This window comes from Schaalia turicensis ACS-279-V-Col4 (genome assembly GCF_000296505.1).
Taxonomy (GTDB): domain Bacteria; phylum Actinomycetota; class Actinomycetes; order Actinomycetales; family Actinomycetaceae; genus Pauljensenia; species Pauljensenia turicensis_A.
In genome coordinates this window covers 615,902-731,244 of sequence record NZ_JH815208.1, presented here as the reverse complement: position 1 = coordinate 731,244, position 115,343 = coordinate 615,902, and the positions used below count along the sequence as shown (strand labels likewise).

98 protein-coding genes and 3 tRNA genes (2 of these 101 running past the window's edge) are annotated in these 115,343 nt (G+C 59.0%); 27 read left to right on the top strand and 74 right to left on the bottom strand.

All coding sequences use genetic code 11. From position 1 onward, the window contains the following. Positions 1-275, top strand: partial view of a PspA/IM30 family protein gene (locus HMPREF9241_RS03200; protein ID WP_006680841.1) — the 3' end only. The gene continues 442 nt to the left of window position 1, outside the view; only the last 275 of its 717 coding nucleotides appear in the window; its start codon lies beyond the left edge, outside the window; it ends in the stop codon at positions 273-275. 171 nt (positions 276-446) lie between these two features. On the opposite strand, the gene HMPREF9241_RS03195 is transcribed toward HMPREF9241_RS03200, so the two are convergent. The 3 genes from HMPREF9241_RS03195 to HMPREF9241_RS03185 form a co-directional block, all read right to left on the bottom strand. Beyond that, positions 447-1,025, bottom strand: coding sequence for an NYN domain-containing protein (locus HMPREF9241_RS03195; RefSeq protein WP_006680840.1), 579 nt, complete (start codon positions 1,023-1,025; stop codon positions 447-449). 107 nt (positions 1,026-1,132) lie between these two features. Next, a complete protein-coding gene (gene glpK / locus HMPREF9241_RS03190; RefSeq protein ID WP_006680839.1) occupies positions 1,133-2,659 on the bottom strand; it encodes a glycerol kinase GlpK in 1,527 nt (508 codons plus the stop codon). A 107-nt stretch (positions 2,660-2,766) separates the two neighbouring features. After that, a complete protein-coding gene (locus HMPREF9241_RS03185; protein WP_006680838.1) occupies positions 2,767-3,549 on the bottom strand; it encodes an MIP/aquaporin family protein in 783 nt (260 codons plus the stop codon). Between the two features lie 433 nt (positions 3,550-3,982). On the opposite strand from HMPREF9241_RS03185, the gene HMPREF9241_RS03180 reads away from it, so the two are divergent. After that, positions 3,983-4,933, top strand: a complete 951-nt coding sequence (locus HMPREF9241_RS03180) for a sugar-binding transcriptional regulator (protein ID WP_040318513.1) — start codon at positions 3,983-3,985, stop codon at positions 4,931-4,933. A gap of 171 nt (positions 4,934-5,104) precedes the next feature. Here HMPREF9241_RS03180 and HMPREF9241_RS03175 read toward each other — a convergent pair whose 3' ends face one another. From HMPREF9241_RS03175 to HMPREF9241_RS03150, 6 genes are all read right to left on the bottom strand, one after another. Then, a complete protein-coding gene (locus HMPREF9241_RS03175; protein ID WP_040318366.1) occupies positions 5,105-6,697 on the bottom strand; it encodes a lysine--tRNA ligase in 1,593 nt (530 codons plus the stop codon). Between the two features lie 190 nt (positions 6,698-6,887). Continuing rightward, complete coding sequence (gene panD, locus HMPREF9241_RS03170) at positions 6,888-7,310, bottom strand: aspartate 1-decarboxylase (protein ID WP_006680835.1); 423 nt, start codon at positions 7,308-7,310, stop codon at positions 6,888-6,890. A 4-nt stretch (positions 7,311-7,314) separates the two neighbouring features. Then, the gene (panC, locus tag HMPREF9241_RS03165) at positions 7,315-8,247 is read right to left on the bottom strand and encodes a pantoate--beta-alanine ligase (protein ID WP_040318365.1); all 933 of its coding nucleotides are present in this window, start codon (positions 8,245-8,247) and stop codon (positions 7,315-7,317) included. A gap of 114 nt (positions 8,248-8,361) precedes the next feature. Then, complete coding sequence (locus HMPREF9241_RS03160; RefSeq protein ID WP_006680833.1) at positions 8,362-9,273, bottom strand: Rossmann-like and DUF2520 domain-containing protein; 912 nt, start codon at positions 9,271-9,273, stop codon at positions 8,362-8,364. A 145-nt stretch (positions 9,274-9,418) separates the two neighbouring features. Continuing rightward, the gene (locus HMPREF9241_RS03155) at positions 9,419-11,092 is read right to left on the bottom strand and encodes a PH domain-containing protein (protein WP_006680832.1); all 1,674 of its coding nucleotides are present in this window, start codon (positions 11,090-11,092) and stop codon (positions 9,419-9,421) included. Beyond that, positions 11,089-11,559, bottom strand: coding sequence for a PH domain-containing protein (locus tag HMPREF9241_RS03150; RefSeq protein ID WP_219810945.1), 471 nt, complete (start codon positions 11,557-11,559; stop codon positions 11,089-11,091). Before HMPREF9241_RS03150 ends, HMPREF9241_RS03155 begins: the two co-directional genes overlap by 4 nt. Positions 11,560-11,748: 189 nt before the next feature. Here HMPREF9241_RS03150 and HMPREF9241_RS03145 point away from each other — a divergent pair, with 189 nt between their 5' ends. The 4 genes from HMPREF9241_RS03145 to HMPREF9241_RS03130 all read left to right on the top strand — a co-directional run bounded on the left by HMPREF9241_RS03145 (position 11,749) and on the right by HMPREF9241_RS03130 (position 15,558). Continuing rightward, entirely contained in the window at positions 11,749-12,459 is a 711-nt protein-coding gene (locus HMPREF9241_RS03145; protein WP_040318511.1) for a response regulator transcription factor, read from the top strand. A gap of 7 nt (positions 12,460-12,466) precedes the next feature. Continuing rightward, positions 12,467-13,999 (top strand): sensor histidine kinase, encoded by a 1,533-nt coding sequence (locus tag HMPREF9241_RS03140; protein ID WP_006680829.1) that lies wholly within the window; start codon positions 12,467-12,469, stop codon positions 13,997-13,999. A 167-nt stretch (positions 14,000-14,166) separates the two neighbouring features. After that, positions 14,167-15,123 carry an HD domain-containing protein gene (locus tag HMPREF9241_RS03135; RefSeq protein WP_006680828.1) on the top strand — a complete coding sequence of 319 codons (957 nt, stop codon included), beginning with the start codon at positions 14,167-14,169 and terminating at the stop codon, positions 15,121-15,123. 141 nt (positions 15,124-15,264) lie between these two features. Then, positions 15,265-15,558 carry a WXG100 family type VII secretion target gene (locus HMPREF9241_RS03130; RefSeq protein WP_006680827.1) on the top strand — a complete coding sequence of 98 codons (294 nt, stop codon included), beginning with the start codon at positions 15,265-15,267 and terminating at the stop codon, positions 15,556-15,558. Between the two features lie 217 nt (positions 15,559-15,775). On the opposite strand, the gene groL is transcribed toward HMPREF9241_RS03130, so the two are convergent. After that, positions 15,776-17,401: a chaperonin GroEL gene (groL, locus tag HMPREF9241_RS03125; RefSeq protein ID WP_040318364.1), complete on the bottom strand. Its 1,626-nt coding sequence runs from the start codon at positions 17,399-17,401 to the stop codon at positions 15,776-15,778. 278 nt (positions 17,402-17,679) lie between these two features. After that, positions 17,680-18,282: a LytR C-terminal domain-containing protein gene (locus HMPREF9241_RS03120; RefSeq protein WP_006680825.1), complete on the bottom strand. Its 603-nt coding sequence runs from the start codon at positions 18,280-18,282 to the stop codon at positions 17,680-17,682. A gap of 117 nt (positions 18,283-18,399) precedes the next feature. Between HMPREF9241_RS03120 and HMPREF9241_RS03115 the strand changes: the two genes are divergently transcribed. The 8 genes from HMPREF9241_RS03115 to HMPREF9241_RS03080 all read left to right on the top strand — a co-directional run bounded on the left by HMPREF9241_RS03115 (position 18,400) and on the right by HMPREF9241_RS03080 (position 25,493). Beyond that, a complete protein-coding gene (locus HMPREF9241_RS03115) occupies positions 18,400-19,101 on the top strand; it encodes a uracil-DNA glycosylase (RefSeq protein WP_006680824.1) in 702 nt (233 codons plus the stop codon). A 115-nt stretch (positions 19,102-19,216) separates the two neighbouring features. After that, positions 19,217-20,023, top strand: coding sequence for a phosphate ABC transporter substrate-binding protein (locus HMPREF9241_RS03110; RefSeq protein WP_006680823.1), 807 nt, complete (start codon positions 19,217-19,219; stop codon positions 20,021-20,023). Then, on the top strand, positions 20,020-20,886 hold the full coding sequence (gene pstC / locus HMPREF9241_RS03105) for a phosphate ABC transporter permease subunit PstC (RefSeq protein WP_006680822.1): 867 nt from the start codon (positions 20,020-20,022) through the stop codon (positions 20,884-20,886). Before HMPREF9241_RS03110 ends, pstC begins: the two co-directional genes overlap by 4 nt. 4 nt (positions 20,887-20,890) lie before the next feature. Then, the gene (gene pstA / locus HMPREF9241_RS09490) at positions 20,891-21,748 is read left to right on the top strand and encodes a phosphate ABC transporter permease PstA (protein ID WP_006680821.1); all 858 of its coding nucleotides are present in this window, start codon (positions 20,891-20,893) and stop codon (positions 21,746-21,748) included. Continuing rightward, entirely contained in the window at positions 21,745-22,500 is a 756-nt protein-coding gene (pstB, locus tag HMPREF9241_RS09485) for a phosphate ABC transporter ATP-binding protein PstB (RefSeq protein ID WP_006680820.1), read from the top strand. The genes pstA and pstB overlap by 4 nt, the downstream gene beginning before the upstream one ends. A 9-nt stretch (positions 22,501-22,509) precedes the next feature. Further along, positions 22,510-23,157: a phosphate signaling complex protein PhoU gene (phoU, locus tag HMPREF9241_RS03090; protein ID WP_006680819.1), complete on the top strand. Its 648-nt coding sequence runs from the start codon at positions 22,510-22,512 to the stop codon at positions 23,155-23,157. Further along, positions 23,158-23,832 carry a response regulator transcription factor gene (locus HMPREF9241_RS03085; RefSeq protein ID WP_006680818.1) on the top strand — a complete coding sequence of 225 codons (675 nt, stop codon included), beginning with the start codon at positions 23,158-23,160 and terminating at the stop codon, positions 23,830-23,832. Beyond that, entirely contained in the window at positions 23,814-25,493 is a 1,680-nt protein-coding gene (locus HMPREF9241_RS03080) for a sensor histidine kinase (protein WP_006680817.1), read from the top strand. Before HMPREF9241_RS03085 ends, HMPREF9241_RS03080 begins: the two co-directional genes overlap by 19 nt. A 112-nt stretch (positions 25,494-25,605) precedes the next feature. On the opposite strand, the gene rpmG is transcribed toward HMPREF9241_RS03080, so the two are convergent. The 4 genes from rpmG to HMPREF9241_RS03060 form a co-directional block, all read right to left on the bottom strand. Continuing rightward, positions 25,606-25,776 carry a 50S ribosomal protein L33 gene (gene rpmG / locus HMPREF9241_RS03075; protein ID WP_006680816.1) on the bottom strand — a complete coding sequence of 57 codons (171 nt, stop codon included), beginning with the start codon at positions 25,774-25,776 and terminating at the stop codon, positions 25,606-25,608. Positions 25,777-25,825: 49 nt separating this feature from the next. Beyond that, a tRNA-Met gene (locus tag HMPREF9241_RS03070) sits at positions 25,826-25,902 on the bottom strand. Positions 25,903-25,930: 28 nt separating this feature from the next. Continuing rightward, positions 25,931-26,003: transfer RNA gene (locus tag HMPREF9241_RS03065), tRNA-Thr, on the bottom strand. Between the two features lie 91 nt (positions 26,004-26,094). Next, positions 26,095-26,178: transfer RNA gene (locus tag HMPREF9241_RS03060), tRNA-Tyr, on the bottom strand. A gap of 122 nt (positions 26,179-26,300) precedes the next feature. Between HMPREF9241_RS03060 and HMPREF9241_RS03055 the strand changes: the two genes are divergently transcribed. Beyond that, positions 26,301-26,804: a YajQ family cyclic di-GMP-binding protein gene (locus HMPREF9241_RS03055; protein ID WP_006680815.1), complete on the top strand. Its 504-nt coding sequence runs from the start codon at positions 26,301-26,303 to the stop codon at positions 26,802-26,804. 151 nt (positions 26,805-26,955) lie between these two features. Here HMPREF9241_RS03055 and htpX read toward each other — a convergent pair whose 3' ends face one another. The 19 genes from htpX to HMPREF9241_RS02960 all read right to left on the bottom strand — a co-directional run bounded on the left by htpX (position 26,956) and on the right by HMPREF9241_RS02960 (position 49,054). Next, the gene (gene htpX, locus HMPREF9241_RS03050; protein WP_006680814.1) at positions 26,956-27,831 is read right to left on the bottom strand and encodes a zinc metalloprotease HtpX; all 876 of its coding nucleotides are present in this window, start codon (positions 27,829-27,831) and stop codon (positions 26,956-26,958) included. Positions 27,832-27,998: 167 nt separating this feature from the next. Beyond that, positions 27,999-29,498, bottom strand: coding sequence for an FAD-dependent oxidoreductase (locus tag HMPREF9241_RS03045; protein ID WP_006680813.1), 1,500 nt, complete (start codon positions 29,496-29,498; stop codon positions 27,999-28,001). A 352-nt stretch (positions 29,499-29,850) separates the two neighbouring features. Continuing rightward, positions 29,851-30,858, bottom strand: coding sequence for a polyprenyl synthetase family protein (locus HMPREF9241_RS03040; RefSeq protein ID WP_006680812.1), 1,008 nt, complete (start codon positions 30,856-30,858; stop codon positions 29,851-29,853). Beyond that, on the bottom strand, positions 30,855-32,423 hold the full coding sequence (gene nuoN / locus HMPREF9241_RS03035) for an NADH-quinone oxidoreductase subunit NuoN (protein WP_006680811.1): 1,569 nt from the start codon (positions 32,421-32,423) through the stop codon (positions 30,855-30,857). The genes HMPREF9241_RS03040 and nuoN overlap by 4 nt, the downstream gene beginning before the upstream one ends. Continuing rightward, positions 32,420-33,964, bottom strand: coding sequence for a complex I subunit 4 family protein (locus HMPREF9241_RS03030; RefSeq protein WP_040318507.1), 1,545 nt, complete (start codon positions 33,962-33,964; stop codon positions 32,420-32,422). The genes nuoN and HMPREF9241_RS03030 overlap by 4 nt, the downstream gene beginning before the upstream one ends. Positions 33,965-33,988: 24 nt before the next feature. Then, positions 33,989-35,974, bottom strand: a complete 1,986-nt coding sequence (nuoL, locus tag HMPREF9241_RS03025; RefSeq protein WP_006680809.1) for an NADH-quinone oxidoreductase subunit L — start codon at positions 35,972-35,974, stop codon at positions 33,989-33,991. Positions 35,975-35,988: 14 nt separating this feature from the next. Continuing rightward, entirely contained in the window at positions 35,989-36,288 is a 300-nt protein-coding gene (gene nuoK, locus HMPREF9241_RS03020) for an NADH-quinone oxidoreductase subunit NuoK (RefSeq protein WP_006680808.1), read from the bottom strand. Beyond that, complete coding sequence (locus tag HMPREF9241_RS03015) at positions 36,285-37,262, bottom strand: NADH-quinone oxidoreductase subunit J (protein ID WP_006680807.1); 978 nt, start codon at positions 37,260-37,262, stop codon at positions 36,285-36,287. The genes nuoK and HMPREF9241_RS03015 overlap by 4 nt, the downstream gene beginning before the upstream one ends. Continuing rightward, entirely contained in the window at positions 37,259-37,921 is a 663-nt protein-coding gene (nuoI, locus tag HMPREF9241_RS03010) for an NADH-quinone oxidoreductase subunit NuoI (RefSeq protein WP_006680806.1), read from the bottom strand. Before nuoI ends, HMPREF9241_RS03015 begins: the two co-directional genes overlap by 4 nt. Further along, entirely contained in the window at positions 37,914-39,224 is a 1,311-nt protein-coding gene (nuoH, locus tag HMPREF9241_RS03005; protein ID WP_006680805.1) for an NADH-quinone oxidoreductase subunit NuoH, read from the bottom strand. Before nuoH ends, nuoI begins: the two co-directional genes overlap by 8 nt. Further along, the gene (locus HMPREF9241_RS03000) at positions 39,221-41,785 is read right to left on the bottom strand and encodes an NADH-quinone oxidoreductase subunit G (RefSeq protein ID WP_006680804.1); all 2,565 of its coding nucleotides are present in this window, start codon (positions 41,783-41,785) and stop codon (positions 39,221-39,223) included. The genes nuoH and HMPREF9241_RS03000 overlap by 4 nt, the downstream gene beginning before the upstream one ends. Next, positions 41,782-43,083 (bottom strand): NADH-quinone oxidoreductase subunit NuoF, encoded by a 1,302-nt coding sequence (gene nuoF / locus HMPREF9241_RS02995; protein ID WP_006680803.1) that lies wholly within the window; start codon positions 43,081-43,083, stop codon positions 41,782-41,784. The genes HMPREF9241_RS03000 and nuoF overlap by 4 nt, the downstream gene beginning before the upstream one ends. Then, positions 43,080-43,781, bottom strand: coding sequence for an NADH-quinone oxidoreductase subunit NuoE (gene nuoE, locus HMPREF9241_RS02990; RefSeq protein ID WP_006680802.1), 702 nt, complete (start codon positions 43,779-43,781; stop codon positions 43,080-43,082). Before nuoE ends, nuoF begins: the two co-directional genes overlap by 4 nt. Further along, complete coding sequence (locus HMPREF9241_RS02985) at positions 43,778-45,127, bottom strand: NADH-quinone oxidoreductase subunit D (protein ID WP_006680801.1); 1,350 nt, start codon at positions 45,125-45,127, stop codon at positions 43,778-43,780. Before HMPREF9241_RS02985 ends, nuoE begins: the two co-directional genes overlap by 4 nt. Next, positions 45,127-45,843 carry an NADH-quinone oxidoreductase subunit C gene (locus HMPREF9241_RS02980; protein WP_006680800.1) on the bottom strand — a complete coding sequence of 239 codons (717 nt, stop codon included), beginning with the start codon at positions 45,841-45,843 and terminating at the stop codon, positions 45,127-45,129. Before HMPREF9241_RS02980 ends, HMPREF9241_RS02985 begins: the two co-directional genes overlap by 1 nt. Next, a complete protein-coding gene (locus HMPREF9241_RS02975; protein WP_006680799.1) occupies positions 45,840-46,394 on the bottom strand; it encodes an NADH-quinone oxidoreductase subunit B in 555 nt (184 codons plus the stop codon). The genes HMPREF9241_RS02980 and HMPREF9241_RS02975 overlap by 4 nt, the downstream gene beginning before the upstream one ends. 17 nt (positions 46,395-46,411) lie before the next feature. Continuing rightward, positions 46,412-46,771 carry an NADH-quinone oxidoreductase subunit A gene (gene ndhC, locus HMPREF9241_RS02970; RefSeq protein WP_006680798.1) on the bottom strand — a complete coding sequence of 120 codons (360 nt, stop codon included), beginning with the start codon at positions 46,769-46,771 and terminating at the stop codon, positions 46,412-46,414. Between the two features lie 34 nt (positions 46,772-46,805). After that, positions 46,806-48,086, bottom strand: a complete 1,281-nt coding sequence (locus tag HMPREF9241_RS02965; RefSeq protein WP_006680797.1) for a geranylgeranyl reductase family protein — start codon at positions 48,084-48,086, stop codon at positions 46,806-46,808. Between the two features lie 248 nt (positions 48,087-48,334). Next, complete coding sequence (locus tag HMPREF9241_RS02960) at positions 48,335-49,054, bottom strand: class I SAM-dependent methyltransferase (protein WP_006680796.1); 720 nt, start codon at positions 49,052-49,054, stop codon at positions 48,335-48,337. 229 nt (positions 49,055-49,283) lie between these two features. On the opposite strand from HMPREF9241_RS02960, the gene HMPREF9241_RS02955 reads away from it, so the two are divergent. Beyond that, the gene (locus HMPREF9241_RS02955; RefSeq protein WP_006680795.1) at positions 49,284-50,537 is read left to right on the top strand and encodes an isochorismate synthase; all 1,254 of its coding nucleotides are present in this window, start codon (positions 49,284-49,286) and stop codon (positions 50,535-50,537) included. A gap of 470 nt (positions 50,538-51,007) precedes the next feature. Here the strand turns inward: HMPREF9241_RS02955 and HMPREF9241_RS02950 are convergent, their stop codons facing one another. The 4 genes from HMPREF9241_RS02950 to HMPREF9241_RS02935 form a co-directional block, all read right to left on the bottom strand. Further along, entirely contained in the window at positions 51,008-55,303 is a 4,296-nt protein-coding gene (locus HMPREF9241_RS02950; RefSeq protein ID WP_165544425.1) for an InlB B-repeat-containing protein, read from the bottom strand. Positions 55,304-55,922: 619 nt separating this feature from the next. Then, positions 55,923-57,719: a S1C family serine protease gene (locus HMPREF9241_RS09245; protein WP_006680793.1), complete on the bottom strand. Its 1,797-nt coding sequence runs from the start codon at positions 57,717-57,719 to the stop codon at positions 55,923-55,925. A 118-nt stretch (positions 57,720-57,837) separates the two neighbouring features. Then, a complete protein-coding gene (menD, locus tag HMPREF9241_RS02940) occupies positions 57,838-59,607 on the bottom strand; it encodes a 2-succinyl-5-enolpyruvyl-6-hydroxy-3-cyclohexene-1-carboxylic-acid synthase (RefSeq protein WP_131367609.1) in 1,770 nt (589 codons plus the stop codon). Then, positions 59,507-60,583: an o-succinylbenzoate synthase gene (locus tag HMPREF9241_RS02935; protein ID WP_006680791.1), complete on the bottom strand. Its 1,077-nt coding sequence runs from the start codon at positions 60,581-60,583 to the stop codon at positions 59,507-59,509. The genes menD and HMPREF9241_RS02935 overlap by 101 nt, the downstream gene beginning before the upstream one ends. Before the next feature lie 154 nt (positions 60,584-60,737). On the opposite strand from HMPREF9241_RS02935, the gene HMPREF9241_RS02930 reads away from it, so the two are divergent. After that, positions 60,738-61,718: a 1,4-dihydroxy-2-naphthoyl-CoA synthase gene (locus HMPREF9241_RS02930; RefSeq protein ID WP_006680790.1), complete on the top strand. Its 981-nt coding sequence runs from the start codon at positions 60,738-60,740 to the stop codon at positions 61,716-61,718. Here the strand turns inward: HMPREF9241_RS02930 and HMPREF9241_RS02925 are convergent. Beyond that, positions 61,671-61,916: a hypothetical protein gene (locus tag HMPREF9241_RS02925; protein ID WP_131367608.1), complete on the bottom strand. Its 246-nt coding sequence runs from the start codon at positions 61,914-61,916 to the stop codon at positions 61,671-61,673. The two genes, HMPREF9241_RS02930 and HMPREF9241_RS02925, sit on opposite strands and share 48 nt — an antisense overlap. A gap of 97 nt (positions 61,917-62,013) precedes the next feature. On the opposite strand from HMPREF9241_RS02925, the gene HMPREF9241_RS02920 reads away from it, so the two are divergent. The 3 genes from HMPREF9241_RS02920 (at position 62,014) to HMPREF9241_RS02910 (ending at position 64,998) form a co-directional block, all read left to right on the top strand. Further along, entirely contained in the window at positions 62,014-63,330 is a 1,317-nt protein-coding gene (locus HMPREF9241_RS02920; protein ID WP_006680788.1) for an AMP-binding protein, read from the top strand. Between the two features lie 148 nt (positions 63,331-63,478). Beyond that, positions 63,479-64,372, top strand: coding sequence for a 1,4-dihydroxy-2-naphthoate polyprenyltransferase (locus tag HMPREF9241_RS02915; protein WP_006680787.1), 894 nt, complete (start codon positions 63,479-63,481; stop codon positions 64,370-64,372). A gap of 155 nt (positions 64,373-64,527) precedes the next feature. Next, entirely contained in the window at positions 64,528-64,998 is a 471-nt protein-coding gene (locus tag HMPREF9241_RS02910; protein WP_006680786.1) for a hypothetical protein, read from the top strand. Between the two features lie 21 nt (positions 64,999-65,019). Here the strand turns inward: HMPREF9241_RS02910 and HMPREF9241_RS02905 are convergent, their stop codons facing one another. The 3 genes from HMPREF9241_RS02905 to HMPREF9241_RS02900 form a co-directional block, all read right to left on the bottom strand. Beyond that, a complete protein-coding gene (locus tag HMPREF9241_RS02905; protein ID WP_006680785.1) occupies positions 65,020-65,688 on the bottom strand; it encodes a histidine phosphatase family protein in 669 nt (222 codons plus the stop codon). 109 nt (positions 65,689-65,797) lie between these two features. Beyond that, positions 65,798-65,896 (bottom strand): 30S ribosomal protein bS22, encoded by a 99-nt coding sequence (locus HMPREF9241_RS09010; RefSeq protein WP_003792170.1) that lies wholly within the window; start codon positions 65,894-65,896, stop codon positions 65,798-65,800. A gap of 89 nt (positions 65,897-65,985) precedes the next feature. Further along, positions 65,986-66,213, bottom strand: a complete 228-nt coding sequence (locus tag HMPREF9241_RS02900; RefSeq protein WP_006680784.1) for a helix-turn-helix domain-containing protein — start codon at positions 66,211-66,213, stop codon at positions 65,986-65,988. 388 nt (positions 66,214-66,601) lie between these two features. On the opposite strand from HMPREF9241_RS02900, the gene HMPREF9241_RS02895 reads away from it, so the two are divergent. The 4 genes from HMPREF9241_RS02895 (at position 66,602) to disA (ending at position 71,339) form a co-directional block, all read left to right on the top strand. After that, entirely contained in the window at positions 66,602-67,954 is a 1,353-nt protein-coding gene (locus HMPREF9241_RS02895; RefSeq protein ID WP_131367607.1) for a TrkH family potassium uptake protein, read from the top strand. Positions 67,955-68,104: 150 nt separating this feature from the next. Then, complete coding sequence (locus HMPREF9241_RS02890) at positions 68,105-68,779, top strand: potassium channel family protein (protein ID WP_040318363.1); 675 nt, start codon at positions 68,105-68,107, stop codon at positions 68,777-68,779. Positions 68,780-68,860: 81 nt separating this feature from the next. Further along, complete coding sequence (gene radA / locus HMPREF9241_RS02885) at positions 68,861-70,231, top strand: DNA repair protein RadA (RefSeq protein WP_006680781.1); 1,371 nt, start codon at positions 68,861-68,863, stop codon at positions 70,229-70,231. A gap of 37 nt (positions 70,232-70,268) precedes the next feature. Next, a complete protein-coding gene (disA, locus tag HMPREF9241_RS02880) occupies positions 70,269-71,339 on the top strand; it encodes a DNA integrity scanning diadenylate cyclase DisA (RefSeq protein WP_006680780.1) in 1,071 nt (356 codons plus the stop codon). A 125-nt stretch (positions 71,340-71,464) separates the two neighbouring features. Here the strand turns inward: disA and HMPREF9241_RS02875 are convergent, their stop codons facing one another. The 10 genes from HMPREF9241_RS02875 to HMPREF9241_RS02830 form a co-directional block, all read right to left on the bottom strand. After that, positions 71,465-72,199 carry a hypothetical protein gene (locus HMPREF9241_RS02875; RefSeq protein WP_006680779.1) on the bottom strand — a complete coding sequence of 245 codons (735 nt, stop codon included), beginning with the start codon at positions 72,197-72,199 and terminating at the stop codon, positions 71,465-71,467. Positions 72,200-72,253: 54 nt separating this feature from the next. Beyond that, the gene (locus HMPREF9241_RS02870; protein WP_006680778.1) at positions 72,254-72,730 is read right to left on the bottom strand and encodes a DUF3180 domain-containing protein; all 477 of its coding nucleotides are present in this window, start codon (positions 72,728-72,730) and stop codon (positions 72,254-72,256) included. Then, the gene (folK, locus tag HMPREF9241_RS08765) at positions 72,731-74,953 is read right to left on the bottom strand and encodes a 2-amino-4-hydroxy-6-hydroxymethyldihydropteridine diphosphokinase (RefSeq protein WP_006680777.1); all 2,223 of its coding nucleotides are present in this window, start codon (positions 74,951-74,953) and stop codon (positions 72,731-72,733) included. It lies immediately after the preceding gene. Next, entirely contained in the window at positions 74,950-75,777 is an 828-nt protein-coding gene (gene folP / locus HMPREF9241_RS02860) for a dihydropteroate synthase (RefSeq protein ID WP_006680776.1), read from the bottom strand. Before folP ends, folK begins: the two co-directional genes overlap by 4 nt. Continuing rightward, the gene (gene folE, locus HMPREF9241_RS02855; RefSeq protein ID WP_006680775.1) at positions 75,774-76,346 is read right to left on the bottom strand and encodes a GTP cyclohydrolase I FolE; all 573 of its coding nucleotides are present in this window, start codon (positions 76,344-76,346) and stop codon (positions 75,774-75,776) included. The genes folP and folE overlap by 4 nt, the downstream gene beginning before the upstream one ends. Next, positions 76,346-78,325, bottom strand: coding sequence for an ATP-dependent zinc metalloprotease FtsH (gene ftsH, locus HMPREF9241_RS02850; RefSeq protein ID WP_103632698.1), 1,980 nt, complete (start codon positions 78,323-78,325; stop codon positions 76,346-76,348). Before ftsH ends, folE begins: the two co-directional genes overlap by 1 nt. Positions 78,326-78,409: 84 nt before the next feature. Further along, positions 78,410-78,964, bottom strand: coding sequence for a hypoxanthine phosphoribosyltransferase (gene hpt, locus HMPREF9241_RS02845; protein ID WP_040318362.1), 555 nt, complete (start codon positions 78,962-78,964; stop codon positions 78,410-78,412). Between the two features lie 132 nt (positions 78,965-79,096). After that, the gene (gene tilS, locus HMPREF9241_RS02840; RefSeq protein WP_006680772.1) at positions 79,097-80,227 is read right to left on the bottom strand and encodes a tRNA lysidine(34) synthetase TilS; all 1,131 of its coding nucleotides are present in this window, start codon (positions 80,225-80,227) and stop codon (positions 79,097-79,099) included. After that, positions 80,220-81,056, bottom strand: coding sequence for a hypothetical protein (locus HMPREF9241_RS09385; protein ID WP_165544424.1), 837 nt, complete (start codon positions 81,054-81,056; stop codon positions 80,220-80,222). Before HMPREF9241_RS09385 ends, tilS begins: the two co-directional genes overlap by 8 nt. A gap of 145 nt (positions 81,057-81,201) precedes the next feature. Continuing rightward, the gene (locus HMPREF9241_RS02830; RefSeq protein ID WP_006680770.1) at positions 81,202-82,578 is read right to left on the bottom strand and encodes a D-alanyl-D-alanine carboxypeptidase/D-alanyl-D-alanine-endopeptidase; all 1,377 of its coding nucleotides are present in this window, start codon (positions 82,576-82,578) and stop codon (positions 81,202-81,204) included. Between the two features lie 107 nt (positions 82,579-82,685). Between HMPREF9241_RS02830 and HMPREF9241_RS02825 the strand changes: the two genes are divergently transcribed. Continuing rightward, positions 82,686-83,177, top strand: coding sequence for an inorganic diphosphatase (locus HMPREF9241_RS02825; protein WP_040318497.1), 492 nt, complete (start codon positions 82,686-82,688; stop codon positions 83,175-83,177). A gap of 107 nt (positions 83,178-83,284) precedes the next feature. Here HMPREF9241_RS02825 and HMPREF9241_RS02820 read toward each other — a convergent pair whose 3' ends face one another. After that, positions 83,285-84,574 carry a C40 family peptidase gene (locus tag HMPREF9241_RS02820; RefSeq protein WP_006680768.1) on the bottom strand — a complete coding sequence of 430 codons (1,290 nt, stop codon included), beginning with the start codon at positions 84,572-84,574 and terminating at the stop codon, positions 83,285-83,287. Between the two features lie 506 nt (positions 84,575-85,080). Between HMPREF9241_RS02820 and HMPREF9241_RS02815 the strand changes: the two genes are divergently transcribed. Continuing rightward, positions 85,081-86,268, top strand: coding sequence for an alpha/beta fold hydrolase (locus HMPREF9241_RS02815; protein WP_006680766.1), 1,188 nt, complete (start codon positions 85,081-85,083; stop codon positions 86,266-86,268). 38 nt (positions 86,269-86,306) lie between these two features. Here HMPREF9241_RS02815 and HMPREF9241_RS02810 read toward each other — a convergent pair whose 3' ends face one another. After that, positions 86,307-87,557 carry a hypothetical protein gene (locus HMPREF9241_RS02810; RefSeq protein ID WP_006680765.1) on the bottom strand — a complete coding sequence of 417 codons (1,251 nt, stop codon included), beginning with the start codon at positions 87,555-87,557 and terminating at the stop codon, positions 86,307-86,309. A 258-nt stretch (positions 87,558-87,815) separates the two neighbouring features. Here HMPREF9241_RS02810 and HMPREF9241_RS02805 point away from each other — a divergent pair, with 258 nt between their 5' ends. Further along, positions 87,816-91,007 (top strand): FAD-binding and (Fe-S)-binding domain-containing protein, encoded by a 3,192-nt coding sequence (locus HMPREF9241_RS02805; protein ID WP_083856925.1) that lies wholly within the window; start codon positions 87,816-87,818, stop codon positions 91,005-91,007. Between the two features lie 185 nt (positions 91,008-91,192). Here HMPREF9241_RS02805 and HMPREF9241_RS02800 read toward each other — a convergent pair whose 3' ends face one another. The 20 genes from HMPREF9241_RS02800 to HMPREF9241_RS02705 all read right to left on the bottom strand — a co-directional run. After that, positions 91,193-92,281 carry an FAD:protein FMN transferase gene (locus tag HMPREF9241_RS02800; protein ID WP_006680762.1) on the bottom strand — a complete coding sequence of 363 codons (1,089 nt, stop codon included), beginning with the start codon at positions 92,279-92,281 and terminating at the stop codon, positions 91,193-91,195. 2 nt (positions 92,282-92,283) lie between these two features. Continuing rightward, complete coding sequence (locus HMPREF9241_RS02795; protein ID WP_006680761.1) at positions 92,284-92,835, bottom strand: FMN-binding protein; 552 nt, start codon at positions 92,833-92,835, stop codon at positions 92,284-92,286. Next, complete coding sequence (locus HMPREF9241_RS02790; protein WP_006680760.1) at positions 92,832-93,572, bottom strand: ABC transporter ATP-binding protein; 741 nt, start codon at positions 93,570-93,572, stop codon at positions 92,832-92,834. The genes HMPREF9241_RS02795 and HMPREF9241_RS02790 overlap by 4 nt, the downstream gene beginning before the upstream one ends. 10 nt (positions 93,573-93,582) lie before the next feature. Then, positions 93,583-94,746, bottom strand: a complete 1,164-nt coding sequence (locus HMPREF9241_RS02785; protein WP_006680759.1) for an ABC transporter permease — start codon at positions 94,744-94,746, stop codon at positions 93,583-93,585. A gap of 5 nt (positions 94,747-94,751) precedes the next feature. Continuing rightward, a complete protein-coding gene (locus HMPREF9241_RS02780; protein ID WP_207326468.1) occupies positions 94,752-96,023 on the bottom strand; it encodes an ABC transporter permease in 1,272 nt (423 codons plus the stop codon). 46 nt (positions 96,024-96,069) lie between these two features. Next, complete coding sequence (locus tag HMPREF9241_RS02775; protein WP_006680757.1) at positions 96,070-97,332, bottom strand: DUF2318 domain-containing protein; 1,263 nt, start codon at positions 97,330-97,332, stop codon at positions 96,070-96,072. A 102-nt stretch (positions 97,333-97,434) separates the two neighbouring features. After that, positions 97,435-98,067: an iron transporter gene (locus tag HMPREF9241_RS02770; protein ID WP_006680756.1), complete on the bottom strand. Its 633-nt coding sequence runs from the start codon at positions 98,065-98,067 to the stop codon at positions 97,435-97,437. 41 nt (positions 98,068-98,108) lie between these two features. Continuing rightward, on the bottom strand, positions 98,109-100,385 hold the full coding sequence (locus HMPREF9241_RS09775; RefSeq protein WP_006680755.1) for an FTR1 family iron permease: 2,277 nt from the start codon (positions 100,383-100,385) through the stop codon (positions 98,109-98,111). Between the two features lie 126 nt (positions 100,386-100,511). Continuing rightward, on the bottom strand, positions 100,512-101,231 hold the full coding sequence (locus HMPREF9241_RS02760; protein ID WP_006680754.1) for an ABC transporter ATP-binding protein: 720 nt from the start codon (positions 101,229-101,231) through the stop codon (positions 100,512-100,514). Position 101,232: 1 nt separating this feature from the next. Beyond that, positions 101,233-102,441 (bottom strand): ABC transporter permease, encoded by a 1,209-nt coding sequence (locus HMPREF9241_RS02755; protein ID WP_006680753.1) that lies wholly within the window; start codon positions 102,439-102,441, stop codon positions 101,233-101,235. Between the two features lie 15 nt (positions 102,442-102,456). Beyond that, a complete protein-coding gene (locus HMPREF9241_RS02750) occupies positions 102,457-103,581 on the bottom strand; it encodes an FtsX-like permease family protein (RefSeq protein WP_243440758.1) in 1,125 nt (374 codons plus the stop codon). 68 nt (positions 103,582-103,649) lie between these two features. Next, entirely contained in the window at positions 103,650-104,537 is an 888-nt protein-coding gene (locus tag HMPREF9241_RS02745) for a DUF6273 domain-containing protein (RefSeq protein WP_006680751.1), read from the bottom strand. A gap of 1 nt (position 104,538) precedes the next feature. Then, positions 104,539-104,955 (bottom strand): DUF4418 family protein, encoded by a 417-nt coding sequence (locus HMPREF9241_RS02740; RefSeq protein ID WP_006680750.1) that lies wholly within the window; start codon positions 104,953-104,955, stop codon positions 104,539-104,541. Positions 104,956-105,332: 377 nt separating this feature from the next. Continuing rightward, on the bottom strand, positions 105,333-108,041 hold the full coding sequence (ppdK, locus tag HMPREF9241_RS02735) for a pyruvate, phosphate dikinase (protein WP_006680749.1): 2,709 nt from the start codon (positions 108,039-108,041) through the stop codon (positions 105,333-105,335). A 483-nt stretch (positions 108,042-108,524) separates the two neighbouring features. After that, the gene (locus HMPREF9241_RS02730) at positions 108,525-110,993 is read right to left on the bottom strand and encodes an ATP-dependent Clp protease ATP-binding subunit (RefSeq protein WP_006680748.1); all 2,469 of its coding nucleotides are present in this window, start codon (positions 110,991-110,993) and stop codon (positions 108,525-108,527) included. Positions 110,994-111,145: 152 nt separating this feature from the next. After that, entirely contained in the window at positions 111,146-111,577 is a 432-nt protein-coding gene (dtd, locus tag HMPREF9241_RS02725) for a D-aminoacyl-tRNA deacylase (RefSeq protein ID WP_006680747.1), read from the bottom strand. Beyond that, positions 111,577-112,866 (bottom strand): CAF17-like 4Fe-4S cluster assembly/insertion protein YgfZ, encoded by a 1,290-nt coding sequence (ygfZ, locus tag HMPREF9241_RS02720; protein ID WP_006680746.1) that lies wholly within the window; start codon positions 112,864-112,866, stop codon positions 111,577-111,579. Before ygfZ ends, dtd begins: the two co-directional genes overlap by 1 nt. Next, positions 112,850-113,494: a heme-binding beta-barrel domain-containing protein gene (locus HMPREF9241_RS02715; RefSeq protein ID WP_006680745.1), complete on the bottom strand. Its 645-nt coding sequence runs from the start codon at positions 113,492-113,494 to the stop codon at positions 112,850-112,852. The genes ygfZ and HMPREF9241_RS02715 overlap by 17 nt, the downstream gene beginning before the upstream one ends. A gap of 97 nt (positions 113,495-113,591) precedes the next feature. After that, positions 113,592-114,566: a hypothetical protein gene (locus tag HMPREF9241_RS09615; RefSeq protein ID WP_006680744.1), complete on the bottom strand. Its 975-nt coding sequence runs from the start codon at positions 114,564-114,566 to the stop codon at positions 113,592-113,594. 489 nt (positions 114,567-115,055) lie between these two features. After that, positions 115,056-115,343, bottom strand: the end of a protein-coding gene (locus HMPREF9241_RS02705; protein ID WP_006680743.1) for an adenylosuccinate synthase. 993 nt of this gene lie beyond the right edge of the window; only the last 288 of its 1,281 coding nucleotides appear in the window; its start codon lies beyond the right edge, outside the window; it ends in the stop codon at positions 115,056-115,058.

Here is a 115,343-nt window from a genome sequence, read left to right as displayed (position 1 = left end):
AAGAACTCAAGTCCAAGCGCGATCAGCTGGTGGCACGGCAGAAGACCGCAGAGGCACAGACCAAGGTCAATGACGCTGTCGCATCTATCAACGTGCTCGATCCGACGTCAGAGCTCGCACGCTACGAAGAGCGTGTCCGTCGCGCCGAAGCACTGGCACAGGGTCAGGCAGAGGTCGCGGCCTCGTCCCTCGACGCACAGTTTAAAGAACTCGAAACCGACGCCTCCGAGATTGAAATCGAAGCGCGCCTGGCAGAGCTCAAGAACAAGGACTGATCGCTCAGCTCGAACGTCATTGCGACCAGCGAGTAGCTGAATCAAACAGAAGTGGTGTGGGGCAGTGCCCCGCACCACTTCTGTTTGAGGTTTGACGAACTATCCGGCACCTGATCGCCTCAGGCACAGGCATACTGACGCACAGGCCCCAAACAGCCCGGCTGGCGGTTTTTACAGGTAGTCGAACGGGTTGAAGTCGTCGACGTCGATGATGCTCAGTCGCGGTAGAGTTACCTGGAATGCGTGCAGATCGTATTCGAGGTCAAGGATCTCCAAGCCCTTGGCTTCCAGCTCATGGAAAGCGGTCGACAGGAATTCGCGGAAGCAGAGGATCGCGACACGACGTCCCTGATCCAGCAGACGCTCAACTTGAGGAGCGAAATCAGCGTCATGGCTGGCAAGAATGACCGAGCCCGAGTCCAGCTCTGAGATCGCATCCATCGTGCGCTGCAAACCAAGGTCAACGACCTTCACGTCGGCAGGACCCGAAAGCGGGATCACCGAGTAGTTCATGGCGATGAGTGCTTGAACGAATCCCATCGGTAGCGAACCGGAAGAACCGTTGAGGAAGAAGAGGCCCTTCGCTTCACTTCCCCAGTGTTCTTCGGCGCGTTCAAGGACTCGATTCCAGCGCGGGCGTTCTTCTTGATTCGGACGACGATCCAACACTGACATACCAAGAGTGGCATCGATATTTTCGCCGTCAACGATCAAGTAGGTTTTTTCTTCGTTAAATGAATAGTTATCCATAGGGTCAAGAGTAAAAGATTATTACGCGAAAAGGGCGTTGCTCGACACCTATCGTGCCGAGCAACGCCCTATCGAGTGGAAACTACCTACTCACGTGCGTGAGCAGATCACTTCACGTCTTCGTCAACCCAGTCGAAGGTGCGGGTAACAGCCTTCTTCCAGAGGCGGTAGGTGCGATCGCGCTCTGCGGTGTCCATGGACGGCTTCCAACGCTTGTCTTCCTGCCAGTTGGCAATGACATCGTCTGTGCCATTCCAGAAGCCGACTGCGATACCGGCTGCGTAGGCAACACCCAGAGCGGTCGTCTCTGCAACGACCGGGCGGATGACGTCCACGCCGGAGATGTCAGCCTGGAACTGCATGAGCAGATCGTCAGCCGTCATACCACCGTCAACCTTGAGTTCCTTCAGCGGGACGCCTGCATCGGCGTTCATTGCATCAATGAGCTCTGCGGACTGGAATGCGGTCGACTCTTCGACTGCGCGGGCAATATGGCCCTTGTTCACGTAGCGGGTCAGGCCAACGATCGCACCGCGAGCGTCGTCCTTCCAGTACGGTGCGAACAGACCGGAGAATGCCGGGACGAAGTACACGCCACCATTGTCTTCAACGGTCTGAGCGAGCTTTCCGATCTCGGAGGACTTCTCGATCATCCCGAGGTTGTCACGCAGCCACTGAACCAGCGAGCCTGCAACTGCCACGGAGCCTTCGAGCGCGTAGACCGGCTTGGCGTCACCAAGCTTGTACAGCACGGTCGTCAGCAGACCGTTGGTCGAGAAGACGGGCTCTTCACCCGTGTTCATCAGGGTGAAGCAACCGGTGCCGTAAGTGTTCTTCGCGGTGCCCTTTTCGAAGCAGGCCTGACCGAAGGTTGCAGCCTGCTGGTCACCAAGGATGCCGGAGATCGGAACGCCTGCGAGCAGACCATTCGGGCGACCGGTGCCGTAGGTGTCTGCGGATGCCTTGATCTCGGGGAGCATTGCCGGCGGGATGCGGAAGTCGGCGCAGATGTCTTCGCGCCACTTGAGCTCACGAACGTCCATCAGCAGGGTACGGGATGCGTTGGTCACGTCGGTTGCGTGGACGCCACCGTTAACGCCACCGGTCAGGTTCCAGAGAACCCAGGTGTCCGGGGTGCCGAAAAGCAGGTCGCCTGCCTCTGCCTTCTCACGTGCTCCCTCAACGTTGTCGAGGATCCAGGTAATGCGAGGTGCGGACGGGTAGGTTGAGATGTTCTCGCCGGTGATCTGGCGGTAACGTTCGGTACCCAGCGGGTCGCCTGCTGCGACGCCACGGACGATTTCCGAAGTACGGGCGTCCTGCCAGACGATTGCGTTGTAGACGGGCTCGCCGGTGTTCTTGTCCCACACGATGGTGGTTTCACGCTGGTTAGTGATGCCAACAGCAGCAAGTTGGGTGGCGTTGATTTCTGCCTTCTGAAGCGCCTCGGCGACGACGGTGCGAACCGATTCCCAAATCTCTACGGGATCGTGCTCAACCCAGCCCGGGTTCGGGAAGATCTGGGTGAATTCCTTCTGACCAACCGAGACGATTTCGCCGGAGTGGTTGAAGACGATCGCACGGGAGGACGTGGTGCCCTGGTCAATCGCGAGAACGAATTTTTCATTAGACATGACTGATGTCCCTTCTGTTCACTTCTTTGTGTTTCAGATAGAAACGTGGGGTCCCAGACGAGTCCGCCTGGGACCCCACGCAAGGTTAGAGTGCCAAAGCTCTAGGTTCAGGCCAAGCCGGAGCCGAATGCAACGAGTGTTGCGACGATGGCGCCGATGATCGGGCCGACGACCGGGACCCAGGAGTAGCCCCAGTCGGAGCCACCCTTACCCTTGATCGGGAGAATTGCGTGAGCAATACGCGGGCCGAGGTCACGGGCCGGGTTGATCGCGTATCCGGTGGGGCCACCGAGCGAGTTACCGATGACGACGATGATCAGTGCAACGCCGAGCGGGCCAATCGCGGTTTCGGTGTAGCCGGAGACGAAGACCCAGAGGATCAGGACGAAGGTGCCGATGGCCTCAGTGAGGGTGTTCCAGAATCCGTTGCGAATCTCGGGAGCGGTCGAGAAGACGCCGAGCTTGAGGGCCGGGTCGAGATCTTCATCGAAGTGCTGCTTGAAGGTCAGCCAGCAGAGGATTGCACCAACGAATGCACCGAGGAATTGAGCTGCTAAGTAGATGCCAACGTTTGCTGCAGTGACGGCAACGCCGGGGGCCAGTTCGACGGACGAATCCATCATGTGACCGACGGCCTTAGCAATGGTGACTGCAGGGTTGAGGTGGCCACCCGAGTCGTATGCGACGTAGACGCCTGCGAGAACTGCGAGGCCCCATCCCCAGTTAATCATGAGCCAACCGCCGCCGTTGCCCTTGGACTTGGGCAGGAGGTTGGTAGCAACGACGCCACCACCGAGGAGGAGAAGGACTGCTGTACCGAGGAACTCAGACATGAAGATATGTCCGGCAGTGAGTTCATGCGGCGCAAGAGGAAGAAGTGTTGCGAGCATTTTTCCAATCTTTCTTCGATGCTTCGTTGCATCGAATTGTCGGGCGGTTTCCCACCCGCAGGGTTCCTTTAGCGAGACAGGACTGATCACGCCAAGTGCGAAAAGTCTACCGCGTCACATACGAATTCTTTTTCAAGACTCCGCTTGTTTCGCAGGACCGCTCGTGAGCACTTTGCGGTCGCAGAACAAACCCGCGCTGACCTGTGATGTCTTCACCTGGACACCACACAGTATGACAGCGTTTGCACATCGAACCTGCCCCTGTGCACAACCGTGCATCTGAGGGGACACTTACCTCTCCAATGTGTGCACGCTCACCAAATCGCACAGTCTCCCAAAGGATTGGACATTCAACAGTTAGACCTGCACGCCTGTGCATGGCAGACTATGACACGTGACGATTCGTGACGAACAGGCTCATGAAGCCGCATCAATGTATTACCTCCAAGGCCAGACCATGGAGACGATCGCACGCCACCTTGGCGTATCACGCTCCTCGGTCTCTCGTTTACTGTCCTACGCGCGCGACACCGGCTTGGTTCGCATCTCAGTGAGCGCCGCTCCAGGACACAAAGGAACCCTTGCCGGTCAAATTTCTGAAATCTTCGGCGTACAGACGTCCGTTGTTCCGGTCCATGACGTCCACACCGAAGTCAACCGACTTCATAACGTCTCGCTTGTCGCGGCGGAACGTCTGGTCGACATGCTCAAACCCGGTGTCACCCTTGGCATCGCATGGGGCAACACGACCTCAGAGATCACCCGTTGTATGCCACGCGTCAACTTCCCCGGATCGACCGTCGTCCAGCTCAACGGGGCCGCGACCGCTACCGAGTCCGGCATGCCGTACGCAGACGCGATTATTTCCCGCGCAGCGCGCGCAATGGGCGGACGCATGGTCCACTTCCCCGTTCCCACGTTCTTCGACTACGCAGAGACAAAGAAGCAGCTCTGGCGCGAGCGCTCGGTTCAGACCGTGTTGAAGACGATTGACGACTGCGATATCGCTCTGTTCGGCGTCGGCTCACTTTCGGCACGCTTGCCCTCCCACGTTTATTCGGGTGGCTTCCTGGACACTGAAGAAATCGCAATGGCCCAGAAGGACGGCGTTGTCGGCGACGTCTGCACCGTCCTCCTGCGCGAAGACGGCTCAACAGACATGGAACTCAACAGCCGAGCTTCCGGGCCCAGCCCAGAGACTCTCCGCAAGATCCCGCGTCGCCTCTGCGTCGTAGCTGGTGCCTCGAAGGCGCTCCCGCTACTTGGCGCGCTGCGCGCACACGTCGCCACCGACCTCGTCCTTGACGATGGCGTGGCACGCGAACTGCTTGATCTGGTTCGCACTCGCGCGGCGCAGGCGCGTGGCCTCGCCCCTAGGCGCTAAGCCAGATCATACCCAGCCAAAAACCAAAGAAAAGTGGAGCTCACAACAATCGTGAACTCCACTTTTCTTTATCCAAGCAGACACCACACTCCGGTTGACAAGGACGTGTTCTAGGCGATCTGCGCACGAAGCCCATCAATGACAACGTTCAAGAGGCCGGTCCGGGAATGCTCAGAGCTTCTTGACCAGCGGGAACGTGATGGTCTCACGGATACCCTGACCGGTCAGAGCCATCAGCAGGCGGTCAAGGCCCATACCCATGCCACCTGCCGGTGGCATACCGTACTCCATGGCCATCAGGAAGTCTTCGTCCAAGACCATTGCTTCCGGGTCACCCTTTGCCGCAACAAGCGCCTGCGCTTCGAAACGCTCGCGCTGGATGACCGGGTCGACGAGTTCGGAGTAGGCTGTCGCCAGTTCGAAGCCTCGGACGTACAGGTCCCACTTCTCGACGATGCCCGGCTTGGAACGGTGTCCGCGGGTCAGCGGGCTGGAGTCTTCGGGGTAGTCGCGCACGAAGGTCGGCGCATACAGCTTGTCACCTACGGCGACTTCGAAGATAACCTCTGCGACCTTACCGGGACCCCAGTGGTCAGCAACGTCTTCACCGAGTTCTTCGGCGATCTTCACCAGTTCGTCCAGCGGAGTATTCACCGTGAACTCACGACCAAGAGCGTCAGCCGTGGCCTCGAACATCGAGATTTCTTTCCACGAACCCGAAAGGTCGTAGGACGAACCGTCAGGCAGGGTGACGACCTCGGTGCCCAGGGCGTCGCGTGCCGCCTTCTGGATGAACTCACGGGTGCGACGAGCCATCGTGTCGTAGGAACCGTAGGCTTCGTATGCCTCGAGCATCGTAAATTCGGGGCTGTGCGAAGAGTCCGCGCCCTCATTACGGAAGTTGCGGTTGATTTCGAAGACCTTGTCGACGCCGCCGACAACCGCACGCTTGAGGAACAGCTCGGGCGCAATGCGCAGGAACAGCTCGGTGTCGTAGGCGTTCATGTGAGTCGAAAACGGGCGTGCGGCCGCGCCACCGTGCAGGTTCTGCAGCATCGGCGTTTCGATCTCGATGAAGCCAGCTTCATCGAAGTAGTTGCGTAGCGACTTCACAACATTGGCGCGCATACGCACCATGTCGCGGGCGGCCGGGCGAACAATCATGTCGAGGTAGCGGCGACGAACACGCAGGTCCTCAGACAGGGACATTTCGGTGCCGTCTTCTCCGGTGTAGGTCTTCGGTAGCGGGCGGATCGCCTTTGCAGCGATCTGCCATGCGGGGACCGGGTCGCCTTCGTTGATGCCGGGCGTGAACAGGTCGGCGGGCGCGGTGCCAGGGCATGCCATGATCGACAGTTCGCCACGACGCGAGGAAATGACGCGACCGTGCACGAACAGGTGGTCACCAAGGTCCACGTCGGTCTTGTACTGAGCCAGCGAATCCAAACCGACCTCTGCGGCCGACAGCATGACCTGAATACGGTTGCCGGCGCCATCCATCAGGGTTGCGAAGCAGAGCTTGCCACCGTTGCGAGCAAGCATCACGCGACCGGCAATACCGACCTCGTCCTGAGTTTCTTCGCCGGTTTCAAGGTGAGCGTACTTTTCACGAACATCGGCGATCGAAGTGGTAATCGCCAGGACGACCGGGTAGGCCTGGCCTCCTTCGGCAAGCAGGCGCTCGCGCTTTTCTTGGCGGACACGCACCTGTTCGGGGGCGTCGTCGTTTTCCGGGGCAGCTGGGTTTGTATTCACGTCAGTCACCCTGCCAGTTTAACGGCATCACCGCACCCATTTCGCATAGGGAACGCGAGTGGGTGCAGTGCCACATCGCACAACGTCAGTTCGCGGATTATTCCACCTTGGCACTCGTATCGACGAGGCCGGACACTTCAACGTATGCCTATGCCACCGTTGCCCGTTTTAAAAAGAGACGCGGGGAGGGACAGAGGCACTACGTGCCGGACGACTTCAGGCCGAGTTCGCGAGCGCGATCAGAGTCTTCTGGAACCGTCCCCGCTGAGGACCCGACCTCGACAATATGGTTGTCAGCGTCAACGAATGCGACGGCGGGCTCCCAGCCTTTCACCATGGATTCTGGAACCTGGCAGTAGGCCATGATGATGACCAGATCGCCGAGGTTCACGAGGTGCGCAGCGGCGCCGTTGAGCTGGATGACACCGGAGCCTCGCGGACCGGCGATCGTGTAGGTGGACAGGCGATTGCCATTGTTCACGTCTGCAACGTCGACTCGTTGCCCGGGCGCAATGTTCGCCGCGTCCAGCAGCTCCTCATCGATGGTGATCGAACCGACGTAGTGCAGGTCAGCACCCGTGACGGTGGCGCGGTGGATCTTGCCCTGGATCATCGAGCGCATGATTTCACTCACCGGCATTCCCCTGTTCAACAGGCGCCACAAACGGCATATTGTCGATCAGGCGCGTGGCGCCAACCTTGACCGCGAGCAGCAGACGGTATTCGCGCTCCCCCGCCTGATTCAAGGTTGCGGGACGCAAGGAATCAGCCGACGTCAGTTCTGCCGATCCGTAGGCGCCCAGGATATCGAAGGTTCCATCATCAACCAGCGCGATGTAATCAATGTCGATATCGCCGGTCGCCTCGACGTGGCCTCGTATGACGTCAATAATCTGGGTGGCAGGTGCGCCCGCACGACCCGCTTCAACACCCAGCGTCAAGCTCTGGTTGAGAGCACGAGCGCGGACACGCTCTTCGTCGGACAGGTAGCGGTTGCGACTGGACAGGGCAACGCCGTCGGCATCACGCACAATCGGAACGCCGATCACGGTCACCGGCACGTCGAGCTGGCGGAACACATGGCGCAACATCGCAAGTTGCTGAGCATCCTTTTCGCCGAACAGTGCAACATCTGGGCAAACGAGACCCATGACCTTCGTGCACACCAGCGCAACCCCACCGAAGTGGGTCGGGCGAGTCTTGCCTTCTAGGACGCGAGCAATCGGACCGGGATCAATCGAAACGGTGACGGGCTCGGGGTAGGCATCTTCGGGGCTCGGCGCCCACACGACATCCGCGCCCACGGTTTCAAGCGCGTCCATGTCCGCTTCGAGCGTGCGCGGGTAGGCGTCATAGTCCTCACCCGGAGCAAACTGCGTGGGGTTCACGAAAATCGTGACGATGACGTGGTCACCGTGCGCCTTCGCCTGTTTGACCAGCTCCAAATGCCCCGAATGCAGGGCGCCCATCGTCATCACCAGAGCACGCGAGCCGGTCAATGGCTTCAGCGCTGCGGCAAGTTCTTCACGCGTATGAGTGAGCACTGGTCGTTTCGTCATACTTCCATTGTCGTAGTAGGCAGACTCATATGCGACCTCTAAGGGCGAGTATTCCCCCACGTTTCTGACTGACGCACTGCCAATTCTGCGCCAACACGACGCGGACAACCAGCGTCAGAGCCCGCCTTCCATCAACGCCGTTTTAATCGAGTCGCACGCTCGATCACTCAGGTGGCCTCGTCGATAGAGGATGTCGGTCGCCTGATGCGCACGCACGCGGTAGATATCCGCGAAATCACCCCCAGCATCACGATCACCGTCGGATGCGAGCAGGCCAGCCAGCGCTTTCACATGTTCAGCAATGACCTGCGTATCGCCGTTCGCAATCGGAGCCGCAAAAGCCCGCTCAATTTCAGACAGCGCTTTTTCTGCCGTTCCAGCCAGAAGCGAAGAAGCGAAGAGGGCGGGGTCCTCAATCCCAGCACGTTCAAGACCAGCCAACGACTGGACGACCGCCGTCACGATCCCAAGCGTGCCAAGCGTGAGCGCCGCGTGGACTGCCGGGCGAGCATCTTCGTCGACAACGATGGGTTCACCACCCATTTCCACAACCAGCGCCTGCGCGATCGGCAAGAAAGGTGCGGGCGCGCTGACAGCAAACGGAGTACCCGACAGACGCGGAATATCAAGGCTCATACCCGTGAATGTCATAACGGGGTAAATCGCGGTCGGAATCGCGCCATTCGCCTGCGCGGGCGCCAGAATCCCGGTTCCAAACGGACCGGCCAGATGACAGACGATCTGCCCCATTTTCCACGCGCCCATGTCGGCAAGGCCCTTGACCAGAGGCTCGATTTCTCCGTCGGGAACGGCCAGAATCACCAAGCCCGATGCGGCAATTACCTCGGTTTCATCCATGATCGCCACGCCCGGGAGCATCATCTCCGCACGCTCACGCTCAGCGTCCGTGTGCGCGACGACGCCGGCGATTCGATGCCCCACGGAACGTAGAGCGGAAGCGATGACAGGACCGACCGTCCCCATGCCGATGAGTCCGACGTCAAGCCTGCCTGGTTGCTCACTCACAATGTGCCGCCTTGAGTAGATGGTGTGCGCGGGCGCGCGTCTTCAACGGTAGTCGATATTCGCCCGCCGTTATTCGATCGACGAGGCCGCGCTCGATTCATCGGCTTCCAGCTGAACATCGGCGCGATCACAATCGAAGTTATCTTCACCTACGGTCAACGCTGCTTTCACACGAGGGGTCATCCTGTGGCGCGTAGACGCTCTGATCATCCTGACGGGCGTCAAGACCCTTCGTGACGCGCAGCATCCAGTGTTCCGCGGGCTCGCTGGCACGCTTCAGCTGAGACTTCGCACGGAGCTCTTCAAGCAAGGCAACGCCGGCTTCCTCATCAATGTGGCCTGCCAACTCTGGGGCACTACCTGGAACGATGGAAGCATTCACATCAACCAGCTGGCGCCTTTTCTCCCACGGACCTTGAATGATCGCCAGGGATTGAATCCGTTCCACGGGTATGAAACCGGTCTGCCAGGTCAGCCAGCCCTTGCGGATCACAAAGCACGTATCCGTCAGCGCGACTGCGCGACGCTTGTAAGAGAACCAATCAAACAGGCGCGCACGCATCGGAACGGGAAGGAATCCTTGCCCTTCGCGCGTTCCATTCAAAGCAGCTTCGATGAAAGCAACGGGGTCAGTCACACCCAAGTCACGGATCACCAGCCACAGAGCAAGCTCCGCGTCAGCGCGAGTGCCCACCGGCAAAAGAACGTCAGCGGAACGCTGAGACTTATCACTATCGGTTTTGCCACCGTAGCCAGCCTGCGTGATCTTCACGCGATACCAGCCGAAGCGACGCCAAAGCCACGGCTGTTGAACAAGAACAGCGTGGACACGACGTGGCGGAATCGTCTGATTACGGGTTTCCAGAAGACCCGAACGAGTGCGAATACCATCCGGGGAAACGGCTGCAGTGAAGTTAAATTCGCCTGCGAAACGACTCCAGATTGCAGCGACGGCAGCAATAATACCTGCAAAACCAGAGAAGATACCCGCCGTCCCCTCAATTCCGACTTTGATCAGCAAAACAACCGACATGACCAAGATGGCAAGCACAACCAGGATCGCAATGATCATGCCCATATTCGTCACCAGCGAAGCAACAAGCCTGCCCACAGGAACCGTGTACAGAACTCGTTCGGGAGCGACCACCGGACGCTGAGGAACCGAGGCACCGGCCTGTTCCGATGACGGTGTCTGATCGATGGAGCCGGCCTCGTCCCCCGATCCGATGGCGGAATCAGACTGAGGCGCATCCTCCACAGAAGCGGAAGTTGGCGAAGAGTAGACGCCGGCAGCGCGCGCCAAGATTTCAGCGCGCACATCATCCAATTCCTGTGTTTTAAGGAAACCGAATTCGACATTCGACTGTCCGCCACCGGCAACCTCAATGTTGATCTTGCCTAAGCCGAAAATACGCCCCAGCAACGGATGATGAATATCGACCGCCTGAATGCGATCCAGGCGAGCGTGCTTCAACGTTTTCACGAAGATGCCAGCGCGGTAATACACGCCTTCGTCGACAACGGCGAAAGACGTGAACTTCCACGAGAAGTACGAAAACAGCGCGATCGCAAGAAAAATCAAGAAGGCCGAACCGACAATGACACCAACGACCAGCGAGAGCGTCTGATGGCGAACAAAATCAGAATTCGCAATATCGGCAACCGTGTCGAAATTCTGATAGGTGACAACCGCAAGCAGAGCCACGATCGCCTTCCACGCATGGATAATCGGAGATGCCGGGTGCAGTTTGCGCCACTGCTCGTCGGAGACACCGCCCTGCGTGGCGCGCAAAGGGGCGGATTCATTCGATTTATTCACAGGCCAGCCAATTCCGCCGTGCCACGCTCGGCAAGCATGTCGCGAAGGCGAGCGGCTTCAGCAACCGGAACACCGTTCAACGTCGCATCCGTCGATGCGGACGCCGTATGAATCTTCAGCTCTGCGATGCCGTAGTGGCGAGCAATTGGACCTTCAGAGAGTTCCACATACTGAATACGACCGTAAGGAATCAACGTCAGACGACGGAACATAATGCCCTTGCGGATCAAAAAATCGTCATCGCCCGTGCCAAATGCCATCGCGCGAACCTGACGGTGAATAATCGCCAGCGACCAGACCATCATGATGACAACAACCGCGAATCCGATCCACCACCACTTCGAAACGAGAACCGCGAGCGCGACTCCGCCGGCGAGCAGAGGCAGGAACGTCAGAATCGTCGTGATGATGCGGACCTGGGCAAGCTTGGGCGATACGGAGTGGAACTCCACATCGGGTGGGCTCATTGGATCGAGCATCGCTGGTCCTTTCGGGGTTCCCTCATGTGTGTTCTTGGAGTTCTATCGTGCCATATACACAGGTCGTTGATAAGTGCTGAGTAAATGGTGTGGCACAGAAACGGGCTTTTATACGCACACATGCGACTCTCGCAAACCATTCAGGAAACATTCAGAAATATCAGTCACACTATGGATATGACACGCACAGGCACTGAGGAAGAAGCTCGCCTGCTCGTCGTTGACGACGAGCCGAATATTCGCGACCTTCTGGCATCATCACTTCGTTTTGCCGGATTCGATGTCCTGACCGCGGAAGATGGCCACTCCGCCTACCGTATCGCCATGGACGAGGCCCCTGACCTGATCGTTTTGGACGTCATGTTGCCAGACATGGACGGATTCACCGTGACCCGTCGCCTGCGCGAAGCAGGAGCGACAGTCCCCGTTCTATTCCTGACCGCACGCGACGATATGCGCGACAAGATCCAGGGTCTGACTGTCGGTGGCGACGACTACGTTACTAAGCCCTTTGGCCTTGAAGAGGTCGTTGCCCGTATCCGCGCCATCTTGCGACGCACCATCGGCTCCGACGAAGACGATGGCAAGCTCCGCGTCGGCGACCTGATCATTGACGAGGATGCGCACGAGGTCAGCCGTGCGGGCGTCGAAATCGACCTGTCCCCCACAGAGTTCAAGCTTCTTCGCTACCTGGTGATCAATGAGGGACGCGTCGTGTCGAAGATGCAGATCTTGGATCACGTGTGGGAATACGACTGGGGTGGAGAAGTTGCGATCGTCGAATCGTATATCTCCTACCTGCGTCGCAAGTTGGCAGTCGAAGGTGCGGGCGGCGAACTGATCCACACCAAGCGCGGTGTCGGATACATCCTGCGCGCCGACGACTGAGGAATACATGAGTAGCTCCTCGGGACCGCTTGGCCACCTGCGTACTTTTTGGGAACGTCGTCCCCTCTCTACTCAGCTGGTCACCCTGATTACAACCCTGTTGGCTCTGGGGCTGATCATGTCTGGAACGGTCATGGTAGGCCTCCTGCAACGCCATCTGGTGTCTCAGATTGACGAACAGTTGCGCGTCACGGCGAGCTCTTTCATTCGAGGCGAAAACACGTCGATTAAAGACGGCACCTCGGGTCTACCCACCCTGTATTACATTCACGCACGCTCCATAAGCGGCGACGATACGACCTACTACTACCCGGGAACGTTGGAAACATCGGGAACACCCGTGATCCCGGATCTGCTTGCAACTACGCAGATTTCGGAAACCTCCGACGAGATCACTAACCCCGTTACCGTGCCCTCGACTAAACTGGGCTCCAACTGGCGCGCGGTCGCTTTCCCGCTCTATGCATCCTCCACGGCACACACGCCCCTGGGCACCATGACGATCGCTCTTCCTCTGACAGACGTTCAACGCACCCTGCGCACCACGGGCACCTACTTCTCGATCGCCGGTGTTGTCATCGTCTTCGTCGGCGCATTCCTGGGCCACACTTTGGTTCGCCGTTCCCTGCTTCCCCTGAGAGAAATCGAATCGACCGCGGGCAAGATTGCCGCCGGCGACCTCACACAACGCGTTCCTTCCCAACCGGGAAGCACCGAAGTCGGATCTCTGTCCCTGTCGCTCAACGCGATGCTGACCCAGGTTGAGCAATCATTCCACGCTCGACAAGTGTCAGAACAGAAGATCCGTCGCTTCGTGTCTGACGCATCCCACGAACTACGCACGCCACTAGCCGCGATCTCCGGCTACTGCGAGCTCTACTCCATGGGTGGCGTTCCCGATGAACGCGTCGACGAAGTCATGGGACGCATCCAATCAGAATCAACGCGCATGGCCTCACTGGTCGAAGACCTTCTGACCCTGGCTCGCTTGGACGAGGGACGCCCCCTTGAAATCACCGATATCGACTTGGTGAAACTTGCCGGCAACGCCGTATTTGACCTGCAGGCACTGGACCCCACTCGTTCCGTTGCCCTGACGTCTCTCAGCGGACACAAACCACCCATGACACTGGTGACGCAAGCCGACCGCGACCGCATATCACAGGTATTCACCAACCTCATTGGCAATATCGTCCGTTACACCCCCGCGGGCTCACCCGTCGAAATCGCACTCGGCAAAACAGGAGACACGGCCGTCGTCGAATTCCGCGACCACGGTCCCGGCATCGCAGAAGCAGACCAATCGCGAGTCTTCGAACGCTTCTACCGCGCCGACACGTCACGTGCTCGCACACAGGGAGGCTCCGGCCTTGGTCTTGCCATCATTGCCGGCATCATCAATGCCCACCGCGGCAACGCCACACTGAGCAAAACTAAAGGAGGCGGACTGACCGCCCGCATCGAACTCCCGCTCCTCTGCTCCCCCGCAGACACGAACCCGGACACACCAGCCATCAGCCCCACCGACGTAGAAAAGTAGGATCCAGACCGGTAGGCCCCACGCACCCAGCGCGCCTGCCACGCGCTTCTTTCACTTCGAGAACGCGCAGGCCTCCTCAATCCACAATGAGACGTAGACCACCGGAAATGCCTTATTCCTATCCCCTGAGTATGATTTCGGCATATCCCTAAAACAGGAGTGAGCGTATGGGTGCTGGAGCACCACAATGGCTTATCAGCTCGTTTACTGACGCCATGATTGAACTCGGCACAACCGCCTCGGTTGACCGACTAACTCAAGAAGCGCACGCACTTGTCGAAGAATGGTCCGACGAGCGCCTAGCTCTGCATAACCTGCATCATCTGATTAACGTTCTTACGCGCATCGATGAGCTCTCTGCAACCACACACGACCCAGACGTCCTCCGCGTCGCCGCATGGTACAGAGGCGCAACCCTCAACCGTTGCATCGCGGTGAAACTCAAGGGCATCGACCCGCAGGCGACCGTCAACGAGTGCGTCGCCAACACCGCCGAGCACATGGAATCGCTCGGCGTCAGCGAAGACGTGACAAACCGTATCGGTGAACTCATCGGATACCTCGCCAAGCACCGCGCACCGCGTGACGATGTGGACGCCCAGGTACTGGTGGACGCCGACCTCGCACTGCTGGCCGGAAGCCCACAGGAATACAAGAAGTACCGCGAGAAGCTACGCAACGAACTCGCCGACCTGGAAGAAACTCCCTTCCTCAAAGCACGCCGCGCACTGATTATCAAGCTCCTGTCCTACGACCCGCTCTACCAGTCACCACTGGGAAGCGCGTGGGAAGACGCCGCCCGTTTCAACCTGGAAGTCGAACTAGCAAAAATCAACTCCGCACTCTGCCAGTGCGGTGACAACAATGACGATGCCGACGACACGGATGATTCCGACGACGCCCCCGAAGAGGATCTCACCACAACCGGCACCATCATCTTAAAGCGACGCCATCTGAAGAAGAACGTTGCTACGGTCGAAACTCCGGCAGACGAACTCACGATGACCGGCACCCTGCCGAAGATCGTCATTCCTACAGAGCCTATCGCTCCAGAAGACGATGAAACAACGTCGTCCCTTGAAAGCGCGATCGAAGCAATGGATCTGCCGGCAAACCCGGCATAAGCCAGACTTATCCACATTGTGTGCGGGTGACACTTATCCACAATTGAGCGCTCGCCCGGTTTCTGCTTCGTCCTTTCTTTCCTAGCGTGGGCGTACGCACCATTTTTCAATGTGCGTCACCACGATTGGAAAGGGATTCTCATGGCAGTTTTCACCGTCGATTCTTCGCAAATCTCAGCGAGTGCTATGCGCGTCAGTGTCCTCAGCAACGAAATCCGTTCGCAGATTCAGACGATGCTCGCAGACCTACAGGCCTTGGAAGGCTCATGGACAGGCGCTGCGCAAGCAAATTTTCAGACATGCGTCGCTTCCTGGCAAGCCACACAAGCGCAGGTCGAAGCATCTTTGGACACGATCGGATCTCATATGCAGATTGCAGCCCAAAGCTACGAAGACGCCGAGGCCGCGAGCGCAGGCCTTTTTGTGGGCGCATAAGCCATATTTCACGCTCTCACGGAAGCGTCTGATGGGCTTGTCTACTGGCGTTTGCTCCAGGTGCCAACATCAGACGCCTGAGTAATGCCGATGGTTCCACAGACACGCCTGATACCACTTGCTCGACTGGTCTGAAGAGACAGTCGGGGCCGACCCTCATCTCAGGGTCGGCCCCGGTTGTTTTCAGCTACGCGAGACGCGCGCGAGCATCAGTGGCTCAGTACATGCCACCCATGCCAGCGTCTTCGCCACCGGCCGGTGCCGGCGGTTCAGGCTTGTCGGCTACGACAGCTTCGGTGGTCAGGAACATGCCTGCAATCGAAGCAGCGTTCTGCAGAGCAGAGCGGGTGACCTTCACCGGGTCAGAGATGCCGGCTGCCATCAGGTCGCCATATTCGCCGGTTGCTGCGTTCAGGCCGTGACCCGGTTCCATTGCTGCGACACGATCTGCGACAACGCCACCTTCGAAGCCAGCGTTCTCAGCGATCTGCTTGAGCGGAGCGGAGATTGCGACGCGGACGATGTTCACGCCGGTTGCTTCATCGCCGGGCAGGCCTTCGAGGGTTGCCAGTGCGCGGTCAGCGGCCTGGATCAGAGCAACGCCACCACCGGCGACGAGGCCCTCTTCGGAGGCTGCGCGAGCATTACGCACTGCGTCTTCGATGCGGTGCTTACGTTCCTTGAGTTCGACCTCGGTTGCAGCGCCGGACTTGATGACGGCAACGCCACCGGAGAGCTTGGCGAGGCGTTCCTGGAGCTTCTCGCGGTCGTAGTCGGAGTCGGTGTTGTCGATCTCCTGGCGGATCTGACGGACGCGAGCGTCGATCATTTCCTTTTCGCCAGCGCCTTCGACGATGGTGGTTTCGTCCTTGGAGACTACGACCTTGCGTGCGCGACCAAGCAGTTCAAGATCAGCGTTTTCAAGGGAAAGGCCAACGGTTTCGGAGATGACCTGGCCACCGGTCAGGATTGCCATGTCCTGGAGCATTGCCTTGCGACGGTCACCGAAGCCCGGTGCCTTGACGGCGATGGACTTGAAGGTGCCACGGATCTTGTTGACGACGAGGGTTGCCAGAGCTTCGCCCTCGACATCTTCGGCGACGATCAGCAGGGGCTTGCCGGTCTGCATGACCTTCTCGAGAACGGGGACGATGTCCTTGACGTTCGAGATCTTCGAGTCCATAAGGAGTACGTAGGCGTCCTCGAGGACGGCTTCCTGGCGCTCGGTGTCAGTGACGAAGTAGGCGGACAGGAAGCCCTTGTCGAAACGCATACCTTCGGTGGTTTCGAGGGTGGTATCGAAGGAGTTGGTTTCTTCGACGGTGACGACGCCTTCTGCGCCGACCTTCTCGAATGCCTGAGCGATCAGCTGGCCGATGGCCAGATCGTTAGCGGAGATCGAAGCGGTTGCTGCGATCTGCTCGGACGTTTCGACAGGCTTGGAGTCGTTGTGGAGCTGTTCGACGATAGCGGAGACAGCCTGGTCAATACCGCGCTTGAGAGCGATCGGGTTCGAGCCGGCTGCAACGTTACGGAGGCCTTCACGGACGAGCGCCTGAGCAAGAACGGTTGCGGTGGTCGTGCCGTCACCTGCAACGTCGTCGGTCTTCTTAGCAACTTCCTTCACCAGTTCGGCGCCAATGCGCTCGAACGGATCCTCAAGGTCGATTTCCTTTGCGACAGAGACGCCGTCCTTGGTGATGGTGGGGGCGCCCCACTTCTTGTCGAGAACAACGTTGCGACCCTTGGGGCCGAGGGTGACCTTGACAGTATCAGCGAGGAGGTTCAGGCCACGTTCCATGCCGCGACGTGCGTCCTCGTCGAAGTGAATGATCTTTGCCATTGGTGTGTCTTTCCTTCCGCGGTGCGGATTGGGGATGGTGCCCGCGACGGACGGAACGCTGTTCATCTGGCCTTTCCAGATGCCGAACGCCCCTCACCTTCCCGCTGGTTTTATCACTCTGCCGTGGCGAGTGCTAAGTCAAGTTTGGCACTCTCCCCTTTCGAGTGCAAGACGAGGCAAACGGGGTTCGCTGTGGGCGCAAACAGCAAAGTGGCCAGTCGATTTTCGACTGACCACTCCTGCTAGTGTCGCGTTCGCGCCTAGAGCGCGAAGCGGGACTACCTCAACAGAACGACAATATCTGAATCGCCGATGTTATTCGACTGCTGAACGTTCGTGATGCCGACAGCTTCGGCAACTGCTCGCGCGCTGGCTTCCAAGTTCGGATCCTGGTAGTAAACGGTTGAAACGTCGGTTCTCCAACCGGTTGCGTTGCCCGTCGCGGCACCGGCAAAGCCTGCTGCGGTGAGCTCTTCGGCGGTCTGAGCTGCCAAACCGTTTCGGCCGGTACCGTTCAGCACTGAAATCTTCACGTTGGTGTCAACGATGGGTTCGTTCGCCGGGGCGGGCGTTGATTCCGGTTCGGTTACCGGTTCCGACCGAGCAGATTCAGCCTGTTCAGCGGGAGCAGACTGGGTGGTTTCAGGTGTCGACTGAGCCGACTGCGCTTCGGATTGCCCTGAAGAGGCGACAGTCGTATTCGACGAGGTCGGCCTGTTCGTCAGAAGGCTACTTGCTCCCCAAGCCAGTAGAGGAACAACGATCAGAATGACCAGGAATGGCCAGACTGACTTCCACTTCGACGGCTGAGGGCGGTGCATACCGACAGGCATATCTTCGCCGGCAACATCAAATTCATCACGAGGGTTAACTGAACTCACCCTTTTAGCCTAACGTCACGCACGTTTCGATGCCGAAGAAGACGCCGGCGCGCCGAGGCCTCGCCACGTATCACAATCAGATAAACATCGCGGCTTCGATCGCACTAATCTGAGCATATGAATGACGTTGCTCCTCAACCGCTTATCAATCTCATCGATCCCGGATGGGCTGAAGCCTTGGCGCCCGTTGAAGACAAGATTCATGAGTTGGGAGTAATGCTCCGCAAAGAAATCAAAGCCGGGCACAACTATCTGCCCGCTGGTACGGATGTACTGCGAGCGTTCACCTACCCATTTAACGACGTGAAAGTACTGATCGTCGGTCAAGATCCATATCCCACGCCCGGGCACGCGATGGGGCTCAGTTTCTCCGTCACTCCGGGGACACCGATTCCGCGGTCCCTCGTCAATATTTTCACCGAACTGGAGTCGGACCTAGGCCTCCCGCGACCGACATCCGGTGACTTGACGCCGTGGGCGCGCGAGGGAGTCTGTCTGCTCAACAGAGTGCTCACGGTTCGCCCGGGTGCCCCAGGCTCACACCAGAAACGCGGGTGGGAGGAGGTCACCGAATGCGCGATCGATGCTCTTGTTGCCCGCACAGATGACGAGGGCACACCACAACCGCTGGTGGCAATCCTCTGGGGCCGACCGGCACAGACGCTGGAACCGCGACTGAACCGCTTCCCGATCATCAAGTCGGTGCACCCATCCCCTTTGTCAGCACGTCGCGGGTTTTTTGGTTCGAGGCCTTTCTCGAAGGCAAATGACCTTCTTCGGGCTCAAGGAGCAACGCCAATCAATTGGCAACTCCCCTAAAACATCGGCACGGGAAAAATTTACATAGAGTTGACATTCTTCATCTTTGCCCCTTACATCCGTCTTTCAGACTTGAGCGTGGTCATCATCGATCACGTTGAAGGAGAAAGACCTGATGAAGAAAATCATCACAACTCTCGCTGCCGGAACCCTACTGCCCCTTGCACTCGCCGCATGCGCTCCCAACCAAGGAAGTGGCGTTTCCACCGAAGGCTCAACATCCATGGAAAAGCTCATCGGGAGCCTCGGCGAATCATTCACTAACGAAACCGGCATCGCATTCACCTACAACCCGACGGGTTCTGGATCCGGAATCCAAGCGGTCAAAGACGGACGAACCGACATTGGCTTGTCATCGCGAAGCCTCAAGGACGAAGAAAAAGCCCTTGGACTGAAAGAAACGCTTCTTGCACGCGAAGCAATCGCCGTTGTTGTCAATCCCAACAACCCCATCACTGACCTGAGCGTCGAACAAATTGCCGACATCTACACCGGCAACATCACCAACTGGTCTGAGATCGGTGGAAACAATGAGGAGATCGTTCTTATCGGCCGTGAAGCCGGATCCGGAACCCGAGACGGCTTCGAATCCATCACTCAAACTGAAGATCAGAACAAATACCGTCAAGAGCTCACCTCGACGGGCGACGTCATCACCGCCGTATCGCAAAACCCTGCAGCAATCGGATACGCAGCTGAAGCTTCCGTCAACGACTCCGTCCACGCTCTGAGCGTGGACGGAGTCCAGCCCACCGAAGAAAACACCCAAAACGGAACCTACGTCATTCAGCGCCCCTTCGTTCTTGTCACGAAGGAAGGAAGCGCTCTTTCTGAGAACGCACAAAAGTTCTTTGACTTCGCCACGTCGGAAAACGCCTACGAGCTGATCCTGTCTAGCGGAGCGGTTCCGGCACACTCATGAAATACGCCCGCAACCTTGAAAAGGTCCTCCACGGCCTTTTCCTCGTATTAGGGACAATCAGTGTTCTCTCGGTCATCCTCATTACCGTCTTCCTCATTGTCTCCGGCCTACCAGCTATCCACTCGATTGGCGTCATTCCTTTCCTTTTCGGAACCCAGTGGGCCTCGACCTCAACTCCGCCCCTCTACGGGATTGCGCCGTTTATTCTCTCCAGCATTTACGGCACTGCCGGAGCCATCCTTCTGGGCGTTCCGCTGGGATTCTTCACCGCGGTATTTCTTGCAAAGATCGCTCCCTTACGACTGCGACGAAGCGTAGAAACAATCGTCAACCTGCTTGCCGGAGTGCCATCCGTTGTCTTCGGCTTGGTCGGCATGATCGTGCTCGTCCCCTTCATCCGTGCGACATTCAGCGTGCCGGACGGCGCGACACTCCTCGCAGCGATCATCGTGCTGGCAGTCATGATCCTGCCCTCGATCATCAAAATGTCGATCACCGCGCTCGACGCAGTGCCTCGTGAACTGGAAGAGGCCTCACTGGCCCTAGGCGCCACCCCTCTGGAAACTATCTTCCGCGTATCCGTTCCGACAGCAAAAAGCGGAATCGCAACATCGATCGTTCTTGGTATCGGACGAGCCATCGGGGAAGCCATGGCCGTCATGATGGTCGCCGGAAATGCGCCAAATATGCCGAATTCACTGTTCCAATCCGTACGGTTCCTGACAACGGCAGTCGCTTCTGAAATGTCATATTCCGCCGGACTCCAACGCCAAGCTCTGTTTTCGATCGCGCTGGTTCTATTCCTGTTCATTCTGGCAATCAACCTCTCGTTGAACGTCATGGTGAAAAAAGAAAAGAAGTAAACGCATGCGGAACACACGACCACGCCTGTCCCGGCGCATCTACGCCATCGCTGTTTCAACGGCGATGTACCTGAGTACCGCACTCACCGTCACCTTGGCCATCAGCCTGATGATCTACGTCCTTGCGCAAGGAATCCCCCACATCACATGGGAAATGCTCTCAACCGCGCCCAGTTACATTGGCAAGCGAGTCGGCATTCTTCCCGACATTTTGAACACCCTGTATATCGTTCTTGCGACCCTCGCTTTTGTCATCCCGCTGGGAGTCGGAGCCGCGATCTATTTGAACGAGTACGCAACGAACAAGCGGATCGTTCAGACCATCGAATACGCCACAGAAACTCTCGCCGGAATCCCGTCGATCATCTTTGGTCTTGTCGGAATGCTCCTGTTCTCAAACACGATCGGAACCTCCCTCCTGGCAGGCGCTCTCACCCTGGTCATTATGAATCTTCCGACCGTCATCCGGAGCACTCAAGAATCCCTGAAATCCGTGCCACAAAGCTATCGCGAAGGCGCATTCGGATTGGGAGCAGGAAAGTGGCGGACAATCCGCACGGTCGTTCTTCCTCAGGCCATCGACGGCGTCATCACCGGTTGCATCCTATCTGTCGGAAGAATTCTGGGCGAGTCCGCGGCTTTGCTCTTCACGGCGGGTTTCGCTCACACAGTGCACGGGTTCTTCGACTCCCTCCATTCTCCCGGCGCGACTCTTTCCGTCAGTCTCTACGTCTACGCCAAAGAAAACGGCGATTTCACAGTCGCTTTCGCACTTGGAGCGCTATTACTGATCCTCCCCCTGATTATCAACGGTATCGCGACGCAAACAGGTCGCTATTTCGAAAGGAAACGAGCTGTATGAATCCGATTATGAGTGCAAGCGACCTCTGCCTCTGGTACGGCGAACATCAAGCCTTGAAAAACGTTAGCCTCGACATCCCCGAAAACACTGTCACCGCACTCATCGGCCCATCCGGTTGCGGAAAATCAACATTCCTTAAGACCCTCAATCGGATGAACGACCTTGTTCCCACCGTGCGTATCAACGGAGAGGTCCGCTACGACGGCAACGACATCTTTGACAGGGACGTTGACGTCAACGATCTACGACGTGAAATCGGGATGGTCTTCCAGAAACCGAATCCGTTTCCAATGAGCATCTACGACAACGTCGCTTACGGTCCGCGAACACACGGCATCCGTAAGAAGAAGGACCTTGATCTAATCGTCGAACAAGCACTCACCAGAGCCGCAATCTGGGAAGAGGTAAAGGACCGTCTTCACAAAAACGCTCTGGGATTGTCGGGAGGCCAACAGCAACGCCTCTGCATTGCTCGAGCGCTCGCTGTGGAGCCTCGTATCGTCCTCATGGACGAACCCACCAGCGCACTGGATCCGATCTCAACGGCACGCGTCGAAGACCTCGTCGGCGAGCTGAAAGAGGACTACACGATCGTCATCGTCACGCACAACCTTCAGCAAGCCGCACGTATCTCCGACTACACCGCATTCTTCCTCCTGGGTGAGCTCATCGAAGTTGGCAGAACGCACGAGGTCTTTGATCGCCCTCAACATGAACGCACAGAATCCTACATCACCGGCCGCTTCGGATAAGGAATCCCAATGAGAATCAAATTTGAACGCCACCTGAACACACTGACCAGCGAACTCATCACCATGGGGTCACTATGTGAAGAAGCAATATTGGGAGCTGAAAAGGCTCTCGCGTTGGGCAATATCGAGTCGATCCAGTACGTCCAAGAACTCTCCGAAGAAATCCGGCAAACAGAGCGCACAATCGAACGCAGGTGTCTTGCCCTTGTTCTGCACGAACAACCTGTTGCGAAAGACCTGCATCTTGTCTCGGCCGCGTTAAAGATGATCACCGACATGAAACGAATTGGCGATCAAGCACAAGAGATCACCGAAATCGTCGCCTTCTTTAACGGACGGCACCTGCCTGACATTGATACGACCAGCATGATGGCTGAAGCAACACGTTCCATGCTCTCCAACGCGATCCAGGCGTTCGTTGCCCGCGATGTCGATAAAGCGCTGGGTGTTGTGGCCGATGACGACATCGTAGATTCCTATTTCAATCAGATGAAATCAAATATCATTCACATGATTGCGAACGGTTCGACCGACGGAGAGCTTGCGCTCGATTTATTGATCATTGCAAAGTATTTTGAACGTATCGGCGATCACGCCACGAACATTGCGGAGTGGATTGTTTTCTCCGTCACGGGACAACACGAGGATGAAATCTAATTGATTTGGTGTGTCGAAGACGATGCCAGCACTCGAGATATCGAAGTGCATACTCTGCGCGCTACCGGCTTCGAAGCTCGCAGTTTCGACGATGGCACGTCGTTTTGGGAAGCCCTGCAGAAAGAACGTCCCCAGCTGGTCGTTCTTGACGTCATGCTTCCTGGCATCGATGGCATTGAGTTACTCCGTCGTATGCGCGCATCATCCACGCTCAAAGATTTACCCGTCATCATGGCAACCGCAAAGGGCCAAGAGTTCGACAAGATTAAGACTCTTGACATGGGAGCCGACGATTATCTGGTGAAGCCGTTCTCCGTGCTCGAACTCGTTTCACGAGTGAAAGCTGTTTTACGTCGCACAGAACCAGACCGTCTTGCGGATGTCTTCACCCACGGTGATCTCGTCGTGAACTTCGATGAGTATACAGTCTTTATCGGCGACGAACGCATCTTCCTAACTGCGAAAGAATTCGCTCTATTGCGACTGCTTCTTTCACGCCCGGGAACGGCATTCACACGCGAGCAAATCTTCTGGGACGTGTGGGAAACCGACTATATCGGTGATAGCAGAACCCTGGATATGCACATTCGCACACTCAGAGGAAAACTTGGACCGTACGCATCAAAGATCGAAACTTTGAGGAACGTAGGGTATCGGTGGGTAAGCAAAGACTGACAACTCGTGTTTTCCGTTCGATTTTGGGAGCGTCTGCGACGGTTCTCCTGGTATCTTTCTGCGTCATTTCAGCCACCCTGTGGCACTACTTCACGTCGATTCAAGACCACCAGTTACGCGACGAATTAGAGTGCGCGGTCCATGGCGTCCAGGTATCTGGAGAAAACTACCTGCAAGACTTTAAGCCGGGAGTCTACCGATTGACGTGGGTCGATGCCGACGGCAGTGTCATCTACGACAGCGAGGCGGCTCCGGCTACGCTGAAGAACCATTTTGACCGTGAAGAGATCGCTGAGGCACGCGCGAATGGGCATGGTTCAAGCTCTCGTTATTCGTCGACGCTGACTGAGCAAACCCTCTACGAAGCCGAACGCCTTCCCGACGGCACCATTCTTCGCATTTCAATAAGCAGGGCAACCGTCGTGTCCCTTGCTATTGGAGCGATCGTCCCGGTACTGGCAGTAATCCTGAGTGCCATGCTCATCTCAGCTTTTGTTGCTCATCGAATATCCCGGCGAATTATTGAGCCACTCAACAGCATCGATCTGGATCAGCCACTGTTGAACGATACCTACGTTGAGCTGACTCCGACGCTAGAGCGTATCGACGCTCAGCACAATGAGTTGAAGACTCAACTTGCGACCGTTCGCAGGCGGAGCGATGAGTTCACGTTGATCACAAGCAATATTCGCGAGGGCCTCATCCTTCTGGACGAAAACTATCGCGTACTATCCATCAATCCAGCAGCTCAGCGATTGTTTAACACGGATACCACCTGCGTCGGTACCAACTTGCGGACCATTCATCACGGGCATGCGTTGTGGGATGGCATCGAACGCGGAAAAAAGATTGGTTTCTCTTCACTCCGTTTGCCTATAGGTGATCGAGAATTCCAGTTTGATTGCAGCAGGATCGATTCTGATGGTCAGCCCGTTGGGGTGGTGATTCTGGCGTTCGATGTGACGGTTCAAGCAACACACGAAAAAATTCGCCGTGAATTTACCGCGAATGTGTCGCACGAATTGAAAACGCCTTTGCAGGGCATTATTGGCTCAGCTGAACTGATCGAGAGCGGTTTTGTTGACGGGGAGGATTTGCCTCGTTTTGTTGGGCATATTCGCCATGAGTCATCGCGTCTTGTTGATCTTATTGATGACGTCATCCAGCTTTCTCACCTAGATGAAGGAGTCGATGCTCCAAAGGAGCCGGTGTCACTTCTAGCTGTGTGTCGCGAAGTCGTTGATACGCTTCAGCCTTCAGCGCAGGCGAAGAATATTCGCTTTGCACTTGAAGGAAACGACGGCATGATCCTCGCAATTCGTCGATTGATCTACGAAATCGTATTCAATCTTGCCGATAACGCCCTGAAGTACTCACACCCGTCATCGACGGTCACCATCGGTGTTACTACGACCGATCAAACGGTTGAGCTCAATGTTCGCGACGAGGGAATCGGCATTGCCCCCGAAGAGCAGGAGCGTATTTTTGAGCGATTCTACCGCGTCGATAAGAGCCATTCGAAAGAGTCTGGTGGAACCGGGTTGGGCCTGTCGATTGTTAAGCACGCGGTCAACTACCACAATGCTCAGATCGCGTTGGACAGCGACCTCGGTCAGGGAACAACCGTCGCGGTCACGTTCGAGCGAGCACAACTCCCCTAGCCATTCCCACCGGCGTACCTTCGAGGCCGGTTCAACGCGACCTGAATCTGAGCAGAATCTGGGCAAACAAAAATCCCCGAAGCACGTGCTTCGGGGATTATTTACTGCTTACTCAGCGAGTCTCGCGGTGCGCAGTGGACTTGCGGCAACGCGGGCAGTACTTCGCGAGTTCCAGACGATCCGGCGTGTTACGACGGTTCTTCTTGGTGATGTAGTTGCGCTCCTTGCACTCCGAGCAGGCCAGAGTGATCTTGGGGCGAACATCCTGAGACTTGCTTGCCACGGTGTGTCCTCTTTTGCTTCAGTAGTTTGTCGGCGCGCGACCTGATATCTGGTAGCGGGGGCGGGGCTCGAACCCGCGACCTCACGATTATGAGTCGTGCGCTCTGACCAGCTGAGCTACCCCGCCGCAATGGCGCGACCCTCGTCGCTACCTGAGCCCCGAAAGGGAATCGAACCCTTGACCTTCTCCTTACCATGGAGACGCTCTGCCGACTGAGCTATCGGGGCAACGCGAAAGAGCCTATCTCAGTTCCAATTGCTTTAGCAATCTGTCAGTCTGAGAATGACCTCACACGATGGATCTTGGATACATCCAAGATGGTGGCGGGGGAGGGATTCGAACCCCCGTAGCTTACGCGGCTGATTTACAGTCAGCTCCCTTTGGCCGCTCGGGTACCCCGCCGTGCACCAATTTTTTCGGTGCCGTGGAAGAATAACAGATAAATTATCCTCAACGCCAATCGGCGGACCGCTGGTCGGACTCACCTGCCCACGAACCGCGCATTTACAAGGAAGGGAAAGCCCATGGCAGATTCCTCGTTCGATATTGTTTCCAAGTTGGATCGTCAGGAAGTTGATAACGCAGTGAACCAAGCTGCGAAGGAAATTTCGACGCGTTACGACTTCCGTAACGTTAATGCAGCGATCAAGTTGAGCGGTGACGCGATTGAAATGGAAGCGAATTCCGCCGATCGAGTCCTTGCAATCCTTGATGTTCTGCAGACAAAGCTGATTCGTCGCGGCATTTCTTTGAAGAGCCTGGACTATAAGGATCGCGAGCCGAAGCCGTCGGGCAAGATCTACAAGTTGGTCACTCCCCTGCGTGAAGGTATTGCTCAGGATGCTGCGAAGAAGATCGCGAAGCTCATCCGTGATGAGGGCCCGAAGGGTGTGAAAGCCCAGATTCAGGGTGACGAACTTCGCGTTTCTTCGAAGTCTCGTGATGACCTTCAAGCTGTGATTGCACTGTTGAAGGGCCCGGCCGGCGAGAACATTGATGTCGCGTTACAGTTCGTGAACTACCGCTGATTTTTCGATTCACGAGGCCGGGCGGGGTGGAAGCGAATGCTCCCACCCCGCCCGCCTTATACAGTCCATGTGACGACTTTCACCCAAGTGTGATGCACGTTGGGCGAGCAGATGCGACCTCGTTCCGCCCGTTGCGCAAACAGGAAGAGGGTCAGTAGCCGGCCATTTTTTCGAGGCGCGCGCAACGCTCATCCATTGACGGGTGCGTTGAGAACAGATTGCGCACCTTGCCGAAGGGATTGGCGATCATCATGGCAGCAACGGATTGGTTGGCCGGAGTTTGTTCCATTGGACGGTGTGCCGTGACCTGCTCCAGCTTGCGCAATGCGGAGGCTAAGGCCAGAGGATCTCCAGTCAGTTTCGATCCGTCCTCGTCCGCGTCGAACTCGCGGGTGCGCGACAGGGAGAACTGAATGAGGGTCGCAGCAAACGGCGCCAGAAGGGCGATGAGGATCGAACCGATAATGCCCACTCCCCCGCCTTCGCCATCACGCCTGCTCCCACCACCGAAGAACATGAGGAATTGCGCGACTGATCCGATCAGACCAGCAATACCCGCCGCAACGGACGAGGTCAGGATGTCACGATTGTAGACGTGCATCAGTTCATGCCCCAGGACGCCACGTAGCTCGCGCTCGCCCAATATTTCAAGGATGCCTTCGGTACAACACACGGCTGCATGGTTCGGGTCGCGCCCCGTTGCGAACGCATTCGGAGTCATAGTCGGAGCGACCCAAATGGAAGGCACCGGCTGATTTGCACGCGCAGCCAGCTCTTCAACAATTCGATACAGGTCAGGCCGTTCTTCCCGCGTCACCTGATAAGCGTTCATTGATCGCAGTGCAATTGTTGCCGAGTTCCAGTAGGACACTGCGGTCTGAACCAATCCAATACCCGCAAAGATCCAAATCCAGATTGATCGACCGGTTGAACCGGCAATCAAACCACCAATCACCAGTAGAAGCGCCCACATGCCTCCCAGCAGGAACGCCGTCTTCAAGCCGTTGTGATATCTACGCTGCGTCATAGAAACAGAATATGAGAACTGTCTGGGTAAGCCCTGAAAACAATCGGAACACTATCTGAAATCTGCCTCTTATCGCCAACGAGCGCCCTCGCGGGGATCAGCATTGCCCTTGAAACAAGGGGCGGGCAGGCCTGAGAAAAGCACTGCCCGCCCACACAAGGAAAACGTTACTTGCTTCGTCCCGGACCGGTGTAGTCATCGAAACGCTCGGGAGCTGAAGGAACACCCATCTCTCCCATCTGACCAATCAGGTCAGTGGGCTTCGAATCGGAACCTCGTGAAATGTCTGTCATCGCGCGACGGGAAACAACCTTCACGCGCTCACGCACGCCACGACCTTCGGGAAGCTCGCCGTATTCGGAGCCGAGTGCACGCTCGTATTCATCAAGCAGTTCCCAGCCTTCCCAGGTCGTGAATTCGACGCCACGCTCGTTCAGCAGGTTCACCATCGCTTCGTGGCCCACCGCGGACGAGGACGCGTGCAGACGTCCAGCATTCGCATCCTCCACCAAGTGGGAGATCGTCTGCTGAGCATCAGACTTCGTCGAACCAATCAGACCAACCGGACCACGCTTAATCCAACCGGTGGCGTACATGCCCGTCAGAGCCTCGTCCTCGCTCGCCTCCGGCGTCGGAACAACTCGGCCCTCAACGTTCGGGACAACGCCGCGAGCAGTATCGAACGGCAGGCCAGGAATCGGCGACGAGTAGTAGCCGACAGCGCGATAAACCGCCTGCACCGGCCACGTCGTGATGACACCCGTGCCACGCACGTTTCCATCGCCAGTCAGCTCCGTACGCTCGGTACGAATCGCCTTCACATGCCCCTTGTCATCGGCAACAATCTCGGCCGGCGACTGGAACAGGTGAATGTGGATGCGACGGCTTGCCGTGTGTTCATCCTCGTCAGCCATCGCGTAGTTCGTCAGAGTCTTGACAACCTGGCGCTGCTGGTTGGATTCGCGCAGAGCCCGCTCACTGCCCTCATCGAAGTCGAAGTCTTCTTCAGAAACGATGATGTCAACGTCGGGCACCTTGCCCAGTTCGCGCAGTTCCAACGGGGTGAACTTCACCTGTGCGGGACCTCGACGACCGAAAACGTGCACGTCGGTGACGGGATTGTTCTTCAGCCCCTCTGCGACGTTTTCAGGAACCTCGGTGACCATCATGTCTTCGGCGTGCTTCGCCAGAACCCGCGCAACGTCCAACGCAACATTGCCAACACCCACGACCGCGATTTCCTTCGCCTCAAGCGGCCAGGTGCGCGGGTAATCCGGGTTGCCGTCGTACCAGGACACGAAATCGGCTGCACCGTAGGACTCCGGCAGATCAACGCCGGGAATATTCAGCGGAGCATCGCGGTCGGCACCCGTCGCGATAATGACCGCATCGTAGTGTTCGCGCAGATCATCGATCGTGACGTCGCGACCGATTTCAACGTTGCCCAGCAGTCGAATGTCACCGCGCTGCAGGATCTTGTACAAGGCAACAATGATCTGCTTAATACGCGGGTGGTCGGGGGCAACACCGTAGCGGACCAGACCGTAGGGAGCGGGCAGACGCTCGAAGAGGTCGATGTTCACGTCCAACCCAGACTTCGACAAAATATCGGAGGCATAAATACCCGCAGGACCAGCACCAATGACAGCAACGTTGAGCGCAGTCAACCCGTTCTCCCTTCGAAGCCCCACGCGTTTTGATTTACGCAAACAGGACAACTTGAAAATCTATCTGTGTTGATCCTAGTGTCGATCGCGCAAATCTCGCCATTTCGTAACCGGCTTCACCCATTTGGTGGAGAGTTTCACCTTCTCTGATGCTCCGGTTGGGTTCGCGCACGAGGCTCGAACGAACTCTTGGCAGGGAGCGTGGCCTCGTCCCGGCTCCCAGCCAATATCTCACCCACTGTCCTTCTGACGTGCGAAACACGCTCGGGCGAAAGAGAAGAGACTCCCCGTAAAGCACTGTGTGCCCCACAGTCACAGCTACGGGGCACACAGATGAAAACAACTGTCGAAGTCAGACCAAACGATCCACCATCAGGTGAGCAAACGCGATGAGTGCCTGCTTCGGTTCACCATCGGGCAGAGAGTCGAGCACCTCGATCGCACTATCTGACCACTGACGAGCCAGCGCACGCGTTTCCTCCAAGCAATCATGGACACGAATCTTCGCTACCAGGGCACCGAGAGCTTCATCCGACGACAGATCAGCGTCACGTTCAGCCAGAATCTGCTTCCCCGCTTCATCGATCGTGCCCTCAGCAACACGACGACGCAGGAGCAGAATCGGCAGGGTGTCTACACCCTCACGCAGATCAGTACCCGGTGTCTTACCAGACTGATCGGACGCAAGGTCAAGGACGTCGTCAGCGATCTGGAATGCCACACCAATGCGTTCGCCGAACTCAGAGACGATCGCAGCAATGTCATCAGAAGCACCCGACAGACACGCACCAAAGTACGCGGCCGTTGCGACCAGCGAGCCGGTCTTATCCGACAGAACCTTCAAGTAGAAGTCGACGCGGTCGTCTTCTTCAGTCGGACCGAAGGTTTCATTCAGCTGACCGATGCAGAGACGTTCGAAGGTCTTCGCATGGTAGCGAACCATCTCAGGACCAAGCGTCGTGATCAGCATCGACGCCCGCGCAAAAAGCACGTCACCAGCGAGGATCGCACGATTATTGCCCCACACGTGCTGAGCCGACGGAACGCCACGCCTGGTCGGCGCTGAGTCCATAACGTCATCATGATAGAGCGACGCGAGATGCGTCATTTCAACGGCAGTCGCACCGCGAATGACCTCGTCACTGAGCGCACGTTCCGGGTCACCCAGTTGCGCGCACACCAGCGCGAGGAGGGGGCGAAGTCGCTTCCCACCTGCAAGAGCAAGGTGGCTGGTCAGGTCATCAACGAGGTCACGCGACCCCGTCACTGATTCGTACAGGCGACGCTCGACGACCTCGAGCCCCGGAAGAATTCGGGACTCGAGGTCGGGAACATGGAGATCTGGCGTAGAAACGGTCACGGCAAAAGTATGACGATGTTTGACAGAATCGACAAAACGGGACCGGGGAAGACGCCTAGCACAATCGTCGCAAGTGCCAAGATCAGGACCGCGATGAAGGTCATGCCTTCAGAACGGACAACCACTGAATTCTCAGTCGGCTCGGTGAAGAACATCAGGCGAACCAGGCGGAAGTAGTAGAAGGCCGTCACTGCGGAACACGCCAAAGCAAGCGCCACGAGCCAGCCAAAGCCACCGGCGAACCCATCGGAGAACACGACGAACTTGCCAACGAAACCAGCCGTCAACGGAATGCCAGCAAACGAGAGTAGGAAGACAAGCATGGATGCCGCCATCAGCGGGTTCTTCTTGCCAAGGCCTGCCCAGCGATCCAGAGCCGTTGCCTCGCCACCGGGTTCACCTTCAGCAGTCGCAGAGCGAACCAGAGTGATGACACCGAATGCGCCAACCGTTGCCAGCCCGTATGCCAGCACGTAGTAGAGGACGTGGCCAGCGGAGCCCTGAGCCAGCGAGAAAACACCGATCAGGATGAAGCCTGCGTGCGCGATCGACGAGAAGGCAAGCATACGCTTCACATCGGTCTGAACGATACCGGTGAAGGTGCCAACCAGCATGGTCAGAACGGCAACTGCGATCAGAACCGGAACCAGGTCCCACTGAAGCAGTGCTGCGATCGTCTGGTAGAAGCGCACCATCGCACCGAAGGCCGCCATCTTCACGGCTGCCGCCATGAAGCCGGTAACCGGGGTCGGAGCACCGGTGTACACGTCGGGCGTCCAGGCATGGAACGGAGCGGCACCCACCTTGAACAGCAAGCCGACCATGATCATGAAGACGCCAACAACTGCCAGCCAATCAAGACCGCTCGCGGTCGGGACGACTGCTGCAGCATCGGAGATTTTCAGGGAGCCGGTGAAACCGTAGAGGAGCGCCGAACCCATCAGCAGGAAGCCGGATGCGAATGCACCCAGGATGAAGTACTTCATGCCTGCTTCCTGGCTGAGCTGACGGCGACGACGCGCGGTGGCGGCCAGAATGTAGAGCGGAAGCGACATGACTTCAAGAGCCACGAACAGCATGATGTAGGAATCAGCTGCCGGGAACAACATCATGCCACCCAAGCTGAACAGGGCCAGCGGGAACATTTCCGAACGCTGGTAGTTCTGAGTATCGGAACGCTCTTCATCCTGCGAACCGGGGCGGTCCGAAGGCTGACCGGCGAAAGCGCCGTCACCAACAACAGTGCGATCGGCCATCACCAGGATCGCGAAGAACGCGACGATGGTCAGGACGAACTGGGCACCGATCGTCAGCGGGTCCTCGATGTACTCACCAATGGAAGTGGGCTTGTCAAGAACCGGGAACCACCGCGTAGCGAGCACCGCGCCTGCGGCCAGAGTCGTCAGCAGAGCGACGGCAATGACCAGCGTGCGACGGGTCTTGCGGGGAGCAAATGCTTCGATGAGCACACCCAAGACCGCGCCGCCGAAGACGACGATGATCGGAATGAGCGTCACCCACGCAATCTGCGGAGCGCTAAAGTTTGCTGCTTGCAAGAGATTCAATTCGAGCTCCCTTCAAGAACTGCCGTTGCGGCAGTATCGGCAGTGCCAAGAGCAAGATCTTCACCGATCGGGGTCAGTGCACCGACAAGTGGCGCAGACCAGATACCGAGAACAACCATTGCAATGAGCAGCGGGGCCATCACTGACTTTTCACGAGTGTTCAAGTCAGGCAGTGCCTCCTTGCCGGCGACGGGGCCACCGGTGAAGACACGCTGGTAAGGCATCAAGACGTACACGGCAGCGATGATCACGCCGAGTAGCGCGAAGACCGCCAGCACGATATTCACCTGCCACGTACCCATGAGGACAAGGTATTCAGGAACGAAGCCTGACAGACCGGGCAGTGCGATCGATGCAAGACCGGAAACCAGCCAGAGGCCGGCAAGAACCGGGGTGACGCGCTGCATACCCGAGTATGCGTTCATGTCCTGGGTGCCACCGCGACGCGACAGCCAACCGGAGAGGATAAACATCGCTGCGATCGAAACGCCGTGAGCAACCATGTAGAACATAGCGCCAACCATGGCGACCGACGAGCCGATGAAGATACCCAAAACCATGAAGCCGAAGTGCGACACGGACGTGTAGGACACGAGGCGCATGATGTCGTCCTGACCGTTAGCAGCAAGACCGCCCCAGATGATCGACAGGACTGCCAGTGCGCAGAGGACCCAGCGCGCTTCGAAGGAAGCTTCCGGGAAGAGGCGCAGGCAGAGCGTGATCATGCCGAAGGTACCGATCTTGTCCAGCACGCCAACGAGCAGAACCGACGTGCCCGGACGGGCAACAGCGGCAGTGTCGGGGAGCCAGGTGTGAACCGGAACCATCGGAGCCTTGATTGCGAAGGCGACCATGAAGGACACGAACGCGCCCATCTGCACTGTGCTCGACAGGAGCGGCGCAACCTGGGACAGGGTGTCGAGGCGGAAGAAGGTGTCGGAGTGCTCTGGAGCGAATGCCCAAAGAGCGATCAGACCACCGAGCATGACCAGACCGCCGGCGAGCGAGTAGAGCAGGAACTTCATCGCTGCCGCATGACGCTCGGCAACCGGGCCGACACCGTAACGACCAATCATCAGGAACAGCGGGATCAGCATCGCTTCGAAGGCAATGTAGAAGACCACCAGGTCACACGCTGCGAAGATGACGACCATGAACGCTTCGAGGAAGAGGACGAGGGCCGCGTACGAGCCCGCATCCGCTTCGCTTTCATCTTCGTTCCAACCGGCGATCAAAACGATCGGAACCAGGATGACAGCAAGAAGGATCATAACCAGGGCCAAGGCGTTGACGCCGAGGGCCCATGAAACGCCCATCTGGGGAATCCACGAGACGGATTCGATGAGCTGATACATAGAAGCCGAACCCCAGTCGAAGCTCATGGCAGCGCCAATAGCAGCACCGAGTTCGAGGAGGGAGACGACCAGAGCAAAGCCCTTGCCTGCGCCCTTACGCAACGCGGGGGTTACTCCAAGCAGGAGCGCACCCAGCGCGGGAAGAGCGACCAGGAGGGTAAGCCATGGGAACGAGGATTCAACCATTGTGTTTTCCATTGTCTAACTCCCTCACAGCCTGAAGCCGAGGACGATCGCGAGGGCAACGACAACGCCCCCGAGGATGTATGACGCGTAGGCGCGGACGAAGCCGTTCTGCGTGATCGCAATCAGGCGACCAACACCAGCCGAACCCTTGGCAACCAGACCAACCGCGCCGTCGATTGCCTTACGGTCACCACCGGTTGCAAGCTTTGCAAGGCCCGCAGCGGGAGCGACGAACAGGGTGGCATTCACGTCATCCTGGTAGAGGTCACGACGTGCAGCCTCGGTCAGAGCATTACCGGCAGGAACGCCAGTCGGAACCTCGCCGGCACCGTACATGCGCCATGCGAGGAAGGCACCGGCAATCACAAGGACGAGGGTCAGGATCTGAATGGCCATCACCGGCATGACCGGTTCGCCATGGTGAACGCCACCGATTGCGGGAGACAACCAGTTGGTGAAGAAGTCACCAATCGACATGAGGCCACCGATGAAGATCGCGCCAATGGCAAGGATGATCATCGGGACGGTCATGAGAGCGTTGGACTCGTGCGGGTGAACCGGCGAGCCTTCCGCTTCAGTCGTCCACCGCGGCCTGCCGTGGAAGGTCATGAAGAACAGACGCGACATGTAGAACGCGGTGATACCGGCACCGATCAGAGCAACCAGGCCGTAGACCCAGCCGATCCACGGTGCTTCGATCGAACCGAAGGTGTGCGCCGCGAAGGCTGCTTCAATGATCTTGTCCTTCGACCAGAAGCCGGAGAACGGCGGAACACCGAGGATTGCCAGCCAGCCCATCATGAACGTGACCCACGTAATCTTCATGACGGTACGCAGGGCACCGAAGCGACGCATATTCACTTGGTCAGCCATGCCATGCATGACTGAGCCGGCTCCAAGGAACATAAGTGCCTTGAAGAAGCCGTGGGTGAACAGGTGGAAGATTGCGAATGCCCAGCCGATCGGACCGAGGCCCGCACCCAGCATCATGTAGCCGATCTGCGACATGGTCGAGGCCGCGAGGACCTTCTTCATGTCATCCTTTGCGGAACCGACGATCGCTCCGAAGAGCAGCGTGATTGCACCGATAATGGCGACTGCAGTTGCTGCCGCGGGAGCTGCAACGTAGACGGCACCGGAACGAACAACCAAGTAGACGCCAGCGGTGACCATGGTTGCCGCGTGAATAAGAGCGGAAACCGGGGTCGGGCCTGCCATTGCGTCACCAAGCCATGCCTGTAGCGGGAACTGCGCGGACTTACCACAGGCAGCAACCAGGAGGAAGATGCCGATGGCGGTTGCTTGAGCAACCGGGATCGTAGCGACACCCTCGGTCACATCCTCGAAGCGGACGGACGAGAAGTTTGCGACCATGACCATCATTGCGGCGAGCATACCCATGTCACCGACACGGTTCATGACGAACGCCTTCTTTGCAGCGCGAGCATTCGCCGGAACGTGGTTCCAGAAGCCGATCAGCAGGTACGAGGCCAAGCCCACGCCTTCCCAGCCGACGAAGAGGACGGCGTAGGAGTCAGCCAGAACCAGGGTCAGCATTGCTGCGATGAACAGGTTCAGGTAGGCGAAGAAGCGGCGACGATCCTTGTCATGTTCCATGTAGGCGATTGCGTACACGTGAATGAGGGAACCAACGAAGGTCACCAGCATCACGAAGGTCAGCGACAGCGGATCAACCAGCAGGCCGAAGTTCACGCTGAAATCCCCCGCGGGGATCCAGGTGAACAGGGTGTGTGCCATGCGGTGTGCTCCCCCATCAGCTCCCAGGACCTGGGCGACGATGACGGCACCGACGATAAAGGATACCCACGAGGCGCAGGTGGCCAGCAGGTGACCCCAGCGGTCAGAAGAACGACCCAGCAACAGCAGGATCGCTGCGCTTGCCAGCGGAATTGCAATCATCAGCCATGCCAGTGACGCTGCGCCGGTGGCAGGAACGATTACCTCAGCAAGGCCGTCGTTCATCGCGTGAAGAGCGAAGGATGTTGTCATTCTGTTTTCCTCCCTCAGTTCTTCAGCAGGTTGATATCGTCAACGCTCGTTGTCGACCGTGACTTGAAGATGGACACGATGATCGCCAGACCGACCACGACTTCAGCGGCCGCGACGATCATGACGAAGAACGCCATAATTTCACCGTTCACATCGCCGAAGATTCGCGCGAAGGTGACGAACACCAGGTTCGCGGAGTTCAGCATGAGCTCAACGCCCATCAGGGAAATGATGGCGGAGCGACGAACCAGAACGGTAACAGCGCCGATTGAGAAGAGCACTCCCGCAAGCAGGAGGTACCAAGCCAGACTCACTTCTCCTCCTCTTCCTTGGTTTGTGCGGGTGCTTCAGCGTCAGCCACACCGGCGGGACCGACCGGCTGATCAAGGCCGGTGGGCGCTGCCGGGCCAGGCATACCCCACGAGCCCGAACGCTCGACGGTCTGCGATGCAAACTGTGCAAACGGCGAGTCGATGGTATCGCCGGTACGGGCGAGCATGAGCGACTGTGCCACGTCGTGGTCGACCTGATCGATAGAACGCTCCAAGCCACGAACACGAATCACGCGCGGGACGGATTCTTCGACCGGGCCGAGGGTTTCACCGGAGATGGCCGGGACGTCAGCAGCGTTGCTGTGTGCGTAGACGCCAGGTGCCGGAAGCTGACCGATGCGTCGGCCGGATTCGGCAAATGCGCGCATCTTGGCCTTTGCGGTTTCTTCCTGCGAAATCTTCGGGCCGAGGTTGTCGGAGTGCGTCAGTAGCATTGCGCCGATTGCGGCGGTGATGAGCAGTGCGCCCGCAACCTCCATCGTCAGCCAGTGCTGCGAGAAGAGCGTCGTTGCGAGGGATTCGATCGGTTCATTCGAGTACGGGTCAGCGGGGACGAGGCCCTTTGCGTCAGCCGTGAACTTCGTGTGGCCGAGGGTGGCAGCGATGATCACTGCAAGGCCAAGACCCGCGATGACTGCTGCGATAATCGAACCGCGTGACTGCGTTGCGTAGTCATCGGTGGCACCGATGCCAATCATCATGATGACGAACAGGAAGAGCATCATGATTGCGCCGGTGTAGACGACGATCTGCACAACACCGAGGAACGGTGCCTGTTGCGTCAAGTAGAGAACTGCAAGACCCAGCATGACGCCGACCATCGAGATAGCGGCGTATGCGGCCTTTTTAAAGAACAGGACACCCAGTGCGCACACCACCATGACGATTGCGGTGCATGCGAACAGCACGGCTTCGCCGGTAGATGCCATCTCGGGCCATGTACCCAGTAGATTCATCGGACTTCCTCCTTTGCCACCACGCGCGCGTTGGCAAGGCTCGGATCCTCAGGACGGTGTTCCTTCACCCAATCAATCTGGGACTGGGTGGCACCACTGACCGCACCGCGGTAGTAATCGCCATCGTTCAGCCCCTCGACCATCGGGTGAGGCGGAGCGAGCATTCCATCGGAGAGAGGAACAAGCAGATCCTGCTTTTCGTAAATATCATCTGCGCGAGTGTAGGTGGCGAGCTCGAAGTCATTGCTCATCGTCAGAGCACGAGTCGGGCAAGCTTCGATGCACATACCGCAGAAGATACAACGCAAGTAGTTGATCTGGTAGACGTTGCCGAAACGCTCGCCGGGGCTGTACTGCGCCTCGGGAGTATTCGATGCTGCTTCAACGAGGATAGCGTCAGCGGGGCATGCCCACGCGCAAAGCTCGCAGCCAATGCACTTTTCCAAACCATCTGCGTAGCGGTTCAGCTGGTGACGACCGTGGAAACGAGGCATGACGCGCGCGGGTTCGCGCGGGTACTGCTCGGTGACGGTCGGACGGAAGAAAGACGAGATGGTGACGCCGTAGCCGGCGATCGGAGCAAAGAATTCGCCGATCGGCCCCTTCGGGTCATGCTCGAAGCGCATTTCCTCATTCTTCGAATCGTTCTTCTTACTCATCGGTGTCCTCCTTCGAGGCAGTCGCCACGACCGGCGCACGGCCGGCGCGCGGGGACTCAACCGGACTCTGACCGGGAAGTGGCGGGATCGGGAAGCCATCAGCGAAGCCGGTGTATTCCATATCTGCAGGCTTGGGGGCCGGTTCAGGCTCGCCCTTATCCGTGACCCACATAATCAGCATGATGATTGCGAAGAGGATGACAATCGATACGCCAAGGACTGGCAGGGAAACCTCAACCCATTCGGTGATGCCACGAACGACGGCGACGGCAACCAGCCAGACCAGAGCGATCGGCATCAGCCACTTCCAGCCGAAGCTCATGAACTGGTCGTAACGGAAGCGGAGCAGCGTTGCACGGGTCCAGATGAGGAGGAACATGAAGAACCACATCTTGAGGAAGAACCAGAGCATACCGAACCAGCCGTCGTTGATGACCGGTACGTGCGACAGTGGCCACGGCGCGTGCCACCCACCGAAGAACATCGTGGTGGCAACCGCGGAAACGTTGAGCATGTTCACGTATTCGGATAGGTAGTACCAGCCGAACTTCATGGACGAGTATTCGGTCATGTGACCGGCGACGAGTTCACCTTCAGCTTCGGGGAGGTCGAAGGGCAGACGGTTGACTTCACCGGTAGCCGAGATGCAGTAGACAACGAACGCTGGGATCAGCGCAAATGCCCACCAGACCTGGCCTTGGGAAGCAACGATCTGCGAGGTCGACATCGTGCCCGACATGAGGAACACGGAAACAAGCGCCATACCCATTGCGAGTTCGTATGAAATCACCTGGGCGGACGAACGAACCGCACCGTAGAGCGGAAGCGTCGAACGGGTTGACCAACCGCCGAGGACAACGCCGTACAGGCCAAGCGAGGTGATTGCCAGGATGTAGAGCGTTGCGACCGGCATATCAGCCAGCTGAAGCGGGCTGGAGTGGCCGAACAGGTTGACGTTCGGACCCATCGGAATCACGGCAAAGACGCTGAATGCGCTGAATGCTGCGATGGCCGGAGCGATGAAGTACAAGAACTTATCGGCTCCGCGGGTCCACATGTCTTCCTTGAACAGAAGCTTGCCTGCATCCGCGATTGCCTGGAGCAAACCGAGCGGGCCAGCCACGTTCGGGCCCGGACGGGTCTGCATGCGACCGAGGCCACGACGCTCAACCCAGAGGGCAAGAAGAACGTTCAGGATCAGGTAAACGATGATGAAGACGGCCTTGATGAGCGTCAGCCACCATGTTTCTTGCGAGAAATCTGCTGCGGTGTAATCAGGCACCGCACTGAGCAAGAGATTCACCGGGCCACCTCCCCAGTGGCGCTGAGAGCCACGAGGCAACCTGCGTCACCCAGCGACTGATGGACTGAAGAACCCTGCGAGCATTCGGGAACCCACACGACGTTGTCGGGAAGGTCCGCGATCTGCGCGGGCAGTGTGATGGAACCGCGTTCAGTGGAAAGCGTCAGGGCTTCACCTGCATTCACGCCGGCACCTGTCAGCGTTGCCTGCGAAGCGAATGCGATCACGCGACGAGCAGAACCAGCGAGCCACGGCGCACCATCTTGCAGACGGCCGGCATCAAGCATCGGCTTGTGCGTTGCGAGAACTGCCTGACCAGCACCGACTGCTTGAGGAGCCTGCGGGGCAACCGGCATGAACTCGGCACGAGCGCCGTCCCAGGTACTGATGGCGTTGACCTCGTCGTATAGGTCGGTCAGCGTCAGAATGCCAAGATCCTCGCCAAATTCCTCGGCCAGCTTGACCAGAACATCGCGGTCGGTCAGCGAACGAGCGGAAACAGCCTGACCGTAGGGGCGCAGACGACCTTCCCAGTTGATCGACGTGCCGTTCTTTTCCAACTGTGGAGCAACCGGAAGAACAACGTCGGCAAGCTCGGTGATCTCAGAGGAACGAACCTCAAGGCTCACCAGGAACGGAACCGTTTCAAAAGCGCGAAGCGCAAGAGCCGGATCGGTGAAGTCGCGGTAGTCAACGCCACCGACGACCAGTGCCTGAACCGAGCCGTCGAGGGCACCTGCAAGCTGAGCGTCAGCATCCAGGCCCGCGCCCTTCGGATAGGACTTCCAGCCGAGTGAAGCCTGCGCGGCCTCGTCGTCCAGTTGACGACCAAAGGGCAACACGCCCGGTAGCAGGCCGGCTTCGACTGCGGCACGATCACCGTTACGGCGAGGCACCCACTGCAAACGAGCACCCGTACGCTCAGCCAATTCGACAACCGCGGAAAGCAGGCCCGGGGTGCGAGCTGCGCGCTCACCTACCAAGATGACGCCACCGTTCAGTGCGGCTGCAAGCTCTGCGTTCTGTTCGCCCTCAGCAATCGAAGCAACAACCTCAGGCTCGGTGCCAGGAGCGGCACGCAACAGAGTCGCGCTCATCTTCGCACTACCGTTCGTGGTGAACGGAGCAACCGTCGCAACCTTCACGCCACCCTTACGAACACCCTTGCGCAGGCGCAGGAAGATCGCGCCCGCTTCATCTTCAGGTTCGAGGCCGACCAGCAGGACTTGCCCCGCATTTTCAAGGTCGGTGTAGGTGACGCCAAGACCAGTACCAGCAACCTTCGAAGCCAAGAACGAGGTCTCTTCAGCGGAAATCGTGCGAACGCGAGCGTCGATCGAATCGGAGCCGATGACGGTGCGAGCGAACTTGCTCCATGCCCAGGCATCTTCGAAACTCAGGCGACCGCCGGGCAGGAAGCCCGTCTGATCCGCAGCTTCGAGACCCTTACGGACACGGTCAAGAGCATCCGACCACGAGGTCGGAACCAGTATGCCGTCTTCGCGAACCAGCGGGGTGACCAGGCGATCCTGCTTGTCCCACTCGAAAGCGAAGCGATCCTTATCGGTGATCCACTCTTCGTTGACCTCCGGATCGTTGCCGGCCATACGACGGACAACCTCACCGCGACGGATATCGACGCGGAGTGCAGAACCGGAAGCATCATGCTCGGCGACCGACGCGGTCGACACGAGGTCGAACGGGCGGGCGCGGAAGCGGTACGAGGAAGCGGTCAGTGCACCAACCGGGCAGATTTGAATGATGTTGCCCGAGAAGTAGGACGCAAACTGGCGACCGGTCTGATCAAGATCAGCTTCGGTCAGGTCACCAGAGTTTGCCGAACCAATGATGCCCGCATCACCGTAGGGACCGGAGATTCCGGCGTTACCCAGGTTCTTCGGCTTCGGGTTGTGGAAGTCCAGAGCAGTCGTGTCGAACGCGCCGATCTGTTCTGCCATGAAGTAGTGGTCGTCGGTCGGAGCCGTACCACCACCGCGACCCTGCAGGTCGATGAACACGTCGCCGGAGATTTCCTTACCGAAGCGCACGCAACGCTGGCAGAGAATGCAACGATCGCGGTCGAGCAGGATTTGGCTGGTCAGACGCAACGGCTTGCGGTAGGTGCGCTTCGCATCGGCGAAACGGGACTTTGCGCGACCATCGGTCATTGCCTGGTTCTGCAGGGGGCACTCGCCACCCTTATCGCAGATCGGACAGTCCAGCGGGTGGTTGATCAGCAGGAACTCCATCACGCCATGCTGTGCCTTCTTGGCGACCTCGGATGTGAACTGAGTCTTGACGACCATTCCGGGAGTGACGGTCTGTGCGCATGACGGCTGAGGCTTCGGCATGAAACGAAGCTCGCCGGTGTTGCGATCGGGCATACCGACCTCGACCAAACACTGACGGCACGCAGCAACCGGTGCCAGAAGCGGATGGTCGCAGAAGCGCGGAATACGAATTCCGGCCTGCTCTGCTGCACGAATAACAAGCGTGCCCTGCGGGACGGCGACAGTGACATCATCAATGACGACATCAACCATGTTGGGAGCGTCGCTCATCGGACACCTCCTCTGGCGTAGATGGCGGATGCCTCGTAGGGGAAGAGCTCATTGGCCGGAGTAGTCAGACCGGCTTCGAACTCTTCGCGGAATCGCTGAATACCCGACTTGACCGGCGTTGCAGCAGCATCGCCAAGGGCGCAGAAGCTACGGCCGGCAATGTTGTTCGCGATCTCGCCCAGCAGGTCAACGTCTCCGGGAAGCCCCTGGCCCTTTTCGAGGCGGTACATGATCTGCTTGAGCCAGTACGTACCTTCACGGCAGGGCGTGCACTTACCGCAGGATTCGTGCTGGTAGAACTCGATCCAGCGAGTGACCACGCGAACCACCGACACGGTCTCGTCAAAGACCTGCAGGGCTCGGGTACCGAGCATCGAACCTGCAGCGCCGACCGACTCGTAGTCGAGCGGGGTATCAAGTTCAGCTTCGGTGAAGATCGGGGTGGAGGAGCCACCGGGAGTCCAGAACTTCAGCTGATGACCATCACGGATACCGCCGGCCATCTCGATCAGTTCACGCATCGTGATACCGAACGGAGCCTCGAACTGACCCGGATTGTTCACGTGGCCGGAAACGGAGAAGATGCCGTGCCCCTTCGACTTTTCCGTGCCCATCGATGCGTACCATTCCGGCGAATTGCGGAAGACACCAACGACCTGGGAGATCGACTCAACGTTGTTCACAACGGTCGGGCGGGCGTACAGACCTGCGACTGCCGGGAACGGTGGCTTCAAACGCGGGTGGCCACGACGGCCCTCGAGCGAATCGAGGAGCGCTGTTTCCTCACCGCAAATATAGGCGCCAGCACCAGCGTGAGCGGTGATCTTCAGATCGCCGAGCAGACCGGCATCGGTTGCCTCTTTAATAGCGTTTAGCAGACGACGGTATACGTGGACGACCTCACCACGCAGGTAAACGAACGCGTGCCTGCAGTTGATGGCGCGACTGGTAATCGCGATGCCTTCAACCAGAACATGCGGGTTCGCCATGATGGTCGGGATGTCCTTGCACGTACCCGGCTCGGACTCGTCAGCGTTGACAACGAGGTAGCGAGGCTTGCCGTCATCTGGTGGAAGGAAAGACCACTTGAGGCCCGTCGGGAAGCCTGCGCCACCACGACCGCGAAGACCGGAGTCCTTCACGATCTGGACGATGTCGCCCGCTTCAAGAGTGTTGGCCTTCTTCAGACCCTCGTAGCCACCGCGCAACAGGTACGAAGCGAGAGTCCACGACTGGTCTTCACCCCAACCGTTCGTAACGATCGGCGTGAGGGGCCCAGGAGCTACAAATGTTGTCATGCCTGTTCGCCTCCCTGCTCACCTTCGGTGCCAGCAACAGCAACCGGCTCGGTCCACCCATTTTCCGCGGCGAGCTTGCAACCCAGCAGGGACGGCTCACCGGCGGACGGACCTTCGTTTTCATGGCCATCAAGGAAGCCCGCGAGTGTGTGCTCAACTTCCTTGAAGGTCGGGGCAACCGCAGCGCCACGCGTCGGGTGGACGGGGCGACCAGCTTCGAGGTCATCGACCAGAGCAAGTGCCGATTCGGGCGTCTGATTGTCGAAGAACTCCCAGTTGACCATGACAACCGGCGCATAATCGCAGGCCGCGTTGCATTCGATGCGCTCAAGGGTGATGCGACCAGATTCGTTGGTTTCGTCGCTTCCCACACCAACGTGTTCGGAAACAGCATCCCAAATCGCGTCGCCGCCCATAACTGCGCAGAGCGCGTTCGTGCACACACCAACCAAGTAGTCACCGTTGGGGTGACGCTTGTACTGCGTGTAGAACGTTGCAACGGCACTGACCTCTGGACGCGACAAGCCCAGAATGTCGGCGACCAGGGCGATACCGTCGGGGCTGACGTAGCCGTCTTCGGACTGCACCAGGTGCAGCATCGGAAGAAGAGCCGAACGTGCGTGCCCTGTCGGGTAACGGCCAATAATTTCTGCGGATTCAGCCCTCAGGCGGGCTTCAACTTCCTGCGTGTAGCTCATCGGTCAACGCCTCCCAGCACCGGGTCGATGGCAGCAAGTGCAACGACGACGTCGGCCAGCTGGCCACCTTCGGTCATCATTGCCATGGCTTGAAGGTTTGCGAACGAGGGGTCACGGAAGTGGGCGCGGAACGGGCGGGTGCCACCGTCAGAAACGAGGTGAACACCGATGATGCCCTTTGCGTGCTCAACCTGCTGGTACACCTGACCAGCGGGGACCTTGAAACCTTCGGTCACAAGCTTGAAGTGGTGGATCAGGGATTCCATCGAGGAGCCCATGATCTCGGAGATGTGCTGCAACGAGTTGCCCTGACCGTCGGTTGCCACCGACAGCTGTGCGGGCCATGCAATCGCCGGATCCGCGACCATCACGGGAGCACCTTCGCACTTCTCAAGACGATCGAGGACCTGGTAGATGATGCGCAGAGACTCGTAGCACTCGTCGAAACGAACCATGACACGGTTGTAGACGTCTGACTTGTCGCGCGTCGGAATGTCGAACTCGAACTGTTCGTAACCACAGTAGGGCTGGGACTTACGAAGGTCGAGTGGCAAGCCAGCGGCGCGGACGCCCGGGCCGGTCGTGCCAAGAGCCATCAGAGCGGACAGTGGCATGACGGCCACGTCGCACAGACGCTTCTTGAAGATCGGGTTCTGCTTCGTCAGGTCTTCGAGCTCGCCGATATCGCGACGAGCCTTCGGAAGAAGCTCACGGATGTAGTCAACGGTGCCTTCGCCAATGTCCTGTGCGACACCACCGGGGCGGATGTACGCATTGTTCATACGCAGGCCGGTGATGCGTTCAAAGATGCGGAGGATCTCTTCACGACCGCGGAATGCGATCGTCATGATCGTCGTTGCACCCATTTCGTTACCGGTCGAACCGATAGCGACGAGGTGCGAGGCGATGCGGCAGAGCTCCATCATCATGATGCGAATCAGGTTCGCGCGCTCCGGAATGTCATCCGTGATGCCCAGGAGCTTTTCAACGCCGAGGCAGTAGACGGCTTCCTGGAAGATCGGGGCAACGTAGTCCATACGGGTACAGAGCGTCACGCCCTGCGTCCACGTACGGTATTCCATCGTCTTCTCAATGCCGGTATGAAGGTAGCCGGTGTCAACGCGGGTTTCGCGAACGGTTTCACCGTCGAGTTCGAGGATCAGACGCAGAACGCCATGGGTTGCCGGGTGAACCGGGCCAAGGTTAACGACGATGCGCTCGGAGGAAATCTTTTCGATTTCGTTCAGAACGTCCTTCCAGTCGCCACCCTGAGTCATGACCTCGGGAACTTCGTCCATATTCAGCGGGGCTGAAGAAGCCGCCGCGTGGAAGTGTGGTGTGCTCATCAGTTGTATGACCTCCGCGTGTCTGCAGGCGGAACTGTTGCGCCCTTGTATTCAACGGGGACGCCACCAAGCGGGTAATCCTTGCGCTGGGGGTGTCCTACCCAGTCGTCAGGCAGTGCGGTACGAGTCAGCGACGGGTGACCGTCGAAGATGATGCCGATGAGGTCCCAGGTTTCACGTTCCTGCCAGTCGTTTGCCGGGTAGACAGAAACGATGGAGGGAATGTGCGGGTCACCATCGGGGCACGTGACCTCAAGACGAATGTTGCGGTTGTAGGTGATCGACATCAGCGGGTAGATCGCGTGGAGTTCGCGACCCTCGTCTGACGGGTAGTGAACACCGTTCGTGCCAAGGCAGAGCTCGAAACGAAGATCTGCATCGTCACGCAGGTACTTTGCAACGCGAGCAATATGATCGCGGACGATGAAGATTGTCAGTTCACCGCGGTCGACAACAACCTTTTCGATGACCTCTTCAACCTTCAGACCGTCGGCTTCGATCAGTTCTTCAAGAATGTCGACTGTGTTGTCGAACCAGCCACCGTAGGGGCGTGGCGTTTCACCGGGAAGGAAAGATTCCTTCACCAGGCCGGAAAATCCGGTCGTATCGGGGAACATGCCTTCGCGACGCGTCATCAGTTCGGGTGCACCGAACGCACGCTGCGGGGCTTTGGCTACGACTTGGGAGTCGTCCGGGGTGACGATTTCGTCACTCATGCGAGGAGTCCCTTCATCTGGTGGGTGGGCGTTGCGGCGAGAGCTGCCTGCTCAGCCTTGCGGGCAATTTCCTGACGGTGAACGCCGAGTGGTTCCTTACCAATCTGTTCGCGCAGTGTCAGAACCGCGTGAATCAGGGCCTCGGGACGGGGCGGGCACCCAGGCAGGTAGACGTCGACGGGAACGATGTGATCGCATCCCTGAACGACGGCGTAGTTGTTGAACATGCCACCCGATGATGCGCATGCACCCATCGAAATAACCCATTTGGGTTCCGGCATAGAGTCGTAGACACGACGAATAACGGGAGCCATCTTGTGGCTGACACGACCTGAAACGATCATCATGTCCGAGTGACGCGGCGATGCGCGGAAAACTTCCAGACCGAAGCGGGACATATCGAATCGAGGTGTGCCGGCTGCCATCATTTCAATAGCACAACATGCCAGACCCATGGTGACCGGCCACTGGCTGTACTTGCGTGCAAGGCCGAGAACCTTCTCGATGCTTGTCAGCGCAACGCCAGCGGGCAGGCTTTCTTCAAGACCCATTTATCTGCTCCTGTCCCTCAGTAATCCAGGCCACCGCGTCGCCACTCGTACACGTATGGCACGGTGATGAGCGCGATGAACGTCAGCATTGCAATAAGCCCGAACAGGCCGAGCTGGCTGAAGCTCACTGCCCACGGGTACATGAAGACGACTTCAATGTCGAAGATGATGAACGTCATGGCGACCAGGTAGTAACGAACCGGGAAGCGACCTTCGTGAAGGTGCCCCGAGGTCGGTTCAATGCCACATTCATAGTTGTCAGCTTTGGTCTTAGACTTCTTCGTCGGGCCGAGAATCGCCGATGCGCCAAGGCCACCAAGTGCCAGCACGAGTGCAGCCGCAGCCATAATCAGCAACGGAAAATAGGGATTCGTCATCGTTCCTCCCGGGGTTGAAAGAAGTGAAGGGCGTTCATACGGACGGCACCATCTTTGTCAACATTGTGATGAGGCGGTCATCAAAGTCGCCGCCCTTACGTTCATAGCCGTCAGAAAGTAGCTTGTGAACGAAAGTCATAAGTCGCGGAATTGGCAGACCCCTGTTGGTGCAGAGCTGCATGATTCGCGGATTTTCAATGAGAGCCACGAAGACTCGGCCCAGCTGGTAGTAGCCACCGTATTCTTCGCGGAGAAGTTCGGGATATTCGCTCATGGCGCGGTCGATGCCTGCCGACGTGGTGCGCGAGAAGGCTTGGGCGATGCACGAGGCAGCGAAGCGACCCGCCTTCAGAGCCGGTGCGATACCTTCGCCATTAAACGGAGACACCATGCCACCTGCGTCACCAACGAGTACGAGGCCCGACACGTAGTGTGGCTTGCGATTGAAGCTCATCGGGAGGGCAGCTGAGCGGAGCGGGCCGATCTGATTTTCAGGGGTGAATCCCCATTCCTCAGGCACGTTCGCGATCCACTGTTCGAAGACCTTCTTGTAGGGAAGCTGCGTCGCATTGGCTGTAGAGGCAACAGAGCCCAAACCAACGTTGACGATTCCGTCGCCCATGGGAAAGACCCAGCCGTAACCGGGAAGCAGGTCCGATTGCCCGGGCACGCCCGACCAGAGTTCCAGCTGGGATTCCATGTAGTCTTCGTTGCCACGAGGCGACTTGAAGTAGGCGCGCGCCGCAACACCCATGGGGCGCTTGATCGCCTTTTCGATGCCGAGAGAGGTAGCGAGCCTGGCAGAAACACCACCGCAGTCGACAACCATCTTGGCGCGCATTTCCAAGGCCTCGGCATCTTTACCGCGCCCCTTCTTTGCCTTCACACCGCACACGCGACCCATTGGACTGGTCAGTGCGCCGGTGACGGTAATTCCCTCCATCAGACGGGCGCCCGCATGCACTGCATGCTGGATCAGATCGTGGTCCAGCTGCATGCGTGCGCGCGTCATCCCATAGCCCGGAAGCGACTTCTGATCAGGCCAGTCAAGGGAAATCGTGTGTCCTCCGCCGACGACGGTCAGCCCTCGGTTTCGGTTCCACGTGGAGATGTCCATGCCCATCGCGATCAATTCGTGGACGGCCGCGGGAGTCAGGCCGTCACCGCAAATCTTGTCGCGCGGAAACTCTGCTTTTTCAAGGACGAGGACGTCAATCCCTAGCTTTGCCAGGTGATATGCGGTGGAGGAACCCGCAGGTCCGGCACCGACGATAATGACGTCGGCATCCGTTACGCCAGTAAGGTCATTGACCACTGGTAGCCCTCCCAAAAAAGTGAGCGCAGCTGTACGGGCTGCGCAGATGTGCAAGTCGGAGCGGTGTGCACTGCACCGCGATCCGAATTGAAAGCGTAGCCTGTTGCGCCAACGAGTGCGCCCGTTCTTCAAGAAAGGCGGATTTTCGGGAAAAGTGAAATGCGAGCGTTAACAAAGATGCATTCAATTCGGAAAAAGAAGACGTACCTAATTCGGTACGCCTTCCTCCTCATTGATCTGTGGTGCCCTTAGGGCAACGGCTTCACAGCTCGGTGCAGTGCCGCGATTCCGCCAGTAAGGTTTCGATACTGGACATCGGTCCAGCCGTTCGCGGCGATCATTCGAGCAACATCTTGCTGATCCGGCCAATCACGAATCGACTCGATCAGATAGTCATAGGCGACATCATTCGACGACATTACTTTCGCCATCACCGGCATCACGGTGGACTGGTAGAAGTTGTAGAGCCTACGGAAAACCGCGTTCGGCGGGGTTGAAAACTCGCAGACAACCAGGCGGCCTCGTGGACGAACAACTCGCGCCATCTCACGTAGCGCGCGAGCCGGATCTGGGATATTACGCAGACCCCACGAAATCGTCACCGCATCAAAGGACCCATCTTCGAACTGCAGGTCAAGCGCATTACCCTGGACGAACTCAATGTCGGGGTGACGCTGGCGACCAACCTCGATCATGCCTTCGGACAGGTCGCAAGCCACAACCTCCGCCCCGCCCTTCGCCAAGGCTGCCGACGAAGCGCCCGTGCCCGCAGCAAGGTCAAGGATCCTCTCCCCCGGTGCCGGCTTCACCGCGTTGCGCAACGCGACCATCCACACGTGATCCATACCGCCTGTCATCAGCGCATCCATAAGGTCATAGCGCTCGGCAACACGGTCGAACATCGATGCGACGTCGGTGGTTGATTTCGTGAGGTCAGCGCGCAGTGCGCCCGAAGGTTCATTCTCCATACCCCTATCTTCCCACGTCGGCCCCTCGTGTCATACCTGCACCCATATCGCACTGCTCGTTCACACTTCGCGCATCCCCGCTCCCGCGCCCACATCGCACTGCCCGTTCACACTTCGCGCATCCCCGCGCCCGTCCTCACCAGTAAGACGCCCGCATTGGTTCACCCTCACACCCACACCCAGGTGAGGCGCACACACCCCAGCAAAGTCGCACGGGTAAGATTGACCCATGCCCACCGAGCTTTCCGTTCCCACTTTGCGTGTGCGTGCAGCCTCACTTCAAGGCACCCGCTGGGAAAACACGCCGCTGCTTGAACTGATCCCCGACGGCGTTTCGCCTTTCGTGTGGTTCGGATGGCGTCAATCAATGGTCGGCTGGGGCACCGCCGCCGAATGGTCATCCAACACCCCGTCCGCTATTTCCGATTCGGCATCGTGGTGGGACCAGGTGCGCCGTTCCGCAATCGGCGAGGCCGACCACACTGGCCTCAGCCTTCCCCTTGCTTTTGGGTCCTACGGTTTCGCTTCCCCCTCTGTTTCATACCTGAGCATCCCCGAATTCGTGATCGTGGCGACCAACAAGGAACGCTGGGCTGTTTCAATGTCCTGCTCGGATACTGCTCGTGATCCACTTGAGGTGCTCGCCCAGCTCCGCCCCAGTTTTAAGGACAGCGAACTGACCGGGCCGGACGGCCTCGTGACCGATACCGGCAGGATGACGCAAGCCGAATGGGCGTCCAGCGTCAAAGAACTCGCGGGGCGCCTCCAGGCTGGGGATGCCGCGAAGGCCGTCATGGCGCGCGACATGCTCGTACGGGCTGAAACCGCGATTGACCAGCGGTATCTTCTTGCTCGACTCAATAGGCTCTACCCGCAGACCTGGCGTTTCGCCGTCCATGACCTTGTGGGCGCCACTCCTGAAATGCTCGCGTCCGTGCACGTTTCTCAGCTACGTTCGCGAGTCTTGGCTGGAACTGCGCCCGCCGGCCACACCGATGAATTGCTCGCATCCGCGAAGGATCGTCGCGAACACACTTTGGCGGTTGATTCCGTTGTTTCGGCGCTTGCTCCCCTCGCATCTGAAGTCAACGCACCCGATGATCCCTTCATTTTGGAGCTCCCGAACGTCGTCCACTTTGCTTCCGACATTGACGCCACTTTGGCAGATGCGAACCTGTTGGATGCAGTCGCCGCTTTACATCCGACCGCAGCAGTCTGCGGGACACCGCGCCTCGAGGCGCTTGAGCTGCTGAAAGTTCACGAGCAAACCGCGCGCGGACGCTATTCCGGACCAGTCGGTTGGATCGACGCCGACGGTGAGGGGGAATTCTGCATTGCCCTCCGCTGTGGCCTTGTTGAAGACGACGGGCATACACTGCGCATTTTTGCAGGTGGCGGGATTATGCCGGATTCTGATCCTGAGATTGAGCTTGCAGAAACGCGCCAGAAGATGGCGCCATTGCTGGACGCACTCGGCTTGTGAGAGACATCCTTGGCGGACTCACTTTGTCGCTTGGCGGGTAGAGCGTCGCACCAGGTGTAACAGGTGCCAGGGTCAGGATCGTGACACGGCCCCAACTACACCCCACGCGACACAAACACGACTATCCAAGCAAAACCGTCGCACCAAGTGCAGTCGGGAACAAAAAACCAACCCACACACGGCACCAACTACACCCAACGCGACAAATCCGAGCTTTTAGACACACATCCGTCGCATCAGATGCAACTAGTGCCAAGGCCAGGATCGTGGCACGGCACCAAGCGCAGTCGGCGCACTTGCAGCAGAAGAGAGACCCCTAGACCGCTCCAAAAATCAACGGTTGATAGACAGTAAGACCCTGGCTTCTACAGGCACATAATGTGTCCGCAGAAGCCAGGGTCTTGTTCCGTCTGACAGACGCTTCAGCTACTGGTACAGCACGCTATACCGAATAACGCTCTGCCCGTCGATCAGTTGAACTCCTTGCGAGTACGTCGTTGGGACGCCACCATGGTGCCACCTGCAACAAGGAAAGCTAGCGACACGTACAAAGACAGCCCAATGTGCGCAGCACCCGTCTTCGGGAGTTTTGCAGGCGATGGCGGCTTGACATCGATCACTGCAGGATCTTTCGTGACCTTCAAGGTGAGCTGAACTGCCGAGCTGTCAGTTCCCTCAAGGATCTTGTCGCGTCCGCCTTCCTTCTGGACAGAAACCCATTCCATCGAGAACGATGCCGAACGACCACCTTCAGCTGTCGCCAACGCCTTCATGTATCCAGAAACCTCGCCACTCACGGTGATGTTCTGGTCAAGTGGCGCGGTGTCTGGCACCTTGAAGCCAGCCACTGTCAGAATCAAGCTCGACTTCGTGTCATCATGAATTGCTTGACGCAAAGCCTTGTACGTTGGGTAGTCGCCCTTAAGCTTCATCGAAAGAGTGACGACACCATCTGCATACGCCACATCCGAGATCTCAAAAGCATCCGTTCCGGTCAGGGCGTAGCTTGCCTTGTCCTTCGGCCAGACTGCTCGAAGTTCTTCAGGAACGCTAATGCGAGTCGTGAATTCACTCTCGATCCGCTTCACCATCACTCGATCGAAGTGCTCCGCGGGCACGTTGTTGCTCTTTTCGATCTCTTCCATCTTCTTCTGAATCACGCTGACATCAAGGTCAGCCGAGAAGTTCAATTCACTTTCGCGCTTGGTCATGTGGATAGCTGAATTCTCGGTATCACCATTGACCAGAATGTCGGCGGGCAACAGCGCCTGATCCGGAGTGATGACTGTGAAACGAATGGACTTGTCCGAAGCATCAGCCACAGCATCCCTGCCATCAGGCCACTGTTCCGCACCCCAGGAAAAGTTGAATTCCTTAGCCGTTCCAGCTTCAGAGGTAGCTGTCGCTTCGAACGCGCCGGTGACTTCACCAAAGAGCGTCAGCTGCTTACCAGCCGGAGCATCCGAATTAACCGTGACACCGGGGATAACCATCTTCATCCAGTGATCCTTCGCACCAGCATCCATAACAATCTTTTGCAACTGTGCGTAGTTCGTGACGTCCTTATTCAGCGTCATCTTCACCGTAAGGGTTCGACCGTGAACTGATGTTTCCTCAACCTTGAAGCCTTCACCAAAGTCCTGAACTTGTGGCGTGACTTCTGCCGGAAGCGAGAGGCCTTCCGGAATAGTGAAGGTTGCTTCGAAGGCAAAGTTGCGAACCTGAATCCCAAGTTTCTTGTAATCAGCAACCCCAGGATAAAGAGCCTCGATTGCCTTCATTTGTTCTTTAATAGGCTCAACATTCAGTGCGCCTACAAAGTCGAGCGATTCCCCACGGCGCACCGGATACGCAGCATTATGCTGAGTTTCTTCACCAACCAGAATATCGGCGGGCAGAATCCCCTGATACGGCTTCACTACGACGAGCGTGTACTCAATTGCCTTGACGTTGCTCGAGTTCGGATCCCTTGTCGAACCATCTTGCACCGCATTCCAAGCGAACTTGAAACGCTTTGAGGTGCCACCGGGGCTTGTAGCAACTGCCGAGAATGAACCGGTAACCTTTCCGCTTAACGTGAGCTTGTCACCGTTGGCAACCTTGTCACCATCGATACCCAAACCATTAACCGTCAGCGTTAAACCGCCATCAGCCATCGGGGTAACAGATTCTACAGCCGCCTTGAGTTTGGCGTAATCCGTCATTCCCGCTTTCAGGCTCAGGGTCACGGTGATGTCGCGATCGTCAACCTTCACGTCCGTGACCTCGAAAGCATCACCCAAACCTGCCGGGGTCCCCTGAGGAGACTCAGGGATAGTGACGCCCTCCGGCATGGTCAACGTTGCAGTGAACGTCGATGTCGGGGAAGTCAAAGCAATCTGTGAAAGCTTCGAGTTTTCGCTGTTAGCGCTTCGATCCATCATGACCGCAGAACGATCACTACCCGTAACCTCAGGGAACAACGATTCAATCACGTTCATCTGATCTTTGATGGAATCTGCGTTAATAACACCGGTCACGCTGAATGTGTCGCCAACGCGAACAAATTGTTCCTTGGAGCTTTCGGCAGGGTTGACACCCCAGATATCTCCAGGGATTTCAGCATCGTTCTCGATCTTGTCAACCTTCGGATCTTCTTTCCATCCGAGGTAGAAGGTCATATCTTTCGTGATTTGTGGGTTATCGCCTGGTCTGGAGAACAGCCACGACTTCCGGTCCTTGAAGTTATATTTCTTTCCACCGGTGGGGGTTGTGTACCAATTCGTCGTGTCGCCGAGTATCCATCCGTTCTTCTGAGCCTTCTGATCCGGCACAAGCGTGTTGTAGTCGAGCGCACCAAGAAGAGAGCGGAACTCGTCGCCGTATTCTGCCTTCTTCTTCAGTACTGCGACGTCGCCACCGTTGGGATCGGTAATAACCGTGAACACGTCTGGATTCGTCTTGAAAACGGAATCATCGGAGAAGCGACCACCATTTGCAGAGAATGCAACCTGATACAGGTTGACGTCGTACTGCGCATACAAGTCGATGCTTGATGCACCCGTAATGGAAAGAGTCTCGCCCGGAGCAATCGGCTTGCCCTGCCCTGCAGGATCCGTCGTCCAATGTTTAAACGTCTTTCCTGGAACAGCAAATGTTGAATCTTGAGCGCTGATCGAGTCAAAGTCCAGAACAGTCGCTGACTGAGCCGAGGGAGCAACGGCACTGACGAAGTTCGTGCCACCGTTGTTGTTGTGGTAGATCACCGACGCTGCATTCCACTTAGCGTAAACCTCAAGGTTCGTATCCACGGCAGATGAAGCATCAAACTCGTGTTCCGCACCAGCGTCATCCCTGTAGAACCATCCAAGGAACTCGACTCCATTCGCGTCGGTCGGAGTACCGGGATCCACATTTCCAGCAATCATGTCGAGGGCATAACCGCGAATTGTGGTGGCAGTCTTGGACTGTTGTGACCCGTCTGCGAATGAGGCGTTGGAGTTGTTCAATACGTAGGTAACCTTGGCGCTTGGCACCCACACGTGTTTGAGACCATCATCTGAGGCACGCGCAACGTTATAGGTGTACCTGTCACCGTTAATGTTCTTCGGATTCAACACATTCGTTGAAGAATCAGCCAAGGTCAGCAGGCTCAGTCGCTCATTACCGTTCTCGGCACCGTTCGTCGGCGTAGTGACGTTATAGTTGTAGGTCGGATCGTAAGCGATCTTGAACGAGCCACCGGTTACAACGTACTGCGCAGGAGCGTTCGCACCACCATTATCGGCTGTTTTATCTACCGCAGCAGTGTTGACAACGCTGTTGCCAACAAACTTAATGAACTGGCCTTCTGGGTTGTTACGACCAGCTCCGAATAGTGGAATGTACCGCAGGTTTTCACCGACGAGAGTCGAGTTCGTAAACGTGGCGTTTGAATTCTCGTAGTTGATGTTGTAGCCACCTGCGGTGCTGTTTTTGAAGACCATCGTGGAGTCGGTGACTTCCATGGTTGAATGATCACCCTGAGAAATACGCGATCCGTCAGAAGTGAGCGTAGAGCCGTTGACGATTCGAAGCTGGCCGAAAATTGCCATCGTCTGCTTATATGCAGAAGAACCAGTGGCTTTGTAGACATACAAGTCAGAGTTATTCAAATCGAGAGAATACGTGTCTTTTTCAGGGTTCAGGTAGTACCAGACTCCGCGCGTGGTGAGCGACGCATTATTCATCACAAGCGGAGCGTACTGCTCGCTCTTTTCGTCCTTCGCTTGCACATTCACCGTGCAGTTGTTAAAGCTAGAACCTTTCCCATAGGTGAAAGCTCGCCCAGTGCTCTCTAGGGCAGATACGGTCAGCGCTTCTCGCGACGAACCGTTGAATTTGCCTTTCAAGTTAAAAGCAATCGCGTTCCGATCAAGGATGTAGATACCATCATTGACTTCCGCGCCAGAAGCAATGTCGAGAGCAGTTGCAAAACCGCTCATCGTGAGCTTAGCGCCATGAGAGGCCCCCAGCTTCGCACCGGCAGAGAGAATGATGCCATTTTGGCCGTTTGAACCGGTAAAGGTGGCATCTGAGTACACGTCAAGGTGTGCACCACTTGGGATAGTAAGCGGAGTGCCGGTTGTAAAAGTGCCTGCGATATGCAAAGTTCCGCCGTCACCAAGTGCATTTAAACCAGCTTTCAGCGATGCAAGTGGCGCATCTGCAGAAGTGCCAGCATTATCATCACTGCCAGAATCAGCATTCACCCAGACGTCAGACAAAGACTTGGTAGCCGGCGCCATACGAGGAAGCCTCTGTGGCTGAGCTATCTTATTTGAATCGGAGGGGGAGGCTTGAGAAGGAAGCGATGACGAAGCGGTTGGTTCGCCAGAGCCAGTCGACTGCGTGTTTTCCGTTGTAGCATTCTCTGAATCGCTCGAATTTGAAGCCGAAACTCCCATTCCATTGTCCGATGCATCTGCCTGGGATGACGAATCAGTCGGTGCAGTCTGAGACGCAGGAGCCTGCACCTTAGAAACCGTACTCTCTGAGCCTTCTATCTGTTCAGTAGCCCATGCGCTTGCTGGTACGCCAATCAGGACTACCGAGGCAGAGACGGCGAGCGCAAGTAGGCGCCGGCATGTCCCCCTCGTCCACGGAGCTCGATGATTCTTCATCACTTACCTCTTATTCTTAGACACACGTTTGTTTTCAACGAGGAAAACTCCGGCTCACATATGCAGTGGGATGCTTACATTATCTTCCTCGTCATCAAGAAAGCACCAGCCCCGCACTCCCGCGAGATATGTCATACCTTTTTGGAGTAACTGTCCGTACCAAGCGCAAACCGAGACATGTGCATACACACAGGTGGGCCCACCCAAAGGGTAGGCCCACCAAGAGTTCGAATCAGCAGAGCTGTCAGGACGCCTTGCCGAGCGTGACGGTCACATCCCGCTTCTCACCATTGCGGACGTAAGTGATCGTTACTTCCTGACCACTCCGGTAGCGACGGATGTACCCGGTCAACTGCTTCGACGAGGACACCGACTCTCCATCAACGGCGGTGATCACGTCCCCTGCCTGCAACCCGGCCTGAGCAGCGGCACCGCCACGCGTCAGTTCCTCAACCGAGGCGCCCGCAACGTTAGAACCATCAACGGCAACAGCCTTCGTGGTCACCGAAACACCCAGGACCGCATGATCAACGGTGCCGGTTGCGATTAGCTGATCGGCCACGGAGGTCACCAAATCAACGGGGATAGCGAAGCCCAAGCCGATCGACCCGGCCTTGTCCGAGCTGGTATTCGACGCAATCGACGAGTTGATTCCGATCACCTTACCGGTCGCATCAAACAGCGGGCCACCGGAATTACCAGGGTTAATAGATGCATCAACTTGGATAGCGTTGGTGATCTGAGTATCCGTGGAGGACTGAGCCTGAGCCTGATTTTCTTCTTGTCCACCACCAAAACCGGGCAGTTGACCGAACGGATCGTTCGGGTCGACCTCTTGAGAGTTTTCTTTGCTTCTCGAAACTTCAACTGGCCTGTTCAGAGCGGAAATGATACCGGTGGTTGCAGTGTTTGACAGGCCCAGCGGAGCGCCCACGGCCATGACTTCCTGGCCGACAGCCAAGTCTGACGACGAACCGAAGGCAGCGACCGTCAGGTCGGAAGGAGCGTTTTCCAGGCGAATAACCGCAAGGTCAGTCGTCGGGTCAGTTCCGACGACTGTCGCGTTGTACAAGCGACCATCACTGAGAGTCACCTGGATCGTCGCATCGGCACCGGTCGCACCTGAAACGACGTGGTAGTTCGTGACAATGTCGCCTTGAGCGTCGTAGATGACGCCGGATCCAACGCCGGAGGACGAACTGGAGCTCACTGAAATCGTGACAACCGCGGGTTGTACAGCTGCCGCAACCGCCTGCCAGTCAGGGTCTTCACCGCTGGTACTAACAGGCTGAACGGTTGACGCGCTTGTCTTCGTGTTTGCTGACGAATCGGTTTCGTTTGCCTTTCCATGACCGGCATTGATCATCGCGAAGGCTCCCGACAGGGACACGGCAGCAGTAACCGTCATGCCAAGGATCATTGCAAGCCAGCTAGGACCGCGACGCTTCGAACTCCGCCTTGCAATAGCTACCGTCGGCGTATTTGTCGGTGCACTCAAAGGTGAGGTGTAGGGGTGAGTCTCCGTCGTCGGCCCCTTCCCGCCCGCGTACGAGGCTCCTTGCGAACGCGATCCTGGCTGATTCGGCTGTTGAAAGCCTGCTGATTGAGTGGCCTCCGCACCCTGGTAAGCCTGAGAGCTCGACGGCTGGTAGGGCTGGCCGCTCGTTGCAGATTGGTAGGTGCCACCGGAGGTCACGCCGGAGTACGCAGAACCTGTTCCGTATGACCCCTGCTGTTGGGAGGGAGTCGAACCGGTCGCGCTGGCCGGCTGAGCGGGTGAGGATGGACGCGCAAACCTTGCGTGAGGCAACGGCTCTGTCGGCCTAGTTGGAGACGACTCTGTCGGCGTGGTGGGACCTGAGACTTGAGCGGGACGCCCCGCCCAGCGGGAGAGCGGAGTCGATTCCGATGTCCTCGAAGCGCCCGTGCCACTGGCCTGCGTCTGGACACGTGGTGCTGGCTTAGCTGTGGGGGTGGTTTCTGCTTTCGTCGGTTCCGATGACAAGGCGCGCTGTTTGCCATTGTTGGGTGAGTCGCTCATTGCGGATCCTTCATTAGCTAGCGTGTTAAAAACTGAGTGCTTCTTGGAAGCTGATGACATTAGTGTGCACCCGCTTCTTGCCGACTCACTGAATCTTTCCTGTGCGTTTCCTGTGGTGCTAAATCTGATCCGCCAGCTTCCTCACATCAGCAATTTGCACAGGTCGAGCGCATTTCACATGACAGATCCGGATCCCGTGTACGTCGGAATCAAGCTCGCGCATCACGTCTTGACGCGTCATACATTCCACATAATCCACGCCGTAGGCGTGAGCCAGGTGCTTAAGAGACTGCGGTTGAGCAGTCGCAAACCATCTCTCGAACGTCGGAGCGTTTTCTGGGCGCCCGTGTTCAAGGGTGGAGAAAATTGACCCGCCACCATCGTCAGCAACAAAGATCAACAAATCGGGGGTGGCCTCGTCCGCTGGGATAGCCAACGCGCCCACATCGTGGAAGAACGTCAGATCCCCCATCAGCGCAACAGTCGGCTCTTCGCGAACAAGTGCCAGACCAATCGCAGAAGCGATCGTGCCATCAATTCCCGCAAGGCCCCGGTGAGAAACAACGGAGCGCCCATGCCCATCAACACCAACCAGGTCAAGTGCACGGATCGAGTGAGATGCTCCCACCATCAGCGGACGCGAATCGTAACTCCACACTAAGTCAGCAAGAACAAGCACTGACATCGGGGATTCATCAAGAATCGTGCGAATCTGCTGGGAGACTCTTCGGCCAGCTTCCTTCCACTGCTCCAGCCACACATCGTCCGTTGAAACCTGGCGTGGCGGAGCAAGCGATGCCACCACTTCACTGGCACACCCCTCAACATCAACCCACTCATCATGCGGGTCGACAACAATCAAGCGAATGTCACTGCGCCCAAGTAACGCAGACACGGGACGCGACAGGGTCGGACGACCGGTAACGATCACCTGTTGAATCTGATCTGCTAAGGGCGAGGCAAGGAGCACCTGCTGGTGAGCAATTCGATTCGGATCGCACGCAAGAACACTGGTCGGTTCAGCAAAAATCGGGATCTTCGCATAATTCGCCCAAGCTTCCCCACTCTGGTCATCACCATCGCCCGCCACAATCACAGTTCGCAGTGACGAATCAACGACGTCATCCCACGTCTGACCGAGACGACGAGGCCGGTAGATCGACGGCGATGACACCTTGGCAAGAGACAAAGGCTCAAGTGTCGCTGAACCTGACTGAGGTGTCAGCGGATCACGGAACGCAACATTGATGTGAACGGGACCTGCAACACCTGACGGTCTACCGCATGCGCGATGCACGGCTCGAGCTACTCGCGAGTCAACGCGCTGATCGGGCTTGGTATCCGCTGGCAAATCAAGGACAGTTGGAGCGTGCGGACCGAAAATGCCGTACTGAATCGTGGTTTGAGATGCTCCAACACCGCGCATTTCATCTGGACGATCCGCACTGAGAACGATCAGAGGCCGGTGAGAATGAGCGGCCTCGGCGACCGACGCATGTAACTCAGCCACTGCCCCGCCCGAAGTCGTCACAATCGCAACCGGCGACAGGTCCTCGACGTCGTGGCAGGTGGGCTCGCTTGCCCATCTCCTGGTCAAGCCGAGTGCGAGGAATCCAGCTGAGCGCTCATCAAGGCGAACATGGGCGCGGACAAGGTCGCCCCGCACTGCTGAGTCAAGAGCGTAAGCAAGGGGCGCGCTACGAGACCCAGGGCAGTACACGATGTCATTGACACCCGCAGCAATCAGCGCACCGACAATGCGCTGGGCAAGAACAATTGACTGGGATTCAGGCATGATGTCCTCCAGCGACAGATTCGAGATGCGCACACATGAGGTCAAGACGGTGAAGCCACCGGTCACGTATTTCAGCGTCAACGGGGCGGGCATCAACCAGACTCTGATCTGGTTCAACGTCACGCACCGGCAAAAACCCGTCAACAGGAAGCAGGCGTTGAGGGACAACGTCACAAGCCAAGAAGTGCGATGTCGCCAATCCGCACGCGCGTATCATTCCTGGCAGAAGCGAAGCGGCCCGCACACCGACGGCCAGGCCAACACTGGATTCCAAGGCGGACGAAACCACTAGGTCCAAGCCGGTTTGCTCACCAATCTGTAGGGCTCGTTCGATTCCACCAAGCGGAGCAATCTTAATGATCGCAACATCCGCGGCCTGAGCGCGCGCAACTGCTTGAGGATCATCCGCCCTGCGAATTGATTCGTCTGCAGCAATGGGCACATCAATTGAACGACGCAAGGTTGCCAAATCTTCGACCCTGGCACACGGCTGTTCTGCGTATTCAAGACCGCCCACTTGCATTGCTGCACGGTCTAGCTGAGGAACGGCTTTTCGCGCGTAGTCCACATCCCATGCGGCATTCACATCGACTCGAATACGACCGCGTTCGGCTCCGACCGTATCAACAAGCGCCTGAGCAACGGCTTCGACTCGAGCAATATCTTCGCTCAGTTCAGTATTGGGATCCGCAACTTTCACCTTCGCCGTAGCGCAACCACCCGAACTGATGACTCTCTGGTAGGCATCGGATGCGCAAACAACCGGAATCGTGACATTCACGGGAACACGATCGTGCAGTGAAGTTCTGCGCGGTCCAGTCGCCACCGAATAGGCGCCAGCCAGCCAGGTTGAGGATTCAACCGGGTCATAATCCCAAAATGGCGACGCTTCTGCCCAGCCGGACGGCCCGTGTAATAGCAGTCCTTCCCTGCTGGTCACGCGCCTAAAACGCACGTTCATCGGCAGATGGTGAAGAAGCAGATCATCGACGCCATCAAGAACGCGACGAACATGGCTCGGCAAAGATGCCATATCAATGCGCGTCAATTCACCATGGGATTCGCTCATACTTCCATTGTGCCCGAATTGGCGTCTCAACAAACTGTGAGGACGCCCAGTTGTGGATTGTCGTTATTCACAGGCGATACCTATGGATAACTGGTTTCCACAAGGAGTCCCAGCCTCGTGCGCTTCACGGAAGGCAAGACGCTAGGCTGGTTGCATGAGCGCACTGCCTTTCATCTCCGATACTTTCGACCCTGCCCGTTGGCGCGAGGTCGAAGGATTCACGCTGACCGACATGACATACCACCGCGGTATTTCGCGTGGCGAAGCCGAAGACGGCCAGCCCAAGGGCGCCGACATGCCCGTCGTTCGAATTGCATTTGACCGCCCCGACATTCGAAACGCCTTCCGCCCCCACACCGTTGATGAGCTCTATCGCTGCCTCGACCACGCACGGATGACGGGCGATGTCGCTGCGGTGATCCTGACGGGCAATGGCCCCAGCTCCAAAGACGGTGGCTATTCCTTCTGTTCGGGCGGAGACCAACGCGTGCGAGGCAACGACGGCTATCGATACGAAGTGGACGGAGCCGACTCTCAAGCCGACACTGTAGTTCGTCGCGAGCAAGTAGATCCCGCTCAGGCTGGACGCCTGCATATTCTTGAAGTTCAGCGTTTGATTCGTACCATGCCGAAAGTTGTCATCGCGGCAGTTCCTGGGTGGGCTGCCGGTGGCGGGCATTCTCTGAACGTGGTCTGTGACCTGTCCGTCGCGTCGAAAGAGCATGCTGCGTTTATGCAGACTGACGCGAATGTGGGGTCCTTTGACGCCGGATACGGGTCAGCTCTACTGGCCCGCCAGGTCGGTGACAAAAGGGCACGCGAGATCTTCTTCCTCGCCGAGCGCTACGACGGCGATACTGCTGAAAAGTGGGGCGTTGTCAACGCGTCGGTTCCCCACGCGCAACTGGAGGAACGCGCGCTCGAGTGGGCTGGCACAATCGCTACCAAGAGTCCACAGGCAGTCCGCATGCTCAAGTTCGCATTCAATTTGGCAGATGATGGAATGGCAGGCCAGCAGGTGTTCGCGGGCGAGGCCACTCGCATGGCGTATATGACTGCGGAAGCACAAGAGGGACGCGATGCATTCTTAGAGCATCGTCAGCCCGATTGGAGCGGGCACCCGTACTACTTCTAAACCGAGGAAGCCAGAACGCGGTGAAGGCTCAGTGGCATATGCGCCGGAGACACCCAGGACGACAAGAACAGCCGCAACGATACCTGCGACCGTCCACTTCATCTTGGAAGTCAGCTTGTTCAACGTCGGCTCAACCTGATCGGTTGTACATTTTTCAAGCGATTTGAGTCCCGCAAGGAGGACTGGGAAATCTGCCACAAATTCCACGACCATTCTTGGCTTAATTTAGCGCTTTTTATACGTGCAACCTAGGCTGTACGCAGTACAGAACAGACGCATTCTAGGGGGATCCACATTGACAACTCGAACGCTGGTCGTACCTGGAGGAACCTCAATCGGAGCTGTCGCTCTTGCACATGCGGCTCTTCACAAGCTGGTGGAACTTTACGAAGAACGCCAAGCTGACCCGAATCACCCCGCACCTCACACGGTGGTTGTGATGCGTGATCCGAAGGATGTTCCGCCATCAACTCTGCGCGGGGCCTCGGCAACCGTCGAAGAGGCGTTTCCAGCCGAGCGTTTCCCCTCGCTCTATCCGGCGATCACCGAGCCTGATTTCTTTAGCGGTGTCGACCTGGTCATTCCCACGTCCGGTTCGTCCGCAGGCACACCTCATCTTGTGGGCTTGTCGATCGATGCGTTGATCGCGTCCGCGCGTGCAACGCACGAAGCCCTTTCCGGGCCGGGAAAATGGATTCTAGCATTGCCGGCCCACCACATTGCCGGAGCGATGGTTTTGCTTCGCGCGGCCGTTGCCGAAACGAATCCGCAAATCGTTGATACGTCTGCGGGCTTCGATCCGCGAGCGCTTCTTCCTGCGATCGCTGGGGCTACGGCCGAGGACGGAGTTCCTGGTTATCTGTCGTTGGTTCCGACTCAGTTGGCCTCGTGCTTGGCTGACGATCAAGTGATCGAGGCTCTTTCAGGGCTTTCTGCGATTTTGGTTGGTGGCGCGCACACGCGTTCGGATCTGCTGGATGTGGCACGAGGCCGTGGTCTGAATATCGTCACGACGTATGGGATGACGGAAACGTGCGGAGGGTGCATCTATAACGGGGTGCCTCAGCCCGGTGTTGAGGTGCGAACTGTTGAGCATGATTCTCAGGCGCGGATCGCTCTTTCAGGCCCGATGCTGATGACTCGTTATGTGGACGGGGATTCCCCTCTTTTTGTTGAAGGAGGCACAACCTGGATGCTGACGGGCGATATCGGTGTGATCACGAGTGAGTCAACCGTGAAAATTCAGGGGCGCGCGGATGATGTCATTGTTTCCGGTGGTCTTTCTGTTGCTCCTGCCCCGGTCTTAGAAGCTGTTCTATCTTGCGATGAGGTAGCTGACGCATGGGTGACGTCGACTCCTGACGATAAGTGGGGCGAGTTAATCACGACGCTGGTTGTCCCGAAGAATCCTATTTCATCTGCGGACGAAGTCGATCAGTTTGCTCGGCATCTGCGTTCTGACGTGGGCGAGGTCTTGGGGCGCGTGTACGCTCCTCGCCGTGTTGTTGTGACCGGTGTTCTCCCCTACCTGTCGGAGATGAAGATCGATCGCATGGCGGCCACGAAACTGTTGAAGGATGCTGAAGACACGGTCTTTGACTGGCGTCGTTAAGGCACACTTCTTGGCTTTTGTGCCTGACATGCAACCGAAGCAGAATGCTGTTTTCAGCTTAGACAGCGTATTCTCGTGAAGCACGCTTGCGACAAACGCTCGTGAGCCCGTCACTTTTTCAGACAATGGAAAGCAGGTACTGCCACTCATGGCAACGTTGAACGACTGGATCGAAGGGGCGCGTCTTCGCACTCTGCCTGCTGCTATTGCTCCCGTGATGGTCGGTACCGCGTCAGCAATCCACATGGGTGCCGTTGCGCCAGTGCGCGCCGTTCTTGCTCTTGTCGTTGCCTTGGCGTTGCAGATCGGCGCAAACTATTCGAATGATTATTCGGACGGTATTCGAGGCACCGACGATTTCCGCCTGGGGCCTGCGCGCCTTACGGGTGGAAAGTTGACCGCTCCGAAGAATGTCCTGATTGCCGCGCTCACTTGTTTCGGGATTGCTGGTGTGGCCGGCTTAGCCCTGCTTGCTTTGTCTGGCGCATGGATTCTTCTGATCCCGGGCATTTTGGCCGTGCTTGCCACATGGTTCTACACGGGTGGCCGCACTCCCTACGGCTACATGGGGATCGGCTTGTCCGAGCTGTTCGTTTTCCTTTTCTTCGGTTTGATGGCGTGCGTGGGCACCACGTGGACTCAGATCCCTCAGGCACCGGGCTGGCTTTGGATGCTGGCATCCACGCTGGGTTTCCTGTCAGTCGCACTGCTGATGGCGAATAACATCCGCGATATTCCAACGGATCGCAAATCCGGTAAACGCACTCTTGCTGTTCGCCTGGGTGATACAACGTCGCGCAATATATTCACCGCCTGCTTTACTCTGTCCGTGATGAGCCTTGCAGTATTGCTGTTCACCCTCACCTATTCGTGGCCACTGATTCTTGTTGCCCTCATCATCACCGGATTCATGACTGCTCTCGCAGTTCTCCCGATCGTGCGTGGAGAAACTGGCGCCCGTTTGATTCCTGTTTTGCGCAACACCGGCCTGTACACGCTCGCCTGGGCGATCGAGGTCAGCGCTTTCCTGCTCCTCGCCTGATCCCCTAGCCGCTCAGCTCGGACTTTCAGCCTGAGCCTCGTACACGATGGCGAGATTGAGCACCCCGCGCATTTCGCTCGCATCCGTTGACCGCGAAGCCCTCCCCGCGAAGCCCTCGCTGCGACGCTTCAACGCTCCTTGGATAGACTGGCGCAATGGTACGCATTCTTGGCATCGTCATTTGGGCCGCGGTCACGATTTACGCGATCACGGATTGGCTTCGCACGCCCGAAGATCAAGTGCCGGCGAAGTTGCCAAAGAACATCTGGCTACTGCTGATAATCTTGACGATCCCGTCGTTGTCGATCGGGTCGATCGCGTGGATCGCCTTGCGTTTCGTCGCCAAAGCGGAAGCCGGCGAGGCTCCCATCAGCTTCTCCGTCACCCGCCTCCCCTCGGAGAAACAAACGCCCGCACCCCTTGCTCCCGATGACGATCCGGAGTTTCTTTTCCGGCTCGAGCGCGACATTCAACGCCAACGCAAGAAGGCCAGCAAGGAAAGCGCGAACGCGTCTAACGATTCCGCTCCCGATTCACCATCCGCATTCGAAGAGGGCTCGGGCGCGTCAGATACGTCCGCGAACCATGACGACGAGACCACAAACCGCAACGACCCCCAGGCTTGATCGGGTCGGCGCGATAAAGACTCAGCGTTTGAGGGCCGCTTCGGAATCCCCGGGAGTCATATCGTGTGCGTGAACAAGCAAGTCAGCGCTTGGCTCAACGTAGTCAATATCGACCAGTGTGCCGTCATCGAAAATAAACGTCGTGATCGACGCTAGGGAACAGTGCCTCGACCATGGGGCGTGTGCCAGCATCTGCTTGCGAGCAAAACGCGTGAGCAACGTAATCGGACTCTGGTGCGAAACAACAAGGGCCTCGTGACCATAGGCGCGTTTCAACGCGCCTGACAGTGCGGCACTCATGCGCGACGCAATCTGCACATACGGTTCGCCCCACGATGGCTCAAATGGATTGCGATAGTACTTCAGCACATTCGGCTTGATCAAAACCCTGCGGTCAGCATTCACCGGCTGGCCTTCGAAGATATTTCCAGCTTCGATCAGGCGAAGATCCGAGTGAATAGGAAGCTCGTAGGCGCGAGCAGTCGGGGTCGCGGTCTGCTGCGCACGAAGAAGAGGCGACGCAATGACGGCCGTGATATCCGCGTCGGTTTCTTTCAGATAGTCGGCTCCACGCTGAGCCATCTGATGTCCGAGCTCCGTCAAACCAAAACCGGGAAGACGCCCATAGAGCAGGCCGTCTGGATTATCGACTTCGCCGTGGCGCATCACGTGGATCTTCGTTGTCGTCATGGGGTAAGTCTGACACGAATCATGTGAGTGTGCGCAAAGCGGGCTCCGACCAAAGCGGGCTCCGACAGATAAAAGCGAAGGCCCGACCGAATCGGCCGGGCCTTGAAGCTCACTTCTTGTTGCGACGCTGGTGACGCGTCTTGCGCAGCAGCTTGCGGTGCTTCTTCTTTGCCATACGCTTGCGGCGCTTCTTGATGACGGAGCCCATGGGGTTCCTCCCTCTTGTTGAAACTAGCTCGCGGCAGAGGTTCCTACCGCCTGACGAATCATGCCCATTACAGGCATAGCGTTGCTATCTTACCCGTTAATGGCACTACTCACCGAAATGGAAGTCTCGGTGTGATCAGCAAGACCCGATTCGATGATCTGGCCAAGCGCTGCTTCCGGCACGCGGAAGCTCTTGCCGACGCGGATCGCAGGCAGGTCGCCAGAATGAATCAAACGGTAGACGGTCATTTTTGAGACGCGCATAATTTCCGCCACTTCAGCGACCGTTAGAAAACGGGGGGCGGAATGCGACACCATGAGAACTCCCAAAAATATCTTCGTGAGGCAGCCAGTGGCGCCGGTCCTTTTGCGCGCGTAGCCTCAGGGTCAATACTAATGCCTAAAGACAGGTTGTGGATAATTCTGGAAGAATGCGTTCAGATATCTTTACTTCGCACTCGCGCGCCGGCGAAAACCGAGAGTTTCTTTGGTGATAGCGGGGTGGTAGCGTGGCAAGGAATCATGGAATGCCAAGCGATAGGGGGCGAGTGTTGTGTCGATAAGGCGAAAGCATTCCGCATCGTCTGAACGCTCGTCGCACTCCGATGACTTCGCCGCTACCCCTCTTGTGCAATACGCAGACGAGTCCCTGGCGACACACTCAGCGTCCACGCGCCCTTTGGCTCACGAAAAAGAAACCACTCGGATGGACAAGTTCCGTGCGTGGTTTGTTTCTCAGGCCCGCTATTCGCCGGCGCGTCTGGCTCTGGGTATTTTCGCTCTGATCATTGCGGTCATCACGGGGCTTCTCTGCTTGCCTTTTGCGTCCGTGTCAACGCGTTCGGCATCGTTCGTTGACATTCTTTTCACCGCGGTTTCTGCCGTGTGTGTGACAGGTTTAACGACCGTTGATACGGCCACCCATTGGACAGTGTTCGGTCAGGTCGTCATTGCAATGGGCATCATGATCGGTGGCTTGGGCGTGATGACCCTGGCGTCGATCCTCGGTTTTGCCGTTTCACGTCACCTGGGTTTGACGCAAAGAATGCTGGCCGCCCAGGAAACAAAGTCCGACGGCCTCGGCCAAATCACGGGGCTGTTGAAGGCTGTTATCGCAACCTCACTTGTGGGCGAGTTGCTTCTTTTCCTGGTTTTCCTGCCACGTTTCCTGACCATGGGTGAAGGCGTTCTTCACTCGCTATGGGAAGCGCTTTTCATGGCGATCTCAGTGTTCAATAACGCGGGATTCGTGATTCTAGTTGGTGGGCTTGCTCCCCACGTTTCCGACTGGTGGATGCTGGCTCCGATTGCTTTAGGTACCTTCACCGGCGCCATTGGTTTCCCCGTCATCCAGGATCTTGCTCACCGTTGGCGCACCCCGCAAAAGTGGGCGCTCCACACGAAGCTGACCCTGTCGGTCTACGTGTCCTTGATCTTCATTGGCGCTGTCCTTTTCGCATTGACGGAGTGGACAAACCCGGAGACGCTGGGAGCCTTGCCTGTTCCCAGTCGTATCTTGAATGCGTTGTTATCCGGTGTGAATACACGTTCCTCGGGATTATCCGCGGTTGACGTTGGGGTGATGCGCCCGCAGACGCACTTCGTTCAAGACATCTTGATGATGATCGGTGGTGGCAGCGCATCGACGGCCGGTGGCGTGAAGGTGACGACTTTCGCCATCTTGGTACTCGCCGTTATCGCCGAGGCTCGAGGTGATCAGGACATCGAAACCTTTGGCCGTCGCATTGCTCCGTCGGTTGTCCGCCTTGCTGTTGCCGTCTCGCTGTTGGGGCTGGCAATGGTGGCCGTTTCCGTTGTTATTTTGCTGAGCCTGACGAACTATTCGCTGGACACGATTCTGTTCGAAACAATTTCTGCCTTCGCAACAGTTGGCTTGTCGACAGGCATTACGGCGACTTTGCCTCCACTAGCGAAGTATGTCTTGATCGCCCTGATGTTTGCCGGCCGAACGGGGTCGATGACGGTTGCTGCAGCTCTGGCTCTTCGTGAGCGTTCTCGCGTGATCCGCATGCCCGAGGAACGCCCAATTATCGGCTAACGTTGTGCATGATCGGCCACCGGGAAAAAGAGGGCCACGAAGGTGCGGCCGGCCTCGTCGCTTGGTGCGAACGGCCACCTACCTGCCCGCCCACGCCGCGGCCTGTCTGCCCCATACCCATTGGAAACAAAAACAGGGCATAATTGCGCCATGGCATCAGATGACATCAAGGACCTTTCGTCCGGCACCCTGGCTATCGGATTGGGTCGTTTCGGGTCGGCAGTTGCGGTCACACTCGACAAGCTGGGATACGAGATCCTGGCAGTGGAAAAGAACCCCGCTCGCGTTCAGGCGTTCGCCGGCAGGTTCCCACTGGTGGAGGCCGACGCAACGAGTATCGAGGCTCTTGAACAGCTAGGTGCTCGCGATTTCCGCGCTGCCGTGGTTGGCGTCGGCTCGTCCTTGGAAGCGTCCGTGCTCATCACAGCAAACTTGGTTGACATGGGGATGCCGTCGATTTGGGCGAAGGCAACCTCGCGTGAACACGGTCGAATCCTGCGTCGTATTGGCGCTCATCACGTCATCTATCCCGAGTTTGATGCCGGCCAGCGCACGGCTCACCTCGTTGGTGGTCGCATGATCGACTACATCGAGATGGAGAAGGACGGCTTCGCGATTATGAAGTTGCGTCCACCAAAGGAAGTGCACGGTTTTACGTTGGCCGATCTGGATCTACGAGGCCGGTATGGCGTGAATATGCTCGGCTTGCTCAGGCCGGGAATGCCGTTCGAGTACGCCGATGCAACGACCCGCATTAATCCCGAAGACGTCATCATCGTATCGGGCGATGCGCGCCTTCTGGAGTACTTCGCGAACCGTCCATAAAGTCGCATCACTTCAGCGGGTTGCACCACGTCATGTGGAATTGCAATCGGGTTTCTACACGGTGGGCTGTAGCGTTGTTCTATGGCTAAGGAAAAGATCAGCTACCGATGCACCGACTGCGGGTGGACTTCACCCAAATGGGTCGGCCAGTGTCGCGAGTGCCAGGCGTGGGGAACAGTGGAAGAGGCCAGCGCGGGTGGCGCCATCGCTGGTGTTGCCACGCCGGTTGCACCCAGGGTTCTTGCCCGACCTATTGCTGACGTTGATTCTGCTCAAGCCCAGTCTCGTCCAACAGGGGTGGGGGAAGTCGACCGCGTCTTGGGTGGGGGCATTGTTCCCGGTGCGGTGATCCTTCTTGCCGGTGAACCGGGCGTTGGCAAATCAACACTTCTTTTAGACGTTGCCGCACGCGCCGCGCGGGATTCAGGGAAAAAGGGGCCGGTTCTTTACATCACGGGTGAAGAATCATCGTCGCAGGTGAAGGCTCGCGCAGAACGCATTGGAGCGATTCACAATGATCTTCTGCTCGCCGACGACAATTCTCTGCCGACCATTTTGGGGCACGTGGATGCGACTTCTCCTTCGCTTCTGGTGGTTGATTCGGTTCAGACAATTCAGTCTCCACAGGTTGATGGTGGCGCGGGTGGTGTCGCGCAGGTACGCGCTGTTGCCGCTGGGCTGATTCGCTTGGCTAAGGAACGAAACCTGCCGATTCTTCTGGTTGGTCACGTAACAAAAGACGGCGGGATCGCCGGCCCTCGCGTCCTTGAGCACCTTGTGGATGTGGTGTGTCAGTTTGAGGGCGAACGCCATTCACGCCTACGCCTATTGCGGGCAGTCAAGAACCGCTACGGACCAACTGACGAGGTCGGTTGTTTTGAACTGATCGATTCTGGGATCCGCGCTCTGCCGGATCCTTCCGGATTGTTCTTGTCACAGACGTCGCGTGATGTCCCAGGATCGTGCGCGACCGTGTCGCTTGAAGGCCGACGCCCCATGCCGATCGAGATTCAAGCTCTTCTTGCCCCTAGCGCGGGCGGATCTCCCCGGCGCACAACATCGGGCGTCGACCATTCGCGTGTTTCGATGATCTTGGCGGTGGCACAATCGCGATTGGGACTCGATTCGTCTTCCTTAGACGTGTATGCCTCAACCGTTGGTGGAGCCAAGACAACTGAGCCCGCCATTGACCTTGCTACCGCCATTGCGATCATCTCGGCTTTTAAGGGCACTCCCCCACGGGAGTCACTCGTTGCGATGGGTGAAATCGGTTTAACCGGAGAAATCCGAGCATGCACCGGACTTGGGCGTCGCCTCACGGAAGCCGCTCGTCTGGGGTTCACAACGGCGATCATTCCCGCACAGGGAAGCGAAGATTTGCCACCAATCGAGGGAATGACCGTGTTCACCGTCTCTGATCTTTCAACAGCCATTCGTGTTGGTCTCCCGTAAAATTTCAATAGATGCTCGATAAAGGAAGGCCCGAGCGATGACCGACGATTCCGTAACTCTCCGTGAAGCCCTGCAGGCTGTTGCTCCAGGCACAGACCTCCGCGAGGGACTTGAACGCATTAAGCGTTCGCACACAGGGGCGTTGATCGTGCTCGGATACACGCCTGAAATTGAAGCCATGTGTTCGGGCGGCTTCGATCTCGATATTCCTTTCAGCGCCTCGCGTCTTCGCGAACTCTGCAAGATGGACGGCGCTGTCATCTTGGACAAAAACAACTGGCAGATCCGAAAGGCGAACGTCCAGCTACTTCCAGACCCGTCGATTCCGACGGAAGAATCCGGTATGCGCCACCGCACGGCTCAGCGTACCGCCCGCCAAACACACTTGCCTGTCCTGTCACTCTCGGCGTCGATGCGCATGATTTCCATCTACGTTGGACCTCATCACCACTTGGTTGAAGAGCCTGAATCTCTGCTGGCACGCGCAAACCTGGCCGTCGACACATTGGACCGCTACTCGCAGCGTCTTGACGAGGTCCTCCAGACTCTGACCGTTCTTGAGATGCGCGATTCTGCGACCGTTCGTGATGTCGCAACCGTTATGCAGCGCATGGAAATGATCCGCAGGATCACATCCGAAATTAATGGTTATCTTGAAGAACTCGGTTCGGAAGGTCGACTACTTGCGCTGCAGCTTGATGATCTGATCCGAGGCTCCGCATCCGAACGTGCGCTGGTGATGCGCGATTACATTCGCGATCAAGCAAATGTTGCTTCGGTCGAAAAGCATCTGTCGGATATGCCCAGTGAAAAGCTCGTCGACCTGGCAGTAATCGCTAACGTTCTTGGCCTGTCCGTCTTTGAGGTCGCTGACCTCGACCGTGAGATCCAACCTCGTGGTATTCGTTCGCTGTCGTTGGTTCCGCATCTTCCGTGGAGCGTCATCAAAGAACTGACCACCCACTGGGATTCATTCGCATCTCTACGTGGAGCTTCCGTGGACGAACTCCAGAGCATCGAAGGAATCGGCCCCTACCGCGCACGCTTGATTCGCGACAGTTTGGAACACCAAGCCCAGGTTGCCGCAAACGGAATTGTCGGCTGGTAATTCTTCGAATTGAGCACTACTCCAAACTGCATAAGCCCTCTGGCGAAGTAACTGTTGAACCGACAGACTTTTCACCTTCAGTTCATTCTGCGAGGTTTTCTCAGGCTCGACGATCCTGCTGAGCCCTACGCAGCAGGATCCGGTTCGGGGGCAATCACAACAAACGCACTCTTATCCGTTACCGAGCGAGCTCCCACATACAGCTGAGCGTTATAGGTTCCCGCAGCGGCAACCGGTGCCGAACTGGTTTCTTCCCCCTCAGCAAGCTCAACGCATCCGCCTAAGTGATGACGCCCATCCCACGTGATACTGGTAGCCCATTCAAGGTCAGGGGCCAATACCAGCTTCGTCGCCGTCTCATCGAACGCAGAACACTGCGCTGAATCATAAATCAGCTGGTCACCACTGGTGATCTTGAGTGAAACCTGCCCGAAGGTTGTCCAGCAGGAAATATTTCCCTCATTTTTCACGATAACACTGACTTCCTCGCCAGCGCCCTCGTTCGTATCCGTCGTCGATGCCTGATACTTAATCGCGGCCGAAGTACAGCGAGGGATCGTCACCGAATCATCGGCAGCAATAATCCCATCCTTGGTGACCTTATCGGTTGAGCGAAGACGAATCTCACCATCACCAGATTGCACCGTCTCTTCGGTGTATACCGAAATCGACTGAGGTCCTTCCACCTGCTTCTTCGTTGCATCTGTTGCCATCATGACGAGCGAATAGATGCCCCACCCAAGCAGAGCAATAATCAGAAGAAGACCCGTGCCCGTGATGATACGTCGCGGCCAGAGATTCACTTTTTTCACGCGCTTCTTCGCAGGCTGAGGCCGAGGTGCTGTGGAAGATGAGCCCATCGCCGAATTCCTCCTTATGAAGTAAAAGCAGGCAAAAACGTGTGGTTCGTCGAATCAGGCGGGGCTGACATTCGGGCTGTGATGCTCCGGATCATCGTCAGCATCGATGACGCACCAGCGTTCAACGATAACCGCACACACGCACCAAATGATTCCCGCAACGGCGCTCAACCCAGAAATCACAGCATTGGCAACCATTGCTGGAGCCCCAATACGTGCCATCGAAATGAGCATGAGAGCGATAAGCGTACCCGTGACGATTGATGAAACATACGCGCTGGCGCGGGCTGCCACGGCGATACGCAACGCATTGAGCGCGTTCACCCAGGTTTTACGGTGAGCAAGATAGCGCTTCACATGAATACCCGACCAGATCAGCATGAGCGCAAGGAAAAGTTCAAGCACCATGATCATCGGAGTGACTTCAAGTGGAGTGCCACCCATGATGACAACACCCATTCCGATCACGCCCACCAAGAGCAACGCAATGATTGCGTACCCAATCAGACGAGGTAACGAAACGGGTTTCATTCACTCACCCTGATCTTTAGTCAGTGGAATGTGTCCAGTTGAAGAGGGACGAACCACAAGCTTGCGGATGATCGATGTCTTCGTTACTTCAGAGTCATCGATCGGACCGCGAAGCGCATCTGCCGGTAGCTGAGGATCAACGATTGAACGTCGCTGAACGGCCCCAGATGACGAAAGAGCATCGACGGGGCTTGGTTCGTCAACAATACGTACCTCACGATGAGCGAAATCCCAACTCGGAAGAGCACGTGACGTCGGCCGAACCTCACCCTTGCGAGCGTTTTCAGGCACACGATCTTCGGTCGGGTTCAGTTCTTGGGCTTCGTCACGCGGGAACAGTGGGAACCACTTCAGTGAGCGTCCAAACCCCTGCAGACGATGGGAAGACGTCGACTTGGAAACAGGTTCTGACTCCCGGCCAGCCTCTTCACCCGCTGATGTTTCTTCGTCGTCATGAACGTCTGCATCAGCATCCGCAACAGATTCTTCCTGCGCATCCACGTTAGGAGGAATAGAAGCCTCGTCGCTCATCTCGACGGGCGATTCCGATTCTGTTTCGTTCCCTTCGACCAAGTTGTCCTGATCAAGCATCACCGGATTATCAACGTCCAGCTCAGGCACCTCGACGATATCGCCAGATTCTTCCTGGTACTGAGTGTCAGCTTCGTCCTGCTCAGCAACGGTTTCTAAGGCCTCGTCGGCCCGGCTCAGCGACCACTTGGCCCACAACGCGTTCCAGAGTTTGTCATCTGCTCCCTTATCCGGTTGCAGATTCACGCGAGAGATAGCCGGCATACGGTCAAGACGAGTCTCTTCACCTTCAAGAGTCGGAGGAGCAGCTAACGCGACCGACAGATCCGACAGATCCAAGTCATACAAGCTCGGAACACGTGGCGTCTGAGACTCAGCATCAACGCCAACAGCAGAGTCCTGCCGAAGCTCAGACTCCGATTCAGGCATCGCGTCAGCCGAACGTGTCTCTTCGAGATCCACAATCGAAGAGACACGAGCAGACGAAGTAGCATTCAGACACTCATCCGACTCAGCGATCACGGACGCTGGGTCCATCAGCCAATCTTCAACCGCGTCAATGATGCCATCTTTGTCCGAGGCATCGTTGAAAAGCTTTTCAACTTCCACCCCATCAAGCTGGGCCGAAGAATCAGCCATCAGCCAAGGAGCGAGAACAAAAGCACGAGAATGCGCGCGAATATGCGGAAGAACAAGCACGCCATCGTCGTATGAAATACCCGCGTAATCGACAATGTCAATGTCCAGCGTGCGCGCACCCCAGTGCTCGCTACGTTCGCGCCCAGCTGCGTCCTCAAGTTCGTGGGCAACGTCGAGGACCTCGCGCGGGGTCAAATCTGTATCAACCAGTACGACAGCATTCCAGTAGTCACTCTGCGGCTCCTGGTTCTCGTTCAAAACAGGAAGTGTGCGTAGGATCGGCGATACGTTCACAACGTCGAAACGCGCATCATCAATCAACGCTTCGATTGCCGAAGCGAAGGTTGACGGCACGTCACCAATATTTCCGCCCAATGCCAAGACCACTCGGACGGGCGATGCCGGACAATCCTCACCCTGATCGGCTACCTCGTCTACCTCGGAATCAAGGGCAAGGACAGGAACCAAAGCCGAAGGTCGCGGCGAAGAAGAATCCGTGTCCACGACAGACGCCGATTCGCTCAGGTTCGCGAGCCGATCATCATCGGCCATATCACCGCCAGTAGCGACTGAGCCGGGGTGGCCGGCCTCGTCGATAAAGGAACGATCCCGGGCAGAATCTGACACGCCAGCTGACGCGGACACATCAGGAGACGAAGATGCAGATGACGGCACAGCAAGCGGAACCTGCCCGCGACGAACCGTCACCGACACATCCACAAATGGCTGTTCAAGCGGGGCCTGGGGCTTGTGAACCGTCACTTCAACGCCGAGGACGTGAGCCAAGCGCAAAAGACGCCTCGCAATCGCATTGCCGAGGGTCTCGATCAGCTTCACGGAGGGACCTGAAACAATCGACGTGATTTCATCCGCGACCAGCGCATACGACACAGTGTCGGCGATATCATCTGACGATGAGGAAGCGGACGTATCCACCCACAGGGCACAGTCGACGATAAACGGCTGGGGCGCGTCATGCTCGAAGTCAAATACACCGTGAGCAGCCTCAACGTGCAGACCACGCAAAGTGATGACGTCAAGCGGCGAGCTCATCGCGTTTCCTCATTTCCTTCACGCATCATGGCAACATTCAAGCCAACGTTGTGAACGCGAACCGCCCACACACTGTTACGCATGCACGTCACACTGATCCGACCAGTTTCTTCGTCCATGTCCCGCCCAGTCGCTTTGATGAAACGCTTACGGGACGCGCCGATAAGAATAGGGTAGCCCAGTGCGGTCAGTTCCCCTAGAGAACGCACAATCTGCCAGCATTGTTCGTTCGTCAGCGAGAATCCGAGACCGGGATCAATGACAATTGCATCGCCACTCACGCCGGCATCCAGAGCCAGATCAACCTGGTGCATCAGACGCTCCGACAGTGTTGCCATCAAGTCGGAGCCGTAGTCGAAGTGTTCACCAGGCATTCCGGGAAGCGCACGATAGTGCTGAAGAATGAAACCTGCCTTCGTATCCGCAACAACCGAGAGCATCTGCGGATCCCAGCCACCACCGGACACATCGTTAATGATCAGCGCCCCAGCTTCCATGGCACGCACCGCGCTCACAGCGTGCAACGTATCAACCGAGCAAACGATCCCATCTTCAGCCAGCGATGAAACGACGGGACCAATGCGTTTCCACTCTTCGTCCGTATCGATCCGCGTTGACCCGGGAGCGGTGGACTCGCCACCAATGTCGACCAGCGTAGCCCCTTCGGCGATCATCTGGTGCGCATGTTCGATCGCGGCATCCACGTGCGCCCATTTCCCGCCGTCTGAAAAAGAGTCGGGAGTGACGTTGAGGATGCCCATGACCAGCGTGTTTTCGCCCCCAAGCGTACGGCCATCAGGCAGAAGCGGACCGCGGAGATTCACGAACGATCACCTCCAAGGACGAGAGCCATCATCTCAGCGCGTGTCGTTCCGTCATTCATGATTCCGCGCAGTGCACTGGTAACAGTGGAAGACCCGGGCTTCGTGATGCCACGCATGGACATGCACATATGCTCTGCTTCCATAACGACGATGACTCCCTGGGGGCAAAGGACCTCGTCGATGGCGTCCGCGATCTGCGCGGTCAGGCGTTCTTGAACCTGAGGGCGACGCGCGTAGCCTTCGACGACACGTGCGAGCTTCGACAGGCCAGTGACCTTGCCACCGCACGGAATATAACCGACGTGTGCACGACCGTAGAAGGGGAGCAGGTGGTGTTCGCAGATAGAGTGGAAGGTGATGTCGCGGACTAGGACAAGTTCGTCCGTTCCCGCCTCAAACTGAGTACGCAGGTAGTCGCGCGGATCTTCTTCCAAGCCAGAGAGCATTTCACGCCATGCGCGCGCCATCCGTTCAGGAGTACCTGCCATACCTTCGCGCGTCGGGTCCTCGCCGATCGCAATCAGCAGGTCGCGCGACGCTTTTTCCACGCCGGCCGCGTCGTACGCCATCAGTTCTCCCCTGCTTGGCTTTCGTTCGTGGACGAGGCCGGGGCCTCTTCAACACGGTCAGCTTGCTGGGCCGGCGCAGTGGGAGTCTGAGCCGAGGGAATACCCACGGGGTTACCCAAGCGAGCACCTTCAATAGCGGCATCCGCGCCGTAGTTCCAAACGGGGCGCTCATCCTGCTTAACGACATCCTTGAAGATTTCAGCAAGCTGAGCTTCATCCAGGGTCTCTTCGTCCAGTAGGCGCTGGGCAAGGGTGTCCAAGACATCGCGGTTCTTGGTCAGAATCTCCCATGCTTCGCGCATAGCGCCATCCAAGAGTAGGCGAACTTCATCGTCGATGATGCCAGCCATCTCGTTAGAGTAGGGGCGAGCTTCAGAGCCACCGCCGTGACCGAAAGCTTCGGTGTCGGTGGTGCCAAGCTTGACCAGACCCACGCGCTCAGACATACCGTAATCAGTGATCATGGCGCGTGCGGTCTTGGTGGCCTGCTGGATGTCGTTTGCCGGGCCCGTCGACGGATCGCGGAAGATGAGTTCTTCGGCTACGCGACCACCCATTGCGTACACCAGTTCATCGAGGAGCTGGTTGCGCGTGTGGTTGAAGCGGTCTTCGGTCGGCATGACCATGGTGTAGCCGAGCGCGCGACCACGCGGCAGGATCGTCACTTTCGTGACTGGGTCGGTATAGCGCAACGCTGCGGCGCAGAGTGCGTGACCACCCTCGTGGTAGGCGGTAACAGCCTTGTCATGGTCATTCATCACGCGGGTGCGCTTCTGCGGGCCGGCAATCACGCGATCGATTGCTTCGTCAATCGCACGATTGTCGATCAGGTCCGCGTTCGAGCGCGCTGTCAGCAGGGCTGCTTCGTTCAGAACGTTGGCCAAGTCAGCGCCGGTGAAACCAGGGGTGCGCTTCGCGATCTGGCGCAGATCAACGTCGTTGGTCATGGGCTTGCCACCAGCGTGGACCTTCAGGATGGCTTCGCGGCCCTTCAAGTCGGGAGCTTCAACAGCGATCTGACGGTCAAAACGACCCGGGCGAAGAAGAGCCGGATCCAGAATGTCAGGGCGGTTCGTTGCAGCGATCATGATGATGTTCGCACGCTCGTCGAAGCCGTCCATTTCAACCAGCAACTGGTTCAGAGTCTGTTCACGTTCGTCGTTGCCACCGCCAATGCCGGAGCCACGGTGGCGACCAACTGCGTCGATTTCGTCGACGAAGATGATCGCGGGAGCCGCCTTCTTGGCGCGCTCGAACAGGTCGCGAACACGAGATGCACCGACGCCGACGTAGAGTTCCATGAACTCCGAACCGGAGATTGAGAAGAACGGGGCGTGCGCTTCACCTGCGACCGCCTTGGCCAGCAGGGTCTTGCCGGTTCCGGGAGGACCGTAGAGCAGAACACCACGCGGGATGCGTGCACCAACCTTGTGGAACTTGTCAGGCGAAGCCAAGAATTCGCGGATTTCTTCGAGTTCTTCGACGGCCTCGTCTTCTCCGGCAACGTCAGCAAAAGAGATGTCGGGGCGTTCCTGGTTAAATTCCTTTGCCTTGGATTGGGCGAATCCGCCCATCATCCGCGAGCCGGACAATCTGGACATCAAGAACCAGAAGGCGAGCATCAGGATCAGGATGGGGATGACCATCTGTAGGACGGCAGAAATGGCTGACCCCTGGGGACGAATGGCGTTCCATCCCTTTACGGGGGCCTTTTCAGTGACCGTGGTAAGAATCTCTTCGGTCTGGGTGTACGAGTACGTGAAGTAGACGTTCTTACCCAGATTGCGAGTCCTATCCCCCAGGCCGGTGGCCTCGTGTGTGTAGTCCTGCGTCAGCGTCAGGTTGACCTGCTGGGTGCCCTCGTTCAGGACAACGCGTGACACGGTTTCACCCTTGAGGATTTCGAGGCCCTCGGACGTGTCAACTGCGCGCGGTTGGAAGTACTGCCAGAGGAACCATCCACCGATCATGAAAATCATGAAAGGGACGATGATTCCAGTCCAGCGAACTCGCTTCTTCTTTGCCTTTTCAGCCACAAGTTTCCTTTGAAGTAATGCGATAGATCAGTGTGAGTACACGGACGGCTTGAGCGTTCCAACGAACGGCAGATTCCTGTACTTTTCGGCGTAGTCGAGGCCGTATCCGACGACGAATTCATCAGGAATGTCGAAACCGACGTAGGAAACTTCCACGTCAACCTTCATTGCTTCCGGCTTGCGCAGGGCGGTGGCGATCTTCACACTCTTCGCGCCACGCGATTCAAGGTTGGTCTTCAACCACGCAAGGGTCAGGCCGGAGTCGATGATGTCTTCAACGATCAACACGTCGCGACCATTCACATCGTGGTCTAGGTCCTTCAGGATCCGGACAACACCCGACGACTTAGTACCACTGCCATACGAGGACACGGCCATCCAGTCCATTTCCAGCGGAGTGTGCAGTTTGCGTGACAGGTCAGCCATCACCATGACAGCGCCACGAAGGACGCCAACCATGAGGATTTCTTTGCCTTGATAATCCGCGTCAATTTGCGCGGCCATTTCGCTCAGGCGCTGGTCAAGCTGCTCTGCCGTGACCAGAATTTCCTGCAGGTCGTCGCCCATATCCTGTGCGTCCACGTCATCTTCTTTCCGTGAATGCGCCCCCAATTCGAGAAGCGCCCTACCATCAAGATTGCCACATGTGCCCGCCTGACGCGATCCATCACGTTCTTTGTCACCTTAGGGCGAACGTGCCACTGAGGTTCGACGCTAGTGAGTGCGAAGAAATGGGACGAGGCTGGCCCCATTTTCTTTATCTTTTAGCCGAAAAATGGCCAGTGAGGGCACCTCAATTTCCTTCTGACCGTGCCAATTCACGACAAGGTTGTCGACGCGATCAATGTGGGTCATAGCGAGCTTTGATTCGTCAGCTCCACATTCGATAAGGAAGCGTCGAATGATGCGGGTTCTGACAGCTTGCGGAAGTGATTTCAAAGGTTCGACTGTAAGAGCCACCGTTTGAGTGTGCGCCGCGGGATACGTGTGGGTGGCCTCGTCGATGGGGGAAAGCGAAACGGGGCGTTCTAGCGTCACTTTCACGCGCGCCCACTCTCTATCAGCCCATTGGTTCAGAGCATCATCGTCACGCGCCACAAGGGTCGCCGTGCGCGCTAGGGCAAGCGCAGGGTCACTACCGAGTGCCTCCCCCAGTAGCGGAATCGCACGGTGACGCAGAGCAGATCGGCGAAGAGGAGACCCGTCGGCGGCTTTCCAAGGACCATCGGGATAGTTCGTCGGATCATCAACAAAGCTAACTGCAAGCGCCTGACAGGTAGCGATCGTGTCGGCTCGACGCAGATGTAGCAGGGGACGAATCCACCTGATCCCCTCGCGGTCGGTCGCATCTTGACGCATCGCACGTAGCGAATGCGCTCCCGAGCCTCGTCCCAGGCGCAGGAGAACCGTTTCCGCCTGATCGTCCAACGTATGCCCCAGCAGAATCGGAGCATCGTAGGAACGCGCCACCCGCGCGAGCACCTCACGACGCGCCTCGCGCCCAGCACCTTCAGGACCTCCTTTATCCGCGAGCGCGACCCGCACAACGCGGGAGTCGGCTCCATAGGATCGGGCAAGGTCTCCGACGGCACGTGCCTCGTCAGCTGATTCCGCGCGAACTCCGTGGTCGACAGTCACAGTGACAATGTTGAGTCCCAAGCGGGAGGCGCAATCTAGGGCACACAAGGTGAGCGCCAACGAATCGGCGCCACCGGACAAGCCGATAACAACAGCGGAGCCCGGCTGGAATTCCTTCAAACACGCCCAGACGGCACGCGATACTCTGCCGAGTCCGCCACCGGGGTTTGGGCCGATACGCGACGAAAGAGAGGGTGTTTCAGCCAACGCGCATAGTCCACACGTCAGGGTTTGCGCATTCGTGAGCCGAAGGAACGTTCGCTTCGTCTTCAACCAGTCGTGGCAAATGCCCACCGTGGATGATGAATCGAGCAAATTCTTCAATACCGTCACGGCTGGGATTGTCAGGCACATGAGTGTTCTGGTTCTCGTCGATTGGCTCGCCAACTCCGACGTAGTCAATCAGGGAACGAACAGAGACACGAGGCCCGTGACTGCGCAACCACTCCACCGAGGACAGGTCCTTTGCCGTCAGAGTGTCCATACATGCGTCGACAAGAGCGTCAGCAAGCAGGAGTCGTTCAATGAAAACGTCCAGCCCACCATCCGGTTTCCAGAGGAAGGGAGCGGCGCTCAAGATGACGCCATAGAGACCCGCATGCATATTGACCCACTTACACCATTGGGACTGATCCAAGGAATAGCGGTAGGTGCGTTCCAAAACGTTGGGAGCCAGCAGAACACGCGAGCTGGTTGTCGGATCCCACAGGGCGGTCGCGTGCATTGTGAGTGTGCGGGTAATCCTTGCCCCAGTGACAACATCCATCAGAGATTCGTTGGGCATCGACGTGTCATAGATCCTGGCGACCATTGAGGCGAAGGTATGACGATCAACCACATAGGTCGGCTGATTGACTACACAATCAGCCGCTTCGTCTAGTCCGGTCAACTTGGCAAGCCTGCGATCTGCCCACCCGGTTGCTTTCTTCAGCATCGCAACACACGTATAGGCATTCGACGAGTGAGTCGCCGGGCCAGCATAGGACAAGGCATTCATCACGGACGCCATAGCGGACGCGCCAAAAGGTACCTGCATGCCCCCAAGTCTAAAAGGAAAGTGCTGTCCCGACCTTTTAGTCGGAGAAACGTGCACGGGCGAATAGAGGAAAGGTGGTGCGGGCACACGTCCGGCGTGTCTCAGAGCTACGGCATCACTCCTCAGGGCCACACGGCCTGGCGCGTCAGAGAGCTGCAAGCGCGCCGACGAACTTATCCAACGCGGGACGAGTGTTCGCAGCTGCATCGTCAGGAACGTTCTCCGTGCCGATCACGTAGACCAGCAGTCGCCCGCTGGAGGTCGACACGACGCCAGCGAGGGTCGAAACCGTCGACAGTGAACCAGTCTTGGCCTGTGCGTTTGCCCAGGCGGCAGAGTTGGACATACGACGTGTCATCGTCCCGTCAAGGCCGGACCACGGCAGTGAACGGACCAGGTCAGCCGTGCCACCCGACCCCATAACGGACGATCGGATGACATGTGCCAGCGTGTAGGGGGCTATTCTGTCGTTGCTCGACAGGCCCGAGCAGTCGTCTAGGCGCAGCCCGTCAATAGGATGCCCCGCGTTCGCGACAGTGGTGGCAAGAGTGGCGACCGCTCCTTGGTACGAGGTCTCTTGTCCTGCGGCGGATGCACTCAATCGACAGTATTGGTCGGCAAGCGTGTTGTCAGAGTTGTGAAGCATCCATCTGACCTGTTCAGCGACCGTTGCTGAGTCGATTTCTGCGATCTTCTGCGCCCCTTCGGGGGCAGTGGCAACAGAGCCTAGGGTTGTCGCAATTCCGGCCGAATACAGGGCGTTCGCGAACACCTGCGCGACTTGCGCTTCAGGGTCATCAAAGAAGGAGTAGGCGTCAGGCACTGTCCTGCCAGCATCGATGGCCATCGCCCCAACATGTCCCTCGAACTCACCAACACCCTGAGAAAGCCAGTCTGCGGAATGATCGGGGCCGACAAACGGATCGGCTTGCCAGTAGAGGGTGGTTGCGCTCAACCCAGCTTCGGCCAGCCTCTTCGCGGTTTCGTTTGCCAGATCGACGAGGCCGGCTCGCCCATTGACCTCACTGGCGTTCGAGGGGCCGGCGCCAAGAAGTAGATCCCCATCGGAGGACAGGTAGATGTCTGAGCCTTGAAGCTGAACGCGCATCTTCAACGTTGAGGAGGGATCAAGGGTATTGAGTGCGGTAAATGCTGTCAGAACTTTTGTGATTGATGCGGGAGTGTGCCCTTGGTTTGCTCCAGCATCCAGCAGAACTGTGCCCGTTTGCGCGTCAAGGACGCTTCCCCATGTCGTGTACTGGCCTTCACTGCCTGCTCGGGTGACAGATGCCCAGGCGGCTGCGACAGCGTCAGGAGATACTTCAGCGCCTTGCGAGAGTGTTGCCGGCGAGAGGGATTGGGGTTGTTCAGCGGGAAATCCAGGAATCGGAGTCGCTTGCACATCTGACGACGTTTGCGCGGCCGACGAGGCACTATCACCAATATCGGCACTGTTGCACGCAGCAAGACCCGCAACTAGGCCTACAGCGCATACAATCACACCAACAGTCCTGTGACGCATGGATCTCCTCGAGGTTAAATACACTGGTTTCAACAGTAGCGTTTCGGGTAGCAGGCAGGCGGTCCGACACCCATAGGGCCGTCTCGATGATGAAGGAGCTCACCATGATGGAATTCGACGTGACCATCGAAATTCCCAAGGGGAATAGAAACAAGTACGAGATCGATCATGAGACCGGGCGTATCCGTCTGGATCGCATGCTCTTCACGTCGACGCGTTATCCGGATGATTACGGTTTTATCGATGACACCCTCGGCGAAGACGGCGACCCGCTTGATGCGCTGGTTCTGCTTGAAGAACCCACGTTCCCCGGTTGTGTGATTCGTTGCCGTGCTCTGGGTATGTTCCGTATGCGCGACGAAAAGGGCGGTGACGACAAGGTTCTGTGTGTCCCCGCATCTGACCAGCGCGCCTCATGGCGTACCGACATCGATGATGTGTCGGAGTTCCACCGCCTTGAAATCCAGCACTTCTTCGAGGTCTACAAGGATCTTGAGCCCGGCAAGAGCGTTGAAGGCGCTCACTGGGTAGGTCGTGAAGACGCCGAAGCTGAAATCCAGCGTTCCTATGATCGCCTCACGGCAGCAGAAGACCACTGACCTTCCCTGAACCTCAAGAGGGGCGGGAATCGAGTTGAACTCGATTCCCGCCCCTCTTTTTGGATGCTCTGAGCTTCCTTTCGATTCCTCGATCAGAATGACCGGTATCAGAAGCGCACGACGTACGGCATGAGCTGATTCCAACCCCAGATTGAGGTGATACGGACACTACTACCCGGAGCCGGTGCTTCGATCATGCTACCGCCACCTAAGTAAATGGCAACATGATAAATTCCGGACTGCGAACCGTTGGTCGACCAGAACAGCAAATCACCGGGTTGAGCGTTATTGAAGGACACTTTGGTTCCGTAGTCGTACTGCGACTTGGAATAGTGAGGAAGATAAACACCTGCTGATGCCCACGCAATCTGAGTGAGACCCGAACAGTCAACACCACCTCGTGACGCCCCACCCCATACGTAGGGGACGCCCAGGTAGCTCTTCGCTGTTGCGATAGCAGTCGATGCGCCACCGGAGCCGGGGTAGCTGACTGGCGGTTCGTATGACGGTTCCGGAGTCCACGACGATGAGCCTGACGCCGCCGCTTCAGCTTGGCGAGCTGCTTCACGTCGCGCAGCTTCCTCGGCCGCTGCACGCGCCGCAGCTTCGGCGGCGGCTGCGCGTTCTGCTTCAAGGGCCGCTTCGCGTTCTTGGATCAGTTCGACCGTGGTGTTCTGCTTGCGGGCGAGCTCAGCAAGGTAACCTTGGCGGGTTGCCTCAGTGGTTTCTTGAAGAGCGAGTGCCTTCTGGGCACTCGCCTGCGCAGCTTCAGTGCGTCGCTGTACTTCAGCCGTTGCTTCAGTTTGTGCAGCAACTGCTTCGTCGGCAGCTTTCTGCATGACGTTGGCGACCTGTTGAAGGGCAGCAACGCGTTGCATCTTTGCGTCAGCTGAAGCGGAGAAAGCTTCGATTGATGCCTGCTTGGTTTCAACAGTGCGCAGACCATCCGCGTTCACGTAGGGGGCAAGGGCATCCATTTCGGATCCGCCATCGCGGTACGCAGTCTGTGCGACTGAGGCAATTTCTTTCTTGCCCGCTTCGAAGTTCGCTTTTGCTTCATCAGCATCAGCTTGCGCTGAGCTGGCAGTGTTCTTGGCTTCTTCGAGAGCTATGTTGGCTGCGTTGAGATCTTCTGCTGCGACCTGGGCGGCCTGAAATGCTTGATCGGCTTCAGTCTTCACTGATGCAAGGCGAACTTCGATCTGAGCCACTGAAAGCTTGGCAGCTTCTTCTTCTGCCTGCGCGCGGGCGATGTCCGCTTCTGAGGGGGCAGCTTGCGCCATTTGTGGGGCGATCAGCGCCATGCTGGCAAGCAGAACCATTGCTCCTACACGGAAGCGGAGACGCTGCGAACGTCTTGACTGGTTGAACACTACTTCACCTGTCGTCGGGAACATATACGAGCATCGTCATCAGACAGTGCACCTGTGGTGAGAGTAGTCACTCTTAACAACAAAAGCAACACCTGCAACTATTTTCACATCTTTCCCATTTACAACATTGACAACATCAGCAACATATTTGGTCATCATCTCGCCCCCGCGTCATACAAGTCCTTGGACTGAACAGAGCGCTTTTTCTCCTCTTAGGCGGACACGTGATCTTACGGATACCTCGCTGACTGCGGGTCAGTCACTTTCAGCACCAGCACTAAAGCGCGCCGAGCAAGTAGCACACCGCTTTGCCTTGCGCCTCAACCGTCACGTTGACAATGCGCTCGCAGCCGCAAAGGTCGGCCTCATCCAGCGCGCACTGACGGGTGATGCGCAATTTTCGACCGAGCCGCACCGTCAAATCCCGTCGCGCGTCTCCGTTTTTGCGCAGTAAGTCCTCAGAATGACGCACACCTTCCCGCCCACCAGGAAGTCCTGCCGGACTTGGCGGAACCTCGTAGGGTTGTCGTATGACTGACGAGGATCTCGAGACACGCACACTTCACACTCGTGAAGCGGCCGCGGACAGTGAGCACCTAGAGGGTCTCGCCGCTTCAGATGGGGAACCCACCTATGACGTGATGAGCCCCTGGGGCGAAGAAGGACCAGCTCCGGTTGGCCAGTGGCGCACCGACATCCTGGGGCCGGCTTATCAGTCACAGACGATCGAACTGATCGCAGATGCCGAGGGCGACAACGTGGCAACGCTGGTGAAGTATCTTCCCCACCGTGACCCAGATGTCAGCGAAAATGCGAAAGCATTCCCGAAGAGCGTCACCCTGTACCTACACGGGCGCAACGACTATTTCTTCCAGACTGAGCTGGCGCAGACGTTCGCCGAAGCAGGTTCCGCTTTCTATGCGCTTGACCTGCGCAAATACGGTCGTTCACTTCGCCCCTGGCAAACGATCGGCTACACGGACAACCTGAATGTCTACGACGAGGAGATTGGCGAAGCACTCGACATCATTGCCGAAGAGAATCCAAATCTGCCCCTGATCCTGTCGGGACATTCAACGGGTGGTTTGATCACAACGCTGTGGGCGCATCGCCACCCTGGCGCGTTCGACGCGTTAGTTTTGAATTCAGCGTGGTTAGAAATGCAAACGCTAGCAAATCTACGGACGACGGTTGCGCCTGTCCTAGAACGGATCGCGCAACGCAACCCTCGCTGGGAAGTTCCCGGTGGCGGTGGCCCCGGCTTCTACGGGCGTTCACTGACTCAAGGCTGGGCAACCTCCGGTCTGACTGTGCCACAAGCGTGCGCAGACAATCCCGACGATCCAGCGGTGAAGGGCTGGGAGTATGCGCTGGCCTGGAAGCGCCCGGAGTCGTATCCGATTCCCGTCGCATGGTTAGACGCAATCTTGGATGGCCACAACACGGTCGAAAACGACGTGCACCTGTCATGCCCGGTTCTGTCCATGATGTCGACCTCGTCGTACACGGGCGAAGAATGGTCAGAACGCATCTTTTCCTCTGACGTTGTCTTGGACGTCGAGGTGATTGCTGAACGCTCAATGAATCTTGCTGATTGCGTGACGATTGCTCGTTTCCCAGGCAAGCACGACCTATTCTTGTCCGACCCGGATGTGCGCGCGAATGTGCGTCAAACGATGAAACGTTGGATCGGAGCGTTCGTCACGCCCGTTGAGTAAACCAACCGGCAACTAGGCCGTGAGCGGTCAGATACGGGTCATCGCCCGTGTTTCCCCATGCCCGAAGAAGCGGGAACGATGCGGTATTCGCGGATCATTTCGCGATTGACCTCTATAAGGGCCTCGGCAAGTGTTGGTCCCGCAAGGTCAGCGATGTAGAGGTTATTCCAGGCGTCAGAAAAGTTGGGAAGAAGCTCTTCAAGCTCATCGACGTCGTTCCACTGTCCAAGCGCGCTTCGAATCATGCCATCGACACCAAGTTGAAGGTCGGACGGCACCTTGAACGTTGGAGGGGCAACAAGGGGAACTGCCTGGCCGATAATCGCTCCAAGAATAGGAAGAGTCGATGCGGTGGCATCTAGGATCGGCACTCCATCTTCACGAGCTTGGCGAATATCGTCGGGTTCAACGAAGCCACGTTCATCTTTAGTTGCCGGGGCATCCGTAACGATGGAGTCGAAACCATCCGCGTCGTCTGTTTCATTAAGGTTGGCGCGGACTCCCCCGGCAACAAGAGCAAGTGCATCGTTGACAAAGTCAGAGACACCAGCGTCGAGCGTCATTTCGATTTCTTCGGGTGCAGCAATGAATTCCGCGTCGTCTGCCGGTTGATCATTCTCAGGTGCCTGTTCCAATGCTGACGCATCATGGCCGGAGTCATCGAGGGAAGCCGTGATTTCACTGATGCCTTGGGAGCCTTGGGACAACAGGGCTGGCGAGTGCATGTACAGGCGCGAGCCAACGGGCACAACATCAAGGAAAACGCGTCCATTGGACATCACTCGAACCTGAACCTCGTGAACTTCCACGCCAGAATTCGCCAGAACGTCCAGAGCGGGGCGAACCTGCGGATCAATTTCGCCGGTAACAACGATCAAGCGCGGGCCCGCACCCGGCGACGGTGGCATAGCGTCACGGAACTGCATCCACCCATGACGGAACGCGTCAAGACCACCGTCGTATTCGCGCGCCAAGTCACTCCACGACAGGGCAGCAGTATCCGCCAAACGCGACAGAGAGCTAATGAGGGTGTCTGAATCAAGGTATGTAATCACTTCAACACTGACGACTTGCCCCGTCGCATCGAGGGCAGTCAAGCGTTGAGAATCTTCGTCTTCTTCGTAACCGCGAACAATATCCCGCCAAGTAATTGGGAAAAGCGGGCGGGAAACAATCTCCAAGACCTGCCCACACACAGCGTCGATAACGTCGCCAGTCAAACCAGAATCCAATGGGCGCCCAAATTGCGCAGGAACCAGACGACCGTTGTCGAACTCGAAAAGAGCCACTGGCGTTTCCTCCCTGGATTGACCGGACATATCGCCTTGCCGAGAAAGGCGACAGTGTCCCCCTATTGTTTCACATCTGGCAGGCGCATAACACTGCCCAAAAACTAGGGGCTCAATAAAAATTACGGCCTATGCTCCCCCTCAAATTCAGGGCCTCGTCACGGACTGTTCCACGTGGCGAACACACAGATTCACGCATTGGCGCCAAAAAGTATGCGACAAAGCAGTGAAAAGGCTAGCTCATGCGAAGATTCACCTATGAGCGTCACGTGGGATCCAGCCCCTACAACCGGGCATTCATCAACGCCGATCGATCCTGCCCCGAAAAATGGGACGGCAACACGGCAAGCTGCGGTAAGCCAGATCGATCCGGAGTTTCTGCGGGCTCTGACCGAAGCGGTCGACGGCGATATAGATACGTCGACGGGATCTCGCGCGCGCTTTTCCACGGATGCTGGCCTGTACCGCATTCCACCGTTGGCGATTGTGTTCCCGAAATCGATCGAGGATGTCGAGGCAACGCTTGCCGTGGCGCGCACCTTCGGCGTTCCGGTGACGACGCGCGGTGGTGGCACATCCTGCTCCGGCAACGCTGTTGGCCCAGGTCTCATTATCGAATTCACCCGCTATTTGAACCATGTGGTCAGCATTGATCCCAAGGCAAAGACCGCTGTCGTTGAGCCCGGATGCGTGCAGGCAACTTTGCAGGCCGCGGCGGCCCCTTTTGGGCTACGTTTCGGTCCTGATCCGTCCAGCCAGAATCGCGCGACGATCGCGGGCATGGTTGGCAATAACGCGTGCGGCCCACATGCGACCGCTTGGGGGCGTACGGCTGACAACATCGTGTCCCTCGAATGCATCGACGGGCTGGGACGTCGATTCACGGCAACCACCGAGCATGCCCCCGATATTCCCGAAGTTCCGGGTCTGACAGAGCTTGTAGATGCGAACCTGGCATTGATCCGCACTGAGCTTGGCACCTTCGGACGCCAAGTATCCGGCTATTCGCTGGAACATGCGACGCCGGAAGGTCACCGTAATCTTGCCGCGATGCTGGTGGGCACCGAAGGCACACTGGTCACGATCCTATCGGTCACGGTTCGCCTTGTTGACCTGCCAACGTCTCCCGTTTTGGTCGTCCTCGGCTATCCGAACATGATCGACGTTGCCGACGACGTGCCCGCACTTTTGGAGCATCATCCTCTGGCGGTTGAGGGTATGGATAAGCGCCTCGTCGATGTTGTTCGCCAGCACCGAGGCCCGGGCACTGTCCCCGAACTGCCACCGGGCGAAGCCTGGATGATGTGCGAGGTCGGCGGAAGCTCGCCAGAGGATTCTCTGGAACGCGCTCACGCTTTGGTCGCGAGCGCCACCACCGACTCGGTCGCGATTTACCCGCCGGGTGACGATGCGGGTCGCTTGTGGCGTATTCGCGCTGATGGTGCCGGTCTTGGTGGCCGTACGCCGTTTGATCCGGCGTCCGGCACAGGCAATGAGCAGGGGTGGCCAGGATTCGAAGATGCCGCGGTTCCGCCCGCGAAATTGGGCGCGTACCTGCGTGATTTCACTGCTCTGATGGATGAGTTTGACATTGACGGCCTGCTCTACGGTCACTTCGGTGACGGCTGCGTCCACGTTCGTCTTGATTACCCATTGGACACTGACGAGGGTGTCGCCCACACTCGTCGCTTCTTGGAGCGCGCGGCGACCGTGTGCGCGAAGCACGGTGGGTCTGTGTCGGGTGAGCACGGTGATGGTCGCGCTCGCACGGAGTTGTTGCGCTTCATGTATTCGCAGGCAATGCTGGACTTGTTTGCGCAGGTGAAAGCTCTGTTCGATCCGAACAACATGATGAATCCGGGTTTGCTGACTGCACCGATGAGCCCGACCACCGCAACCGAACGTCGCCATGCTTTAGGTGACGCCTATTCACTGAAGCCGGCCGCTGTTGCTGTCTCGGCTTCGCGCGTTGATCCGCAGCCGGGCGTTGATCTGGTGGATCATTTCCTTCGTCGTCCCGCGGCGCGTTCAATGCCCGCCGATGGTGGCTTCGCGTTCCGCGAGGATCACGGCGATTTCACGAACGCAATTCACCGTTGCACGGGCGTGGGCAAGTGTCGCGCGGGTATTTCGGGGACGTTCATGTGCCCGAGTTGGAAGGCGACGAAGGACGAGAAGGACGTGACTCGAGGCCGCGCCCGCACCCTGCAGGATGCGGCGAACGGCCAGTTGATTCAGGCGATCGATTCTGCGGAAGTCCTCGATGCCCTCGACCTTTGCCTGGCATGCAAGGCGTGCTCCTCGGACTGCCCGGCCGGGGTCGACATGGCGAAGTACCGTTCAGAGACGCTGTTCCGCCGTTACCGCGGGAAGGCTCGTCCGTTGTCGCATTACACGCTGGGCTGGTTGCCACGCTGGACGCGCCTGACGGCGTCGATCCCCGGTTTGGCAAAGGTCGGCAACGCTCTCCTCGGCGTGGATGTGCTACGCCGGCTGGCGTTCGGGCTGATCGGGTTGGATTCACGTCGTCCGATGCCACCTCTGCAGTCGGGCAGGTTCTCGCGCTGGGCACGTAAGCGTGGCACAACTTCGATGGTGTCGTCCGCTTTCTCCCCCCTTGACGAGGTCGCCTCCACGTCTGGCGACCAGCTGTCACAGGGCGGAGGCCGACCGGCCTCGTCAATGAGCAAAACCAGGAAATCGGCGACACCCATTTCCCCCACAGACCCGGATGGCCGTCGCTATGTGGTGGTGTGGGCGGATTCCTTCTCGCAGACACTGGACGACACGGGAGCACGCGCTTTGACCGAGCTACTGGAAACGAACGGCTTTGCCGTGATCGTCGCGCCGGATGTGTGCTGCGGGCTCACGTGGATCACGACGGGCCAGCTGAAGGGCGCAAAGAAGCATCTGGCGACTCTGCTGGACACGCTCGCGCCATTCGCGGCGAACGGCATCCCGATCGTGGGCGTGGAGCCGTCGTGTACTGCTGTTTTGCGTGATGACCTGCTGGATCTGCTAGCGGATGACCCGCGTTCGGCGATGGTCTCGAAGGATACTGTGACGCTTGCTGAGCTACTGGCGACCGTCCCGGATGAACAGTTGAACCTACCAGACCTGAGCGGTGTTGAAGTTGTGGCTCAGCCACACTGCCACCACTACTCGGTCATGGGGTGGGACGCGGATCGCGCGCTACTGGATCGTCTGGGTGCGACGGTTACTCAACTATCGGGATGTTGCGGTTTGGCCGGCAACTTCGGCATGGAGAAGGGACACTACGAGGTCTCCGTCGCGGTCGCAGAGCAGTCGTTGCTACCTGCGCTCAGCGAGCACCCGGATGCCGTGTACCTGGCGGATGGATTCTCCTGCAGGACGCAGGCCGGCCAACTCGCCGAGCGCGGTGGCGTCCACCTCGCGACCCTCCTCGCGTGCGGCCCGAAGGCCGACTGAGCCCTCCCGGCGGAGACACCGACGCGCTCCCGGCCTCAGGCCGAGCTCTTGGAGGCGGAGGCGATACACAGAATCCACGTCGATCGAGACGAGCCTTCCGCGACTGTTCCTGGGGCACTTCGAAAGCAGCACGCAGGGGAGCGTACCATAACGTGAACGAGAACGCCTTCGGACGAATCGCGAGATCAGAGCGCGGATCCGCCCGTTCCTCGAGCCCCTTTCGGCACCCACCCCGCCCCCTCGGAGAAGGCGATCCCATCCCCGCGCGCGACGACGCTCTCCCAGCGGGTCGAGAGTCCCCTCGCCCTCCCCCAGACGTCCAAACGGGTACCGTCGACGCATTCCTCCCCGGCGACGAGGAGGGCCGTTGAAAGCGCCTCCGCCATGACTCCCGACGCGCAGATCACGCTCGCCTGGAGAACGCCCGATTCGCTCGGCCGTCCCGTCCTCGGATCGAAGGTCTCGTGGGCGAGCGCCTCCGGGAACGGGCGACCGGCGTCGAATGATGCGGGCGCGTAGTCGCCCGAGGTCGACAGAGCCGATGAGGAGGAGAGCTCGACGCTACCCGTCCACTCGTTCTCCGCCGCGCCCGGCTCCCGCAGGCCGACCGTCCACGGCCTCCCGTCCCACCGGCGTCCGAAAGCGGCGATGGACGATGTGCCCAGGGAGACGAGAACCCCCTCGGCGCCGGCCGCCACGACCGCGTCGCGCACCGCGTCGGCGGTCGCCCCTTTCGCGATGGCGCCGAGGTCGAGGGCCGGTCCCCTCGACGGGGAGGCTCCCCCGTTCACGGCCCGCGCGAGACGCCAGCGAGCGGCCTCGTCGCGTTCCAAGAGCGCCGGATCACACGAGCGGAGCGCCCCGTCGATCTCCTCCTGGGACGGGGCCTCGGGCACGCGCCCGCTCGCGAGGAAAGACCTTCGAGCGCCCTTGACATCCCACAGGCGCGCGAGTGCCCCCGCCAGCGGAGTGAAGGCCCCGCCGGTCACCTCCGACAGGGCCAGGGAATCGAGGAGCAGCGAATCCGTGCGCGGATCGACTTCGCACCACCCCTCGCCGGAGTTGATCCTCGAGACGTCCGAGTCTGGGCGGAAGACGGACCACAGCGCTTCGCGTTCGGCGACCAGTCGGCACACCCCGCGCGTGATGTGCGGAAGATCCCCGCCCGCACCGATGAGGTCAACGCGCGTGCCCATCGCCGGGAAGGAGACTCGCCAGGAACGCGCGCCCCCGCCCTCGCCGACCTCGAATTCGACGAGCGGACGCTCCCCCACCGCTAGCGGTCCGTCCCGCCGAGGTCCTTGTCGAGATCCGCGTCCCCGATGCGGGTCGACTCCTCCAGCCCCGGGATCTCCACGCCGTTCGCCCCAGAGTCGTCGACCCCCTGGGCCGCGGAGATCGCCCGGATCGCGGCCTGGATGAACTGGCGGTGCGCGACGGTCGCGCCCGACACGACATCGACCTTCGCGGGATCGTCCTTCTCGGTGAGCTCCTGCGAGTAGCGCGCAAAGGATTCGACGGCCCTCTGCGCCTTCTCGTAGTAGTCCTCGTTGAAGACCTCCCCGGAGGAGCTCTTCCCGTAGTCGACGTCCTTGTCCGTTCCGTTAGCCTGGAGGGTCTCGTAGCTCGTGCTCGTGATGTCGCCACCCTCGACCGTGATCGTGATGACCCCGATCGCCCCCTGATCGTCCGCGTTCGAACGGCCCTTCCACTCACCGTCCTTCATCGGCACGCTCATGTCGACGCCCGGCGAGGAAGCGCATGCGGCGAGCATCATCGCGCCGAGTCCCACGATCCCGGCCCTCAGGGCCCCGCGCTTCGCGTTCATCGCAGATCCACCTTGCTCTTCCCCGTTCCCGACTCGAGCCCCGCCTCGAGCGCGTCGTGATCGTGCCACGTCTCCTTGAAGATGCGCCCGTGATCGAGGGCGATCTCGCGCTGGCCTCGGCCGGCGACCAGGGCGTCGTGCGTGACGACCATGAGGGTCGTGCCCTCCTCGTGGAGTCGCCCGAACAGGTCGAGGACGATCCTCTCGTTCGTCTCATCGAGGTTGCCGGTCGGCTCATCGGCGAGGATGAGCTTCGGGTAGTTGATGAGCGCGCGCGCCACACACACCCTCTGCTGCTCGCCGCCGGAGAGCTGACGGGGCAGATGGGTGGCGCGATCGGCGAGGCCCACCCTGTCGAGGGCCTCCATCGCCTCCTTCTCGTCGGGCATCGAGTGGTAGTACTGGGCGACCATGATGTTCTCCAGCGCAGTGAGATGCCCGATGAGGTGGAACTGCTGGAATACAAGCCCGATCGTGGAGCGGCGGATCTCCGTGAGCTCGTCCCCCGTGAGATCCGAGATGTCCTGGCCGTCGAGGCGGACCCGTCCCTTGGACGCGGTGTCCATGCACCCGACGATGTTCATCAGGGTCGTCTTGCCCGATCCGGAGGGCCCGACGATGGAGACCCATTCCCCACGCCCGATGGTCAAGGAGACGTCGTCGAGCGCGTGGAGGTCGCCGTAGATCTTCGAGACCCCCTCCAGATCGAGAAGGGGCGTCGGCATCGTGTCTGTCATGATTCTTCCTTCATTCTCCACGTAGGACGAGGGCGGGGTCGACGGCGGCGGCTCGGCGCACCGGGGGCAGGCAGGCGAGGACGGCGACGGCCACGGATGCGAGGACCGTGATGAGAGCGATCAACGGCGGAAGGGAGATGCTCCGGTGGAACACGTTGTAGCTGATCCCCGAGGCGAGACCGTACCCGAGGACGACGCCGATCAGACCGCCGATCAGACCGAGGAGCACACCCTCGCCGATGAATTCGAGGGCGATGGAGCGCGAAGTCGCGCCCAGGGCCTTGCGCAGGCCGATCTCGTTGCGCCTTTCGGCGACGATGGCGACCATCGTCGTGGACACCCCGATCAGGGTGAGGACGAGGACGATGCCGGCGATGATGACAAGCAGGGAGCGCAGCATCGAGATGACGCCGGAGTCGGATTGCGCGAGGCGCTTGACGGCCTGCGCCGACACTCCGGGCACGGAGTCGTTGATGGCCGCGACGACGCCCTCCAGGACCGGGCCCTCGACAGCGATCGAGTACTCCGCGACCGTCGCGCGCGCCTCGACGCCGGTCAGGGCGGAGATCGCCTGCGAGGTCATGTACATGTAGGAGTCCTGCGTGCCCCCGGTCTTGAGGACCCCGGATACGGTGAAGTCGACGCTCGTCTTCGCCTCGGCCCCACCGGACTGGGCGCGCTCGTCCGCCTCCTCGAGGCGGACGACGGAGATCCTTTTCCCGACCGAAGCGCCGATCGTGTCCGCGATCTCCTCGCCGATCAGCACTTCGTCGGGTCCTTGCGGCCACTCCCCCTCGACGTACCAGTACGGGTTCATCGCGCGCACCGACTCCAGATCGGCTCCTGCGGCGACGTAGGGCCGATCGTTGACGCTGATCGCCTCGTAGTCGAAGGCCGCCGAGCCGACGAGGGCCCCCTTCGGCACGAGGGAGGGGATCGCCTCGAGGGACTCGGCGCTCATGGAGTCCTTCCCCGAAACGGGGGAGACAACGAGGTTCGCGCCGTAGGAGCGGACCTCGCGTGCGAGCTGAGCGGGGACCTCCAGGGCGATGGTCGCCAAGCCCGACAGGGTCGTGGCGCCGATGGCGACGGCCAGAACGGCGATGAGGACGCGGGAGCGCCTCCTCAGGATCGACGAGGAGACCATCCGCCAGAACATTGTGCGACGCTTCATCTCTCTCACCTTCCGTGGAGGACTTCCGCGGCGTTGAGCCGCAGCAGGTAGCGGATGGCCGGGATCGACGCGCTGAGGACGACGAGCAGGACGAGGAGCGAGACGAGTACCAGGACGACCGGGGTGAAGGAGATCGAGGCGCCGAACACGATCCGCCCGATGATCTGCGCGAGCCCGATCCCGCCCCCGTAGCCGAGGGCCCCTCCGACGAGGCCGACCACTGCGATCTCGCTGAGGTGCAGGGCGATGATCGAGCGGTTCTTCGCCCCGATCGCTTTCATCAGACCGATCTCCCCGGAGCGCTCCATGACGTTCGCGGTGACGAGATTCGCGATGGCCAGCGCGGAGGCGACGAGGGCGAGGACGGTGACGAGGAGCATGAGGAGCTGCGTCTTCTCCAGGATGGTCCCCTCCGATTCGGCGACCTGCCGAACGGGCCTGGCCACGGAATCGGTCATGACCTCTTCGATCTGGTAGGCGATGGAGGAGACGTAGGCGGTGCAGTACCAGGTCTCACGCTCGGACACGGACAGGGACTCCGGATTCTTCGCTGCCTTCCGCGCCAGGTCGTTGTCCGGGGTCGTCAGGGCGGACACCTCGACGGAGCTGACGGCTCCGGGCTCTCCGAGAAGGTCCTGGGCGACAGCCAGGTTCGCGTAGACGCCGGAATCGGCCTCGTCGCCCGATTCGAAGATCCCGCGCACCTTCAGCTCAACGGAGCGCCCGTCCCTGCTCAGGGTCAGGGGATCGCCGAGGGCGAGGCCATGCGCCGCGGCGTAGCCTTCACCGACCATCGCACCCTCGGGGTCCTCGTCTGCGACCCACTGGCCGGTAACCGTCCACCAGGCCCGCAGTTTGTCGAGGCCGGTATCGAGCGTCTCCTCAGTCTCCAGGTCGAGGTGGTGATCGAACCAGGTCCCGGTGAGCGCGACGGGCTCCCCCGAGGGGCCGACCGCGTCGACGGACAGCAGCGGGGCGAAGTCGAGGATGTTGTACGTCCAGAAGATCGTCTTGATCCGGCCGAGCTCGTCCTCGCGGAGGAAGGTCTGCGCGGGGGAGTGAGCGCCGTAGAGGTCCTGGAGGACCGCCGCGCCGCGCGGTCGCACAACGATGTTCGCGCCGTAGGACTTCAACTCCTGGTTGACTTTGTCCCCGACGTCGAACATCACCGAGAGCATGGACGTGGCCACGGCGGCGCCGAGGGCGACCGTCACGGCGATGAGGAGGTGACGCTCGCCCCTGCGCGCCAGAGCCCCCACCAGCATTCTCAGGAACATCATGGGATCAGATCCTCTCCCTTGTGGGGTCGGAAAACGAGAGGGCTCATGCGAAGACGCTCGCATTCGCCTCGAGGACCGACAGCGGGACCGTCAGCGTCCCGTTGGAGACCTCGTACTCGATCGGAATGGGGTTGCAGCCGCCCTTGAATCCGATCGTCGCGATGTTCATCGCGACTTCGCAGAGCTTGCAGATAATCTTCCCGTCCTTCTCGTAGTAGCCGGTCGGCCCGCAGATCTCGCAGGCGTCGAGGCCGACGCCGAAGGAGGCGCCCGCCTTCTGGATGACGATGAAGCGGACCTCGACCCCCGAAGAGGTCGTGTAGGCGTAGCGGTGGAGGTGGCCGTCGGAGATGTCCGCGATGTCGATGACCGCACGCTCCTCGACAACGGAGTAGGACTCCGGTTCGGAGAGCTCGACTTCGGCGGAGCCGACGACGACGCCGAGGGTGACCAGCAGCGCGCCGCACAGGTAGCCGCCCGCCGCCACCCCGGCCATCGTCTTCCAGACGCGGGCGCGGGCGCGGTAGAGGCGCCCCTCGGCGGGGTTGGAGCCGACTCGGGGCAGGGATCGTCCCTCGCGGACGACGAGAGCGGCGACGAGGAGGAGGACGAACATCGCGACGATCGGGAATACGGCTTCGTGGTTAATGAGCCAGGAGAGCACGGTGAAGGCCTCGTTCGACATCGAGACGACCCTTTGCGCCTGAAGGATGCGCACGACGAGCATGACGTGAGTAAGGGCGAGGACGGCCACGACGAGGGCGATCGGCCAGGTCCTGCGTCGACCGAGGGAGACGATCCTCCAGGAGAGGGCGCCGAGGGCGAGGGGGATGAGCCAGCCGAGGACGTAGCCGACCAGGGCGAGCATCGTAGTCGTCGCGAAGACCTCGATTCCCCGAGGGAACATCATGACCGCCTGGGCCATCGCCGTGGGAGCCGCGCGGAAGATGATGAGCGCCAGGTAGGCGCTCATCACGAGGAGGAGAGCGGAGTCGAGGGGCGCGCTCGGCGCCCGGCGCGCCCGCAGCGCCAAGAGCGAAACGAAGGCGATCGCGAGGAGGACGGCCAGGGGCAGGGTCCACAGGGCGACCGTTTGCCGATTGACGGCGCGAGGCGCGAGGGTGTTGACGAGGGTGAGGACGAAGGCGGAGACGAACCCGGCGACGGCACCGATGCCGATGGCCCATCTCCGGGCGGCTCTACCGGATCTGCCGCGCTCTCGCGCCGGTAGCGCGCCGATGGCCGCTCCCGCAGCGAGAGCGGTGAGGAGCAGCGCGAGAGTCGCCTGGCTCATCTGTTCGATCATCGTTCATCCTTATTCTCGTCGTCGCGACGCGGGGGCGCGTCGGCGTCATCACGAGGGCACGACAACGGGCCGGAGTCCGCCTCCGGCCCGTCCGTCACGTGGTCACCACTCTACAGCGGAGGGGTCCCACTTCCAATCCTTGAACTCCGCGGTGATCGGCTCGGTCCAGAAGCGCCCCTTGACGCCCGTGGTCTCGTCGGTGTGGAGGAGCCAGCCGTTCTCCTCGGGGGAGTGGACGATGAACTGAACCGTGTAGGTGCCGGCGTCGAGCTTCGGCAGGTTGAGGCCGTAGTGCGGGCCGTCGGAGGCGTTCATCGGCATGAAGGTGCCCTCGAGAACGGCGTTGCCGTCGGCACCGAGGATCTTGTAGTCGACCTTGAGGCCCGGGATGAAGTCGCCGACGCCGTAGCCGAGATCGTTGCCCTCGACGGCGGAGATGTCAGCCTCGATGTGCATCGAGGAGTCCTTGGCGGGGGTCTGGACCTGGGGCTCCATGTCGACCGGCTGGAAGTAGACGCCGGAGATCTTCAGAGGGCCGGAGAATACGTCGTCGCCGAGGGGGAACTCGTCGAAGCCGGCGTCCTCGCCGGGCGCAGCAGCCTCGCTCTCGCTGGACTGAGTGGCCATTTCCGCGGGCTTCTCGGTCTCTGCGGTCTGGGAAGAACATGCCGAGAGGCCGGTCATCAGGGCGACGGCCGCGACGGCCGCGCCGATGGTGCTAAGTGAGCGCTTCATGAATCAAACTCCATGTCAGTGTGGGATGGTTCGACGGTTCGTCACTTCTCGGGGATCGCGCGGCGCATGCGCCGCTTCCCCCAGAGGTACAGGCCGACGATGATGACGAGAACCGCTGCCTGTGCGGAGAGGTTCTCCACTCGGGGGTAGATCCCCAAGAGGTCGATGGTCGGGAGGCCGTCAAGAGGCGTCAGGGGCAGAACGTCGGCCTCCTGGAGCTCCTTGATGCCAGATCCGGTGAAGGTGACGGCCATGACCGCCAGGAGCAGCGATGTGACCGCGAAGAAGGGGCGCAGCGGAATCCTCAGGGCAGCGAATTGGATGAGGAGGTAGACCACGACGAGGACGGCGAGGCCGACGCCCATGCCGATCCACACGTGCCCGATGGCCGCGCCCGCGTGGGAGATGACCGGCACATAGAAGAGAATCGTCTCGGCGCCCTCGCGAAGGACCGCGAGGAACGCGATGGCGGCCAGGCCGAGGAGGGAGCCGCGAGTGAGCGAGGCATCCGTCTGACCCTTGATGTAACGGTCCCAGGCTTCGTTGGAGGACTTCGAGACCATCCAGTTCGAGACCCAGATGAGCATGGCGACCGCGAAGAGGGCGGCGAAGCCTTCGAGGAGCTCCTGATTGGCTCCGGCGAGATTCGCGAACGAGGAGAAGAGGACGGCGAGGGCCGCGGAGGCGACGAGGGCGAGCGCGACCCCGATCCACACGATCTTCGACTTGTCCTTGTGCCCGGCCTTGCCGAGGTAGGCGAGGATCGCGGCGACGACGAGGATCGCCTCCATGCCCTCTCGGAGGATGACGAGGAGCGAGGGGAGGAAGCCCGAGAGCCAAGGGCTCGTGGGGGCGGCCGCCTCGCCGACGTAGCCGTCGAGGGTGTTGGCGTCCTCGCGCAGGTAGTTCTTGAGATCGGTGAGGTGCTGAGCGACCGCAGCGTCGTCATGATCGCTCATCGCCTTCTTGACGAGGGAGAACTTCATCTCGACGGTGGAGACCCGATTCCCCGAGATGCGCGCCATGACCTGCTTCTCGAAGCCGAGGGTCTCATAACGCCGGTAGTAGGCGGTATTCCCCCCGTCTTTACCCGCCTCGACATCGCCCGCCAGATAGTCCTTCTCGGCCTGATCCAGGATCTCACCCATCTCCTTCGCGACGCGCCCCCAGGCCCCCGGGCTGTAGTCGTTCGAGACAGCCGAGTTCCCGGCGCCGTCGAGGGTCTTGGCGTCCTCGCGCAGGTAGTTCTTGAGATCGGTGAGGTGCTGAGCGACCGCAGCGTCGTCATGATCGCTCATCGCCTTCTTGACGAGGGAGAACTTCATCTCGACGGTGGAGACCCGATTCCCCGAGATGCGCGCCATGACCTGCTTCTCGAAGCCGAGGGTCTCATAACGCCGGTAGTAGGCGGTATTCCCCCCGTCTTTACCCGCCTCGACATCGCCCGCCAGATAGTCCTTCTCGGCCTGATCCAGGATCTCACCCATCTCCTTCGCGACGCGCCCCCAGGCCCCCGGGCTGTAGTCGTTCGAGACAGCCGAGTTCCCGGCGCCGTCGAGGGTCTTGGCGTCCTCGCGCAGGTAGTTCTTGAGATCGGTGAGGTGCTGAGCGACCGCAGCGTCGTCATGATCGCTCATCGCCTTCTTGACGAGGGAGAACTTCATCTCGACGGTGGAGACCCGATTCCCCGAGATGCGCGCCATGACCTGCTTCTCGAAGCCGAGGGTCTCATAACGCCGGTAGTAGGCGGTATTCCCCCCGTCTTTCCCCGCCTCGACATCGCCCGCCAGATAGTCCTTCTCGGCCTGATCCAGGATCTCACCCATCTCCTTCGCGACGCGCCCCCAGGCCCCCGGGCTGTAGTCGTTCGAGACAGCCGAGTTCCCGGCGCCGTCGAGGGTTTTGGCGTCCTCGCGCAGGTAGTTCTTGAGATCGGTGAGGTGCTGAGCGACCGCAGCGTCGTCATGATCGCTCATCGCCTTCTTGACGAGGGAGAACTTCATCTCGACGGTGGAGACCCGATTCCCCGAGATGCGCGCCATGACCTGCTTCTCGAAGCCGAGGGTCTCATAACGCCGGTAGTAGGCGGTATTCACCCCGTCTTTACCCGCCTCGACATCGCCCGCCAGATAGTCCTTCTCGGCCTGATCCAGGATCTCACCCATCTCCTCGGCGACCGCGCCCCAGCTGGACACGGCGCCCTCGGCTCGCGCAGCGGCCGGGGCGAGGACCCCGATGAGGAGGGCGAGGAGGAGCGGGGCGAAGAGGATCCAGGGACGCCTCGTCAATGCCGTCGTCGAGGATGTCGATACGCCCACCCGTGTTCCTCCAGAATTCCGCTTGTCGATGTTGATGAGGGCGAGGGGACCATGCCGACCCCGAAATCGCCAGAATTAGTTTAGCCTAACCTCCGCAAATTCAGAAATAAGTCACCGAAGAGTTACCTATTTGAGATCTTCGCAGGTGGGAGAGCCTCCGCGCGGGGCATCCCCAAGGCGCAGGACTCCGCTTTCCATCACCATCACACGATCGGCGAAATGAACGGCCTCATCCTCGTGCGTCACTACGAGCACCGCCGCACCCTCGTCCGCCGCACGCCGGAGCATCCTCAGCACCGTCTGGGCGTTCCCCGCGTCCAGCCCCGCGGTCGGTTCGTCGGCGAGGACCGTCTCCGGCCGCATCACCAGCGCCCGCGCCACAGCCATCCGACGCAGTTCCCCTCCCGAGAGCTCATCGGGGCGAGCGTCGGCCAGGGGCACCAGATCGACGCCCTCCAGCAGGGCCTCCGCCCGCTCGCGGACCCCCTCCTGCTCGACTCGCGCCCGGATGATCGACGGGAGGAGGACGTTCTCCAGCACCGACAGGCTGCGTAGCGCGGTGTGCCCCTGAGGGATCACGCCGATCCGCTCGTTGCGGAGCGCCGAGGCCACGGCATCCGGGAGGGCGTACAGATCCTCGCCGTCGATCAGGACGGCCCCCTCCGTCGGCGCGAGGATCCCCGCCATCATCGACAGCAGGGTGCTCTTACCGCTCCCCGAGCGTCCGCGAATCACCAGCAACTCGCCGGGGTTCAGGCGAAGATCCACCGGCTCGACCGCCGAGAACATCGCTCCGCCGCGGACGCGCGGGAAGTCCTTCCTCACGCCTTTCGCTTCAAGAGTCACGTCATTCCCCTTCCCTGAGGACGAGCCCCACGTCCATCGCACCGATACGGCGAATCGAGACCCACCCCGCGACTCCCGCCGAGGCCAGGGCGACCAGGAGCGCGGCGAGGGCGATGAGTCCCGACTCCAAGGGCCCCGGCATGAGGAACCCGATGCCGAGCATTTGACTGACCAGCACCCGGAAGGCCGAGAGCAGGACCCCCGACACGACGATGCCCGCGAGCGCGCCGGCCAGATCGACGGCCGCGGACTCCGCGAGGACGAGACGTCCGAGCCGCGAGCGACTCACGCCCATCGCCCTGAGGAGGGCGAACTCCCGAGCCCTTTCGTGAATCATCATCGTGAACACGAGGACGCTCATCCCCGATCCGACCGCCCATACGACGCCCACGAGCAGCGCGACCGCGCGCGATGTCCGCACGAGCGTCTCCGAGATCCCCGAGACCATGCTCTTCGCCGTCGAAACGGAGACCCCGTCCACGTTCTCGCGGATCCGCTGAGCGACTGCCTCCGCGTCCTCGCCGTCCGCGACGCGGACGAGAACCGAGGACACGACGCTCCCCGGATCGGCGTCCTGATACTTGTTCAGTCCCTTCTCCAAGGAGGCCGCCATGAGGCTCCTGCCCGTGTCGAAGTTCGCGTACACGGCGTTGTCGAGGGTCGAGCCTGTCGGATCGAACTGGCCGACGACCCTGAGAGTCCGACCGTAGATCTTGAAGGAGCCGTCGACCGGTACGGTGACGTTCGCTCCCACGAGGACGTCCATCTCGCCGATCTCCACGTCGCCCGTCGTGTCGGCGATCCACGGTTGAATGGCGAAATCCGTCTCCGGATCGAAGGCGATGACCTGGTATCTCCCCGAGCAGCAGCTCGCCCTCGCGGATGCGAGGAAGATCTGGGGAGATGCCTTCTCCACGCCGACGACATCGCGGACCCTCGCAACGACTCCCGCATCCATGTAGAAATAGCCCGGCTCGGCCTCGAGGAGGAAGGTCTGGGCGTCGAAATCTCCGCCGGCATCGCTCGGGGTGACGAGCACATCGGCCCCGAGACGCGCCTCCACCGTCGCCAAGCCGCCGCAGATCCCCTGGACGAGGATGGTTCCCCCGAAGACGGCCGAGGCCATGAGCGCTGCGAATATGAACAGCGCGAAGGCGCGAATCGGCTGCGCGCGCAGAGCGCGAAGGGGCAGCTCCCTCAAAGAACGCATGGATCCGTCTCCTTCCTACGTCGTCAACAGCATCGAGTCGTCGGCGGCTCGCAACAGCCTCGGAAGCACGGCCCTTGCGCCGATCCAGGCGACGAGGAGGCTCATCGCCATCGCCGCGGCGGCGAGCGTGGCGAGGTTGCCCGGGGAGACGAGCTCGCTCCTCACGGGCGCGACGCCGATGAGGGCGACGAGCCCCGCTGCCACGAGCGCCCCGAGCAGAGCCCCCGAGGCGTGGACCATGAGCGCCTCCCGTAGGAGGACGCGCTCGACGAGGGCCCTCGAAGCCCCGAGGATCCGCCACACGTTCGCCTCGCGGCGCCGCTCGTTGAACAGCGCCCATTGGGCGACGGCGAGCGCCCCGAGCAGGATCAGCCACGTCAGGGCCGCGACCCCGGCGAGCATGGACGAATGCGCGGACACCGAGGAGGCGGTCCCCGCCAGCGCTTCCTCCGAATGGACGGCCGTCACGCGTCGGATGTAGAGGTTGATCCAGTTCGTCACCGATTCCGCGTCGGAGCGCTCCTTGAGTCGTAGCAGCGCGACCGAGTAGTCGGCATGCGGGTCGATAGAGGCATAGGAATCGTCGCCTGTGGCGACCGCGGCGGCGATCACCCGCTCGAGGGAGCCTATCGGCACGAGCACCGCCTTGTCCAGCTCGGCGCCGGTCCTCTCGAGATGGGAGTCGACCGGCCATTCCTCGCCGAAGAGGGTCACCGTGCCCTCCCGCGACACCGCCACATCGGCGCCCACCGCGACGGATCCCTCCGGCACCACGTGATCGGGGCCCTCGCGCAGCCAGGGCGCGACGACGAAGTCGGAGGCGGGGTCGAAACCGATGATCCAGAGGGGCTCCCCCCCACCGCTCGCGTCCGACAGGTAGAGCTGATAGGCGATGCGATCGATGTCCTCGTTGGAGTTCAGACGCGACAGAGTTGAGCGCTCCTTGTGGAAGAGGACGGGGCTACCGACCATCTGGATGCAGGACTTGTCGAGTTGTAGGAAGCCCGCCGAGGGGTAGACGACGACGTCCGCGCCCAGTCTGTCTCGAGCCAGAGAGAGCTCCGCCCTCGTCGACTGCACGAGGAGCAGGCCCGTCAGCGCACAGGCGGTCTGCGCGAGCGCGAGGAGCGCGATGATCATCGTCCTCAGCGGGCGGGCCCGCGCGCTCTTCAGCGGGAGGCCCCTCAGGGAAAGACGGTCGTGCCTCATCACCCGGCACCTCCCGCGCTCGTATCGAGCCACAGGGCCGGACGGACTCCGTAGGTCGCATCGGCGGCGGCACCGGAGCCGTGGCGTACGCCCTCACGGTCGACGTACTGCGCCGTGAAGTCGTAGGTCCCCGGGGAGCGCAACCACCAGTCGGCCCGCCCCTCCTCGTCCGCGGGCAGATCGTCGTTGTCGACGGCCGCGGACAGGGCGGCCGAACCGAGCGCGGCGCGCTCGACGGCGTTGGAGATGTAGATCGAGGCCTCGGTCTCGCTCAGCGCGAAGACGCGATCCTTCGTCGCGGGGCCCGCAGCGGTGCCGGTCGTGGACTGCGGAGCGTTGGGGACCTCGACCGTCGGGACGAGGGAGAGCTCGCTCTCGGTGAAAGCCGCCGCGAGGAAGTCCGAGTTCATCCATCTGCGGAGGTCGGAGCGCTCCCAGGTGACGGGCTCGAAGGGGACGCGGTGGTAGGGGGCGGCGTCGAGGGAATCGCGGCTAAGCAGCAGCAGCCTCCCGTCGATCCGGTCGAGGACGATCCAGCGGATCGGCTCCGGGCCGTTCGCGGCATCGCCGTCCTGTTCGAAGGAGCCGAACTCGATGAGATCCCCCTTCTTCGCCGAACGATAAGGGAGGGCGGGGTCCGCCTCGGTCATCCCCCGAAGGCGCTCGGCCGAGTCGGCGTACCCATCGAGGCGCGAATAGGCGCGGTAGGCCCCTTCGCGCTCGCCGACCTCTTCGAGGCGGAGAGCCTCCCGATAGGCGGCGTCCATCCGAAGGCGGTGGATCCCGAAGAGGGCGAGCGCGAGCGCAAGCAACGCGACCCCGACGACGATCGCGCGCCGCTTCCGCCTCGCAGGGGAGGGCGGAAGCGCGATGGCACGCGCCCTCACCTCAGGCGACGGTCCGCTCGCCACGCTTCGCCACGGAGGCGAGCGCCCCTGCGCCGGACAGGGCGATGAGACCCGTCATCACTCGGGTGAAGGGCTGGAATACGGTGTAGCAGCGCATGTTCTTCATCATGCACATGGGGCAGATCCCGCCGGGGACGAAGAAGAGGACGACACTCGCGATGATGGCGAGAAGCTGAAGAAGGATCCTCACACCCCTGTTCTTCACGAAAGCGGCGGTACCGAAGAGGACGACGAGGCCGATGCCTCCCGCAGCGACCGTGTTCTGACACTGGTGACAGTGCATCCAGGTGCCGTCCTCTCGACGGGGGCAGGCGGAGAAGACCGTCGTGACCCCGAGGATGAGCAGGGCACTCAACGCTGCTGGGGCGACGGCGAGCGCCAGATTCTTCTTCGACATGGGTTTGCTCCTTTGTTCTTTAACGGGCTCATATGCTGACGAGGTTGAACACATATAGTTAAGGGCATCCTTACTTAAATTGTCAATCTGCGGGCACCGCCGGACTGCGGATCGCCGGACCGCGGATCTCTCATCCTGGGATTCCGGAAACCGGAAGCGCCCGAGAGCCTTCGACATACGCGATAATCGGGCAGAAACAGCCGGAGGGCGACGTCGCCCGCTCCCGGGGAAGGCGGAGCCCCCGCTCTCGGCCACGACGGTCGAGGGCGGGGGCTCCGAGGTTCGACGGGCTCTCATCGCCGCTCATCGGCGACGGGAGAGCACGATCCGGACCGACTCCCGTTCCACGGGCGCACGATCCGGGCCGCGGAATCGGCTCAGGCCTCCTCGGTGAGGACCGCGGCGCGGCCAGCCTCAAGGCGAGCAACCGGGACGCGGAACGGCGAGCACGACACGTAATCGACGCCGACCTCGTGGAAGAAGTGGATCGACAGCGGATCGCCACCATGCTCGCCACAGACACCCAGCTTGATGTTCGGCTTGGTCGAACGAGCGCGCGTCACGCCCTCGCGGACCAGGGTGCCAACACCGTGGACATCGATGGACTCGAACGGCGAAACACCGAAGATGCCCGCCTCAATATAGTGCGGGAAGAAGACGCCTTCGACGTCGTCACGCGAGAAGCCCCAGACGGTCTGAGTCAGGTCGTTCGTGCCGAACGAGAAGAAGTCAGCTTCTTCAGCGAGATCTTCAGCGGTCATTGCTGCACGCGGAAGCTCGATCATTGCACCGATGGTGACACCGGACAGGTCAACGCCACGCTCGGCTGCGACCTCGGCGATAATGTCTTCGCCCTCTTCGCGGATCAGCTGGAGCTCGCGGACGGAGCCGACCAGCGGAACCATGATTTCCGGCTTCGGGGACAGGCCACGGGAAACGAGTTCAGCGGCTGCCTCGCAGAGTGCGCGCATCTGCAGGGCGAACAGGCCGGGCAGGTAAATGCCGAGGCGGACGCCACGCAGGCCGAGCATCGGGTTCTGCTCGTGGAAGCGACGAACCTCAGCCAGCATCTTCTCGTCAGCCGGATCAGCTTCGCCGGTCGCCTTCGCGACAGCAACCTTGATTTCCAGCTCGGACAGTGCCGGCATGAACTCGTGGAGCGGCGGGTCAATCAGGCGGACGGTCATCGACTTGCCATCCATGACCTCGAGCATCTCGAGGAAGTCCTGCTTCTGAAGCTTTTCGAGTTCGCCGAACGCTGCGGCGCGTTCCTTCGAGCCCGGTGCGGAGAGGATTGCGCGCTCAACCAGTGGGCGACGTGCGCCGAGGAACATGTGCTCGGTACGGCAGAGACCGATGCCTTCAGCGCCGAACTCGATCGCGCGACGCGAGTCGGTCGGGGTGTCAGCGTTGGCGCGGACGCTCAGGCGACGAACCTTGTCGGCGCGCTGCAGGATCTTGTCAACCGCCTTAACCAGTTCCTGGGTGCCTTCGTCGTTGCCGGCAGCAATCAGGCCAGCTTCGAGGCCGTGCGACAGGTAGGTGGTGACCGGAGAGTCGGTAACCGGGACCTCGCCGATGAAGATTTCACCAGTCTGACCGTCGATCGCGATCGTGTCGTCGGAGGTGTAGGTGGTGCCATCAATGACGACGGTGCCGGCCTCGGCGTCAATCTCGAGTGCTTCGGCGCCACAGACGCAGGTCTTGCCCATACCACGCGCGACAACTGCAGCGTGCGAGGTCTTGCCACCGCGGGCGGTCAGAACGCCTTCGGCGACAACCATGCCCGGCAGGTCATCCGGGTTGGTTTCGCGACGAACCAGAACGCACTTGACGCCGTCAGCGTGGAACTTCTCAGCTTGAGCGTTGTCGAAGGCAATCTTGCCGACTGCTGCGCCCGGTGAAGCGGCCATGCCACGTGCGATGAGTTCCTTGGCAGCCTTCGAGTCGAACTGCGGGAACATCAGCTGGGTCAGCTGATCGCCGGTGACGCGAGTCAGGGCCTCGTCGCGGGTAATCAGCTTTTCTTCGGTCAGCTGGATGGCGATACGGAATGCGGCGGCAGCGGTGCGCTTGCCAACGCGGGTCTGGAGCATCCAGAGCTTGCCGCGCTCGATGGTGAACTCGATATCACACATGTCGCGGTAGTGGGTTTCAAGCTTGCGCATGATGCCACGCAACTTGTCGTAGGAAGCCTTGTCGATATTCTCGAGGTCGGCGAGGGACAGGGTGTTGCGGATACCTGCAACGACGTCCTCACCCTGAGCGTTCTCAAGGTAGTCGCCGTACACGCCTGCGTGGCCGGACGAGGGGTCGCGGGTGAAGCAGACACCGGTGCCGGAGCCTTCACCCATGTTACCGAAGACCATAGTGCAGATATTGACTGCGGTGCCCAGGTCGTGAGGGATGCGCTCACGACGACGGTAGATGCGTGCGCGCTCGGTGTTCCAGGAGCGGAACACGGCTTCGATGGCCATATCCATCTGGGTGCGAGGATCCTGCGGGAAGTCCATGCCCTTCTGCTCGGAAACGATCTTCTTGAAGGTCTCAACGAGGCCCTTCAGGTCGTCAGCGGTCAATTCGGTGTCGCCCTTGACGCCACGAGCTGCCTTCAGATCGTCCAGGGCGTCGGAGAACAGGTCACCATCAATGTCGAGAACCGTCTTGCCGAACATCTGGATCAGACGACGGTAGGAGTCCCATGCGAAGCGCTCGTTGCCCGAGATCTTTGCGAGACCCTGAACCGAGTCGTCGTTCAGACCGATATTGAGGACGGTTTCCATCATGCCCGGCATCGAGAACTTTGCGCCTGAACGCACCGAGACAAGGAGCGGGTTGTAGGGGTCACCCAGGTGGCGTTCCATCTGATCTTCGACGCGGCGAAGAGCGGTGGTCACCTCAGTTTCCAGGGATTCGGGAACAATCGAATCCTTGAGGTATGCGCGGCATGCCTCGGTGGTGATGGTGAATCCGGGGGGAACGGGCAGTCCAAGCTTCGTCATTTCCGCAAGGTTTGCACCCTTACCTCCGAGCAGGTCCTTCATGGACTTGTCGCCCTCGGAGAAGTCATACACATATTTGACCATTGAGGTCCTCAACTTCCGTCGATCACGTAAAAGTGGCCCACCATCGGGCCGCTAGTGGGAAGAATAGCAAAAAGGGACTTAGGTCACCGAATGCTTTACCTTTGTTTTCAACATCTTTGCAGTTCGCTTAGGCAGTTTGTCGCATATATGACATTTTCAGGCTGTTTCAGTAGGGGCAGAGGTGTGCCTACGCCTCGTTCCACTTCCCATCGACGAGGCCCCTCGACGCACTGCACCTGACGCGACACACCCGAGCTCAAACACGCAAAACCGTCGCACCAAGTGCACCCGGGAACACAAAACCCACCGACACGCGTCACCGCCTACACCTCACGCGACAAAACCCCACTAAAACAAACCAAACCATCGCACCAGGTGCAGTCGGTGCACAAAACACTGGCGGGCCCACCCCAAGGGTGAGCCCGCCAGCTCTACACGGTCAACGCCGGCCGCTGACCATTGAAGGTCGCTGACCGTTGAAGGTCAGTGACTGTTGAAAGTGAATTTTCGGTCCGAACCTTCACCCTCGACACCGACCGTAACAACCTGGCCGGCCACGATCTCTCCAAAGAGGATGCGCTCAGACAGAGCGTCTTCGATCTCGCGCTGGATGGCGCGACGCAAGGGGCGCGCACCGAGCACCGGGTCGAAGCCAAGATCGGCCAGCAGGTCGCGTGCTTCGTCGGTGAGCTGCAGGTGCATGTCCTGCGCTTCCATACGCTTGGCCAGCTTCGCGATCATCAGGTCGACGATCTGCTTGATCTGATCCTTGTTCAGTGGCGGGAACACGATCGTGTCATCGACGCGGTTCAGGAACTCGGGGCGGAAGTGCTGCTTGAGCTCTTCATCAACCTTTGCCTTCATACGCGAGTAGTCATGCGTCAGGTTGTCAGCGGACTGGAAGCCCGTCAAAACACCCTTGTTAATGTCCCGCGTGCCGAGGTTCGTGGTCATGATGATGACCGTGTTCTTGAAGTCGACCTTGCGTCCCTGGGAGTCGGTCAGACGACCTTCTTCGAGGATCTGCAGTAGCGAGTTGAAGATGTCCGGGTGAGCCTTTTCAACCTCGTCGAAGAGGACGACAGAGAACGGCTTGCGGCGAACCTTTTCGGTCAGCTGGCCGCCCTCGTCGTAGCCGACGTAGCCAGGAGGAGCACCGAAGAGGCGCGATGCCGTGTGCTTCTCAGAGAACTCGGACATGTCCAGCTGGATCAGAGCATCTTCGTCACCGAACAGGAATTCGGCAAGCGCCTTCGCCAGCTCGGTCTTACCGACACCGGTCGGACCGGCGAAGATGAACGAGCCACCGGGACGATTCGGGTCTTTCAGCCCAGAGCGAGTGCGGCGGATCGACTGCGACAGTGCGCGAACAGCTTCTTCCTGACCGATGACACGCTTGTGCAGCTCATCCTCCATCTTCAAAAGCTTCGTCGTCTCAGTCTGGGTCAGCTTGAAGACCGGGATACCAGTCGACATGGCTAAGACCTCGGCGATCTCTTCTTCCGTGACCTCTGCGATGGAGTCGGATTCTCCGCCCTTCCAGGACGTTTCTTTCTCTTCACGCTGAGCAACCAGGTTGGATTCTTCGTCGCGCAGGCCGGCTGCCTTCTCGAAGTCCTGATCGTCGATCGCCGATTCCTTGTTGCGACGAACTTCGGCGATCTTCTCGTCGAGTTCACGCAACTCCGGCGGAGCGGTCATACGACGAATACGCAGGCGCGCGCCCGCCTCATCGACCAGGTCGATGGCCTTGTCCGGCAGGAAGCGATCAGAGATGTATCGGTCCGCAAGTTCAGCGGCCGCCTTGATTGCTTCATCGGTGATGATGACGCGGTGGTGGGCCTCGTAACGATCGCGCAAGCCCTTCAGGATTTCGATGGTGTCCTCGACAGAGGGCTCGTCGACCTTCACAGGCTGGAAGCGTCGTTCAAGCGCCGCATCCTTTTCGATGTACTTGCGGTATTCGTCGTTCGTGGTCGCGCCGATCGTCTGGAGCTCGCCACGCGCAAGCATGGGTTTGAGCATCTGGGCGGCGTCGATCGACCCTTCAGCGGCGCCCGCACCAACCAAGGTGTGGATTTCGTCGATGAAGAGGATGATGTCGCCACGCGTACGGATTTCCTTGAGGACCTTCTTCAGGCGTTCTTCGAAGTCGCCACGGTAGCGCGAGCCAGCGACCAGCGACCCCATATCCAGGCTGTAGATCTGGCGGTCCTTGATCGTTTCGGGCACATCACCGTGGACGATTGCTTGCGCCAGTCCCTCGACGACGGCGGTCTTACCAACGCCGGGTTCCCCGATCAGAACCGGATTGTTCTTGGTGCGACGCGAGAGGACTTGCATGACGCGCTCCATCTCGACGCGACGACCAATCACCGGGTCGAGCTTGTTATCGCGAGCAGCCTGGGTCAGGTTGCGACCGAACTGCTCTAGAACCGCAGAGTTCTGGCGTTCGTGCGTGGAGGATCCGCCGACGCCCGCGCCGACAGATTCGCGTCCTTCGCCTTCGCCACGCTGGTATCCGCTGAGTAGCTGGATCACGTTCTGGCGGACCTGGGAAAGGTCAGCGCCACGCTTGGTCAGGACCTGGGCAGCGACGCCTTCACCTTCTTTCAGCAGACCGAGCAAAAGGTGTTCGGTGCCGATGTAGTTGTGGCCGAGCTGCAGTGCCTCACGCAGTGACAGCTCGAAGACTCGCTTTGCGCGCGGCGTGAAGGGGATGTGACCTTCAACCGTCTTTTCGCCTTCGCCAATGATCTCAATGACGGACGCGCGGACGTCGTCATCGTTAATGTCCATCATCGCGAGCGCCTTCGCGGCGACGCCTTCACCTTCGGAGATCAGGCCGAGCAAAAGGTGCTCAGTCCCGATGTAGTTGTGCTTGAGCCCGCGCGCTTCATCCTGCGCGAGGACGACGACGCGCCTAGCTCGGTCGGTAAACCGTTCGAACATGTCATTCCCTTTGCGTCCTAGGACCGCGCCAACACGCGGAGTGATTCTTCAACTGAAACCACACTAAGCGAGCGCACGATTATATGCGCGTTAGTTCGCCATGGGGTGAAAAAGGAATATCGACGAGGCCGATCGGCTCCCGGCTGTTTCAGTTACGCTTCGGATTCCACCAGTACGGTGAACGGGCCATCATTGACCAGCGAAACTTCCATCATCGCGCCGAATTCGCCCGTTGCTACTTCGAGGCCGCGACCTCGTAAATCGGCGACAACCGCATCGACGAGAGGCTGTGCTTCATCGCCCGGGGCGGCATTCACCCACGAGGGGCGACGCCCCTTGCGCGTATCCCCGTAGAGCGTGAACTGCGAAACCAGCAGGATCGGAGCACCGAGTTCCGAGGCGGACTGCTCATCACCGAGAATGCGAAGTTCCGCGATCTTACGGGCGACAGTCGCAACCTGCTCCGCACTGTCTCCTCTTTTCACGCCGAGCAACACCATCAGGCCCGGGCAATCAATCGCCCCGACAACCTGACCGTCAACAGACACGGAAGCGCTGGTCACGCGCTGAATAACCGCGCGCATCAGCGGGCTCCCAACGCGCCCAGGCCACCGATCGGCGACACGTCATGGCGACGCAGATCAGGATTATTCAAATCAGCTCCCGGACGTGTTTCGGGGGACATTGCAGATTTGCCATCAACGGGAACAATCAGTTCCTGAGCTGCAGCAATACCACCCAAGTCGAACACCATCGACGCCGGAACGTTGCGCGCAAGCACCGCCAAAGCAATCGGACCAAGCTCTCTATGGCGAGCAACAGAGGTCACGATACCAACAACTCGACCGTTCGATTCAATGCGAGTACCTACCTCGGGAAGGTCGCCTCGTGAACCATCAAGCTGCAGGAACGTCAGGCGACGCGGCGGACGCCCCAAATTGAGCACGCGAGCAATCGACTCCTGCCCGCGATAGCAGCCCTTATTCGTGTGGACCGCGGTGCGCAGCCAGTCGACCTCAGCCGGAATCGACCGCGCGTCCGTGTCGACACCCAAGCGCGGGCGCCACGCAGCAATACGCATCGCCTCCCACGCAAGGAACCCCGCAGGCTTCCGCTTCGCATCAGTGGCCAGCCAGTCGGTAATAAACTGCTTCGCCCCGTCGCGATGCACAACATGCAAACGTATCCGTGAACGCTCGCCCGGATGAGAGCCCTGGAAGTATTCCGTGCCTCCCTCGGTCACGCCCGGCCACGGATCGTTCCACGTCAGCACGAGGCCGGGAAGCCCGGTAGCTGTATCCGTGTCACTGCCCGCGGTCGCGAACACCGTCACGTCAGAGCGCACATCAACCTGCACGCGCAGAGCAAACTGCATCGAACGCAGGAACTCCACTAGACCTTGGGTGTCATAGCCTTCACAGATCAGCCACGTGTTCTTACCGTCGTCCGCTACTGCAGCCTGGTGCTCAATATGACCCTGAGGATCCAGAACCAGAAGCTCCTTCGAATCCCCCGGGCCCATACCCGTGACAATCTGCGTCGTAATGCTGGTCAGCCACGTCTGACGATCCGCACCAGACACGGTGATGACGCCCAAGTCTGCGCGATCCGTGATCGCGCGCCCCTCTTCCAAGGCCCACTGTTCCCCCAAAGGGTCGCCGTAATGCAGGGCAATCGGCGTCACGGGGATCGCAAAGGTCTGTGGCTCCGCCCCTTCTTCAGGGGTGTCAGCTTCTTGAGCGCGGGTGGCCTGGCCCCCTAGATCGTCGGACGTGAGAATCGCACCCGGCCACGTGGCAAGCGGAGACAGCCACTCGTCAGCAGGCGAATCCGACGTAGTGGAAGAAACGGGGGAATCAGACAAGGAAACCACTCTCAGCCTGGGCGTCAATGCCTTCAACGGCTTCGCCCGACGCGGTGCGCGCCTGCTCGGTACGCATCAAGCGGCCTGAGAACTCAACTCCAGCTTCGCCACCGACAATAGTCTTTTCCTGCGTCCACATGAGCTCACCCGCAACCAGGCCGTACATGCGACCCAGGTGTTCGACCTCTTGCGCCTTCGCGTCACGCGCAATCGCATCCGACACCATCTGCACGCGCGGGCCAACTCCCACGCCCGCCCACAGCACACCAAGACCATTCGTCAAAGCCGAAGTCGCCGTGAACTCGCGCGGCACATACTGACCCGGCGGAGGCAGTTCATCCGTGCCCGGCATCACCGACACGTACATCGTCTCTTCGACCAAAAGCTCACCGCGACCAATGTGTGACAGCCCCTCGGCAGCGTCCCACGTCGGCTCAATCTCAACGCCGGGAGCCGGAAGCCCCTGGTAAATCGACGTGGTGAAACGCATCTGCTCACCACAAATCTCACCGCGCATCTCTTCAATGATCGCAGTATCCGTTTCAGCGCCAGCGGCCATCCCCCAGCCCTTCCACGTACCGAGCATCCACGCGAGAGGAGCAAGAGCAACAGGCAAATCAGCAGGAATAACCATCATGGAAATTAGCCTAAAGGTTTGCGCGCGCCCACGCGATATTTGGATCCGCGACCACCGCGTCAGTCAGCAGTTTCGAGGCTCGAAGCGAGGATTTGGCTCAGATGCCACCGATGCGGATCAACGCGTAAATCGGAATCGCAGCAACCAAGAACTTTGCGCAGGCGCGACCCAGCGCACCCGTCGGCGGGCGACGCGTCGTGTGATCACCTAGCAGACCATCAAGAACCACAATCGTCACACCAACAGCCACACCTTCAAGCAAACCGAAAAGAGCGGCCGCCGGGATCGGACCGATGACAGACGCAAGGCCCGGAAGAATAATCGGCGTCATCTGCGATGCGCGACCGGCAATATATGCGACAACACCAATGATTGCGCCCGAGATCGCTCCCACCGAAAGCGCACCAATCGACTGCGAACGATAGGTGTGGCCAATCTGGTCTCCCCACACAATCAGCGCAATCAAGACCGCGGCAACGGGGATCATCATGCTCCACTGCTCAAGAGAATTCAACGTGATCCACACAGCCGACGCGGCAATCAGAATCAAGGCTCCGATCGCGGAGGCAAGAGTCAAAGAGGTCGGACGCTCATTAGGACGAGTCTTCACTCGGCGTAGCACCATCACATCGGCCTCATCGACTGATTCACCTGCGATAAGAGCTTCCTGAAGAGCCCGCTCACGCTGGCGTTGCGCGATCGTTTCAGCACAATTCTCACCTGTGATAAACGAGTGATTCGTTGGCGTTGGAGCCGTGAAAATCACCGAAGCAACAATCGCAACAACCGACGCCCCAATCACCGGAACGCCATATTTTAAGTCGCCCATCAGCGCGACCACCATCGGCAGAACAGCTGCCGAAAACGCCAACGCGATAATCGTGAGGGGAGGAAGATCCAGACCGGTAAGCGCACCCCACGTGAAGGCAAGAACAACACCGATCAGAGCAATCAGAGAAGCAAACGTCAAAGACGTTGCCGGCAACGCCCACACGACCACGGTCAGAATCGAGAAAAGAAGAACGATGACCGCGGATAAGCGCATACCGGTCGTGATTGACAGGGTTGCCATCGAAAGGCGGTCGCTTAAATCGCGACGCCCTCGATGAGAATGGGGCCTCGAGGCAGGTCGAGTGGGAACAGACTCCATACGATTCATGGTCGCACATTTTGGTGGGATGTCCCACCTGTCCTCCCCTCGCTAGCGAGGCTCGCATTACGTATGCTTGTACGCGCACCGAGTTGTTAAGCCCCGGGCTCCAAACTTTGCCGCTACGAGCGGCCTTCGCGCCGACAGGCGCTTTCGGCTCGGTGTCTAATCGTTGGAAAGTGGTTGCGATGGGTCTCCTGTCGTGGCCACTTTTTCTGTTCCGCCCGTTCCCTGTAGGCCCCTATGAACGCCAAGGGATAAAACAAGGCTGGCCCGGGTGTTTCACCCGGGCCAGGCCTCGTCATTATGATCGCGGACGGTACTGCTAAGCTCACGCCGAAATCAGCGGAGTAGCAGCTCAGTCTGCGCGGGGCGAGAGATCCGCCAAACGGCGGACGGTCGCCAGCGGTGTCAGATCAGCGGGTAGCGGACGATCGTCGCTTCACGACCAGCGCCGACGCCGATCGACTGAATGCGACAACGCGACAGCTCTTCGAGGCGCGCGATGTAATCCTGCGCGTTCTTCGGCAACTCTTCGAAGGTACGGCAACCGGTGATGTCCTCTTCCCAACCGGGCAGTTCTTCGTACACCGGGACAGCGTTCTCGAAACCGACCTGGTCAAGAGGCATTTCTTCCATGCGGACACCATCGACCTCGTAGGCGACGCAGACCGGGATGGTCGGATAGCCAGAAAGCAC

What these genes read in the sequence shown, in the direction of transcription:
- nuoE (WP_006680802.1), bottom strand. Translation starts at nt 43,781, where the DNA reads ATGAGCTACACGCAGGAAGTTGAAGCCCGCCTGAGGGCTGAATCCGCA.
- glpK (WP_006680839.1), bottom strand. Translation starts at nt 2,659, where the DNA reads ATGTCTAATGAAAAATTCGTTCTCGCGATTGACCAGGGCACCACGTCC.
- HMPREF9241_RS03195 (WP_006680840.1), bottom strand. Translation starts at nt 1,025, where the DNA reads ATGGATAACTATTCATTTAACGAAGAAAAAACCTACTTGATCGTTGAC.
- HMPREF9241_RS09010 (WP_003792170.1), bottom strand. Translation starts at nt 65,896, where the DNA reads ATGGGCTCCGTCATCAAGAAGCGCCGCAAGCGTATGGCAAAGAAGAAG.
- HMPREF9241_RS02985 (WP_006680801.1), bottom strand. Translation starts at nt 45,127, where the DNA reads ATGAGCACACCACACTTCCACGCGGCGGCTTCTTCAGCCCCGCTGAAT.
- HMPREF9241_RS02955 (WP_006680795.1), top strand. Translation starts at nt 49,284, where the DNA reads ATGCCCACCGAGCTTTCCGTTCCCACTTTGCGTGTGCGTGCAGCCTCA.
- HMPREF9241_RS09245 (WP_006680793.1), bottom strand. Translation starts at nt 57,719, where the DNA reads ATGAGCGACTCACCCAACAATGGCAAACAGCGCGCCTTGTCATCGGAA.
- disA (WP_006680780.1), top strand. Translation starts at nt 70,269, where the DNA reads ATGACCGACGATTCCGTAACTCTCCGTGAAGCCCTGCAGGCTGTTGCT.
- HMPREF9241_RS02815 (WP_006680766.1), top strand. Translation starts at nt 85,081, where the DNA reads ATGACTGACGAGGATCTCGAGACACGCACACTTCACACTCGTGAAGCG.
- HMPREF9241_RS02950 (WP_165544425.1), bottom strand. Translation starts at nt 55,303, where the DNA reads ATGGCGCCGGCTACCAAGTCTTTGTCTGACGTCTGGGTGAATGCTGAT.
- HMPREF9241_RS02825 (WP_040318497.1), top strand. Translation starts at nt 82,686, where the DNA reads ATGGAATTCGACGTGACCATCGAAATTCCCAAGGGGAATAGAAACAAG.
- nuoF (WP_006680803.1), bottom strand. Translation starts at nt 43,083, where the DNA reads ATGACAACATTTGTAGCTCCTGGGCCCCTCACGCCGATCGTTACGAAC.
- HMPREF9241_RS03150 (WP_219810945.1), bottom strand. Translation starts at nt 11,559, where the DNA reads ATGAGCCCACCCGATGTGGAGTTCCACTCCGTATCGCCCAAGCTTGCC.
- HMPREF9241_RS02795 (WP_006680761.1), bottom strand. Translation starts at nt 92,835, where the DNA reads ATGAACGCGAAGCGCGGGGCCCTGAGGGCCGGGATCGTGGGACTCGGC.
- HMPREF9241_RS02785 (WP_006680759.1), bottom strand. Translation starts at nt 94,746, where the DNA reads ATGAAGCGTCGCACAATGTTCTGGCGGATGGTCTCCTCGTCGATCCTG.
- HMPREF9241_RS09615 (WP_006680744.1), bottom strand. Translation starts at nt 114,566, where the DNA reads ATGGCAACCCTGTCAATCACGACCGGTATGCGCTTATCCGCGGTCATC.
- HMPREF9241_RS03015 (WP_006680807.1), bottom strand. Translation starts at nt 37,262, where the DNA reads ATGAATCTACTGGGTACATGGCCCGAGATGGCATCTACCGGCGAAGCC.
- HMPREF9241_RS02975 (WP_006680799.1), bottom strand. Translation starts at nt 46,394, where the DNA reads ATGGGTCTTGAAGAAAGCCTGCCCGCTGGCGTTGCGCTGACAAGCATC.
- HMPREF9241_RS03130 (WP_006680827.1), top strand. Translation starts at nt 15,265, where the DNA reads ATGGCAGTTTTCACCGTCGATTCTTCGCAAATCTCAGCGAGTGCTATG.
- HMPREF9241_RS03145 (WP_040318511.1), top strand. Translation starts at nt 11,749, where the DNA reads ATGACACGCACAGGCACTGAGGAAGAAGCTCGCCTGCTCGTCGTTGAC.
- HMPREF9241_RS02910 (WP_006680786.1), top strand. Translation starts at nt 64,528, where the DNA reads ATGGTACGCATTCTTGGCATCGTCATTTGGGCCGCGGTCACGATTTAC.
- HMPREF9241_RS02930 (WP_006680790.1), top strand. Translation starts at nt 60,738, where the DNA reads ATGAGCGCACTGCCTTTCATCTCCGATACTTTCGACCCTGCCCGTTGG.
- htpX (WP_006680814.1), bottom strand. Translation starts at nt 27,831, where the DNA reads ATGACGCAGCGTAGATATCACAACGGCTTGAAGACGGCGTTCCTGCTG.
- pstC (WP_006680822.1), top strand. Translation starts at nt 20,020, where the DNA reads ATGAAATACGCCCGCAACCTTGAAAAGGTCCTCCACGGCCTTTTCCTC.
- HMPREF9241_RS02900 (WP_006680784.1), bottom strand. Translation starts at nt 66,213, where the DNA reads ATGGTGTCGCATTCCGCCCCCCGTTTTCTAACGGTCGCTGAAGTGGCG.
- HMPREF9241_RS02890 (WP_040318363.1), top strand. Translation starts at nt 68,105, where the DNA reads ATGGCATCAGATGACATCAAGGACCTTTCGTCCGGCACCCTGGCTATC.
- HMPREF9241_RS02980 (WP_006680800.1), bottom strand. Translation starts at nt 45,843, where the DNA reads ATGAGTGACGAAATCGTCACCCCGGACGACTCCCAAGTCGTAGCCAAA.
- HMPREF9241_RS03030 (WP_040318507.1), bottom strand. Translation starts at nt 33,964, where the DNA reads ATGGTTGAATCCTCGTTCCCATGGCTTACCCTCCTGGTCGCTCTTCCC.
- HMPREF9241_RS02820 (WP_006680768.1), bottom strand. Translation starts at nt 84,574, where the DNA reads ATGTTCCCGACGACAGGTGAAGTAGTGTTCAACCAGTCAAGACGTTCG.
- menD (WP_131367609.1), bottom strand. Translation starts at nt 59,607, where the DNA reads ATGCCCGCCCCGTTGACGCTGAAATACGTGACCGGTGGCTTCACCGTC.
- HMPREF9241_RS02780 (WP_207326468.1), bottom strand. Translation starts at nt 96,023, where the DNA reads ATGTTCCTGAGAATGCTGGTGGGGGCTCTGGCGCGCAGGGGCGAGCGT.
- panD (WP_006680835.1), bottom strand. Translation starts at nt 7,310, where the DNA reads ATGCGCTCGATGATCCAGGGCAAGATCCACCGCGCCACCGTCACGGGT.
- phoU (WP_006680819.1), top strand. Translation starts at nt 22,510, where the DNA reads ATGAGAATCAAATTTGAACGCCACCTGAACACACTGACCAGCGAACTC.
- HMPREF9241_RS02870 (WP_006680778.1), bottom strand. Translation starts at nt 72,730, where the DNA reads ATGAAACCCGTTTCGTTACCTCGTCTGATTGGGTACGCAATCATTGCG.
- dtd (WP_006680747.1), bottom strand. Translation starts at nt 111,577, where the DNA reads ATGCGCGCGGTTATTCAGCGCGTGACCAGCGCTTCCGTGTCTGTTGAC.
- HMPREF9241_RS02830 (WP_006680770.1), bottom strand. Translation starts at nt 82,578, where the DNA reads ATGCGTCACAGGACTGTTGGTGTGATTGTATGCGCTGTAGGCCTAGTT.
- HMPREF9241_RS03000 (WP_006680804.1), bottom strand. Translation starts at nt 41,785, where the DNA reads ATGAGCGACGCTCCCAACATGGTTGATGTCGTCATTGATGATGTCACT.
- HMPREF9241_RS02740 (WP_006680750.1), bottom strand. Translation starts at nt 104,955, where the DNA reads ATGTCGAAGAAGAATCTGGCGCTCGCCGTCGCCCCAGCAGCGTTGAGT.
- HMPREF9241_RS02805 (WP_083856925.1), top strand. Translation starts at nt 87,816, where the DNA reads ATGAGCGTCACGTGGGATCCAGCCCCTACAACCGGGCATTCATCAACG.
- ppdK (WP_006680749.1), bottom strand. Translation starts at nt 108,041, where the DNA reads ATGGTCAAATATGTGTATGACTTCTCCGAGGGCGACAAGTCCATGAAG.
- nuoL (WP_006680809.1), bottom strand. Translation starts at nt 35,974, where the DNA reads ATGACAACATCCTTCGCTCTTCACGCGATGAACGACGGCCTTGCTGAG.
- ftsH (WP_103632698.1), bottom strand. Translation starts at nt 78,325, where the DNA reads ATGATTTTCATGATCGGTGGATGGTTCCTCTGGCAGTACTTCCAACCG.
- HMPREF9241_RS09385 (WP_165544424.1), bottom strand. Translation starts at nt 81,056, where the DNA reads ATGCAGGTACCTTTTGGCGCGTCCGCTATGGCGTCCGTGATGAATGCC.
- HMPREF9241_RS02915 (WP_006680787.1), top strand. Translation starts at nt 63,479, where the DNA reads ATGGCAACGTTGAACGACTGGATCGAAGGGGCGCGTCTTCGCACTCTG.
- ndhC (WP_006680798.1), bottom strand. Translation starts at nt 46,771, where the DNA reads ATGACGAATCCCTATTTTCCGTTGCTGATTATGGCTGCGGCTGCACTC.
- HMPREF9241_RS03055 (WP_006680815.1), top strand. Translation starts at nt 26,301, where the DNA reads ATGGCAGATTCCTCGTTCGATATTGTTTCCAAGTTGGATCGTCAGGAA.
- HMPREF9241_RS02775 (WP_006680757.1), bottom strand. Translation starts at nt 97,332, where the DNA reads ATGATCGAACAGATGAGCCAGGCGACTCTCGCGCTGCTCCTCACCGCT.
- HMPREF9241_RS02730 (WP_006680748.1), bottom strand. Translation starts at nt 110,993, where the DNA reads ATGTTCGAACGGTTTACCGACCGAGCTAGGCGCGTCGTCGTCCTCGCG.
- HMPREF9241_RS03110 (WP_006680823.1), top strand. Translation starts at nt 19,217, where the DNA reads ATGAAGAAAATCATCACAACTCTCGCTGCCGGAACCCTACTGCCCCTT.
- HMPREF9241_RS03115 (WP_006680824.1), top strand. Translation starts at nt 18,400, where the DNA reads ATGAATGACGTTGCTCCTCAACCGCTTATCAATCTCATCGATCCCGGA.
- HMPREF9241_RS03185 (WP_006680838.1), bottom strand. Translation starts at nt 3,549, where the DNA reads ATGCTCGCAACACTTCTTCCTCTTGCGCCGCATGAACTCACTGCCGGA.
- HMPREF9241_RS02935 (WP_006680791.1), bottom strand. Translation starts at nt 60,583, where the DNA reads ATGAGCGAATCCCATGGTGAATTGACGCGCATTGATATGGCATCTTTG.
- pstB (WP_006680820.1), top strand. Translation starts at nt 21,745, where the DNA reads ATGAATCCGATTATGAGTGCAAGCGACCTCTGCCTCTGGTACGGCGAA.
- nuoI (WP_006680806.1), bottom strand. Translation starts at nt 37,921, where the DNA reads ATGAGTAAGAAGAACGATTCGAAGAATGAGGAAATGCGCTTCGAGCAT.
- HMPREF9241_RS02895 (WP_131367607.1), top strand. Translation starts at nt 66,602, where the DNA reads ATGGACAAGTTCCGTGCGTGGTTTGTTTCTCAGGCCCGCTATTCGCCG.
- folK (WP_006680777.1), bottom strand. Translation starts at nt 74,953, where the DNA reads ATGAGCTCGCCGCTTGACGTCATCACTTTGCGTGGTCTGCACGTTGAG.
- radA (WP_006680781.1), top strand. Translation starts at nt 68,861, where the DNA reads ATGGCTAAGGAAAAGATCAGCTACCGATGCACCGACTGCGGGTGGACT.
- HMPREF9241_RS02790 (WP_006680760.1), bottom strand. Translation starts at nt 93,572, where the DNA reads ATGACAGACACGATGCCGACGCCCCTTCTCGATCTGGAGGGGGTCTCG.
- HMPREF9241_RS02875 (WP_006680779.1), bottom strand. Translation starts at nt 72,199, where the DNA reads ATGGGCTCATCTTCCACAGCACCTCGGCCTCAGCCTGCGAAGAAGCGC.
- HMPREF9241_RS02905 (WP_006680785.1), bottom strand. Translation starts at nt 65,688, where the DNA reads ATGACGACAACGAAGATCCACGTGATGCGCCACGGCGAAGTCGATAAT.
- HMPREF9241_RS02960 (WP_006680796.1), bottom strand. Translation starts at nt 49,054, where the DNA reads ATGGAGAATGAACCTTCGGGCGCACTGCGCGCTGACCTCACGAAATCA.
- folE (WP_006680775.1), bottom strand. Translation starts at nt 76,346, where the DNA reads ATGGCGTACGACGCGGCCGGCGTGGAAAAAGCGTCGCGCGACCTGCTG.
- groL (WP_040318364.1), bottom strand. Translation starts at nt 17,401, where the DNA reads ATGGCAAAGATCATTCACTTCGACGAGGACGCACGTCGCGGCATGGAA.
- pstA (WP_006680821.1), top strand. Translation starts at nt 20,891, where the DNA reads ATGCGGAACACACGACCACGCCTGTCCCGGCGCATCTACGCCATCGCT.
- HMPREF9241_RS03135 (WP_006680828.1), top strand. Translation starts at nt 14,167, where the DNA reads ATGGGTGCTGGAGCACCACAATGGCTTATCAGCTCGTTTACTGACGCC.
- HMPREF9241_RS03180 (WP_040318513.1), top strand. Translation starts at nt 3,983, where the DNA reads ATGTATTACCTCCAAGGCCAGACCATGGAGACGATCGCACGCCACCTT.
- HMPREF9241_RS03140 (WP_006680829.1), top strand. Translation starts at nt 12,467, where the DNA reads ATGAGTAGCTCCTCGGGACCGCTTGGCCACCTGCGTACTTTTTGGGAA.
- HMPREF9241_RS02755 (WP_006680753.1), bottom strand. Translation starts at nt 102,441, where the DNA reads ATGCGTTCTTTGAGGGAGCTGCCCCTTCGCGCTCTGCGCGCGCAGCCG.
- panC (WP_040318365.1), bottom strand. Translation starts at nt 8,247, where the DNA reads ATGACGAAACGACCAGTGCTCACTCATACGCGTGAAGAACTTGCCGCA.
- HMPREF9241_RS02750 (WP_243440758.1), bottom strand. Translation starts at nt 103,581, where the DNA reads ATGATCATCGCGCTCCTCGCGCTCGCGCAGACCGCCTGTGCGCTGACG.
- HMPREF9241_RS02770 (WP_006680756.1), bottom strand. Translation starts at nt 98,067, where the DNA reads ATGAAGCGCTCACTTAGCACCATCGGCGCGGCCGTCGCGGCCGTCGCC.
- HMPREF9241_RS02715 (WP_006680745.1), bottom strand. Translation starts at nt 113,494, where the DNA reads ATGATGGTTATTCCTGCTGATTTGCCTGTTGCTCTTGCTCCTCTCGCG.